The sequence below is a fragment of the Shewanella bicestrii genome (assembly GCF_002216875.1).
Lineage (GTDB): Bacteria > Pseudomonadota > Gammaproteobacteria > Enterobacterales > Shewanellaceae > Shewanella > Shewanella seohaensis.
Map to the genome: position 1 here is coordinate 3,342,772 of NZ_CP022358.1, position 115,343 is coordinate 3,458,114.

Annotated in this window: 112 protein-coding genes, 12 tRNA genes and 1 pseudogene (2 of these 125 only partly in view); 49 read left to right on the top strand and 76 right to left on the bottom strand. The window is 47.3% G+C overall.

The window, feature by feature from the left end:
- Positions 1-375, top strand: partial view of a bifunctional metallophosphatase/5'-nucleotidase gene (locus tag CF168_RS14520; protein WP_011716308.1) — the 3' portion only. 1,377 nt of this gene lie to the left of the window's left edge; 375 of the gene's 1,752 nt are visible here — the last part of the coding sequence; its start codon lies beyond the left edge, outside the window; it ends in the stop codon at positions 373-375.
- 121 nt (positions 376-496) lie between these two features.
- Here the strand turns inward: CF168_RS14520 and CF168_RS14525 are convergent, their stop codons facing one another.
- On the bottom strand, positions 497-1,390 hold the full coding sequence (locus CF168_RS14525) for a LysR substrate-binding domain-containing protein (RefSeq protein WP_041412961.1): 894 nt from the start codon (positions 1,388-1,390) through the stop codon (positions 497-499).
- A gap of 164 nt (positions 1,391-1,554) precedes the next feature.
- On the opposite strand from CF168_RS14525, the gene CF168_RS14530 reads away from it, so the two are divergent.
- Both CF168_RS14530 and CF168_RS14535 read left to right on the top strand, forming a co-directional pair.
- Positions 1,555-1,998, top strand: coding sequence for a DoxX family protein (locus CF168_RS14530; RefSeq protein WP_011716306.1), 444 nt, complete (start codon positions 1,555-1,557; stop codon positions 1,996-1,998).
- Between the two features lie 10 nt (positions 1,999-2,008).
- A complete protein-coding gene (locus CF168_RS14535) occupies positions 2,009-2,704 on the top strand; it encodes a pirin family protein (RefSeq protein ID WP_011716305.1) in 696 nt (231 codons plus the stop codon).
- A 94-nt stretch (positions 2,705-2,798) separates the two neighbouring features.
- Here CF168_RS14535 and CF168_RS14540 read toward each other — a convergent pair whose 3' ends face one another.
- From CF168_RS14540 to CF168_RS14560, 5 genes are all read right to left on the bottom strand, one after another.
- The gene (locus CF168_RS14540) at positions 2,799-3,329 is read right to left on the bottom strand and encodes a GNAT family N-acetyltransferase (RefSeq protein ID WP_011716304.1); all 531 of its coding nucleotides are present in this window, start codon (positions 3,327-3,329) and stop codon (positions 2,799-2,801) included.
- Between the two features lie 63 nt (positions 3,330-3,392).
- Positions 3,393-3,914 carry a GNAT family N-acetyltransferase gene (locus CF168_RS14545; RefSeq protein ID WP_089068208.1) on the bottom strand — a complete coding sequence of 174 codons (522 nt, stop codon included), beginning with the start codon at positions 3,912-3,914 and terminating at the stop codon, positions 3,393-3,395.
- A gap of 159 nt (positions 3,915-4,073) precedes the next feature.
- Positions 4,074-4,376 (bottom strand): hypothetical protein, encoded by a 303-nt coding sequence (locus CF168_RS14550; RefSeq protein WP_011622005.1) that lies wholly within the window; start codon positions 4,374-4,376, stop codon positions 4,074-4,076.
- A 127-nt stretch (positions 4,377-4,503) separates the two neighbouring features.
- Complete coding sequence (locus CF168_RS14555) at positions 4,504-4,713, bottom strand: DUF3820 family protein (RefSeq protein WP_011622004.1); 210 nt, start codon at positions 4,711-4,713, stop codon at positions 4,504-4,506.
- A 148-nt stretch (positions 4,714-4,861) separates the two neighbouring features.
- Positions 4,862-5,320: a GNAT family N-acetyltransferase gene (locus CF168_RS14560; protein ID WP_089068209.1), complete on the bottom strand. Its 459-nt coding sequence runs from the start codon at positions 5,318-5,320 to the stop codon at positions 4,862-4,864.
- Positions 5,321-5,850: 530 nt separating this feature from the next.
- Here CF168_RS14560 and CF168_RS14565 point away from each other — a divergent pair.
- The 6 genes from CF168_RS14565 (at position 5,851) to CF168_RS14590 (ending at position 11,968) form a co-directional block, all read left to right on the top strand.
- Positions 5,851-6,633 carry an AAA family ATPase gene (locus CF168_RS14565; protein ID WP_089068210.1) on the top strand — a complete coding sequence of 261 codons (783 nt, stop codon included), beginning with the start codon at positions 5,851-5,853 and terminating at the stop codon, positions 6,631-6,633.
- Entirely contained in the window at positions 6,593-7,075 is a 483-nt protein-coding gene (locus CF168_RS14570) for a hypothetical protein (protein ID WP_011716299.1), read from the top strand. Before CF168_RS14565 ends, CF168_RS14570 begins: the two co-directional genes overlap by 41 nt.
- Before the next feature lie 136 nt (positions 7,076-7,211).
- Positions 7,212-8,705 carry an ABC transporter substrate-binding protein gene (locus CF168_RS14575; protein WP_011716298.1) on the top strand — a complete coding sequence of 498 codons (1,494 nt, stop codon included), beginning with the start codon at positions 7,212-7,214 and terminating at the stop codon, positions 8,703-8,705.
- Positions 8,702-10,438: a GGDEF domain-containing protein gene (locus tag CF168_RS14580; protein WP_011716297.1), complete on the top strand. Its 1,737-nt coding sequence runs from the start codon at positions 8,702-8,704 to the stop codon at positions 10,436-10,438. Before CF168_RS14575 ends, CF168_RS14580 begins: the two co-directional genes overlap by 4 nt.
- Before the next feature lie 103 nt (positions 10,439-10,541).
- Complete coding sequence (locus tag CF168_RS14585) at positions 10,542-11,366, top strand: zinc-dependent peptidase (protein WP_011716296.1); 825 nt, start codon at positions 10,542-10,544, stop codon at positions 11,364-11,366.
- A 62-nt stretch (positions 11,367-11,428) separates the two neighbouring features.
- The gene (locus CF168_RS14590; RefSeq protein ID WP_011716295.1) at positions 11,429-11,968 is read left to right on the top strand and encodes a nuclear transport factor 2 family protein; all 540 of its coding nucleotides are present in this window, start codon (positions 11,429-11,431) and stop codon (positions 11,966-11,968) included.
- 1 nt (position 11,969) lies between these two features.
- Here CF168_RS14590 and CF168_RS14595 read toward each other — a convergent pair whose 3' ends face one another.
- Together CF168_RS14595 and ltaE are read right to left on the bottom strand one after the other, a co-directional pair.
- Entirely contained in the window at positions 11,970-13,436 is a 1,467-nt protein-coding gene (locus tag CF168_RS14595) for an HDOD domain-containing protein (protein WP_011716294.1), read from the bottom strand.
- Positions 13,437-13,600: 164 nt separating this feature from the next.
- On the bottom strand, positions 13,601-14,614 hold the full coding sequence (gene ltaE / locus CF168_RS14600) for a low-specificity L-threonine aldolase (protein ID WP_011716293.1): 1,014 nt from the start codon (positions 14,612-14,614) through the stop codon (positions 13,601-13,603).
- A gap of 287 nt (positions 14,615-14,901) precedes the next feature.
- Between ltaE and CF168_RS14605 the strand changes: the two genes are divergently transcribed.
- The 3 genes from CF168_RS14605 (at position 14,902) to tpx (ending at position 17,056) form a co-directional block, all read left to right on the top strand.
- Complete coding sequence (locus tag CF168_RS14605; protein ID WP_041412580.1) at positions 14,902-15,492, top strand: OmpA family protein; 591 nt, start codon at positions 14,902-14,904, stop codon at positions 15,490-15,492.
- A 31-nt stretch (positions 15,493-15,523) separates the two neighbouring features.
- Positions 15,524-16,351, top strand: a complete 828-nt coding sequence (locus CF168_RS14610) for a mechanosensitive ion channel family protein (RefSeq protein ID WP_023266506.1) — start codon at positions 15,524-15,526, stop codon at positions 16,349-16,351.
- Between the two features lie 111 nt (positions 16,352-16,462).
- A complete protein-coding gene (gene tpx, locus CF168_RS14615) occupies positions 16,463-17,056 on the top strand; it encodes a thiol peroxidase (protein WP_089068211.1) in 594 nt (197 codons plus the stop codon).
- A gap of 34 nt (positions 17,057-17,090) precedes the next feature.
- Here tpx and CF168_RS14620 read toward each other — a convergent pair whose 3' ends face one another.
- Together CF168_RS14620 and CF168_RS14625 are read right to left on the bottom strand one after the other, a co-directional pair.
- Complete coding sequence (locus CF168_RS14620; RefSeq protein ID WP_023266508.1) at positions 17,091-17,732, bottom strand: trimeric intracellular cation channel family protein; 642 nt, start codon at positions 17,730-17,732, stop codon at positions 17,091-17,093.
- Positions 17,733-18,084: 352 nt separating this feature from the next.
- Positions 18,085-18,645 (bottom strand): DUF4136 domain-containing protein, encoded by a 561-nt coding sequence (locus CF168_RS14625; protein WP_011621990.1) that lies wholly within the window; start codon positions 18,643-18,645, stop codon positions 18,085-18,087.
- Positions 18,646-18,824: 179 nt separating this feature from the next.
- Here CF168_RS14625 and CF168_RS14630 point away from each other — a divergent pair, with 179 nt between their 5' ends.
- The 4 genes from CF168_RS14630 (at position 18,825) to ruvX (ending at position 20,704) form a co-directional block, all read left to right on the top strand.
- Positions 18,825-19,139, top strand: coding sequence for a hypothetical protein (locus tag CF168_RS14630; protein WP_011716287.1), 315 nt, complete (start codon positions 18,825-18,827; stop codon positions 19,137-19,139).
- Between the two features lie 149 nt (positions 19,140-19,288).
- Entirely contained in the window at positions 19,289-19,618 is a 330-nt protein-coding gene (yciH, locus tag CF168_RS14635) for a stress response translation initiation inhibitor YciH (protein ID WP_011716286.1), read from the top strand.
- Positions 19,619-19,686: 68 nt separating this feature from the next.
- Positions 19,687-20,250: a YqgE/AlgH family protein gene (locus tag CF168_RS14640; protein ID WP_011621987.1), complete on the top strand. Its 564-nt coding sequence runs from the start codon at positions 19,687-19,689 to the stop codon at positions 20,248-20,250.
- A gap of 28 nt (positions 20,251-20,278) precedes the next feature.
- A complete protein-coding gene (gene ruvX, locus CF168_RS14645) occupies positions 20,279-20,704 on the top strand; it encodes a Holliday junction resolvase RuvX (RefSeq protein WP_011621986.1) in 426 nt (141 codons plus the stop codon).
- 61 nt (positions 20,705-20,765) lie between these two features.
- Here ruvX and hemH read toward each other — a convergent pair whose 3' ends face one another.
- The 4 genes from hemH to CF168_RS14665 all read right to left on the bottom strand — a co-directional run bounded on the left by hemH (position 20,766) and on the right by CF168_RS14665 (position 24,688).
- On the bottom strand, positions 20,766-21,749 hold the full coding sequence (gene hemH / locus CF168_RS14650) for a ferrochelatase (RefSeq protein WP_011716285.1): 984 nt from the start codon (positions 21,747-21,749) through the stop codon (positions 20,766-20,768).
- Between the two features lie 69 nt (positions 21,750-21,818).
- Positions 21,819-22,352 carry a glutathione peroxidase gene (locus tag CF168_RS14655; protein ID WP_041412578.1) on the bottom strand — a complete coding sequence of 178 codons (534 nt, stop codon included), beginning with the start codon at positions 22,350-22,352 and terminating at the stop codon, positions 21,819-21,821.
- A 176-nt stretch (positions 22,353-22,528) separates the two neighbouring features.
- Positions 22,529-23,641 carry a PilT/PilU family type 4a pilus ATPase gene (locus CF168_RS14660; protein ID WP_011716283.1) on the bottom strand — a complete coding sequence of 371 codons (1,113 nt, stop codon included), beginning with the start codon at positions 23,639-23,641 and terminating at the stop codon, positions 22,529-22,531.
- A 9-nt stretch (positions 23,642-23,650) separates the two neighbouring features.
- On the bottom strand, positions 23,651-24,688 hold the full coding sequence (locus CF168_RS14665; RefSeq protein WP_011716282.1) for a type IV pilus twitching motility protein PilT: 1,038 nt from the start codon (positions 24,686-24,688) through the stop codon (positions 23,651-23,653).
- A gap of 35 nt (positions 24,689-24,723) precedes the next feature.
- Here CF168_RS14665 and CF168_RS14670 point away from each other — a divergent pair, with 35 nt between their 5' ends.
- Positions 24,724-25,440, top strand: coding sequence for a YggS family pyridoxal phosphate-dependent enzyme (locus CF168_RS14670; RefSeq protein ID WP_011716281.1), 717 nt, complete (start codon positions 24,724-24,726; stop codon positions 25,438-25,440).
- Here the strand turns inward: CF168_RS14670 and CF168_RS22660 are convergent.
- On the bottom strand, positions 25,437-25,565 hold the full coding sequence (locus tag CF168_RS22660; RefSeq protein WP_276207210.1) for a hypothetical protein: 129 nt from the start codon (positions 25,563-25,565) through the stop codon (positions 25,437-25,439). The two genes, CF168_RS14670 and CF168_RS22660, sit on opposite strands and share 4 nt — an antisense overlap.
- 96 nt (positions 25,566-25,661) lie before the next feature.
- Here CF168_RS22660 and proC point away from each other — a divergent pair, with 96 nt between their 5' ends.
- The 7 genes from proC (at position 25,662) to CF168_RS14705 (ending at position 31,841) form a co-directional block, all read left to right on the top strand.
- Positions 25,662-26,480 (top strand): pyrroline-5-carboxylate reductase, encoded by an 819-nt coding sequence (gene proC / locus CF168_RS14675; RefSeq protein WP_011716280.1) that lies wholly within the window; start codon positions 25,662-25,664, stop codon positions 26,478-26,480.
- A gap of 75 nt (positions 26,481-26,555) precedes the next feature.
- A complete protein-coding gene (locus tag CF168_RS14680) occupies positions 26,556-27,104 on the top strand; it encodes a YggT family protein (protein ID WP_011716279.1) in 549 nt (182 codons plus the stop codon).
- Positions 27,104-27,394 (top strand): DUF167 family protein YggU, encoded by a 291-nt coding sequence (gene yggU / locus CF168_RS14685; RefSeq protein WP_011716278.1) that lies wholly within the window; start codon positions 27,104-27,106, stop codon positions 27,392-27,394. The genes CF168_RS14680 and yggU overlap by 1 nt, the downstream gene beginning before the upstream one ends.
- Before the next feature lie 68 nt (positions 27,395-27,462).
- On the top strand, positions 27,463-27,897 hold the full coding sequence (locus CF168_RS14690; RefSeq protein WP_011716277.1) for a DUF4426 domain-containing protein: 435 nt from the start codon (positions 27,463-27,465) through the stop codon (positions 27,895-27,897).
- Between the two features lie 169 nt (positions 27,898-28,066).
- Positions 28,067-28,684: an RdgB/HAM1 family non-canonical purine NTP pyrophosphatase gene (gene rdgB, locus CF168_RS14695; protein WP_011625625.1), complete on the top strand. Its 618-nt coding sequence runs from the start codon at positions 28,067-28,069 to the stop codon at positions 28,682-28,684.
- Positions 28,684-29,841, top strand: coding sequence for a radical SAM family heme chaperone HemW (gene hemW / locus CF168_RS14700; RefSeq protein WP_011716276.1), 1,158 nt, complete (start codon positions 28,684-28,686; stop codon positions 29,839-29,841). The genes rdgB and hemW overlap by 1 nt, the downstream gene beginning before the upstream one ends.
- A 152-nt stretch (positions 29,842-29,993) precedes the next feature.
- A complete protein-coding gene (locus tag CF168_RS14705) occupies positions 29,994-31,841 on the top strand; it encodes a DUF885 domain-containing protein (protein WP_011716275.1) in 1,848 nt (615 codons plus the stop codon).
- 622 nt (positions 31,842-32,463) lie between these two features.
- Here the strand turns inward: CF168_RS14705 and CF168_RS14710 are convergent.
- The 5 genes from CF168_RS14710 to trmB form a co-directional block, all read right to left on the bottom strand.
- Positions 32,464-33,405, bottom strand: a complete 942-nt coding sequence (locus CF168_RS14710; protein ID WP_011625622.1) for a LysR family transcriptional regulator — start codon at positions 33,403-33,405, stop codon at positions 32,464-32,466.
- A 418-nt stretch (positions 33,406-33,823) separates the two neighbouring features.
- Positions 33,824-34,645, bottom strand: coding sequence for a YggN family protein (locus CF168_RS14715; protein WP_011716274.1), 822 nt, complete (start codon positions 34,643-34,645; stop codon positions 33,824-33,826).
- Between the two features lie 178 nt (positions 34,646-34,823).
- Complete coding sequence (glsB, locus tag CF168_RS14720) at positions 34,824-35,738, bottom strand: glutaminase B (protein WP_011621971.1); 915 nt, start codon at positions 35,736-35,738, stop codon at positions 34,824-34,826.
- The gene (locus CF168_RS14725) at positions 35,738-36,064 is read right to left on the bottom strand and encodes a YggL family protein (RefSeq protein WP_011621970.1); all 327 of its coding nucleotides are present in this window, start codon (positions 36,062-36,064) and stop codon (positions 35,738-35,740) included. The genes glsB and CF168_RS14725 overlap by 1 nt, the downstream gene beginning before the upstream one ends.
- A 45-nt stretch (positions 36,065-36,109) precedes the next feature.
- Entirely contained in the window at positions 36,110-36,826 is a 717-nt protein-coding gene (gene trmB, locus CF168_RS14730) for a tRNA (guanosine(46)-N7)-methyltransferase TrmB (RefSeq protein WP_011621969.1), read from the bottom strand.
- A 179-nt stretch (positions 36,827-37,005) separates the two neighbouring features.
- Between trmB and mutY the strand changes: the two genes are divergently transcribed.
- On the top strand, positions 37,006-38,124 hold the full coding sequence (gene mutY, locus CF168_RS14735; RefSeq protein ID WP_011716273.1) for an A/G-specific adenine glycosylase: 1,119 nt from the start codon (positions 37,006-37,008) through the stop codon (positions 38,122-38,124).
- A gap of 9 nt (positions 38,125-38,133) precedes the next feature.
- Positions 38,134-38,412, top strand: a complete 279-nt coding sequence (locus tag CF168_RS14740) for an oxidative damage protection protein (RefSeq protein ID WP_011621967.1) — start codon at positions 38,134-38,136, stop codon at positions 38,410-38,412.
- A gap of 84 nt (positions 38,413-38,496) precedes the next feature.
- Here the strand turns inward: CF168_RS14740 and CF168_RS14745 are convergent, their stop codons facing one another.
- Entirely contained in the window at positions 38,497-39,072 is a 576-nt protein-coding gene (locus CF168_RS14745; protein WP_011716272.1) for a YceI family protein, read from the bottom strand.
- 4 nt (positions 39,073-39,076) lie between these two features.
- Entirely contained in the window at positions 39,077-39,628 is a 552-nt protein-coding gene (locus CF168_RS14750; RefSeq protein ID WP_011716271.1) for a cytochrome b, read from the bottom strand.
- Between the two features lie 388 nt (positions 39,629-40,016).
- Between CF168_RS14750 and CF168_RS14755 the strand changes: the two genes are divergently transcribed.
- From CF168_RS14755 to CF168_RS14770, 4 genes are all read left to right on the top strand, one after another.
- Positions 40,017-40,092, top strand: a tRNA-Phe gene (locus tag CF168_RS14755).
- A gap of 6 nt (positions 40,093-40,098) precedes the next feature.
- Positions 40,099-40,174, top strand: a tRNA-Thr gene (locus CF168_RS14760).
- 478 nt (positions 40,175-40,652) lie between these two features.
- A tRNA-Phe gene (locus CF168_RS14765) sits at positions 40,653-40,728 on the top strand.
- Positions 40,729-40,734: 6 nt separating this feature from the next.
- Positions 40,735-40,810: transfer RNA gene (locus tag CF168_RS14770), tRNA-Thr, on the top strand.
- A gap of 57 nt (positions 40,811-40,867) precedes the next feature.
- Here the strand turns inward: CF168_RS14770 and CF168_RS14775 are convergent.
- Positions 40,868-41,053, bottom strand: coding sequence for a hypothetical protein (locus tag CF168_RS14775; protein WP_011716270.1), 186 nt, complete (start codon positions 41,051-41,053; stop codon positions 40,868-40,870).
- Between the two features lie 153 nt (positions 41,054-41,206).
- On the opposite strand from CF168_RS14775, the gene CF168_RS14780 reads away from it, so the two are divergent.
- Positions 41,207-41,551, top strand: a complete 345-nt coding sequence (locus CF168_RS14780; protein ID WP_011716269.1) for a DUF3634 family protein — start codon at positions 41,207-41,209, stop codon at positions 41,549-41,551.
- Between the two features lie 94 nt (positions 41,552-41,645).
- Here CF168_RS14780 and CF168_RS14785 read toward each other — a convergent pair whose 3' ends face one another.
- The 12 genes from CF168_RS14785 to CF168_RS14840 all read right to left on the bottom strand — a co-directional run bounded on the left by CF168_RS14785 (position 41,646) and on the right by CF168_RS14840 (position 51,815).
- Positions 41,646-41,855, bottom strand: a complete 210-nt coding sequence (locus CF168_RS14785) for a hypothetical protein (RefSeq protein ID WP_086017243.1) — start codon at positions 41,853-41,855, stop codon at positions 41,646-41,648.
- Positions 41,856-41,951: 96 nt separating this feature from the next.
- Positions 41,952-42,500 (bottom strand): DUF3833 domain-containing protein, encoded by a 549-nt coding sequence (locus CF168_RS14790; protein WP_011716267.1) that lies wholly within the window; start codon positions 42,498-42,500, stop codon positions 41,952-41,954.
- Positions 42,488-43,060, bottom strand: a complete 573-nt coding sequence (locus tag CF168_RS14795) for a chalcone isomerase family protein (RefSeq protein ID WP_011716266.1) — start codon at positions 43,058-43,060, stop codon at positions 42,488-42,490. Before CF168_RS14795 ends, CF168_RS14790 begins: the two co-directional genes overlap by 13 nt.
- 53 nt (positions 43,061-43,113) lie before the next feature.
- Positions 43,114-43,650 (bottom strand): DUF2878 domain-containing protein, encoded by a 537-nt coding sequence (locus tag CF168_RS14800; protein WP_240520032.1) that lies wholly within the window; start codon positions 43,648-43,650, stop codon positions 43,114-43,116.
- Between the two features lie 21 nt (positions 43,651-43,671).
- On the bottom strand, positions 43,672-44,928 hold the full coding sequence (locus CF168_RS14805) for an SAM-dependent methyltransferase (RefSeq protein WP_011716264.1): 1,257 nt from the start codon (positions 44,926-44,928) through the stop codon (positions 43,672-43,674).
- Position 44,929: 1 nt separating this feature from the next.
- The gene (locus CF168_RS14810; RefSeq protein WP_011716263.1) at positions 44,930-45,724 is read right to left on the bottom strand and encodes a DUF1365 domain-containing protein; all 795 of its coding nucleotides are present in this window, start codon (positions 45,722-45,724) and stop codon (positions 44,930-44,932) included.
- On the bottom strand, positions 45,721-46,971 hold the full coding sequence (locus tag CF168_RS14815) for an NAD(P)/FAD-dependent oxidoreductase (protein WP_011716262.1): 1,251 nt from the start codon (positions 46,969-46,971) through the stop codon (positions 45,721-45,723). The genes CF168_RS14810 and CF168_RS14815 overlap by 4 nt, the downstream gene beginning before the upstream one ends.
- Entirely contained in the window at positions 46,968-47,768 is an 801-nt protein-coding gene (locus tag CF168_RS14820; RefSeq protein WP_089068212.1) for an SDR family NAD(P)-dependent oxidoreductase, read from the bottom strand. Before CF168_RS14820 ends, CF168_RS14815 begins: the two co-directional genes overlap by 4 nt.
- Entirely contained in the window at positions 47,768-48,214 is a 447-nt protein-coding gene (locus tag CF168_RS14825) for a nuclear transport factor 2 family protein (protein ID WP_011625607.1), read from the bottom strand. Before CF168_RS14825 ends, CF168_RS14820 begins: the two co-directional genes overlap by 1 nt.
- 45 nt (positions 48,215-48,259) lie before the next feature.
- The gene (phrB, locus tag CF168_RS14830) at positions 48,260-49,741 is read right to left on the bottom strand and encodes a deoxyribodipyrimidine photo-lyase (protein ID WP_011716260.1); all 1,482 of its coding nucleotides are present in this window, start codon (positions 49,739-49,741) and stop codon (positions 48,260-48,262) included.
- Positions 49,731-50,789, bottom strand: a complete 1,059-nt coding sequence (locus CF168_RS14835) for a MerR family transcriptional regulator (protein ID WP_011716259.1) — start codon at positions 50,787-50,789, stop codon at positions 49,731-49,733. Before CF168_RS14835 ends, phrB begins: the two co-directional genes overlap by 11 nt.
- Positions 50,790-50,861: 72 nt before the next feature.
- Entirely contained in the window at positions 50,862-51,815 is a 954-nt protein-coding gene (locus tag CF168_RS14840) for a YbgA family protein (RefSeq protein WP_011716258.1), read from the bottom strand.
- Positions 51,816-52,016: 201 nt separating this feature from the next.
- Here CF168_RS14840 and CF168_RS14845 point away from each other — a divergent pair, with 201 nt between their 5' ends.
- Positions 52,017-52,526, top strand: a complete 510-nt coding sequence (locus CF168_RS14845; RefSeq protein ID WP_011716257.1) for a hypothetical protein — start codon at positions 52,017-52,019, stop codon at positions 52,524-52,526.
- Positions 52,527-52,794: 268 nt separating this feature from the next.
- Here CF168_RS14845 and CF168_RS14850 read toward each other — a convergent pair whose 3' ends face one another.
- Positions 52,795-54,024, bottom strand: a complete 1,230-nt coding sequence (locus tag CF168_RS14850) for a DEAD/DEAH box helicase (protein ID WP_011716256.1) — start codon at positions 54,022-54,024, stop codon at positions 52,795-52,797.
- Between the two features lie 149 nt (positions 54,025-54,173).
- Positions 54,174-56,810 (bottom strand): bifunctional diguanylate cyclase/phosphodiesterase, encoded by a 2,637-nt coding sequence (locus CF168_RS14855; protein WP_011716255.1) that lies wholly within the window; start codon positions 56,808-56,810, stop codon positions 54,174-54,176.
- 416 nt (positions 56,811-57,226) lie between these two features.
- Here CF168_RS14855 and CF168_RS14860 point away from each other — a divergent pair, with 416 nt between their 5' ends.
- Entirely contained in the window at positions 57,227-59,644 is a 2,418-nt protein-coding gene (locus CF168_RS14860; RefSeq protein ID WP_089068213.1) for a Lon protease family protein, read from the top strand.
- Between the two features lie 66 nt (positions 59,645-59,710).
- Here CF168_RS14860 and CF168_RS14865 read toward each other — a convergent pair whose 3' ends face one another.
- Positions 59,711-60,778 (bottom strand): alkene reductase, encoded by a 1,068-nt coding sequence (locus CF168_RS14865; RefSeq protein WP_011716253.1) that lies wholly within the window; start codon positions 60,776-60,778, stop codon positions 59,711-59,713.
- A gap of 128 nt (positions 60,779-60,906) precedes the next feature.
- Here CF168_RS14865 and CF168_RS14870 point away from each other — a divergent pair, with 128 nt between their 5' ends.
- On the top strand, positions 60,907-61,488 hold the full coding sequence (locus CF168_RS14870; RefSeq protein ID WP_011716252.1) for a TetR/AcrR family transcriptional regulator: 582 nt from the start codon (positions 60,907-60,909) through the stop codon (positions 61,486-61,488).
- 103 nt (positions 61,489-61,591) lie between these two features.
- On the opposite strand, the gene CF168_RS14875 is transcribed toward CF168_RS14870, so the two are convergent.
- Together CF168_RS14875 and CF168_RS14880 are read right to left on the bottom strand one after the other, a co-directional pair.
- On the bottom strand, positions 61,592-61,816 hold the full coding sequence (locus CF168_RS14875) for a TIGR02922 family protein (protein ID WP_011621944.1): 225 nt from the start codon (positions 61,814-61,816) through the stop codon (positions 61,592-61,594).
- A gap of 315 nt (positions 61,817-62,131) precedes the next feature.
- Entirely contained in the window at positions 62,132-63,703 is a 1,572-nt protein-coding gene (locus CF168_RS14880; RefSeq protein WP_011716251.1) for a methyl-accepting chemotaxis protein, read from the bottom strand.
- Between the two features lie 390 nt (positions 63,704-64,093).
- Here CF168_RS14880 and CF168_RS14885 point away from each other — a divergent pair, with 390 nt between their 5' ends.
- Positions 64,094-64,816, top strand: a complete 723-nt coding sequence (locus tag CF168_RS14885) for a YebC/PmpR family DNA-binding transcriptional regulator (protein ID WP_011716250.1) — start codon at positions 64,094-64,096, stop codon at positions 64,814-64,816.
- Positions 64,817-64,871: 55 nt separating this feature from the next.
- Here the strand turns inward: CF168_RS14885 and CF168_RS14890 are convergent, their stop codons facing one another.
- Positions 64,872-65,417, bottom strand: coding sequence for a cysteine hydrolase family protein (locus tag CF168_RS14890; protein WP_089068214.1), 546 nt, complete (start codon positions 65,415-65,417; stop codon positions 64,872-64,874).
- Positions 65,418-65,829: 412 nt separating this feature from the next.
- On the opposite strand from CF168_RS14890, the gene CF168_RS14895 reads away from it, so the two are divergent.
- Both CF168_RS14895 and CF168_RS14900 read left to right on the top strand, forming a co-directional pair.
- Positions 65,830-66,957, top strand: a complete 1,128-nt coding sequence (locus tag CF168_RS14895) for a sensor histidine kinase (RefSeq protein ID WP_041412577.1) — start codon at positions 65,830-65,832, stop codon at positions 66,955-66,957.
- Positions 66,958-67,001: 44 nt separating this feature from the next.
- The gene (locus tag CF168_RS14900) at positions 67,002-67,679 is read left to right on the top strand and encodes a response regulator transcription factor (RefSeq protein ID WP_011716247.1); all 678 of its coding nucleotides are present in this window, start codon (positions 67,002-67,004) and stop codon (positions 67,677-67,679) included.
- A gap of 138 nt (positions 67,680-67,817) precedes the next feature.
- Here the strand turns inward: CF168_RS14900 and hpf (CF168_RS14905) are convergent, their stop codons facing one another.
- Positions 67,818-68,174 carry a ribosome hibernation-promoting factor, HPF/YfiA family gene (hpf, locus tag CF168_RS14905; protein ID WP_011716246.1) on the bottom strand — a complete coding sequence of 119 codons (357 nt, stop codon included), beginning with the start codon at positions 68,172-68,174 and terminating at the stop codon, positions 67,818-67,820.
- Between the two features lie 231 nt (positions 68,175-68,405).
- Positions 68,406-69,974, bottom strand: a complete 1,569-nt coding sequence (locus CF168_RS14910; protein ID WP_089068981.1) for a methyl-accepting chemotaxis protein — start codon at positions 69,972-69,974, stop codon at positions 68,406-68,408.
- A 423-nt stretch (positions 69,975-70,397) separates the two neighbouring features.
- Between CF168_RS14910 and CF168_RS14915 the strand changes: the two genes are divergently transcribed.
- From CF168_RS14915 to CF168_RS14935, 5 genes are all read left to right on the top strand, one after another.
- Positions 70,398-70,766 carry a DUF3649 domain-containing protein gene (locus tag CF168_RS14915; RefSeq protein ID WP_089068215.1) on the top strand — a complete coding sequence of 123 codons (369 nt, stop codon included), beginning with the start codon at positions 70,398-70,400 and terminating at the stop codon, positions 70,764-70,766.
- Between the two features lies 1 nt (position 70,767).
- On the top strand, positions 70,768-72,450 hold the full coding sequence (locus CF168_RS14920; RefSeq protein ID WP_011716243.1) for a PepSY-associated TM helix domain-containing protein: 1,683 nt from the start codon (positions 70,768-70,770) through the stop codon (positions 72,448-72,450).
- On the top strand, positions 72,447-72,797 hold the full coding sequence (locus tag CF168_RS14925) for a DUF3325 domain-containing protein (RefSeq protein WP_011621934.1): 351 nt from the start codon (positions 72,447-72,449) through the stop codon (positions 72,795-72,797). The genes CF168_RS14920 and CF168_RS14925 overlap by 4 nt, the downstream gene beginning before the upstream one ends.
- 99 nt (positions 72,798-72,896) lie before the next feature.
- Positions 72,897-73,334, top strand: coding sequence for an OsmC family protein (locus tag CF168_RS14930; RefSeq protein WP_011716242.1), 438 nt, complete (start codon positions 72,897-72,899; stop codon positions 73,332-73,334).
- Between the two features lie 129 nt (positions 73,335-73,463).
- A complete protein-coding gene (locus CF168_RS14935) occupies positions 73,464-73,886 on the top strand; it encodes a hypothetical protein (RefSeq protein ID WP_011716241.1) in 423 nt (140 codons plus the stop codon).
- A 106-nt stretch (positions 73,887-73,992) separates the two neighbouring features.
- Here CF168_RS14935 and CF168_RS14940 read toward each other — a convergent pair whose 3' ends face one another.
- The 5 genes from CF168_RS14940 to thrA form a co-directional block, all read right to left on the bottom strand.
- On the bottom strand, positions 73,993-77,277 hold the full coding sequence (locus CF168_RS14940) for a S41 family peptidase (RefSeq protein WP_089068216.1): 3,285 nt from the start codon (positions 77,275-77,277) through the stop codon (positions 73,993-73,995).
- A gap of 195 nt (positions 77,278-77,472) precedes the next feature.
- Positions 77,473-78,357 carry a substrate-binding periplasmic protein gene (locus CF168_RS14945; RefSeq protein ID WP_089068217.1) on the bottom strand — a complete coding sequence of 295 codons (885 nt, stop codon included), beginning with the start codon at positions 78,355-78,357 and terminating at the stop codon, positions 77,473-77,475.
- Positions 78,358-78,979: 622 nt separating this feature from the next.
- Positions 78,980-80,263 (bottom strand): threonine synthase, encoded by a 1,284-nt coding sequence (gene thrC, locus CF168_RS14950; protein ID WP_089068218.1) that lies wholly within the window; start codon positions 80,261-80,263, stop codon positions 78,980-78,982.
- A 66-nt stretch (positions 80,264-80,329) separates the two neighbouring features.
- Positions 80,330-81,268 (bottom strand): homoserine kinase, encoded by a 939-nt coding sequence (gene thrB / locus CF168_RS14955; protein ID WP_089068219.1) that lies wholly within the window; start codon positions 81,266-81,268, stop codon positions 80,330-80,332.
- A complete protein-coding gene (gene thrA, locus CF168_RS14960; protein ID WP_089068220.1) occupies positions 81,265-83,733 on the bottom strand; it encodes a bifunctional aspartate kinase/homoserine dehydrogenase I in 2,469 nt (822 codons plus the stop codon). The genes thrB and thrA overlap by 4 nt, the downstream gene beginning before the upstream one ends.
- A gap of 642 nt (positions 83,734-84,375) precedes the next feature.
- On the opposite strand from thrA, the gene slyD reads away from it, so the two are divergent.
- On the top strand, positions 84,376-85,038 hold the full coding sequence (gene slyD, locus CF168_RS14970) for a peptidylprolyl isomerase (protein ID WP_089068221.1): 663 nt from the start codon (positions 84,376-84,378) through the stop codon (positions 85,036-85,038).
- 192 nt (positions 85,039-85,230) lie between these two features.
- The gene (locus tag CF168_RS14975) at positions 85,231-85,608 is read left to right on the top strand and encodes a hypothetical protein (RefSeq protein WP_089068222.1); all 378 of its coding nucleotides are present in this window, start codon (positions 85,231-85,233) and stop codon (positions 85,606-85,608) included.
- A 30-nt stretch (positions 85,609-85,638) separates the two neighbouring features.
- Here CF168_RS14975 and trpR read toward each other — a convergent pair whose 3' ends face one another.
- On the bottom strand, positions 85,639-85,914 hold the full coding sequence (gene trpR, locus CF168_RS14980) for a trp operon repressor (RefSeq protein ID WP_011621923.1): 276 nt from the start codon (positions 85,912-85,914) through the stop codon (positions 85,639-85,641).
- Positions 85,915-86,103: 189 nt separating this feature from the next.
- On the opposite strand from trpR, the gene CF168_RS14985 reads away from it, so the two are divergent.
- Positions 86,104-86,553: a c-type cytochrome gene (locus tag CF168_RS14985; protein ID WP_011625579.1), complete on the top strand. Its 450-nt coding sequence runs from the start codon at positions 86,104-86,106 to the stop codon at positions 86,551-86,553.
- A 65-nt stretch (positions 86,554-86,618) separates the two neighbouring features.
- On the opposite strand, the gene CF168_RS14990 is transcribed toward CF168_RS14985, so the two are convergent.
- The gene (locus CF168_RS14990; RefSeq protein WP_011716232.1) at positions 86,619-87,308 is read right to left on the bottom strand and encodes a cytochrome b/b6 domain-containing protein; all 690 of its coding nucleotides are present in this window, start codon (positions 87,306-87,308) and stop codon (positions 86,619-86,621) included.
- A gap of 297 nt (positions 87,309-87,605) precedes the next feature.
- Here CF168_RS14990 and hpf (CF168_RS14995) point away from each other — a divergent pair, with 297 nt between their 5' ends.
- The 3 genes from hpf (CF168_RS14995) (at position 87,606) to CF168_RS15005 (ending at position 92,468) form a co-directional block, all read left to right on the top strand.
- On the top strand, positions 87,606-87,962 hold the full coding sequence (gene hpf / locus CF168_RS14995; protein WP_011621920.1) for a ribosome hibernation-promoting factor, HPF/YfiA family: 357 nt from the start codon (positions 87,606-87,608) through the stop codon (positions 87,960-87,962).
- Positions 87,963-89,111: 1,149 nt separating this feature from the next.
- On the top strand, positions 89,112-89,576 hold the full coding sequence (locus tag CF168_RS15000) for a DNA polymerase III subunit chi (RefSeq protein WP_011716230.1): 465 nt from the start codon (positions 89,112-89,114) through the stop codon (positions 89,574-89,576).
- Between the two features lie 15 nt (positions 89,577-89,591).
- Positions 89,592-92,468 (top strand): valine--tRNA ligase, encoded by a 2,877-nt coding sequence (locus CF168_RS15005; RefSeq protein WP_089068223.1) that lies wholly within the window; start codon positions 89,592-89,594, stop codon positions 92,466-92,468.
- A 434-nt stretch (positions 92,469-92,902) separates the two neighbouring features.
- Here CF168_RS15005 and CF168_RS15010 read toward each other — a convergent pair.
- The 13 genes from CF168_RS15010 to recA all read right to left on the bottom strand — a co-directional run bounded on the left by CF168_RS15010 (position 92,903) and on the right by recA (position 100,138).
- A tRNA-Arg gene (locus CF168_RS15010) sits at positions 92,903-92,979 on the bottom strand.
- A 94-nt stretch (positions 92,980-93,073) separates the two neighbouring features.
- Positions 93,074-93,165, bottom strand: a tRNA-Ser gene (locus CF168_RS15015).
- Positions 93,166-93,201: 36 nt separating this feature from the next.
- A tRNA-Arg gene (locus CF168_RS15020) sits at positions 93,202-93,278 on the bottom strand.
- 44 nt (positions 93,279-93,322) lie between these two features.
- Positions 93,323-93,399, bottom strand: a tRNA-Arg gene (locus CF168_RS15025).
- 43 nt (positions 93,400-93,442) lie between these two features.
- Positions 93,443-93,519 (bottom strand) — tRNA-Arg (locus CF168_RS15030).
- Positions 93,520-93,602: 83 nt separating this feature from the next.
- Positions 93,603-93,679, bottom strand: a tRNA-Arg gene (locus CF168_RS15035).
- A gap of 28 nt (positions 93,680-93,707) precedes the next feature.
- Positions 93,708-93,784, bottom strand: a tRNA-Arg gene (locus CF168_RS15040).
- An 18-nt stretch (positions 93,785-93,802) separates the two neighbouring features.
- A tRNA-Ser gene (locus CF168_RS15045) sits at positions 93,803-93,894 on the bottom strand.
- Positions 93,895-94,097: 203 nt separating this feature from the next.
- Positions 94,098-94,295, bottom strand: coding sequence for a carbon storage regulator CsrA (gene csrA, locus CF168_RS15050; protein WP_006082602.1), 198 nt, complete (start codon positions 94,293-94,295; stop codon positions 94,098-94,100).
- 118 nt (positions 94,296-94,413) lie between these two features.
- Entirely contained in the window at positions 94,414-95,670 is a 1,257-nt protein-coding gene (locus CF168_RS15055; protein WP_089068224.1) for an aspartate kinase, read from the bottom strand.
- Between the two features lie 9 nt (positions 95,671-95,679).
- A complete protein-coding gene (alaS, locus tag CF168_RS15060; protein WP_089068225.1) occupies positions 95,680-98,304 on the bottom strand; it encodes an alanine--tRNA ligase in 2,625 nt (874 codons plus the stop codon).
- A gap of 275 nt (positions 98,305-98,579) precedes the next feature.
- Positions 98,580-99,002 carry a regulatory protein RecX gene (locus CF168_RS15065; RefSeq protein WP_430980746.1) on the bottom strand — a complete coding sequence of 141 codons (423 nt, stop codon included), beginning with the start codon at positions 99,000-99,002 and terminating at the stop codon, positions 98,580-98,582.
- 62 nt (positions 99,003-99,064) lie between these two features.
- Entirely contained in the window at positions 99,065-100,138 is a 1,074-nt protein-coding gene (gene recA, locus CF168_RS15070; protein ID WP_011716225.1) for a recombinase RecA, read from the bottom strand.
- A gap of 382 nt (positions 100,139-100,520) precedes the next feature.
- Here recA and mutS point away from each other — a divergent pair, with 382 nt between their 5' ends.
- Positions 100,521-103,106 (top strand): DNA mismatch repair protein MutS, encoded by a 2,586-nt coding sequence (gene mutS / locus CF168_RS15075; RefSeq protein WP_011716224.1) that lies wholly within the window; start codon positions 100,521-100,523, stop codon positions 103,104-103,106.
- Positions 103,107-103,220: 114 nt separating this feature from the next.
- Here mutS and rpoS read toward each other — a convergent pair whose 3' ends face one another.
- The 13 genes and pseudogenes from rpoS to CF168_RS15140 form a co-directional block, all read right to left on the bottom strand.
- Entirely contained in the window at positions 103,221-104,201 is a 981-nt protein-coding gene (rpoS, locus tag CF168_RS15080; protein WP_011621912.1) for an RNA polymerase sigma factor RpoS, read from the bottom strand.
- An 80-nt stretch (positions 104,202-104,281) separates the two neighbouring features.
- A complete protein-coding gene (locus CF168_RS15085) occupies positions 104,282-105,178 on the bottom strand; it encodes a peptidoglycan DD-metalloendopeptidase family protein (RefSeq protein WP_011716223.1) in 897 nt (298 codons plus the stop codon).
- An 84-nt stretch (positions 105,179-105,262) separates the two neighbouring features.
- Positions 105,263-105,898 carry a protein-L-isoaspartate(D-aspartate) O-methyltransferase gene (locus tag CF168_RS15090; protein WP_011716222.1) on the bottom strand — a complete coding sequence of 212 codons (636 nt, stop codon included), beginning with the start codon at positions 105,896-105,898 and terminating at the stop codon, positions 105,263-105,265.
- The gene (gene surE / locus CF168_RS15095; RefSeq protein ID WP_011716221.1) at positions 105,895-106,644 is read right to left on the bottom strand and encodes a 5'/3'-nucleotidase SurE; all 750 of its coding nucleotides are present in this window, start codon (positions 106,642-106,644) and stop codon (positions 105,895-105,897) included. The genes CF168_RS15090 and surE overlap by 4 nt, the downstream gene beginning before the upstream one ends.
- Complete coding sequence (gene truD / locus CF168_RS15100) at positions 106,641-107,768, bottom strand: tRNA pseudouridine(13) synthase TruD (RefSeq protein ID WP_011716220.1); 1,128 nt, start codon at positions 107,766-107,768, stop codon at positions 106,641-106,643. Before truD ends, surE begins: the two co-directional genes overlap by 4 nt.
- 29 nt (positions 107,769-107,797) lie before the next feature.
- Positions 107,798-108,277 (bottom strand): 2-C-methyl-D-erythritol 2,4-cyclodiphosphate synthase, encoded by a 480-nt coding sequence (gene ispF, locus CF168_RS15105; protein ID WP_011621907.1) that lies wholly within the window; start codon positions 108,275-108,277, stop codon positions 107,798-107,800.
- A 51-nt stretch (positions 108,278-108,328) separates the two neighbouring features.
- Positions 108,329-109,078 (bottom strand): 2-C-methyl-D-erythritol 4-phosphate cytidylyltransferase, encoded by a 750-nt coding sequence (gene ispD / locus CF168_RS15110; protein ID WP_011716219.1) that lies wholly within the window; start codon positions 109,076-109,078, stop codon positions 108,329-108,331.
- A gap of 10 nt (positions 109,079-109,088) precedes the next feature.
- Positions 109,089-109,388: a cell division protein FtsB gene (ftsB, locus tag CF168_RS15115; protein WP_011625569.1), complete on the bottom strand. Its 300-nt coding sequence runs from the start codon at positions 109,386-109,388 to the stop codon at positions 109,089-109,091.
- Positions 109,389-109,488: 100 nt separating this feature from the next.
- Complete coding sequence (eno, locus tag CF168_RS15120) at positions 109,489-110,784, bottom strand: phosphopyruvate hydratase (RefSeq protein ID WP_011716218.1); 1,296 nt, start codon at positions 110,782-110,784, stop codon at positions 109,489-109,491.
- Positions 110,785-110,997: 213 nt separating this feature from the next.
- Positions 110,998-112,638, bottom strand: coding sequence for a CTP synthase (locus CF168_RS15125; RefSeq protein WP_011716217.1), 1,641 nt, complete (start codon positions 112,636-112,638; stop codon positions 110,998-111,000).
- A 116-nt stretch (positions 112,639-112,754) separates the two neighbouring features.
- On the bottom strand, positions 112,755-113,633 hold the full coding sequence (gene mazG, locus CF168_RS15130; RefSeq protein ID WP_011716216.1) for a nucleoside triphosphate pyrophosphohydrolase: 879 nt from the start codon (positions 113,631-113,633) through the stop codon (positions 112,755-112,757).
- 180 nt (positions 113,634-113,813) lie between these two features.
- Positions 113,814-114,100: pseudogene (locus tag CF168_RS15135) on the bottom strand (IS481 family transposase); the annotation flags it as partial.
- Between the two features lie 143 nt (positions 114,101-114,243).
- Positions 114,244-115,343 carry the final stretch of a PKD domain-containing protein gene (locus tag CF168_RS15140; RefSeq protein WP_011716214.1) on the bottom strand. The gene runs 1,606 nt beyond the window's last position, so 1,100 of the gene's 2,706 nt are visible here — the last part of the coding sequence; its start codon lies off the right edge, out of view; it ends in the stop codon at positions 114,244-114,246.

The window sequence follows — 115,343 nt, forward strand, 5'->3', positions numbered from 1 at the left end:
GCCGCGACAAACAACAGTGTGCGCGGCACCGGTGCGGGCAGCTTCCCCTATACCTACGGATTGCGTTATTACTACGATGGTAGACGCCCATTAGGGGAGCGTTTGTTCAAGCTTGAAATGATGCAGCAGGATGGCTTATCGCTCTGGTATCCAGTGCAACCCAATGCACTCTATGTGGGGGTTTCTACCTCTTATACCGCTGCGGGGAAAGAAGGCTATCACCCACTGTTACAGGCGCGCTGGCAGGAATCGATTGAGACGCTCACCCTACCCCAGGCCTTTATTCGCTTCCTCAATCGAGCGCCCAACCCCAATTTAGCGGATTTGCTCTCGCCCCATGTGCATTACACCAGCCATGTAAAGCGCTCGGTGTAAGCGCACTGCCGCGAAGCTCTGTCCTCTTAACTCTGTCCTCTTAATTAATCACAGTACTTAGCCAATGGGTTAAGTACTGTGATTAATTCAATCCACATCAACATGTGCTCTTTACATCTCACTAAAACAACCAGTCGCAATGGGGTAAACGTTCGGCAAACCACGCCTGCGCTTTGCCTTGATTTCCCTTGCGCCACGCGAGAAACACTGGCTGCGCCGGTCTTGGGATCTCAACCTTGCACGCAACTAATGCGCCTGAAGCGAGTTCTTCGCGGATCAAATGCTTGGGAAGATAACCCACACCCAGTCCAAGTTGCTGGGCTTTAATCTTGGTCTGCATGTTCGGCACACGAATAACTTGGCGACTATCAAATAATCCACTGGAGCGCTGCGCGAGCGCCGTCGAGCTATCGGCCACCACCACGGAGGGAAATTGCAACAAGGCTTCGGTCGGGATGGGATGGTCAAACTGTGCTAAGGGATGGTGAGGCGCTAGGGCAAACACGAATTCAAGCATGCCGATTTCGACTAAGTGATATTGCCCCTTTGGTAACTCTCCGGTGACCCCAATGGCAATATCGGCGCGGCCCGAATACAGCGCATCCCAACCACCACCTAATGACTCCTCAGTGATATTAATAGTCACCTGTTTACCTAACTCGGTAAATTCAGCAATCAGTTTTAACAGTGGCAAATCGGGCACCACAGTATCAATCGCTAAGGTTAACGCCGACTCCCAGCCCGTTTCGAGTTGCCGAACCGCCTCTTCAAGCCTTGCGGTGGCGGCTAAAATCTCCCGCCCTTGGCGTAATACCAACTGGCCAACTAAGGTTAGCTCGGCGCGCTGGCCCTTACGTTCAAATAATTTTACCCCTAAGTCGCTCTCTAATTTCTGCACTGTGTAGGTCAACGCCGATGGTACTCGGAATAAGGACTCGGCCGCTGCCGAAAAACTGCCTTTCTTATCAATAGCATCGAGCACTATCAATCCATCGAGACTCATCACAGGTAACATAGCCACCTCTTGTTCAATTTTTTTGAAATAAACCTTGAAAAGGTTCCGATTTTCTTTCAGCAAGGTCAAGACTAAACTTTAAACCAATGGAGAAATTAACGCTAAGCCTCCACCGACTAACCCATTAACGACATAGTTAAAAAATTTGAATTAAGGAACATCCCATGAAAGCACTTATCACAAAATTACTGACCTCTGCCCCAAGCTTCGCCCCATTGGCCCTGCGTATTCCTATCGGGATCATCCTCATGGCCCACGGTTCACAAAAACTCTTCGGCTGGTTTGGTGGCTACGGCCTAGAAGGCACAGGACAATGGATGGCCTCCATCGGCTTAACCCCTGGCTACTTAATGGCACTGATGGCGGGCTCGAGCGAATTCTTTGGTGGCTTGCTGATCATTATCGGTTTACTGACTCGCCCAACGGCACTGGTATTGTCCTTTACTATGGTGGTCGCGATTTTCTCGGTCCACATTGGTAACGGTCTGTTCCTCAGCAATAACGGTTATGAGTTTGGTTTAGCCCTGTTAGCTGCCACTGTGTCTCTGGCTGTATCAGGTGCAGGTAAACTGAGCGCCGACAACCTATTAGCCGCACGCTTAAAATAAGGAGGAAATGATGATCCGTATACGTAAAGCGCAGGACCGTGGGCAGGCTGATTTAGGCTGGTTAAAGAGCCAACATACCTTCTCGTTTGCCAGCTACTACGATCCACAGCATATGGGCGTGTCTTCCCTACGAGTGATTAACGATGACAGAGTCGCGCCGGGCGCTGGGTTTGAAACCCATGGTCATAAAGACATGGAAATCATCAGTTATGTGATTTCAGGCACCATAGCCCATAAGGACAGCTTTGGTAATGTTAAGACCTTACCAGCGGGAGAGTTCCAGCTAATGTCCGCCGGTAAAGGGATTTACCACAGCGAGTTTAATGCATCAAACACTGAGTCACTGCACTTTTTGCAGGTCTGGATCCAACCAGATACCTTAGGCATTGATGCGGGTTATCAGCAAAAGGCCTTCGAGCAAACCTCGGCGCTGACCGCAGTAGTCACCCCAACGGGTGAAAATGGCACCTTAAAAGTGCAGCAAGATGCAACCTTGTATCGCTTAATGCTGACACCGCAAGAGCAAGTGCATATGCCGCAGCTTAAGCCACAGCGTCAGCTCTATGTGCAATTGGTGGAAGGTACACTTAAGGTCAATGACCAAGTGCTCACCCCAGGGGATGGCGCACATATCACCGCCGAAGAAGTGGTTCGATTTAGCGCCGCCGACAGCTATGTCACCGCACTGGTGTTTGACTTAGCCTGATGAATATTGTGACCAATAAAAAAACCGCCGAGGAAACGAGGCGGTTTTTTTATTGGTCTGCGTATGCCTAAAGGGATCCCCTTCGAGCGCAAACCTATGTTAAGGACATAATCAAACTAAAGTTCACTAACACCTGCGCCCTGTCGTTTTGTTTATCTTCGGCGGTCAGATAGCGACGTAGTTCATTACGGCGAATGCAATTAAAACCCTGTTTCTCAAAGAAAGGACGCGCCTGGTAGGAGGCCTCAACGGTAAGCCGTTTAAGATTACGGCTTTTAGCCTCTTCGAGTAAGGCTAAATAGAGATGCGTCGCCACTCCGGCACGGCTGTATTCTGGGTGAACAAACAGGCAATCGACTTCGCCGACCATACAATTGAGTTCTTTATCGGGACAGAGCCTTAAGTTGGTAAAGCCAACCAACTTACTGCCTTCCTGCGCCACCCAAGTAGTGGTGTCTTCTAACTTAGCCAGCCAGTAGGCATCACTTCGCGCCTCACCTTGGTTTTGCGCCCAAGCTAAACGTTCGGTAAGCGAGTAATATTCCTGCGCGCCCTCCATAACACTGGCATTAAATACCGCCGCCACCTGTGCCACATCCGGAGGTGAAAATAAGCGTATCTGCATTGGAGTCCACTCCTATGGGTTAATCATGACCAATGGGCACACAGGCAATGTATTCCCATTCAGTTACAGTTTTTTAGTCATATAAAAACTCGGCAACACTTGGCCCAGTTTTTGTTGATAGCTGCGCTGCTGTTGGACAAATCCGAGCTTAATAAACAGCCCGCGGGAAAGATAAGATGCATCGGCACTCAATTGACAATAGCCCTGCTCTTTTGCCCACTGTTCGAGCTGTCGATAAGCTCGCTCCCCCAGCCCTTGCCGTTGCCAATCTGGATGAATATAGAGGCTATCTATATATCCTTGATGGTGAAAATCCGTTTCGACATTGATAAAACCTGCACAAATCTTAGATAAGCTCGCGGCATCTGTCACCAAAATAATCCAAGCTTGGGAACGACTTAAGCGTAAATGCCAATGCTGACTCGAGCGGGGCGCCTGCGACCAAGCATTAAGCTGCGCGGCGTTATAACGCTCATGTTGTATTTGATGCACGCTGTGATGAAAGAGTTCACTCACCGCGCGGGCATAACGGCGCCGATAAGGCACAACTTCAATTTGCTTATTGGCTTGTAAAGGAACGGACACGATTTATCGACCAAGCTTGGACTTATCAGCCTATTTTGCCGCGCTTTACCAACGAGTGATAGCCTAGATATGTATGGAAGAGTAAATGCTGAAAACAAAACCGCCTCGACAAGGCGAGGCGGTTTAATGATTCTGGCTCATCTTCTATGCAGACCGAGATTATTTCTTCTCGATTTGGCCAACAAACAGCAGCTTGTCGAAGGTGCGGTTTAAGGTTTTGCTGGTGAATTGATTCATCCACATTTGCTCAACCACGGCCACTTTGTCGCCTTTCTTGACTTCAGCTTCTGGGCCGGCTGCCCAAAACGTGTTGTCAGCTTCTTTAATTTGAACATAGGTGTAGCCGCCACCATTCATGGTATCCACAACTGTACCTTCATGAACGACGCCCTGTGCCCAAGCACTTGACATACCTAACGCTAATGTTGCTACAGCCGCTAATTTTACCAATTTTGCCATCATGCCTTTTGTTCCTTGTGTTTTACTAATATGCGGCATTAAAACATGCCATAGGTAATAAATCGCCAATCTCTATCACGAAATACAACACTTATCGCAAAAGTAGGATTTTTATCGCTCACTGGGGAACTCATTTCAACAGTGGTTTTAACATGCCCTCGAGGCCATTGAGTTTTACCTCATAAATCAGCGCTAACTGCTCACCTAATTTTCCCTTTGGAAATCCCTGTTGATGAAACCAAACTAAATAGGGTTCGGGTAATTCGAGTAAGCGGCGGCCAGCATATTTGCCAAAGGGCATCACCTGATTTACGGCATCGATAAGCTGTTGTTGATCCATAAAGGTATTAGCTTGAACTTAGACAGAAGACTAGATGCAGGATGCTACCCTATTGCCTAATGAATGCCTATGGCTAATGTCGCCTTAGGTACGACGACGGCTAAATAGGATAAGGGCAAGTCATAGACTTACCCTTATTGGCAATAAACTAGGCATAGAGTTTACGCAGATTCGGCCCAAGATTGGCACAATGCGAATGCTCAAAACCATACTCAATACAGAGCAGTTCTTCTTCTCCATGGACGTTAATGCTCACACAAGTCCCTTGACTGGCATGTTCATCCACAAAGGCCATGACTCGCTCTAACATTATTTTGGCCAGCCCCACATGGCGATATTCAGGTAAAACAATAAAATCCTCAATCGCCAGATGGTTAGCCTTATCACCGTATACGCAGGCGACTGCCACTAAGGCGGAGGTATTTTTTTGTTGCTCAGCCGTTAGGCGAATAGAGACCCAATATAAAGGCTGTAACGGATGCCCATCCGCCATCTCAACGCCGATAGAAGGATGCCCCGCCGCATCGCGTAAATTGAGCAACTCATGAAATAAAGGCGCAGATTCAACCAACTCAAATTCAATAGGCATTAGCATTTTAATATCCATTTTGGCATCCCTTCACGAATGGTAGAAAAATCAAGGTGATTAGACGGCATAATAGGAAAATCCTAACCGAATTAGGTGGCAATTTGATGACATAAAGCACAGCAGCAAGACAACTTTCGACTGAAAAACAGCAACCAAGACTCTGTATTTTGATAACATTTAAGAATAAAAACTAAAAACTATCTTCAAAAATGAAATATGCACCATCAACCAGATAGCTGAATACCGCTAAACTGACCTAGCTCACCTCAATATTTTGCAAGCCTAAAATTCATAAAACCATTAAAAATCATCACATTAACTAATGATCAGCCTTATTCATTCTTTCGTCTGATAAGAGTCAAATTAACGGCACACGACACTGTAACGTCAAATAACAATCGCGCGACATTTTATAAAAAAGTGTCAAAAATCAGCTAATTGACCGCAATTAACATAGGGTTTACATTCATTTATGACAACAAGGTGCGGTAAAGCTCAACACATATAACAGCCGCCCAAGTGATACCCTAAGCATTGAGGAATTCGTCATGATAGTGTTAGTCGGCGGCGAAAAAGGCGGCAGCGGTAAGAGTTGCCTCGCACAAAATATCGCAGTATTTCTTACCACTGAATGTGGTGCCTCTGTCATCATGGTGGATTGCGATCCACAGCGAACCACATCCGATTGGATCCAAGCCAGAAACAACAACCCCAAACTTGCCAGCATCAACTGCGTACAGCTCTATGGAAAAATCCGAAATGATCTCTTGAGCTTAGAGCAGCATTATGACTTTGTGATTGTTGACTGTGGCGGCCAAGACAACCTTGCATTAAGGGCGACTATGTCAGTGGCATCCCATATTTTAATGCCACTGCGACCAAAACGCCGCGACTTAAAAACCGTGAGTCATATGGATGATATCGTCGCAACTTGTAAGATGATTAACCCCAAGCTGCACGCCTCCTTCGTTATCACCCAATGCCCTAACCTGCCGAATCAAGCGAACCGTATTTTAGAGGCCAAAGAGGTCTGCAAAACCTACGATATCAATGTATTAGATGCGATTACCTATAGCCGTAATATCTATGATGACAGCGAAGAGTCAGGGTTATCTGTTATCGAGATAGAACCTAAGGGTAAAGCCGCCACCGAAATTCGTGCTATCGCCTGTGAAATGTTCCAAGTGGACTGCGCCGCCTCATTAACGGCCTTACTCAGACCAAGCACACCAATGGCCGCGCATCGTGCCGCGATGAATCAACCTCAGCCGAATCATCTGAGAGGACAATATGGGACTCAGCGACCTCAAGAAAAACGCTATGCCATCTAGGGGAGGCGCACAGCCCCTCTCCCTCGATGAGTTTATTGACGCCGCGACCCTCTATGCCATGGGAGAAAACCGTCTCCCAAGTACCGGCGGCTCATTGGCGGCGATGGAATTAGTGAAAGAATTACCGCTTCAAGCGGCGCCGCTTGAAGTCGCACCACTTGAAGTCGCACCATTTGAAGTCAAGTTAGATACTTCCAATGTGGTGACTTTGCATCGGCCTAAAACGGCATCGATGCAGCAGGATGCGAACCATGAAGAGGAAAGGCCGCATTATCGTAAAGCCACGTTTTCGTTGAGTGAAGCGGCAATCAGCCATTTAGCCAAGCTCTCTGAAGAAAGTGACATTTCCAAATCTAAATTGATCCGTTTTTTAATTGAACAACATTATGCTTTGCCAACCGCCTTGCGGCAGATGCGCGAGCAACAGATAAAAAAATCTTAGTACCGCGCCATCTCCCACCCTTTTCCGGTGATCCACATTGATTAGGTCACCGGTTTTTTTTGCCTCAAAAAAACCTTACAAAAATTAAGTTATAATTTGTATCAAGCCTATCCTTAATGTACAGCTAAGTTTATTAATGCTATTTATTAGCATGTTAACCCTTGTATCTGAGGAGTCATTCTTGTTTAGACCTTTATCGCTCCTATTTATTGGACTTGGATTAACGCTAACAAAACCCTCTTTAGCGGAATTTTCCTTGGCTCAAATTCCCCCGCTATCGAATAAAACCCCCATCACCTTAGTCGCCGAAAAAGGCTTTTGGACCGACTATCTGACCCGCGAAATGCTGCCTAAATTCACCGAAAAAACCGGTGTCAAAGTCAATGTGGTTAGCACCGAGCTTGAGAGCATGTTTGAGCTTCAGACCCAAGCGTTGCTGCAAGGTGAAGGTAAGTACGATTTGCTCACTATGGAGGCGGGTTGGGCCAAAGAGTGGGCTGCCAATGGCTATACCGTGCCGCTACCAGAATTAGCCAAACTATACGATCCCGATGGCGAAAAAGCGATGGAAAGGTATCTCGAACCTTACTATCCATCACTTCTTAACATTTTGTCTTATCACGGCGAGTTACACGCCATCCCCTACAATAACTATGTGATGGGCAGCCACTACCGTGCCGATCTGTTTGAAAATAAGACCGAGCAAACCCACTTTCAGCAACGTTTCGGTTATCCACTCAAACCTGCGACCAATTTTGATGAACTGCAGGATCAAGCGGTATTTTTTACTCGAAAGAGCGGTGAACTCCTCGCCGATAAACAGCTAAGCCACAACTTTTATGGTCTTGCCTTAATGTCAGGCAATAAGCCCCATATTAACGATGAGTTTTCTAGCATTATCTGGAGCTTAGGTGGTGCTTGGATGTGGCCCATCTATAATCAACAAAAACAGTTGACGCATTTTGAGGTGCCCGCTGTCAATCAAGAGGCGCTAAAAGCGGCCATTATTTACCGTAAGCTGATGCCCTACGCTATCCCTGCGGATGACAAATTTGCCTTTAACGAAGCGGCCAATGCAATGGCTTCAGGGCAAGTGGCTATTTGGCCTTTTGCTTACAACAATCTATGGTCGGCCTCCTTTAAAGTCGAGGCCAATGTGCCGGGTGCTCGACTTGGCGTAGCTCAAGTGCCAGGCGGTACCCCCTATAACGGCGCCTACGCCTTTGCAGTGAGCTACGACAGTAAAAATCCGCAAGCCGCCTATTGGTTACTTAAATACATGGGCACCTATGAAGCCCAATACGCCTATGCCCTCGGTGGCGGCAATCCCTGCAGAATGGACGTAGTAACGGCGCCCGAATTTAACCAAGCCTCAAAAAGAGCCATTGCTGGCGCATTCGAGGCGAGCCATATCGCAAATTTATTTTGGTCAACTAAAGTCTTGGATGTCGGGCACTTTACCACGACCGCCATGGGACAAATTTACCCAGAATTAAGCCATGCGTGTTACGCCGCAAGCCGGCATGAAGCGGACAGCGCCGATATTTTTATTGAATTGAGTGCCAAAATTAAGCATCTGCAGAATACCTATGGGGAAGTGCCTGCAATTGATAAGAACAATAGCCAATGAATGCTAAACGACTCACAAGTCTAAAACATAAAATTACGCTGGCCTTTTATATCATTCTGGGCATGGCGTTGCTTAATGGCGTTATCGCTATCCTATTGTCACAACAGCTAAGGTCGGAAATCGAACTCTTGGTTAATAGCGATGTGGTGAAAGTGACAACCGCGCTGCAACTGGCAAAAAACAGTGAAAGACTGCAAATCATCACCACTGAGTTAAACCATTATGATACCGAGGAGCAGCGCCTACGTTTGTTGCAAGAACTCACAAGCCAATGGGAACACTTGCTTAGGGATACCAAAACCCTCGCCAGCATGGAAACCTCGCCGCATATGCATGAGGCGCTTAACCACGCCATAGACACTCAACTTTATTATCAGCAGCAATTACCCCTGCTCAACACTTTGACCGACACAGCGCTGCAAGCCAAATTCCAAGCCCAGAATATTCAGGCGAATCTCTCGGGGATGGCAATAGCATTTTCCGATAGCATGCAAACTCAGTTGCAGCAAATTCATGGCCACTATAACCGCTTAATCGCCCAAAAGCAGTTGAATGCAATTGCAGAGAATCTATCAGAAGATCAAAAACTTTCAGCATTTCTTCATCAGGGCGAGCATCTGTTTGTGCTCCTCGATAACGTAAAAAATGTGACAAGCCTTGTCGAGCTTAACCAATTACAACGGGATGGGATGCGCCGACTGATAACCATGGACAACATCTCGCGCTCCTTTAATCAAGACAGCGCCATTTATATCGACTGGTTATCGCAAATCAGGCAAAACATGGTGGGTAAAGACAACCTTTTTGACCTCTCCCGTAACGCGCTAAAAAGCACCCAAATTGCCAATGCACATTTTGGCTATCAAGCTGGTGCGGCGCAGGAAATCGCCTCCTTTACCCAAGAATTAGTCAACCATGTAGAAGAAGAAATTCAACTCGCGGGCGCAAATCTTAAGAGTGACAGCACATCCTTCGTGATTTTGATCTTTTGTGGCGGCATTCTCTATTGCTTCTTTATCTGGCTCACCAGTTGGCATTTTATCGCTAAAGGCATCATTAAGCCTGTTATCGCCACCCGTGATGCCATGAATGCCATCGCCAATGAAAAACTCGACACCCAAATGCCCATTACCGATAACCTCGAGCTACAACAGATGGTGAGCTCGCTCGAAACCCTTAAAACCTATGCGGCTCAGGTTAAAGCCATGGCCGAAACCGACGGATTAACCGGCTGTTATAATCGCCGCTATTTAGACAGCCAAATTCAGAAGGAATTGATTTACGCTAACGATCATAATATGCCCCTCAGCATTGTGATGTTCGATATCGATAACTTTAAGCAATTTAACGACAGATACGGCCATGTACTGGGCGATCAATGCTTAAAGCAAATCGTCAATGCCGCCAAATCGATTCTGCAACGGCCGACGGATATTCTTGCCCGCTATGGGGGGGAGGAATTTATGCTGTTACTGCCCTCAAGCCATCTAGAGGATGCCTACAAAATTGCCGAACGTTTGCGCAAAGCCATCATCGCCCTGCACATTCCCCATGAGGACTCCTCCCATTCGGGATTAGTGACCATCAGCTTAGGTGTAGCCTGCTGGCAACCGTCACAATTAATCGACACCAATAGACTCCTTTGCCAGGCCGATGAAGCACTTTATCAAGCCAAACAACAGGGCCGAAACCGCACCGAAGTTTTGCTCAACACCCCCTCACTTTATCCGTAAGAAGCACATCCTAGAGCGTTTTATTTTTAGCCAAAGCATTGAGTTAGCCTCGCTGAATCCCCATTAGCTAATATACCTAAGGAAATAGTGCACTGAGGAATTCATGCTCGCAGTTTTCATTACCCTAACGCTTGGCCTCGGTGCGATCGCTTGGTTAGCGTCGAGCCGCTGGCGCAAGACGCTCCACCGCAAGCGCGTAATGGCCAGCGCCTTTCCTAAGGCTTGGCGAACAATTTTGAAGAAAAGATTGCCTTATTTCCACGCCTTGCCAGCGGATCTTCAGCTGCAACTCAAACGCCATATCCAAGTCTTTTTGGATGAGAAACGATTCGTCGGCTGCGACGGTTTGCAAATAACCGACGAAATTCGCGTCACCATCGCCGCCCAAGCATGCTTGCTTCTGCTAAACCGCAATACCGATTTTTACCCCAATCTAAGGCAGATATTGGTCTATCCCGATGCTTTTATTGTCGATAGCCAACACCAAGATCCCGCGGGTTTGATCTGGGAGCAACGCAATGTGCTGGCAGGGGAATCCTGGGAGCAAGGCCAAGTGATACTGTCGTGGAAGAATACTTTAGAGGGCGCTGCCAATCCCCACGATGGCAACAACGTGGTGATCCACGAGTTTGCCCATCAATTAGATCAAGAAGATGGCCACGCCAATGGCGCGCCGATTTTACAGCGCCGCCAAGATTATCTGTCGTGGTCGAGCGTATTTAGTCAGGCCTTTAATGAGTTAGTTCAAGCTGCCGCCCTTGGCCGCCCGTCCCTGTTTAATTACTATGGTGCCACCAATCCAGCAGAATTTTTTGCCGTAGTGACTGAGGTCTTTTTTGAAAAGCCAGAAGCACTTAATCTAGAGCATCCAGCCCTTTACCGCGAGTTGAGCCATTTTTATCAACTCGATCCGATAAACTGGCATTGATCTAATTAGCATCTGTTCTAGAAACCATCAGACCGAATAACCATAACGATAAGGAATCCACGATGACAATTTTCACTCGCACGGAGCGTAGCTCCAATTTGGCTCGCACTCGCCAACGTCTTGCACTGTTCAGCGCTAGCCTGTTAATGCTTGGCGCCCTATGTTTTCATCCACAAACCGTCATTGCTAACGAACAAGTTGCAACAACGCTTAGCGATGAGCAAGCGGCCGCTCAAGTGCTGGATAAATTGAATCAATATTCGAGTAGTGCCGATTGGGACAAGTATTTTGCCCTCTATCGTCAGGATGGTATTTTTATTGGAACCGATGCGACAGAGCGTTGGGGCATGGCCGAGTTTGAACGCTATTCACGCCCGACCAAAGGTTGGCGCTACGATTTAACCAGCCGCCATTTAGTGCAGCATGGTGATGTGATCCTGTTCGATGAACTGCTCAACAGCCCTAGTTATGGCGTGAGTCGAGGGACAGGCACCCTAATTAAAACCAATGGGGAATGGAAAATTGCCCAATATCATTTGAGCTTTCCCATCCCAAATTCGATTGCCAAACAGATTACCGCTGAAATTAAAAACGCTCAGTAAACTATTTTAACGACACGGTAAAACACACATTGGCCAGCTGCGAGAAGTGGATAAAAGCTTGAAAGTCCACTTCGCTAAAACTTCTTTCCGATGGCCCGCGGTCAGCATAATAAAAGCCTATCACTTTGCTATCGACCAAGAGTGGCGCCATCAAAAAACCCGACTCAGGCAGCTGAGTCTTGAGTTCTTTGCATTGCTCGAGCCACTTTTTAGCATTGGGGTTATCAATCCACTGGCATTCCTTATGCTCCATCGCCAGTGAAAATAAGCCCTTTTTATCGCCAAGATCGATAATAAACAGTTGCTTCATCTCTTCAGCATCTCGACCGAGCATAATCCTAGGTTGCAGCTGTTTACGACTGGGCGACAGGAGTAACACCCCACAGCGATCCACGCCGACGCCTTCTAAAATCCCTTCGAGCACGGTCTGCATGATTTGGTTAAAATCGGCTTTATTGATCGCAAAGGCGGTGAGCTCACGCAGTTTGGCCAGTTGCACATTCAAGTTGGCCTCAAATACGGGCAGCTCAACCGCAGGTACGCTGGGCTCAAGCTTATTAATGCGCTTAGGATCGGGCAGATAATCAATCAACACTTTAGCGCCATAGGCTTCGGCTAGTTTATGGGTCGCCTTAGTGCAGCGCTGCATTCTCAGGGTTAATTCTTTCTCATCCAGCCCAGTAAAATTAGCGGCTTGGCTGATACGCTTATCCAGCTCGCTTTTATCAATCACCTCTTGGGAGAGAATCTCACAGAGCTTATCGGCGAGAAAGATAGAGCGAATTTCAGGGCGTTGATCATCGGGATAATTCACCGCTTGGATCAATAACTCCCCTAATCCCCAGTGGCGCGCAATACTCTGCGTCAGTTGCGAGAATGAGGTACCTAAAGCTTCACGAATGACGCTACGCTCCTCGACGGAGTTTTCACACTCGGTTAATTGGCTGTCTAAGGTTTCGGTAAACTCACCGCCAATACTCCAAAATGCACTCTCACCAATGTGATAAAGCAAAGAGGCGATAAAGGCTTCTTCTTGAATATCATCATCGTAATCACTGAGCATCATCCGCGCTAACATGGCGGCTTGGAATGCCTTCGCCATTAATTTGATGAGGCGCTGATAAACGGCGGGGGCAAGATTTTTGCTCTCTAACAGACTCGATAACAACTGAGCCGTGATACAAATATTACGCACCGCATCAAACCCTAGCACAATGGCGGCTCGGCTGACGGTCGAAATTTGGGTACTGCCCTTATGGTAAATCGCGCTGTTAGCGACACGTAAGATACGGGATGTGAGGGCGTTATCGTGCATCACGCTTCGCCCGAGTAAGGCGAGAGACGATACGTCATCCTTGGCAAGCTTTTCTAACGTTTGGACGGTGGAACAGAGCGCTGGCATTTCCAATTCACTGATCCGTTTTGTCCAATAATCGACCCCTTTATTAGTATTATTGTTAGGTTTCAACCCTGCTCGACCTCAATGATGTGAACTTATTGTTTTTAGTATAGATAGGCTTAAAAAAATTCGCCTAGCATCTGGCTCACAATTCGACTTTTGATTTTAAAATCGGCGATATAGTAAGCAAGATGTATAAAAAAGCCCAAGTTTTCACTTGGGCTCAACGCCGATTATGCCTGCAAATGTAATTTAAACACTTGTAGCACTTTATCAATATCCTGACGCGACACATCTTTATGGGTCACAAAGCGTAGCGTGCGGCCAGGGCTGATGATAATGCCCGCCTCACGGCAACGTTTCGCCAGCGCTTTCTCATCGACATTGGTCGCGAGGTTTGCAAACACCATATTGGTTTGAACGGCGGCTAAATCGATTTCAAACTCACTCAACTGACTCAATTGCTGGGCAAGATACGCAGCATTTTCATGGTCTTCCCCAAGTCTCTCAACCTGCTCTATGAGCGCTAATTTACCCGCCGCCGCTAAAATCCCCGCCTGGCGCATGCCGCCGCCAAGCATTTTACGCCAGCGCGTGGCCTTTTTAATTAGGCGCTCATCACCTAGGAGCAGCGAGCCAACAGGCGCGCATAATCCCTTGGATAAACAGATGGAGACCGAATCAAAATGCCCCGCAATATCGGCAATCCCTATCCCCTGCGCCACGGCGGCATTGGCCACCCTAGCGCCATCTAAATGAATTTTTAAGCCACGCTGAAATGCCAGTGCCTGCGCATTGGCAAGATAAGTCTGGGGCAAGACTTTACCGCCGATAGTGTTTTCTAGGCTCAGTAAGCGCGTGCGCGCAAAGTGAATGTCATCGGGTTTAATCGCCGCTTCAATATCGGTCAAGGCGATAGTGCCATCCAGCTGATTGGTCAGCGGTTGTGGCTGAATGCTGCCGAGAACCGCAGCGCCACCGCCCTCAAATTTATAGTTATGCGCCTGCTGGCCGCACAGGTATTCATCCCCGCGCTCACAATGTGCCATCAATGCGAGTAAATTGGCCTGAGTGCCCGATGCCGTAAACAGCGCACTCTCAAAACCAAACATCTCTGCGGCCATATCTTGCAAACTGTTGACGGTCGGATCATCACCATAAACATCATCACCCACTTCAGCCCTCGACATGGCTAAGCGCATCGCCTCTGTTGGCTGGGTCACGGTATCACTGCGTAAATCTATCATCTTGTCCTCGACTTCTTCTGCCTATCCCCGACGCGGATATTCATCGCGTAAGTGCGACTCTAGCCTCAAAGGAAAAATTTGTATAGTTTGCCTTTATGTCTGCCGATAAAATCAACAAGGAGCCGATGTTATCTATGCTGATGCAATTGATTTGCATCAAATAACGGGCAAAACTTGGCGTTAGGCCGATAAAAAAGATAGAATACCAGACTAAGATGCTCATGCTAATGCAGTGCAAATCTCTTAGTGGTTTTAGCTACTCAAGATAAAATACAAGGTGATTTGTGGTGAAAATATCCGTAATGCAATGGATTAAATTAACGTGTTTAGCGCTGAGCCTAAGCCAGATGTTACCAGCGTATGCATGGCAAGATACAGATCAAGACGGCGTCCCGGATATTAAAGATGCCTGTCCAAACACACCAGCAAACACCACTGTGATGGCCAATGGCTGTGTTTACCAAGCCGAAGTAAAATCCAGCAGTATTCAATGTGATCTCAATGACCCCAGTACTTATTCAGCCGCTGATTGTCATAATATTGAGACCGCGATTGTGTATTTTGAGTTTGCGATTGCCGAAGTAGATTTATCGCAATGGAAAGCTTTAGCCTTAGTGAAAGCTTTTTTAGACGCGAATACTGAGACTCGATTAACTTTAGTGGGGCATACGGACATTGTCGGTACGCCAGAGTTTAATTATCAGTTATCACTACGACGGGCTCAAAATGTGAAACGTATTTTGGTTGAAGACTATGGCTTCAATCCAAATCGCTTTACCGTTGTCGGTAAAGGTATATCTGAACCTGTTGCGGATAATCATTCCAGCGAAGGTCGCAGATTAAATCGACGAGTACAATTTATCGTCAATAATAACTAGTTTTGTTAGCGTATTTTTAGGGAGTAATTTAATGGAAAACCTCGAAGGTTTATTAAAGCAGGCGCCTGATTTGGTCATGACCTATGGCTTAAAAATCTTATTTGCCCTCATTATTTTCTTCGTCGGTAAATATTTTTCTGGCGTCGCACAAAAGTTAGTACGTAAGGTACTCAACAGCCGCAAGATTGACCCAACAGTGGTGTCTTTTGTGGCTAACTTAGCTTGGGCAGTGGTGTTTGTGTTCACCATTATCGCCACCTTAGGCCAAATTGGCGTACAAACCGCCTCTTTAGTCGCCGTTATCGGTGCCGCGGGTTTAGCCGTTGGTTTAGCACTACAAGGTTCTCTGTCTAACTTTGCCTCAGGCGTATTAATGGTGCTATTCCGTCCATGCCGCGTAGGTGATTATATTGAAGCGGCGGGTATTGCCGGTACTGTTGATGAAATCACCATTTTCTCAACCAAATTACGCACCCCAGATAATAAAGTGATTGTGGCGCCAAACTCTTCAATCATGAATGGCACTATCACAAACTACTCTGCCTCTGAAAATCGTCGTATCGATTTAGTGATTGGTGTGTCTTATTCTGCGGATATTGCGCAAACCAAAAAAGTATTAACAGAGATTTTAGATAACAACCAATACGTGCTGAAAGAGCCTGGTTACACCGTAGGTCTTTCTGAATTGGCAAATTCTTCAATCAACTTTGTGGTTCGTCCTTGGGTTAAAACCGCCGATTACTGGACTGCGCGTTTCCAAATTTTAGAACAAATCAAAAATGCACTCGATGCAGCGAACATTGAAATTCCATTCCCACAAATGGATATTCATGTGAAGCAATTGCCAGAGAGCAAATAATCAGCAAGCATATTAAAAGGCCGGTGAATACCGGCCTTTTTTATGGTGATAGTTTAGGTTTTGTCGTACCTTAAGCCTATGTACACAACATACCTGAGTACGGGAGAGAAAATGCAAAAGTATGTTTCATTTCTAGCCGCTGGCTGTGTTTTTAGTTTAATGGTTCTCAGCCCCTCCGCTATCGCCAATGATAAAACCCAAGTGATGATGGGCGACAAGACTGTCACTCTCGCAGGGAAATTACCCAAGCTTGAGCAAATGGCGCCACGGTTTAAAGTTGTCGACGAAAAATTTACCCCTATCAGCCTGAGTGACTTTAAAGGCAAAACCGTGCTGATCAGTGCCGTGCCCAGCTTAGATACGGGCGTCTGTGCGCTGCAAACTAAGCGCTTTAACAGTGAAGTCAGCCACTTCTCCGATGAAGTCGTCATGCTGACCATCAGTACAGATTTGCCCTTCGCGCAAAAACGTTTCTGTAAGGTGGAGAATGTCGACAAAATCAAAGTGCTTTCCGACTCAGTGTGGCGTGATTTTGGCGAGAAATACGGTTTATTGATTGAGGATTACGGCTTACTCGCTCGGGCCATCTTTATTATCGATGCCGAAGGTCAGCTTAAGTACCAAGAGCTGGTCCCCAATATTACCGAGCACCCCAATTACGACGCCGCGCTTGAAGCGTTAAAAACCATTCAAGCACAGCAATAACATAAAAAATGGGGCATTTAATGCCCCATTTTTATTAGTGCGTATGTTGGTCGCCGCTGGCTTGATAGTCAAAGGTCGGCATAGACCAATGGTAACGCAGCGCTAACATTCGTAAGCTAAAGCCAAGCGTTAAACAGATCACTAGGTTTATCCACTCAGCCAATTGGTAAGCATTGAGGGTGATATATAAGCCTGCGGTAAAGAGCGAAATCACCGCATAGAGTTCTTTCTTAAAAATCAAAGGCACTTGATTACAGAGAATATCGCGGATCACCCCGCCAAAGACCCCTGTGACGAGCCCCATCACCACCGCAATCGTTGGACTAAAGCCTAACATTAGCGTTTTTTGTGCGCCAACAATCGAGAATACGGCTAGGCCTAAGGCATCAATGGCCAAGAATAACTTAGACAGGTAACGCATCACAGGCGCAATGGCGACCGTTAGTAAAGACGCAAATGCAATCGCGAGCAGGTAATGGACATTCTCGACCCAAATCAAAGGGTAATTTCCGAGCAGCATGTCTCTTAGGGTGCCACCACCAATCGCCGTCGCGCAGCCAATGATCACCACGCCGAATAGGTCCATCTGCTTACGACCCGCCGCTAATGCCCCTGTCATGGCCTCGGCTAAAATCCCAATCAGCCATAATAATCCGATAAATTGCGCTTCTTGCATTTAAACTACTTATTACCCATGCATAAAGAACGGATTTTGCCTGATAATCTACAGACTGGATAATGAGATTATTTAAATTTTGTCATTAGAATATTTAATCTATTGATAGTTTTTGTACATTAGCTATTTCTACTTTTCTATATTGCGTTACACTGCAGCCCTTCAATAACAATGCATTAACCAACAGACGACAGTTCCTCTTATTCAATTAAGCTTATTTTTGATAAGTTTTAATAAAGCATAATCAATTAAAATTTTAAAATTTGTAGAAAATTCATCTTAATGCCACTCAAGCCTAAATTTTGGCCACAAAAAAGCGGCCAAAGGGCCGCTTTTTTAGACTAAAAGTAAATTATTTGTTTTCAGGCTTTGGCGGGAAATTCGCCATCACACTGCCGACCGCTTCGTTGATAAGCTGCACTCTTTCCGAAGGGGTATTTTTATCACGGATAGTGTCAGCCACTGAGCCGCGCCAAATTAACTTAGCGGTTTTATTATCAACTAAATCAATGATCAGGGTGCCGACTTCATATTCTCTGACTGTGGTCTGGGTTTGCATGTTACCGCCCCAGCCCCAACCTGGGCCATAGTAAGGGTTATAACCAAAATTGGTATTGAAGGTATCTACATTAATCTTCTTATCGATTTTGGTCAGATAGTTCACTAATACATCGGCATCCTTTGCATCGACCAAGGTCATGCCCTTAGATGAAAGCTGAGAATTCACCGCATCCCGCACGCGCTGATCCATTAAACCATCGAGGTGATAACCCGAAGCATCGGTCTTTTGCGCGACCCACGCATAGGTCTTGTACTGAGTAAAATTGGCGCTTGGGTCAAAATCCCAACCCGACTTAAGGGAACTACAGGCACTCAATGCCAGTACGGCTAAACCTACAATTATATTTTTCATGGTGATTTCCTTGGTCGTTCTTATCGAACACAAATAAGCCGAAAATAAATTTAGCTTACAGAGCAATGGACGGTTCTACAACTCAATATGATGAAAAAGCAGTGTGTTATTCAGCTTGACTTCAGCAATCGCTTTAAATGATAATGATTATCACTTAAAGCGATTAAGGGATAACTAACATGTACTGGTTCATTAGCGCATTGATTGTGGCATCGGCGATTTTCTGGTTCGCACCGCAAAAAGTCTCTGCTGATACCCATAACAGTAAGCTCACACCTCATCTCCCCATGATGTTGCTGTTTTTACCTTTAGTCGTATTGAGTTGGCTCGTGTTTGAGACTGTGTCGAACGGGGTGAATTACACCACGGTTGCCGCCTTTGGGTTTGTTGCCACCGCTTGCTTAATCGCCCTCCCTAAATTGCATCGTTTTATCATGCCCTGCGCCCTACTCACCGCATTGGCATTAATCGCTATGGTATTGCAGCATCTCTAAGTCTGCTTTTTAAACATGCTACTTCCCTGCAAAGAGCTAGCATTGACCTTCGGCCACTTTCAGTCTCTGTCAGTGGCCTTTTTTTACCTCCCCGAAAGACGTTGAGTTTGGTAAACTTAAGCGGCGTATATTCAGATAAAAGATGACTTATGAGAGTAGATCCCAACGTTTCCTTAGTGTACAGCACAGATAAAGGCCGCATTACTGCCGAGCCAGAAGCCAAAGCTATCCCCGCATCCGATGGGATTGTGCGTATCCACAGAGACAGCAAAGGCCGCAAAGGTAAAGGTGTCTCGGTCATTTCAGGCCTAGGGCTTGATGAAGCGGGCTTAAAAGCCCTGGCACAAACCCTTAAAAAACAATGTGGTTGTGGTGGCACAGTCAAAGATTTCACTATCGAAGTGCAAACCGATAATCGTGAACAACTAAAACAACTGCTTGAAAAACAAAACTACAAAGTCAAATTAGCCGGCGGTTGATACGCCACCAGCCTAAGCCGCTGGATTTAATCTATTGGTCAACGCCTGTGGGCTGAACGGAGCATTTAATGGAGAGTTTGCAGAACCATTTTTTAATCGCCATGCCGTCGCTCGATGACACTTTTTTTGAACGCACCGTCATCTATCTATGCGAACACGATGAAAAAGGCGCCATGGGGCTCGTGATTAATAAACCATTGGGCATTGAAGTGAACTCATTGCTCGAACAGATGGATTTGCCCGCTGAGCAAGTGTCGACCGACCTCGCATTAGGCGCGCAGGTTTTAATGGGCGGCCCCGTGTCCCAAGATAGAGGCTTTGTCTTGCATACATCCCAGCCCTATTGGGCCAACAGTACAGAATTAAGCTCTGGCCTCATGCTCACCACCTCAAGGGATGTATTAACGGCGATTGGCAGCGAGCGCTCGCCAGAAAAATTTATCGTGGCATTAGGTTATGCGGGTTGGAGCAAAAACCAGCTGGAGCAAGAACTGGCCGATAACTCATGGCTGACTATCCCTGCCGATCAGGCCCTACTCTTCGATGTCAAACACGAGGATAGATGGCAACAAGCGAGCCGCGCGCTCGGCTTTGATGCTTGGCAATTGTCATCACAGGCGGGCCACGCCTAGCCGATTTTATTGTGACGAGTGAATATAGATGAACGCAAAAACCGTTTTAGGTTTTGATTTTGGAACAAAAAGTATTGGTGTCGCCATAGGGCAACAAATCACCGCCAGCGCCACGCCACTATTATCCCTAAAAGCCGTCGATGGTATTCCCAATTGGGATGAAATCGGCAAGCTCATTAAAGAGTGGCAACCCGATTTAGTCGTCGTAGGTTTACCGCTCAATATGGATGGTACAGAGCAAGAGATGACCCACAGGGCGAGAAAATTTGCCAACCGCCTGAACGCTAAGTTTGGGGTTAAAATTGTCACTCAAGATGAAAGACTGACCACCACAGATGCAAAAGCTCGGTTATTTGAACTCGGTGGCTTTAAAGCCCTCACCAAAGGTCAAGTCGATGCCGTGTCTGCCGTATTGATTGTCGAAAGCTATTTTGAAAATCATTTCGGTGAATGATAAGTCGTAAAAACAAAAGGATAGCCTGAGCTATCCTTTTTTATTTCTACGGTTATAAAGCTTACAGATGGGGCTTAACCAAGTTAGCCATCATGCTGATATGGTCATCATTATCGTTCAGCGCAGGAATGTAACGGAACTTCTCCCCGCCGGCATTAGCAAAGATATGACCGTTTTCACCGACAATCTCTTCTAAGGTCTCTAAGCAATCGGCACTAAACGCTGGGCACACAATCGCCACGTCACGTACACCTTCACTCGGCAACGCATGCATAGTGGCATCCGTATAAGGTTGTAACCATTTAGCCTTACCAAACCGTGATTGAAATGTCATCACAAACTCATCCGCTGTAAGCCCTAATTGCTCAGCCACCAGACGGGTCGTCTTCATGCAAAAGCAATAGTAAGGATCGCCTAAGTGCAGATTACGCTCGGGCATACCATGGTAAGAAAGCACTAACTTTTGTGGCTTACCGTGTTGCTCAAAGTCGGCGCGAATCGAGTTCACCAATGCGGTAATAAAGTCGGGGTTATCATGATAAGTGTGAATAAAATGCAGCGATGGCAGAAAGCGCCACTGGGTTAATTCCCTTGCAATAGCGTCAAAAGCCGAGCCCGTTGTCGGCGCCGCATATTGCGGATAGAGCGGTAACACCACCAACTTATCAATCCCCTGCTGATGCATCGTTTGTAAGGTGCTCGCCACCGAAGGATTGCCATAACGCATGGCTAAATGTACTGATACTTGATGCCCACCGGCTGTTAACTTGTCCGATAATTTAGCGGTTTGGCGCAAGCTGATATCCATCAGCGGTGAACCCGCCTCAGTCCAGACCTTCTGATAGAGCGCCGCAGACTTAGCCGGGCGAACGCGCAGCACTATGCCATGTAAAATCAGCATCCACAGGAGTTTTGGAATTTCGACCACCCGAGGGTCGGATAAAAACTCAGCAAGGTAACGCCTTACCGCCGATGCCGTTGGCGCATCTGGAGTGCCAAGGTTGAGTAGCAACACGCCCACTTTGCCACGCTTTGCGTGACCCATCTCTTTTGATAATCCTGAAAACCTAGCCAAAGTAGCCTCTTAACATGAGTAAAATGAATAAATTGGGCATTAAAGCACTGATTCTATTGCCTGCTTAAGCTCGGCGCTATCGGGTTTAACCTTAGAATTAAACTGCTGCACAGTATTGCCATCGCCACTGACGACATACTTGTAGAAGTTCCACTTAGGCGAGTCGGCTTTATCTCCTAAGTATTTGAAGACACTGTTAGCATCGCTGCCTCTCACGGGCGATGTAGCGAGCATAGTAAAGGTGACACCATAGTTGATGTAGCACACCTTAGCCGTGTCTTTTTCATCATTTTCTTCTTGGAAAAAGTCATCGGAAGGGAAACCAATCACCACTAAGCCTTTGTCTTTGTATTCTTTATGGAGCGCTTCGAGGGCCTTAAATTGCGGAGTGTAACCACAGTTACTCGCGGTGTTGACCAGTAACACTGGCTTGCCCTGAGTCAATTCACACAGATTAATCTTCTCATCCGAGTGTAATTTACGCACTTCAACATCAAGATAACTCGGGCAAGTTGCCGCAAATGCGCTAGTGCTTAACAGGCTGGCAAAGATAACTAAGGGGAGTTTCATCATAATGTCCTTCTCATTGGGCGCGCCAAGATTGGCAAACTCGTTATTCTCTATTACGTCACTCACTAATATAGAGATCATATTGAATAAAAAAATAAAAGCTACAGCGAGTTATCGATTGTCTTAAGCGATAAAAAAAGCAGCTCAAGGGAGCTGCTTTCACATCACCGCGGACAGGATTAATCCATATCCAAGGTCACGCCTTCCATAAAGCTTGAACTGGTAGGCTCTTTATTTTGCAATTTGATCATTAAACGTAAGTCGTTTGGCGAGTCAGCATGGTGAAGCGCATCGGCATAGCTGATTTCCCCATCGATATAGAGTTGCAGCAAGGCTTGGTCGAAGGTCTGCATCCCCTGCTCATTCGATTTAGCCATAGTTTCTTTAAGCAAATGCAGCTCGTTTTTAGCAATCAAGCTCGCGACACGTGGCGTATTGATCAAGACTTCAATCGCTGCCCGTCGTCCTGTACCATCAACCTTAGGCACCAGTTGCTGCGCCACAATGCCGCGCAGGTTGAGTGACAAGTCGAATAGCAACTGCTGGTGTTTACTCTCAGGCACTAAGTGCATGATCCGGTCTAACGCTTGGTTAGCGTTGTTTGCGTGCAATGTCGCCATACAGAGGTGACCCGTTTCGGCGAAGGAGAGCGCAAACTCCATGGTTTCTTGAGTACGGATCTCACCAATCAAAATCACATCGGGCGCCTGACGCAGCGAACTCTTCAACGCCGCATCAAAGGATTCTGTATCTATACCCACTTCGCGTTGAGTGATGATACTTTTGCGATGATCGTGCACAAATTCCACTGGGTCTTCGATGGTGAGGATATGACCACGGGCATGGGCGTTACGATAACCCACTAACGCCGCCAAGGAGGTCGACTTACCGGTTCCCGTCCCCCCGACCATGATGATAAGACCCCGTTTACTCATCACCAGATCTTTTAAAATCGGTGGCAGTTTTAAGTCCTCTACCTCAGGGATCTTGGTCTCAATCCGGCGCATAACGCATCCCGGAGATTCACGCTGCCAGAATGCGCTGACGCGGAAACGCCCTAAATCCTTAACCGCAAAAGCAAAGTTACACTCGCGAGTGCTGTGAAACTCCTTCTTTTGCGCCTCAGTCATTACAGATTCGACAAAATCCAAAGACTGCGCGGGCGTGAAGGCACTCTCGGCTAATGGGCGTAACTCGCCATCGATTTTGGCGCTTGGCGGAAAACCTGCGGTAATAAACAAGTCCGAGGCTTTACGCTCCACCATGACTTTTAAAAACGGACGGACATCCATCATAAATCCTTAAAACGTCGCTTGTTTGTTTGAACTCTTCGACATGGCATCCTCACGGGTGATGAGGCCACGGTTCACTAAGTTTTGCAGACACTGTTCGAGCGTTTGCATGCCATGGGCCATCCCCGTTTGAATGGCCGAGTACATCTGCGCTACTTTATCTTCACGGATAAGGTTACGGATAGCGGGCGTACCCATCATGATTTCGTGGGCAGCCACACGGCCACCACCGATTTTCTTAATCAGGGTTTGCGAAATAACCGCCTGTAATGATTCAGATAACATGGTACGCACCATGTCCTTTTCACCGGCAGGGAAAACGTCAACCACACGGTCGATGGTCTTAGCCGCCGAGGTGGTATGCAAGGTACCAAAAACTAAGTGACCCGTTTCAGCCGCCGTCATAGCCAGACGAATGGTTTCAAGGTCACGCATCTCACCGACGAGAATAACGTCAGGGTCTTCACGCAGTGCGCTACGTAGCGCCGCGTTAAAGCTGTGGGTATGGCGATGCACTTCCCGTTGGTTAATCAAACATTGCTTATTCTGGTGAACGAATTCAATAGGATCTTCAATGGTTAAGATATGGTCGTGGCGGTTCTCATTGATGTAATCCACCATGGCCGCAAGTGTGGTACTCTTACCCGAACCAGTAGGCCCAGTAACAAGCACTAAGCCGCGGGGAAAGCTGGAAATTTTTTTAAAAATCTCTGGCGCCCCTAACTGCTCGAGTGACAAAATTTCGCTGGGAATGGTACGAAATACCGCCGCCGCGCCGCGGGATTGGTTAAAGGCGTTCACACGGAAACGCGCTAAATTAGGGACTTCGAACGAAAAGTCGATTTCTAAATGCTCTTCAAAGTCCTTACGCTGTTTATCATTCATAATGTCGTACACAAGGCTGTGTACACCCTGATGATCGAGCGCGGGCAGGTTAATTTTTCTCACTTCACCGTCGACACGGATCATGGGAGATATCCCTGCAGAGAGGTGTAGATCCGAGGCTTTGTGTTTTACACTAAAGGCTAATAACTCAGTGATTTCCATAGTTTGGGATATCCTTGCAACCAGATAATTACATCATGACAACAATAGCAGACAGACTCGCAGTCGCCCAGAGCAGGATCGCGCAAGCGGCGCAAAAATGCGCACGCCTACCTCACAGTATTCGCTTACTTGCCGTCAGTAAGACTAAACCCATGGAAGATATTATAGCAGCCTATAATGCGGGCCAGCGTTGCTTTGGCGAGAACTATGTTCAAGAAGGTGTGACAAAAATTGAGGCGCTAAAGGCCACGCACCCTGATATTGAATGGCATTTTATTGGGCCACTGCAATCCAATAAAACCGCTTTAGTCGCCCAGCACTTCGATTGGATGCATACCCTCTCGCGGGAGAAAATTGCCCAGCGCCTCAATGAGCAGCGCCCAGCACACCTTGCGCCGCTCAAGGTGTGTATTCAAATCAACATCAGTGATGAATACACAAAATCCGGTATCGATGCCGAGCAGATGCTGCCACTGGCCGATAGCATCAGCCAATTACCCCATTTACAACTGCGGGGCTTAATGGCGATTCCCAGTGCCACCAATGACATCGCGCAGCAGACCGACGAACTCAGCAAGCTTAAGCAGTTATTCGATACATTAAAACAGCATTATCCCGCGGTAGATACTCTCTCCATGGGCATGAGTAATGACTTAGACGTCGCTGTTGAGTGCGGCTCAACCATGGTGCGTATCGGCAGCGCCATCTTTGGTGAACGGGATTATGGTGTAAAAGACACCACCAGCAATTAATCGGTACGGATTAAACCGTCATCACTGATGCTAAGGGAAATGACAGAGATAGCCAAAGGTGCGCCAGCAAAATCGGCTTTAGCCTTGTTTTTAGTGGCTAAAGCCCAAATACTGTTAGAGAACATTAAATAGAAATTTTTATCCGGCCTAATAACGCTAATTCAATGATATTAATGCTGAATGTTATCCACTCAGCCTAGGCCAGACATTATGGGGTACACATGAGTCAACAAAAAATCTGCTTTATCGGTGCGGGCAATATGACCCGTAGTATTATCAGCGGCTTAATTCGTAGCGGCTATCCTGCTGCGCTAGTGCAAGCTACCAATCCTAGCCAAGGTAAACTCGATGCCCTCGCCGCCGACTTTGGTGTGCGTGTATCCCAAGACAATTTCAGCGCCGCCCAAGATGCCGATGTCATCGTATTATCCGTCAAGCCGCAGTTGATGGAGCAAGTCTGCCAAGCACTGCAAGGCATTGATATGTCTAACAAGCTGGTCATTACCATTGCCGCAGGGATTAAAGCAGAGCGCTACAGCCAATATTTAGCGCAATCCATTACACTGGTTCGCACTATGCCAAACACGCCCATGCAAATCGGTGTTGGTATGACAGGTCTCTACGCGCCGCAGCCCCTCTCTGATGCCCAACAAGCCATTGCCGAACGCTTGATGTCCAGCGGCGGAGAAATTGTGTGGGTGAATGAGGAGTCAGAGATTAATCAAGTGATTGCCCTTGCGGGTAGTTCACCTGCCTATTTCTTCCTGCTGATGGAATCTATGATTGATGCTGGCAAGCAAATGGGCATGGATGAAGCCAAAGCCAGAAGCTTAGTACAGCAAGCGGCCCTCGGTGCTGCTATGATGGCAAAGCAAAATCCTGAGCTTACGCTGGGTAATTTACGGGAGAATGTCACCTCGAAGGGCGGCACAACAGCGCAAGCCATCGCCACATTTGAAGCGGCGGATCTCCGTGGTGTGGTCAAAAATGCGATGGAAAACTGCATCAAACGTGCAGAGGAAATGGCCAATACTTTTTGATCCAGCAATGGCTGGGTGACTCACTCACTTTTAACGCGGGCGTTTTTAATCGGACTCATATAGGCAGAAATCTCGATGAATGCATTAACCTTTTTGATCAGCACACTCTTCGATTTGTATTTGATGGTGGTGATATTACGGATCTGGCTCCCCTTGGCCCGTGCCGATTTTTATAATCCCTTCAGTCAGTTTGTGGTCAAAGCCACTCACCCGTTGATCGCACCTATGCGTCGATTAATTCCTTCAATGGGAAGATTCGACACTTCTTCATTTGTGCTCGCCCTATTAGTGGTGATGGTCAAAGTGCTGCTGATAAGTCTTATTGCCGGCGGCGGTATTGATATAGTGCTGTTCTTTGTGTTTGCGCTTGTTACTGTCATCAAGCAGGCGGGCATTTTGCTCTTCTGGATGCTGATCATTCGTGCAATTTTAAGCTGGTTCAATCAAGGCTATAACCCCATTGTGATGATCATGGGACAACTAACAGAGCCCATTTTAGCACCAGTGCGCCGCATTATTCCGCCCATTGGTGGCTTAGATCTGTCGGTGATGTTAGTGATTATCGGCATGAACTTTATCAACATGCTGTTGGCGCAATACGTACCATTTTGGGCCGTGATTTAATGAGCGCAGTCATTATGCAGCAAGGTGACTTGCTGCTTAATTTGTATATTCAACCCAAAGCGAGTCGCGATCAGATAGTTGGGCTACACGGTGATGAGTTAAAAGTCGCCATCACAGCACCGCCTATCGATGGCAAGGCCAACGCCCATTTAAGCAAGTATTTAGCCAAGGCCTTTAAAGTCCCTAAAAGCGATGTTCACATCCTTAAGGGCGAATTAGGACGTCATAAGCAGGTACGCATTAGCCCCCCCAAAAACGTCCCCGCAGAAATCGCGACACTGCTCGAATAAACACAGCGTTGGAAGTCTCCTTCCTGCGACCTATACTCAAGTAATCCCTCATATGAAGGTACAACATCATGTTACGTAATCTCCTTATTATGCTCGCCTTAACCGCAAGCCTGTGCGGTATCGCTAATGCCGAGCAAAAAGAAACCGTCGGTAATTTCGACATTCATTACATGGCGCTGGGCAGCACTTTTTTAACGCCTAGTATTGCGAAATCCTATGGCATCGAACGCAGTAGCTACAGAGGCATCATTAACATTGCCGTATTAGATATGAGTGAAGAAGGCTCACCCGCAGTGCCCGTGGAAATCACTGGCGTAGCCAATAACCTACTCGATGCACGTATCGATTTGAAATTTAGAGAGATCCGTGAGGGTAAGGCGATTTACTACATCGCCGAAGTACCTTACCGCGACGATCAAGAAATCAATTTCAACATCGCCATCAAACACGGCAACCAACTCAACACCAATCTGCAGTTTAAGCAAAAGTTCTACGTCGAATAATCTCAACCTCACAAGGCAGGACGATACTAAGGATACTAAGTTTCGTCCTGCCTTTTTCTGTCCTTTACCGCCAAGCTTGGGTATCATTGCCGCATACAGTCCAATGACATCGCTCAATGTTCACACTCAGTGACATACAGCCAAGAGCGCCCAATCCAATAGGTATTCCATGCAACAAATCGTCCTCGCCAGTGGCAATAAAGGTAAACTTGCCGAATTCGATCAAATGCTCGCCGCCTATGGCGTAAAAGTGCTGCCACAAAGCCAATTTAACGTTAGCGAAGTGGCTGAAACGGGCACCACCTTTGTCGAAAACGCCATTATCAAAGCCAGACATGCGGCGCAAATTACCGGACTTGCCGCCATTGCCGATGACTCGGGATTAGAAGTCGATTTACTCCAAGGTGCACCGGGCATCTACTCTGCGCGCTATGCGGGGGAAAATGCCAAGGATCAAGACAATGTGTTAAAACTCTTAGACACATTAAAGGATAATCCTGCGCCGCGTACGGCCAGATTCCAATGCGTTTTAGTCTATATGCGCCATGCGAAGGACCCAACGCCCATCATTTGCCAAGCCTCTTGGGAAGGCCAGATCGATTTCGTGCAACGGGGTGACAACGGCCATGGTTACGATCCGATTTTTATTCCAGAGCACCACGATTGCAGCGCCGCGCAAATGAGCAGTGACGAAAAAAATGCCTTGAGTCACCGTGGTAAAGCTTTAGTGCAACTGATTGCTGCCATGCAGGAAAAAGGCGTATTTACCGACGGGAACGCCCAATAATGTCAGTGAATGTGTCACCTCAGTTAACCCTGCCGCCGTTGAGCCTGTACATCCATATCCCTTGGTGTGTACAAAAATGCCCTTACTGCGACTTTAACTCCCATGGGCAAAACGGTGAATTACCCCAAAAGGCCTATGTGGATACGCTGCTAGCGGACTTACGCCAAGACTTGCACTTAGTACAAGGCCGTAAGTTACACACCATTTTTATTGGTGGTGGAACGCCGTCTCTGTTTGATGCTAATCAAATCAAACGGATATTGGATGGCGCCAATGCGCTCATTCCCTTCAGTGACGATATTGAAATCACCATGGAGGCCAACCCTGGCACCCTAGAGCACGATGACTTTAGTGCCTACCGCGCCGCAGGGGTCACCCGATTATCCATTGGGGTGCAGAGTTTCTCTAAGGATAAGCTCAATCTGCTGGGGCGGATCCACGATCAAAACGAAGCCCAAACCGCCGCCCAAAAAGCCAGCCAAGCGGGTTATTTAAGTTTTAACTTGGATTTGATGCACGGACTTCCGAATCAAAGTTTTGCTGAGGCCATGGCGGATATAGATACCGCTGCGGCGCTCAATCCGCCGCATTTGTCTTGGTACCAACTGACGATTGAGCCCAATACCCTGTTCCACTCAAAACCGCCGCAGCTGCCCGACGATGAAGATCTCTGGCAGATCTACGAACAAGGGCAACAAAAGTTAGCGGCACTCGGTTATGAACAGTATGAAATCTCGGCCTATGCCAAACCCGGTTATCAATGCAGGCATAACCTTAACTATTGGCAGTTTGGTGATTACTTAGGCATTGGCTGTGGCGCCCATGGCAAAGTGACCTTGCCCGAAGAAAATCGCATTATTCGCACGGTAAAAATCAAACACCCTAAGGGGTATTTAGCTGCCGACAACTATCACTTCGAGCAGACTGAGGTCGCCGAAGAAGATCGCGCCCTCGAATACTTGATGAATCGTCTGCGCTTAATGACACCTATCCCTAAGCAAGAGTTTGAAGACAGAACCGGTTTACACCGAGATTCTTTGAAAGAGGGAATGGAAAAGGCCAAACAACGGGGTTTACTCACCGAATCTGCTGAACATTGGCAATTAACCAGTAAAGGTCACATGTTTGTGAACGATTTACTGACGCAATTTTGTTAATTCACCAATTAAATTTCCCATATAAATAATGTGTTAGCCTAGGTTTCTCGATGAGACATCTTTTATGGCTAACACATTTTCTAACATTTATATTCATACATTTTCCCCCTGCTTCTTTAGAATTACCTGAACATTGTTAAGGAAGCCTGATCATGCCAATAAAAACGAACATCAGCTTAGTCGCATTTACCCTCTCCGCCCTGCTAGCACTGCCTTCCTATGCGGTGCCGACCTTAAGTGACTCACATAATGTGGCCAGTGCAAGTGTTGCAGCCCAAAGCGAGTCAGAAAAAGCCAACGCCTTGTTTGAAGCCATCTTCATGGAAAACATCATGGCAAGCCCCATTGCGCAAACCTATATGGGCATTAAGCAGGACTATGATAAGTGGGACGACATTGGCGATGAAGCGGATGCCCGTGAGTTGGCGCGTACCAAGAAACAGCTAACCGAAGTGAATCAACTGGATGCGAGTAAGCTTGATCCACAAACTCGCCTAAGCCTGACGTTACTCACTCAAAACCTGAATAACGATATCAAAGACTATCAGTGGCGTTACCATAACTACCCAGTAAATCAGATGCATGGTGGCCACTCGATGATCGCCTCCTTCCTGATTAATCAGCACCAGATCACCGATGTCAGCGATGCTAAGGCCTATATCAGCCGCTTAAATGGCGTGCCCAAACGCCTAAGCCAACTGCAACAGGCGCTAGAAGTGCGCGCTGATAAAGGCATTATTGCCCCTAAATTTGTGTTTGGTTACGTGATATCTGACAGCCAAAACATCATTAAAGGCGCCCCCTTCGATAAAGGCGAAGACAGTGCCTTGTTAGCGGATTTTCGCAAAAAAGTGAGCGCACTCAGCATCACTGAAGCAGAAAAAGCCCAACTTATTGCCGATGCAGAAAAAGCACTGGTTTCGCAAGTTGAGCCTGCATACAAGACGCTTATCGCCTATATCAAAACCTTAGAAGCCAAGGCCGATACCCGCGATGGGGTTTGGAAACTCCCCGACGGCGAGGCGTTTTATAACAATGCCCTTGCGCGCACCACGACTACCCAAATGACGGCGGATGAAATCCATCAACTTGGTCTTGCCGAAGTGGAGCGCATCCATAATGAAATGCGCGCCATCATGAAAAAGGTGAATTTTAACGGCACCTTGCAAGAGTTCTTCGCCTTTATGCGCGATGATCCGCAGTTCTATTATCCAAATACCGCCGAAGGCAAAGCGGCATATTTAGCAGATGCAACCAAGCTTATCGATAATATGCGCTCACGCTTGGATGAAGTCTTTAAGGTCAAGCCTAAGGCGGCCATGATAGTCAAACAGGTTGAAGCCTTTAGGGAAAAATCCGCGGGTAAAGCCTTCTATGAGCAACCTGCGCCCGATGGATCTCGCCCTGGTAGCTACTATGCCAACCTCTACGATATGAAAGCCATGCCCAAATACCAGATGGAAGCACTGGCTTACCATGAGGGGATCCCAGGCCACCATATGCAAATCGCTATCTCGCAGGAGCTAAAGGATATTCCTAAGTTCCGTAAGTTTGGTGGCTATACCGCTTATATCGAAGGTTGGGGGCTCTACAGTGAGTCTTTCCCGAAGGAGATGGGCTTATATGCTGACCCTTACTCCGATTTTGGTCGACTGGCGATGGAGTTATGGCGAGCTTGTCGTTTAGTGGTCGATACAGGGATCCACGCCAAGAAATGGACCCGCGAACAAGGGATAGCTTATTACGTCGATAATACCCCTAACGCAAAATCCGATGCGAAGAAAATGGTCGAACGTCATATCGTTATGCCATCGCAAGCTACTGCCTATAAAGTTGGGATGATTAAGTTACTCGAACTGAGACACAAGGCGGAAAAACAACTGGGTGATAAGTTTGATATCCGGGATTTCCATACTTTAGTCTTGGCAAATGGCGCGCTGCCTTTAGATGTACTGGAAGAGCAAGTCGATCAATGGATTGCTAGTGTTAACAAAGCCTAAGCTTGAAACCGTGGGAGGCTAACGCTAGCCTCCCTTGAACGCCTTGCCAATAAAATCGTTAAATCGCAGCCAATAAAAAAGCCACTATTAAGTGGCTTTTTTATTGGATTTATCACCGGCTAGGTCATAAAACCCTATCTCACTGTGGGTCACTATATTTGATGTATTAAGCAAGTAGCTAACACTCGGTGTGACTTTAGGGTACAGAGAGACAAAACTCGTTTCCCGCACTCAACCATCAGAAAAAAATTACCTCAGCCTAATGAGCTGAGGTAAACCAAAAACTAGGATGATGGTTTAAAAGCCAACATTGTTTTAGTTCGCAAACTTCTGCTGGCTGTGATCCGAAACTGCATTGCTGCCAACCTGTACGCTAATACCAAAAGGGGTCATTTCCAGTAAAAGTGTAGGACTCAGGTCATTCCGAATCATCTGGCAACCATTGTATTCATTTAAGAACAGACTTCAATACGCCTACTAAAAAGCTGTTTTAGATAACCCTAAAAAACCAAACTAAAATACAAACTAATCTCGACGCAAATAATTGATTTTAAATGAATTTCAAAACCATCAAACTCTCTAGAAATGCATTAACCGCATTTTAAGAACAATGTTTCCAAAATTACTGACGTTCACTGAAGAGTTCCGCATAGGGAATGTCCCAATAAGGCGGATTACCAATGTGGTCTTTAATAAACTCAATGAAAGCACTCACCTTAGGCGCTAAGTGTTTACGGCGTGGGTAAACGGCCTGTAGCGGTAAATGATGAGTCAGTTGCCAATCCCTCAGCAGCGGCACTAAGGTGCCCTTAGCGATTTCATCTTCCATCAAGTAGCTGGCAAGATATACAACCCCTAAGCCACTGATTGCGGCTGATTTTAAAGCAGGAGCGTTATCCACTCTAAAGTTACCAGAGACACCTATCTCACAGTAATCATCGCCCTTTTTAAACTGCCACATGCTGTGCTCATGCCACTCGCCTTGATACACCAAGCAGTTATGGTCGACCAATTGTTCAGGGCGCGACGGTTCGCCATGTTTCGCAATGTAATCGGGGGAGGCAACGAGGAGGAACTGACACTTCATCAAAGGGCGCGCCACCATACCGAGAGGAAGCTGCTCAGACATAGTCAACAATAGGTCTAAACCTTCGCTGACCACATCCACCTTATGATCTAATAAGCTGACTTGCAGCTCTAGCTCAGGGTGTTTTGCCATAAATGATGGCAGTGCGGGAATGATATGCATAGCGCCAAAGGACTGGGAAATCCCCACCTTTAACACGCCGCGGGTGGCATCGTTTAAGTTATGCACGCTAGCAATGGCCTGTTCGGCATCGCGGAGCAACTCTTCACCTTGCAGATATAACAAATGTCCAGCTTCAGTCAGACTTAAGCTTCGGGTGGTACGCTGGATCAGTTGAACACCGAGTCTATGCTCGAGATCGGCGACCTGCGTACTGACCTTAGATTTAGAGATCCCAAGCCTTCTTGCGGCGGCACTAAAACTACCAGCTCTGGCCACATGAGTAAAAATCGCAATAGGTTCTAACAGTTCTAACATGGAAAGTCGCCTTAAGCAGTTTCGACAGTGATATTAACTTTCGGAATAGCATAGGAATGCAGCACAAATGCCTCAAAGCATCCCTCAATGCCTTAATATCTCACAGCAATTGGGTTAGTTGTAGAGATTTAGCCCGAAAAAGTCCGCTAAAGTAGAGTGTTCTATCTGACTGAATTGCCAGCTTTTCATTATATTTTAAGAGTATACCAAACATTAGTCTTTAGAATGTAATATTCCATAGTAAATAGCCGCAAGCAATCAGATTAATATCAATCCGTTTGGCTAAAATGAATCAAGAAAAAGCCCCAGACACTTAACGTACTGGGGCTTTTTCATTTATATCACGGCATTGATAGTGTCAGTTAGGTCGACTTTACCTGGTTCAAACCCGTTTAGGCCTTAACTACCCTTGCGAGCATTATTCACGTAATTCACGGTGCGTGTTTTGCGTCAACACATAGGGTGCTAACTCAGGCACTTCTTTACGCAGTTGATTTTCAAGCACGAGCAGGTTTTCAAAACGGTCACACAAACGGTCGGCTTTCGCTTCAATCCCCTTAGACTGGGACTCAATTTGCTGCTCAATATCGTCGCCTAATCTATCCATTTTTTGTGAGAATGCGTCCATCTTGGCTTCGAAGGATTCACCGTCGCCGGCAAGAATTTGGCCGCCGATATTCATCATCAGAGTGCCAATGGAGTTTTGCACGATTTGCTCCATTTCCCGTTCAAATTCATCGTTAAAGGTGTTTTGCATCGACTCTTCGGTCGCGCCAAGGTAAAAACTATCGCCTTGCTTGTAGGCTACGGTATCGACACGCTTCTGCACGCCCGCCATCATCTCATCAAACTTGGCGCCTGCGGCATCACCCATCAGTGGCGTTAATGCCATACTCACAGCTTGAGAGGCCAGTGCAACCGCTTCATTCACTAATTCAATGACTTCAGGAACCTGAGTCGATACCTCATCGGCATATTGGCTCACGAGCTTTTTCTGTTTGTCGGTTAAGGTGACCTGTTTGCCTTCAACATATAACTTGTCGACCTCGATGCGATACTTCTCGGCGCCCTTCTCGCTCATCACTAATTTTTTAGGCTCGACTCTCACATCATAATTAAGGGAAACCTCACAGCGCTCATCAATTTGCGGCTCGGTTTTCGCTTGTGCTGATTGCCAGCCTGAAGCGCCTAAAATAACGCCCGATAATGCCACTCCAGTTAATAGCGTATTTATCTTCATTGTTGTTCATCCTTTAATCTGAGGGATTCGACTAAGCTAACATGCTAAAAGACGAATAGCAGAAGACATGCCAACTTTGTAACAATATGATTAGTATGGAGTTATAAAAATTAGCACCGATAGCAGATTAGTGAATTTCACTAATAGTTAGCCTAACAGTGCTAATAGAAGAGTTAAATCAGAAGATTGAACGTCCGAGGCGCTGGCTAAGATGCTCAAGCATCGCCGTCCCCGCGAGGGAGTTACCTTGATTATCTAATTCGGGTGACCAAACGCAGACCGAGAGTTCCCCAGGGATCACCGCAATAATGCCGCCACCGACACCGCTTTTACCCGGCATACCAACACGATAGGCAAACTCACCGGCGCCGTCGTACAAGCCTGAGGTTGCTAACAGGGCATTTAACTGCCGAGTCTGCACCTGCGAAATAAGCTCAGTGCCATCTAAGGTTTTACCGCGATTGGCTAAATACAGCATCGCCCGCGATAGGTCGGCGCAATTCATTTTTAAGGCGCAATAATGAAAATAAGTGCGCAGCACTGTATCGACATCGCCTTGAAAATTGCCGAAGGATTTCATCAGATAAGCGATGGCCGCATTACGTGCACTGTGCTGATATTCAGAATCCGCGACTTGCTTATCGAAACAGACTTTATCGTTTTGGCTCAGCGCCCTGACCAATTCCAACATCCGATGCTTAGGTGCCCCTAAACGGCTCTGTAATAAGTCAGCGATGACTAATGCGCCAGCATTAATAAAGGGATTGCGAGGTTTACCCCGCTCGAGTTCAACTTGGACTAATGAATTGAAGGAGTGTCCCGAGGGTTCTTTGCCGACGCGGCTCCAAATTTCGGTTTCTTCATATAAAGTTAGCGCTAAGGTTAAGCTGAAAACTTTAGAAATACTTTGAATTGAAAATGGCTCAAGGTAATCGCCTGCGCCTATGGTTTCACCGTCGATTGTGGTCACGGCAATGCCCAATTTACCAGCATCAACATTGGCGAGCGCAGGGATGTAATTAGCAACCTTTCCTTGGCCGAGCAAGGGTCGAACTTTGTCGACCACTTCCTCTAATAACGCCTGTTCTGGCATTAACTCCACCAGATATCGTACAGATCGCTAACTTCGAGTTGAGTCACTTTTTGACCCGCCCAGAATGCCTTCACTGCAGCAACATCTTCCTCGGTGCACTTACCGATAGTTTGGGTAGCAATAATACCTTCCCACTCGATATGACCACCGCCGTGGAAACCTAACTTACGGGCTTCAATGACTTCATCGATAAACTTATCGACCGTTGCATCAATATCGGCTTCAGAGACAGATGCATCGAAGGTCCAAGTAATGTCAAAACCTAACTCTTGGAATTCATCAACGCGCATTTTCTTACGTAAACGACGGCTACGATTCTTTGCCATAGTGATTTTCCCCGTTGTGTTAAAAAATAAAATCAATAAAAGATGTTAAGCGATACGCTCAAACATCAGATCCCACACGCCATGGCCGAGGCGATGGCCGCGAGCTTCAAATTTAGTCAGTGGACGATGATCTGGACGCGGCACCACGGTACCATCGGCGGATTGGTTTTTGTAACCATTGGCCGCATTCATCACTTCCAGCATATGTTCGCTGTAGTTTTCCCAGTCGGTCGCCATATGGAACACGCCGCCAATCTTCAGTTTACGGCGAATAAGCTCAGCAAACTCCGCCTGCACGATACGGCGCTTGTGGTGGCGCTTTTTATGCCACGGATCAGGGAAGAACAATTGCACGCGCGCAAGGCTGCCATCGGCGATAGCATGTTCTAACACTTCCATTGCATCATGGTGATACACGCGAAGATTAGTCACCCCAGCAGCGGCAGCGTCACTTAAGCATGAACCCACGCCAGGCTTATGGACTTCAATACCGATAAAGTTCTGTTCTGGAGCTTCTTGTGCCATTTGTACTAAAGAGGCGCCCATGCCGAAACCGATTTCCAGTACGGTATCGGCTTCGCGACCAAATACTTCGGTCAGGTTTAATGGTGTTGGGCTGTAATCTAAGCCCATTGTTGGCCACTGAGTCTCAATGGCTTGCGCTTGACCTTTAGTCAAACGACCTTCTCTTAGGACAAAGCTTCTGATCTTACGCAGATACTTGCCTTCTTCATTAAATTCAGCGGTAGTGACTTCGCTCATTTTTGCCTCGTCTCGTGGACAACACCATCTAAAAAGAAGGGCATTATCCAAAGTTCAACTTACAGTGCAAGCACTAATGGAGGCGAAGTATAACAAGATTATCCTAGAGAGCGAATCTAGGCCGATTTTTCGATGGGGTGTTACTTGTTTGCCAACCAATCTCCCGCTACACTGCGCCGATGAAATCTACAGCCTCCTTTGCTACACGTATCGTTAATTGGTACGACACCCACGGTCGTAAAACCCTCCCTTGGCAGCAAGATAAAACCCCATATCGAGTATGGGTTTCTGAGATTATGTTGCAACAAACTCAGGTAGCGACTGTAATCCCCTATTACCAGCGTTTTATGGCACGTTTCCCCGATGTGTTAGCCCTCGCTAACGCGCCGGATGATGAAGTACTGCATCATTGGACTGGGCTTGGTTATTACGCCAGAGCTCGCAATCTACATAAAGCCGCTAAGATGGTTCGCGATCTGTATCAGGGGCAATTTCCAACAGACTTTGAGCAAGTGTTAGCGCTGCCAGGTATTGGCCGCTCGACAGCAGGTGCAGTGTTATCCCTATCACTTGGGCAACATCATCCGATCCTTGATGGCAATGTTAAGCGCGTATTAGCAAGACATGGCGCGATTGCGGGCTGGCCCGGTCAAAAACCTGTGGAAGAACAACTCTGGCAATTAACCGAGCAGTTAACGCCAGAGCAGGATATTCAAAAATATAACCAAGCCATGATGGATATTGGTGCCAGTATTTGTACTCGCAGCAAACCCAATTGTGCCGCTTGCCCAGTGGCTATTGATTGCAAAGCTCAATTAATGGGAAGACAAACTGAGTTCCCCGGTAAAAAGCCTAAGAAAACTATCCCAGAGAAAGCCGCTTGGATGTTGGTTTTACTCAAAGATAACCAAGTCTTCTTGGCTAAGCGCCCTCCTGCCGGCATTTGGGGCGGACTCTGGTGCTTCCCCGAATTTAGTACTCAAGCCGCACTCAATGCAGAGCTTGAGGCCCAGGGTTATCACGCCGCACAACTCGAACCATTAATCGGTTTTAGGCATACCTTTAGCCATTTCCATTTAGATATTCAGCCCATGCTACTGAATTTAGATAGCCAAGCAAATGGCTACGACAAGCAAACCTTGGGTATGCAGAGCGTGGGCGCAGTCATGGAACAAAACCAGTCTCTCTGGTATAACATCAATCAACCTTCCAAAGTGGGACTCGCCTCCGCAACCGAGCGCGTGTTGGCCAACTTGGGATCACTCGTAGCTATTGCTAGCAACCTCGACAGTCAGTAAGGAATAATCATGGCGCGTACAGTCAATTGCGTATATTTAAACAAAGAAGCCGACGGCCTAGACTTTCAACTGTATCCAGGTGATTTAGGTAAACGTATTTTCGATAACGTCAGTAAAGAAGCTTGGGGCCTATGGCAGAAAAAGCAGACCATGCTGATCAACGAAAAGAAGCTCAACATGATGAATGTTGATGATCGTAAATTTTTGGAAGAACAAATGACCTCTTTCCTCTTCGAAGGTAAAGACGTGGAAATTGAAGGTTTTGTGCCTGAAAAGGGTCAGGAATAAGCCTAAGCGCCTATCCATAAAAGCAAAAAAGCGCCCAAAGGCGCTTTTTTATTCGCTGATAAATGCAGCTCAGTAGCGTTAAGCTTACTTACGCACGCCTTCTACCACTAAATCTAACTCAACATTGGCAGACGCTGGGCCTAAATCCATCTTGATACCGTAATCTTTCATCGCAAACGTGGTAGTACCGGTAAAACCTGCACGGTATCCGCCCCAAGGATCTTGACCTTCGCCCACAGCATGCGCTTGGATTGCCAACGGTTTAGTCACACCGTTTAGCGTGAAGTTACCTGTGATAACCATATCGCCATTGCCTTTGTCTTCAACCGAGGTCGAAACGAAAGTCGCTTCTGCAAATTTAGCAGTATTCAAAAAATCGCCACTACGGATGTGCTTATCACGCTCGGCATGGTTAGAGTCAACGCTTAAGGTGTTCACTTTAACATTCACTTTAGCTGCCGTTGGATTTTTAGCGTCGTAGCTGAAATCACCGCTGAAATCGTTAAAACGACCGACGACATAGCTATAACCTAAGTGACTTACTTTAAAGGTAATAGATGCATGAGCACCTTCGCGGTCAATTACATAATCGGCGGCAGATGCAGCCATTGGAGCCAGTAAAGACCCACCAATCAAAGCAGCTAATAGTTGTTTTTTCATTATATTATCCTCGGTTAAATTTAATCATCTTGAGTAGTGTTGAATCTTTATCGATAAAATGGTGCTTTAACGCGCCTAACGCATGCAGTAAAACCAGAGCAATCAAGCTGTAGGCGGCATATTGATGAATATCCCCCGCGATATCAGCCTGATTTTCAATCAGTGGCGTTAGGCCGGGTAACTCAAACCAGTCAAACACCATAATTCCACGGCCCTCTGCCGTCGAAATCAAAATACCTGCGGCCATAATCACTAGTAATAAGAGGTAAATCGCGCCATGGGCAATGTGGGCGCTAACCTTTTCCCATGTCTGGTGATTTTGCTCAGGAGCGGGCTTTGGATTAACCAAACGCCAAACTAAACGAAACAGGGTTACCGCCAGCAGCAAAACTCCAATGCTTTTATGCCAATGTGGCGCCGTTTTGTACCATGCACTGTAGTAGGTCAATTCCACCATCCACACACCGACGGCAAAGAGTCCAATCACCACAACCGCACTTAGCCAATGGCTGGCAATAGCAATAAGTCCATAATTCAACTTAGTATTTCTAAACATATAGCTACCCCACACCTCTGCACTTAAGTCGCACAATCAAATAATAGTCATTATCATAAAACGAAAATTAAAAACTAAAATCAGTAAAAATCGCTCATATCTTTCTAAAATTCAGAAAGATTAACGCTATTATGGTATTAACGCTGATTGTGGGGCTTAAACGGGTCACTCACGCGGCTGGAAATACAACTTTGAGGCATCAAAAAGGCTCATTCCCAACTGGTTTATAGATAAAAAACAGCCAAAGTGCACATTAAACAGTCGAACACATCATTTATCAGGAAAAAGCACTTGCAGAGGATAAACACCCTCGTTAATATAGCCGCACTTCGAACGAGGCAGCATTAAGTTGTCGGTTTAAAGTAGTCAACTAACGCTTAGTTTAGTTGCCCGAATAGCTCAGTCGGTAGAGCAGAGGATTGAAAATCCTCGTGTCCCTGGTTCGATTCCGGGTTCGGGCACCACCATTCGCCGGCATAGCTCAGTTGGTAGAGCAACTGACTTGTAATCAGTAGGTCCCGAGTTCGACTCTTGGTGCCGGCACCATAGAAAACAAAAAAGCCACTCACTGAGTGGCTTTTTTGTTTCTGGGATTTGGATGAGTTCAAACTCCTTCAATGTTCGATGTTCAATGCAACTACGTTACGACTAACCAGCTATCAATCATTTAAACAGTGCTTAAGTTCGGTTCTTGGGCATGACGTCATATAAACAAAATACTGATTAACAGCTTAGTACTTAGCACTGCGAATATTTAAAATTCCCAGTCATCCACAGCCGTTTTACTCATTTATCCCACGACTAAATCGAATTAACCCATTGGAATTAACCCATTGATAGTTCGGCCAAGTAAACCATTCGCATCTCTATAAAGCCTTAAATAAGGCGCTTTTTGTTTAATACTTGGTCAGTCGAATTAAAAGGACTTGCACAGTGAAAGCGAGCACTATATGATACGCGCACTTCGAACGAATGGGGTGTTAAACACTCGGTTTGAAGTAGTTAACTAACGCTTAGTTTAGTTGCCCGAATAGCTCAGTCGGTAGAGCAGAGGATTGAAAATCCTCGTGTCCCTGGTTCGATTCCGGGTTCGGGCACCACCATTCGCCGGCATAGCTCAGTTGGTAGAGCAACTGACTTGTAATCAGTAGGTCCCGAGTTCGACTCTTGGTGCCGGCACCATAAAAAACAAACAAGCCACTCAATGAGTGGCTTTTTTGTATCTGTGATTTTAGTAATTTACTTAGTCAGCTCATGCACTATCGGCCTATCCCCTGCCTGCACTTGATGTTGCAAATGCCGCCAACCATGGGTCAACTCATTAAGCGGTTCTTTTCGTTCTGGAAACTGTGCAGATAATTTATCAATAATATCAATTTGTTTTTTGCACAATAACGACCAACGGTCTGCATTCGATAGGTACATGGCGTTTTCCTTAACTGAGGGAGTACATTTCCTGAGCAGTTTAAGACTAGGCCAAATTCATTCCATTGCCAAATAAAAATTGCGTGTTAGCGCACTGTTAAAAGCCATAACTCCAGAGTATCTTTGTCCTATAAACATAAGAGAGGAGGCATTATGACAGCCACGATTTTAAAGCTCGTTTTTATCGCTATTGGTTTGTTTCTGGTTTATAAGCTGATTTTTGCAGGTAAGAAAGGACTGACAATTTTTGAAATGCATTTTAAAGATGGCCGCATGACTCAGCATAAAGGCAAAATCCCAGAACGCTTCGAGCGCGAATGCCGCCAACTGGCCAAAGCGGAAAAGTTGACTTGCACTATTCGAGCCGAAAAAAGCTCCGGCGTGCGTCTACATATTTCTGCCAATGTGAATGACAACTTACAACAGCGGATCCGTAACCAATTTCCCTTTGAGTATTACGATAAAAAGGCGGTCGACAATAGTCGTCAAGCGGGTTAATTTTCAGAATCATCAGCCCTTATGTCAAAGTAAGGGCTGCACAATTCACTTAAACTCTTTTGAGTCACTCAAACTCTGTTCAGATTTATCAACCTTAGAATTTAATCGGATCCTTTGGCTCTAGCTTTCCATCTTCGCGCGCATCACGAACACGGCGCTCATTATCCTGCACCATAGGATCGCTAATGGGTTGATTGGGATCAGCTTGCTTTTCTGAAATATCTTCAAAGCGAAAATCAATATTTGAGCAAGCAGTTAAAGAAAGGTTTGCGAGTACCGCCAATAAAATCCAATGCTTTTTCATCGTAAAACTCATTTAAGATTGATTTATTTCACCCAGTCTAAAGCATGAAACGCTGGATTATTAGCCAAGCTATACCGTTAACTCGACAGCAAAATACTAGCGCTTTTGGATCACTAAGGTCACTTTGGCGACAGTGACGCCCCATTTAATAATATCGCTTTGGTTAATAATGGTATTGTCGTTCACTAAGTACATCCAATCATCAAAGTGTACTTGGTATTCATCACCATCGACGGGTAGTAGCATATCGTAGCGCCAACGCAGCGCACTCCCGCTCGCCTCCCCTTGCGCAGTACCGATAATATCGTCAGCCCTGCCAGTGTATTGCCCTTCCCCTTGGGATTGAATGCGCCAAATGCGAGTTTGGGTTTCGCCATCATCATAGATAAACCACTCTTTGATAATGCCTTCCGTCCCCAGCCAACTCGCCTCCATGGTGACATTAAACCGACGTATCACTTTGCCACTGAAGTTCTCAACAATGCCCGATGCCTTAAGCGGGCCATTAAAGAAGCTTTCTAACACTAAGGGGGGATTAGTGCCTCGATAGTCACTCACATCGACGCTGGAGCAGCTAGTCAAAAGACTGGCCATCAACAAGCCTAAGACAATAGGCTTACCCCAGTTAAGCTTTAGCAATCGCATGATTTTTCTCCCAATAATTGCGCCCTTAAGGTTGGCTGGCTGGTATTGGTCGATAACCAAATCGCCAGAAAAGCTTCGGCTAATTTGGGCTCTTCGATAATCCCAAGCGGCTGTCCATTGAAAAAGAACTGACTGCGCTGCGCATCGATGAGTTTGAAACTTAAATGATCGCCAGGCACAACATTAGGCCAAATTCCCTTGAGTAATTGCAGCCAATTGGCAATTTCATCCTTGGTGTAGCCTAAGTGTCGCCACTGATCCGCAGTCGCCTCTAACAGGTCATTCGCCTCAATATCACGATAATATTCAATGTCTAATAACTGCGGATAAATCCCGCTCTGGTATTTACCCGTAGTAGTCATCAGTGTGGCTTTATAGACATTAAACCAGAGCCAATCCATCTCACCTCGGCCAACCTCAACCAGCCCTGAGGTCATAGTCTTTTCGATGGCCGCTGGCGTGGCGCTATATCCTGCGACTGGCAGCATTAATCCAAACAGGGCGCCGAGATATCGCTTTTTTAACAACATCACTGACAATATGGATGAAGGATGAGACATCAGATTTCTCCAGCAAGACAAGGATTAACGACGATATAACGCGCCTAGATAGTTCATCCCATAGACCTATGGCTGCGCGAGAGTTTGATAAAAAGAGGCAATAACACAGCCCAAATAATCGCGAGAAACACCGCAGACACGCCCTCACCATAGGGAAGGCTCACGGCATGAAATGCGGCCCCAGCCAAGTAACTCAGGCTGCCGAAGATTGCCCCTAGAATGGCTTGCAATAGAATCGCAAAGGCGCGGATAAGCTTAAGGCTATGGTGCAAACTCAACGCAAAATGCAACCAGAGACACGCCAACCAAGCGGGAAAAGCGGAAAATTCAAATACACTAGCCAACGTTAGCAGGCTATCAACCGCCATACCGAGTAACCCAATCTTAAGCATTGCGCTTAAGTCCCGCGGGATAGCGACGGCAGTTTCCACTCGCGGCAGTAATATAAAATGCAGCACTAACAGAGGGATACTCAGTAACAGCGCGCGATTGCCGAACAACACGCCAGTCCACCACACACACTGAAAACTTAAGGCGTTATAGAGTATAAAACCCTGATGCTTTGAGATATTGAGTATATTTCCCGCCATCGAGGACATCTCATCACCACCTTAGTTACCGCTCACCGCATTCGGCAAACGGTAGTCTGGGCGCACCGCAACCAAATGCACAGTGCTCGTGGTGCGCTCTAAAAAGCCTCCTTCGCAATAACTTAAGTAAAACTTCCACATGCGGATAAAATCGTCACCATAGCCAAGGGCTTGCACTTGCTCAATGGCGCGGTCGAAATTGTTATGCCAGTCCCTCAGTGTCTTGGCATAATCGAGGCCCATATCATCAATCGACCACACCTGCATATCGGTGCGCTTGGCCAAGTGTCCAACCATTTGGTGCACAGAAGGTAAGCAACCGCCAGGGAAAATATATCGCTGAATAAAATCAACACCCTTGCGATAACTGTCGTAACGTTGGTCGGCGATGGTGATAGCCTGCAATAACATGCGGCCATGGGGTTTGAGTAAGGATTCGAGCTTTTTAAAGAACCCCGGCAGGTACTCATGGCCAACGGCTTCAATCATCTCGATAGACACTAGTCTGTCGTAGGTGCCACCGAGATTACGGTAATCCTCAGTCAATAAGGTGATGCTATCGCTTAAGCCTTCCCGTTCGACTCGCGCTTTCGCGTAAGCATATTGCGCATCCGAAATCGTTGTGGTCGTCACGTGCACGCCATAATGTTTAGCTGCGTAAATGGCTAAGGCGCCCCACCCCGTACCGATTTCGAGTAAGGTCTGCCCAGGTTGTAGGTCGAGCCGCTCACAAATGGTTTTTAATTTATGTAGCTGCGCCTGTTCCAGACTCGCTTCGCTATCGGGATAAAGAGCGCTGGAGTACAACATTTCGCGATCTAAAAACTGCTCATACAAGGCATTACCTAAGTCGTAATGGGCCAAGATATTACGTTTAGAACCCTGCTGTGAGTTGCGATTCAGCAAATGTTTCATACGGTTAACCGATCCAGTCAGCCAACCGAATTTCGCTTCAATCTTATCGAGCAAGGGGAGATTGCGGGCAAACAGCTGCACCACCTTAGTGAGATCCGGGCTAGTCCAGTGACCTTGGATATAGCTTTCACCGGCGCCAATGGAGCCCGAAAACATCGCTTGGCGATAGAAGCTCGGATGCTTCACCACCAGGGTGGCATGCAAATCACTGTGATGCTCACCAAAGCGATAGCTCTTGTCGCCCTCCACTAAGGTTAAACAGCCGTGGGGGAGATTTTCTAATGCTTTAAGCAGTAGCTTACGGGCCAGACTGTCAGGCAATTTTGCCGTAATAACAGAAGATTGCGATGCAGTGTTTTCCATTTTATTTCTCCACTTGGGCTGGATGTGGCACAAAAGGTACGCGCTTAAAGAACAGCTTTAACGCCTGCCAATAAATCCCGCCGAAAATTTTCAGCGTCATAAATGGAAAGCGAAACAACAAGGCGCGAAGGGATTGAGCATTGATAGCTTGGCGAGTCATCGACAGGCTGGCATTGAACAAACGCTTACCCGACTGGTTCGGTAGATTCTCGATGCCAATGTTTAAACGTTCAGCGGGCGGTTCAACATGCCATTGGTAGCGCATATCGAGGTTCATAAAAGGCGAAACGTGAAACACTTTATCCGTAGTTTTAGGGACGGATAAATCCACTAAATAACAGTGACGTTGGTCCCACGGGGTGTTACTCACTTCGGCAAGCATATATAGAGGCTGTTGTGCTTGATAACAAAAGTAAAAATTCACAGGGCTGAAATACACGCCAAAGTGGCGAATCTGCCCAACAAACAACACTCTGTCGCATGGTTGGTGACCGCCTAACTCAGCAACTTGCTCAAGCACCCGCTGCTTAAGGGCATAGCTGCTTGGCTCGTTTATCTCAAGCTGTCGGCTCTGGTTATCCCTTGTCGTAAAAGTGCAAAGGTAATCCTTGGGATTAAATCTGAGCAGAGCGCGCCGCTGACTGGCGAAACTGCGCCCCATGGCACTGATGCTATCGACCTCGTCTAAATCAATCGCCAGCAACGCCATTTGGTAGCTAAAGTGATGTTTTACTGGCGTATAGCGACTATGGGTCACGCTGCCGTAGTAAATCCCGCTATTGAGCTCACTACTCATAGCGTAACCCCAAAGTGAACGCACACATCTAAGGCGCTGCGGACACCGTCTTCATGGAAACCATTGTGCCAATAGGCACCCGCAAAATGGGTATGGTTTTGTCCCGAGATTTCTTCCCGGCGCGCCTGCGCCTGCAAACTCTGCTCATTAAACACAGGGTGCGCATAGTTAAAACGGCGCAGAATTTTGGCTTCGTCAATCAGCTCAGTCTGGTTAAGCGTTACGCAAAAGGTTGGCGCATCGCTTGGTAGGCGCTGCAGAATATTCATATTGTAAGTCACAGAGGCGGGGCGATTTTGATTGCCATCCAAACGATAATTCCAGCTGGCCCACGCCGCCTTACGCTTAGGTAAAAGGTTGGTATCTGTATGTAAAACCACCTCATTATTTTGATACTGCAAGTCACCCAGAATCGCTTTTTCAGCCGAGCTGGCATCGGTTAACATCTTAAGCGCTTGGTCGCTATGACAAGCGAGGATCACCTCATCGAATTCCTGCCACTCACCATTCACATAGAGTTTAACGCCGTCAGCATGGCGTTCGATGGCACTCACTGGGCTGTTTAAATGCAGATTGTCTTTAAAAGGGGCAATTAAATCCGGAATATAACTGCGTGAGCCGCCCTTGAGCACATACCATTGCGGTCTGTTACTGACGTTTAATAAGCCATGGTGCTCAAAGAAACGGATAAAGAAGCGCAGCGAAAAGGCGCGCATATCCTCGATGCTTGATGACCAAATTGCCGCGCCCATCGGCAAAATATAATGTTCGGCAAAAAAAGGAGAAAACTGCTCGCGGTCGAGAAACTCACCCAAGTTGCCAGCGGGGTAATTATCCTGCTGATAAATCGCCTTGCAGCTTTTATTAAACCGCACAATTTCATTTAAAAAGGCCCAAAAGCGCGGATTCAGGAGGTTACGCTTTTGGGCAAACAAACTGGCAACGTTATGGCCATTGTACTCAAGCCCCGTCAGGGCGTTGTGCACACTAAAACTCATTTCGGTCGGTAAAATACTGACATTTAAACGGGCTAACAGCCGCTCAAAACGGGGATAGGTTCGGTCGTTAAACACGATAAAACCAGTGTCTATCGCATAGTGTTTACCAAGATGCTCCACATCCACGGTCGCGGTATGGCCGCCTATATAGTCATTGGCCTCAAACACAGTAACCTTGTGGGATTGGCTGAGTAGATAGCCACAGGTCAGCCCTGAAATTCCCGTCCCTACAATGGCAATATTTTTCATCGTCCTGCATCCTTAAGTGCCTTCGGCTGGTTATCCCGTTGGATCATTTTTTGCCAAACCAAGGCTGGTAGAAATGACATCAATTTCAATAAATAAGTAAATCGTTTAGGGAAATAGATCTCGGTTACGCCGCGCGAGAGCCCACGGCGAATTGCCGTTGACGCCGCCTTTACATCAACTTGCATCGGCATGGCAAAATCATTCTTGGCCGTTAGAGGCGTTGCCACAAATCCTGGACAAATCACACTCACAGATATCCCGTGTTGAGCAAGGTCAAGCCTTAGGCTAGCGGCCAAGTACTGCACGCCCGCCTTAGAAGCGCCATAGGCCTCCGCGCGGGGAAAGGCTAAATACGTCGCGCTCGAACTCATCAGTGCCAAGCGCGCGCCTCTTGGCATTAAGGGTAAAAACGCACCGAGGCAGAAGCCCATGGCTATCAGATTGGTGTGCACGACACGCTCAAACAATCTGTCGTCGAAGTGTTTAGCGTCATCGATATACTCGCAGCCACCCGCATTGAGGATTACTAAATCCAGCTGACAGGCGCACTGAGTCAGTAAATCTTTGATACGGAGAGCATTCTCTTGGACTTGGCTGCGCTCATTAATATCAAAGCTGATACAAGTCGCCCCAATCAGCACGGTTTCGGCAAGGGCATCGAGTTTGGCTTTGTCTCGCCCGCAGGCAATCACATGCCAGCCTGCGGCGAGATAATCCTTGGCTAATTGCAGCCCAATTCCCGAGCTTGCCCCTGTGATCAGCACAGTGTTGATTTTGTGGATCTGCACAGAGGTCATCACTTTGCCGCCCTGTCTTTAAGCAGGCGAATCAGACCGCCCATGCAGGGCAAATGCTCATACAACATTTGCCCTAAGTCGAAATAATCCCGATGAAAGTAAATCCGCTGATGAAACTTAAGCTGACTCATACCATCGACCCGGATGAGTTCGCCCTTGTTTAACTTAGGATGGCGATATTGCATCTGCCAGAATAGCGAAGCTTGGGAGTCATCTTGCAATACTTCTTTGATTTCAAAGTGAATATAGCCAACGTTTTTGTAGAGTTTGGCAAAATACTCAGTCAAAGCAGTTAAACCATTCACTTGATGCATAGGATCGATAAAACAAATATTGTCATCATAGACCTGAGCCAACAGATGCAGATTGTCCTTGTTTAATGCTTGATAGAGCGCGATAAACTCATCAACCACACCGCTCTGTTCAATCTTCGCTTGGTTTATCATCCAGATAACTCCCTAAGGGATAAGTTGTAAGGTTGAGCCTATGGCCTAGGCCTTTTTCAGCACCCCAAGTACCGCCAGCGCCCTCGCCCTTGCCGCATTGTGCTCCACAATCGCACAGGGATAAGCTGAGTCAGACTCCAGCATTGGCGCCTCAAATAACGAAGGCGTTTTTTGCATATTGGGTTGGTGCAAACGCTTGATTCCCCAAGATGCCAGCTCTGGTAAGTACTTACGGATAAAGCTGCCATCTGGATCAAACTTTTCGCTCTGGCTGATGGGATTAAAAATGCGGAAATAAGGCTGAGCATCACAGCCACAGCCCGCCGACCATTGCCAGCCACCGTTATTGGCCGCCAGATCGCCGTCGATAAGGTGCTGGCGGAAATAGCGTTCACCCCAGCGCCAATCGATAAGCAAGTGTTTGGTTAAAAAGCTCGCCACCACCATGCGCAGCCGATTGTGCATCCAGCCGGTTTGATTGAGCTGGCGCATCGCCGCATCCACAATCGGATAACCGGTTTTGCCCTCGCACCACGCTAAAAACTCAGCTTGGTTGTTACGCCACTGCACATGATCGGCCTGACGATTAAAGTTGTGCCCCTTGGATAAATCAGGAAAAGCCACCAACAAATGACGATAAAACTCCCGCCAGATAAGCTCATTCAACCAGGTTCGCCCAGGGCTAGTATCATCGACAATCACATCGGGAAAACGCCCAAGCAGCGCCGCAATACATTGCCTTGGGCTGAGCACGCCTAGCGCCAAATAAGGGGAGATAACACTGGTGCCATCGAGAGCAGGAAAGTCCCTATCCTGCTTATAGTCTTGGACTTTCTGCTTAATAAATGCGGTAAGAATACGTTTTGCCTGCCCCTCTCCCGCCGCCCATTGCTCGCTCGAGGTTAGCTTGCTTGTCGATTGAAAACGCTCTTTAAAACTGATTGGCTTTGGTTCAGGTAACATAGGGCCAAGCGGCGCGGGCACAGCAAGCGGAAAAATGGCGCGTTTGGCGGCAATTTCTCGCCACTTGCGGCTAAAGGGCGTAAACACCTTATACATATCACCGCTTAAGTTAAGCACAGTACCTGGCGGCAATAGGCAATGCTCGTCGCTGAGCACTAAGGGGATACCCGTATCGAGACAGGCTTGGTCGCGCTTTTGCTCGTTGATTTCGGGTTCTCGCCCCGCAAATACCCGCTCAACCCCAAGTTTTTCGCAGTAACTTGCTAAAAAAGCGGGCACCTCTTTAAAGCTATCGAGCTGAATAAGCTCAAATTCAATCCCTAGGCTTGCCAGTCCTTGGGCAAGTAAATTCACATGCCGCTGGATAAAATCAATCTGGATCGGCGCCATATCGTGGCTGAGCCACTGGTTCGGAGTCGCAATATAAATCGCCCTGAGTTTTGCGCCAGGCGCTTGCCGCACCCAATCACAGGCGGCCGTCAGCGCTTGGTTATCCGTTAGACGCAGATCCTGACGAAACCACATCAACGCGTGCTTTGCCGCTGGGGTTTGATTATCGCTCATCGGCTTGCTCTCCTTGCTGCGCTTCAGCCGCGTTTTTCTGCTTGCGCAGCTGTTTCTTATGTTGCTCTTTTGCCGCCGAAACTTGGCTAACCCATTCAGCCAAGTCTGGCGCCATAAACGCCGATAAGGCCGTTAGGGTCGGTGCAAAGGGTCCGATGAGATAACTGGGCTGAGCCATTTGTTCGAGCAAGCTTTGCAGCTCAAAGATTTTCGATGGCGGATGATTCGCCTCAGGCAGTAGCAAGACAGCATCTACCTTGAGCCGATTGTTGATAAGCCCAAGGCTTGTGGTGTCGAGCACGCCAAGGTTAATGACTGACACTCTTAACTCGGCAAGTTCTAAGCGTAAAACCAGGCAATACAAGCGATTAGTGATACTCGAATTCATTATATTAGAATGAGTCATGTTCGACTGACCGCTAAGCTGCTCGGCCGTTTTTTGCCCTTGGACAGATGGCAAACACACTAGACCGATTTGCGCCAAACTGGCCTGCCCGGCAAAACTGGCGCGCCCTCCAATGCGGCTGGCTAACTCGCTCTCTAACCATGTAAGCAACAGCTCGGCATCTAAACGAGGCTCAAGCAACGCAGGTAACTGTGCCATCCAAGCCTGCAGCAATTTTTGCTTAACCAATTGAAAGGGATATAAACCTAGGGCTTCATCAAGGATTTGGTGCAGCTTTTGTTGATCCAGTTCAAACAGCGCACTATTTAAAGCTGTGATCTGCTCCTGCCACAAATCCCCTTCTTGCAGTGCAGTGCTGTCGGCATTGGTCGCAAGTGCCGAACTCATCAATAAAGGTTTGACCTTACTGATGGCGACCCCCTTGGCTAACCAGGCATTGATCTCATGGATTTGTTGAATATTTTCAGGTGTGTATAACCTATGGCCCTTAGGCGTGCGCGCAGGAATGACCAGCCCAAAGCGGCGCTGCCATGCTCTTAGCGTTACCGCATTTACCCCTGTGAGTAGCGACACTTCGCCGATTGGAAGTAGCTCGCGACTCTCGAGGTTTTCGGCCTCAACCTTTGAATCATCTCGTTTCATATCATCACTTAACTTGTTAATTTTGATGCATTATCTAATCGCTCAAGCGCAGGTCTAGGCTAGTACCTGTGATTAATAGGCATAGCGCAGCTTTAATTCCTCAGGGTGAGGATTTAAGTACACTTGATCCTCAATATAGGGGGTAGGAAATTGACGCAAATAGTGGTTAATCAAGGTGATTGGCACCAGCAAAGGGAGAAGCCCTTGGCGATATTTCATTATCATTTCAGACAGTTCCAACTTCTGTTCCTTATTCAAATGCTTTTTAAAATAGCCCTGAATATGCTGTAAGGTGCTGGTATGGTTTCGACGGGTGGCATTGATTTTTAAGGCGGTCATAAAGCCCGCAAAATAGCGCTCAGCGGTTTGAGCTAAGTCTTCAATATTGGCCACTATCGGCCCAAGCTCGCGGTACCATTTGGGGCTATGGGCCATCAACAGATACTTATAGCGGGAGTGAAACTTGACTAGCTTGTGCTTAGTTAAGCCTTCATGACACATTCTGTGCCAGTCATGATAGGCATAGACTCGGGTAAAAAAGTTCTCCCGCAGCACCATATCGTGCAGACGACCTTCTTCTTCAACCGGTAGATAGGGGTAACGCTCCATCAACTTACGGGCAAACACTCCAATCCCTGATTTAGTGCCATTATTGGTGCCAATTTTGTACTCGGTCACCCGCTCCATACCGCAGGTCGGCGATTTAGCGCAGAGTAAGTAACCGCCTAAAAAGCCTAATTCCTCAACCTTTTGCTCGCTAAAGCGATTGAGTTTGTCGGTGACATCTAAGCTGCCATCACCACTCTGCACGCGGATCAGCTCACCATCGCGCACTAATCGAATGCTTTTTCGCGGTGCACCTAGGCCAATCGCCATTTCTGGACACAAGGGAACATAATTAAAAAATGGGGCAATCTCTTGATTACAATAGGAAGAATTTTTATGCCCACCGTCAAAGCGCACCTTCTCCCCTAATAAGCAGGCACTGATCCCGATTTGAATTCGCTGCGGATTAAACTTGTACATAATGCTATTCCTTGTATCACTTTGAATAATATTACGGACCATTCTTGTACAAGGATCAAGTTTTTGTACAAATTTTTATAAAAATTTCCTGACGCTAAAAATCCAACGAAAGTCGCTAGGGCTTGGCCCTGATATTGCTTAGTTTATTCGCCCGATTGGCGCGGCATCAGGAAGTAAACATCGACGAGGGAGAATAGGGAAATGACGGCCATCAATCCCAATAGCTATGCAGCCATTGCACTAAGCCAGCTAAAATCGGCTCAGACTCAACAAACGCAGGGCGTACCAAGCACTTCGGAAAGTTCGAGACCTCAAATGACAGCTCCGCAAGATACTGTCACCCTATCGGGCGGCGTGACTCGAAGCTCTGAAACCAGTGATACCTATAGCCAGCTTGCGCCCAATGCCAAACAACATTACACCAGCAATGTGCAAAATATTGCCGATACAGAAGAGAGCGCAAAACCCGAAGACAGATTAGCGGAGGCCATGCAGGCAATCCTCGATAAACGCACCGGAGTCGACAGGGAAAAACTGAAGCAACTAGAAGAAGAAATGGCGAAAATTGCCGCCAATGACAGCTTATCCGAGGAAGAAAAGGCCAAGCAGATAGCGCTACTCGAAGCCCAAAAAACTGAGCTAATTAAAGAAGCGACTGAAAAAAATGAAGAGCGGCAACGTAATAACCAAGCTGAAGTCTATTTTAGTTAATGCTTAACATTTTTCGCTAAGAACCTGAAAAATAAGACCTTTACAAGCAAGTTACTAGACACACAATGAGCGAGATGCGACCCCAAATGCCATCGGCAGCGTGAGAGCCGTGAAAGATTAGTAAACTGCCACGCAAGAGAACCGCAGAATCGTCAACGGTTGAAAAACAAAAATCCGCCCCATCTCTGGGGCGGATAAGTATCTAAATCAGGACTTTTGATAACGCTTTAAACCCACAAGCTTAGCCATACGCGATAGCAAACTAGCGTTACCGTTTCTTGCCGCCTAGGGCGCGCTTCTTAGCTCGCTGTTTTTGAGCCGCTTTACTATTGCGTCTTGGCTCGGGCTCCATTTTATTAAAATCAGGTTCAAAGCCGGGATACCATTGCTGCGGCAGGCGTTTATCGAGCAATGCTTCTACCTCTTCAAGCAGCAGTGCATCCTCTTGGCTAAAGAGCGTAATCGCTAAACCAGCGCTACCCGCACGCCCAGTGCGACCGATACGGTGGATATAATCTTCGGCAATAAAGGGCAGTTCGAAATTAATTACATACTGCAAGTCAGCAATATCGAGGCCACGAGCGGCGACATCGGTCGCGACTAAAACCTGCACTAGTCCTTGTTTAAAATCCTTTAAAACCTTCTCCCTTGCGCCTTGGGATAAGTCACCGTGAAATGCCTGCGTTGCCACCCCGAGTTGATTGAGCTGAGTGGTCAGCTTATCGACACCCTGCTTAGTGCGGCTAAAGATCAGCACTTGCTGCCAATTTTTACTGCGCACTAAATGGCTGACAAACTCGGTTTTACGGTCACTGTCGATGGCATAGACCCGCTGCTCCACCTGTGCGGCCGTGGTATTGCGTTTCGCGACTTCGATAAGCTTAGGATCACGGAGCAGATTTTTACTAAAACCGAAAATCGAATCGTCTAAGGTGGCCGAGAACAGCAGTGTCTGTCGCTGCGCGGGCACTTGCTTGAGCACCGCTTTGATTTCATCCATAAATCCCATATCGAGCATACGGTCGGCTTCATCAAATACCAGCACACTCAAACGCTTAAGGTTAAGTGCACCTTGACGCAGGTGATCGAGCAGGCGCCCAGGCGTCGCGATAAGCACATCGATGCCAGCCTTAAATTCGGCTTGCTGAGCCTCGATACTCACGCCGCCGTAGGCAATCCCAACACGAATATCCGTGCCTTTGGCATATTTCACAAAACTCTGCTGCACTTGCACCGCCAACTCACGAGTCGGCACTAGCACTAGGGCTCGAACATCTTTAGGGGCATCTTGGCTTTCGTTATCGATGAGTAATTGTTGCAAAATTGGGAGAGCAAAGGCTGCGGTTTTTCCCGTTCCCGTTTGTGCGCCCGCCATCACATCCTGTTTTGCCAAAATAGCGGGAATGGCTTCAATTTGGATGGGCGTGGGCTGCTGATAGCCAAGTTCGGCTAAGGTATTCACTAACTGAGAATGTAAGGAAAGCGCGCTAAAAGACATGGAAGATCACCAAAAACAATAATGGCGCCATGTTAACAGACAGCCGCTAGAGCGACCAGTTGCATTGCATCTGTCAGTTGCTCACGGCGTTAATCGTGCCTAATCAGCCTTATGGTCGATAGGCACGCTTAGGCTTTCACTAGACGCGCTTAAGCTTTCGCTAAAAACGCCTCAACATCCGCGGGTAATAGCGGACGGCTGAAGAGATACCCCTGCGCCTGATCGCACAGGTTTTGGGTTAAAAACTCAGCCTGTGCTTGAGTCTCAACCCCTTCTGCCACTATCTCTAACTTGAGCGCATGCCCTAGGGCAATTACGGCTTTAGCGATAGCGGTATTGTTGGTGTCGAAGGGGATATCCCGCACAAAGGATTGGTCAATTTTAAGCTTATGAATCGGCAGTTTTTTCAGATAGTTAAGAGAGGAATAACCGGTTCCAAAATCGTCGACCGAAAGCTCAATGCCAAGATCCCCTAGCAGCTTTAAGTCGCGAATCGCCACATCGGGATTGTGCATCATCACGCTTTCAGTCACTTCAAGCTCAAGGCAAGTGGCGGGCAATCCTGTTTGCGTCAGGATGCGTTTCACATCCTCGACAAAGGAGCTACGTTGTAGCTGTTGTCCGGCAACGTTAACGGCAATTCGGCCAAAAGGTTTCCCCTCGGTAAGCCAACGCACGCCTTGAAGGCAAGCGGTTTCGAGCACCCACAAACCAATATCGTAAATCAGCCCGATTTTCTCGGCGACGGGAATAAACACCCCAGGGGAAATTTGCCCTAATATGGGGTCATTCCAACGCAGTAACGCCTCAACCCCTATGGTTTTACGACTGACTAAATCCAATTTAGGCTGATACATCAAATACAAAGCGTTCTGCTCAAGGGCGCCATAAAGCGCACTCTGCAGTTTTAGATGCTCAAATGATTGCTTAGTGAGCGACTCAGTGTAAAAGGCAAAGTTATTGCGGCCCTCACTCTTAGCGCGGTACATGGCGGCATCGGCGTTACGCAGTAAGGTATCGGCATTACTGCCATCATCGGGATAGATGGACACTCCCATACTGGCTGTCAGACGCAGATGATCCCCAGTGCTCACCACAAAGGGCTGTTCAAAAACTTGGCGTAATTGGTTAATGGCCGCGGCGGCATCCTCATGGCTTTGAATTCCCGAGATCAGTGCTACAAACTCATCGCCGCCAATTCGCGACAACACATCTTGCTCTTGCAGCTGACTGCGTAACCGCTTAGCCAGCTCCACCAGCATTTCGTCACCAATACTGTGGCCGAAACTGTCGTTAATGTGTTTAAACAAATCCACATCAATAAACACTGTGGCTAGTTGGGCATTGAGCCTTTTTGCATGTCTGAGTTCCTGTTTGAGCTGCATCATCAGCTTCATGCGGTTTGGCAGATGGGTCAAAGGATCGAAATAAGCTAAATGGGCTAGCTGGGCCTCGCTCTGCTTTTGAGCGGAAATATCGGAAAATACCGCCACAAAATAGCGCACATCACCTAACTCATCATAAATGGTGCTGATGGTGATATTTTGCGGGAAGATAGTGCCATCCTTGCGGCGATTCCAAATTTCGCCATTCCACTTACCCGTCTCGAGTAAGTGATTCCACATGGCATCGAAAAAGGCTTTCTCGTGGCGACCCGAGTTAAATAATCGTGGATTTTGACCGAGCAACTCTTCCCGAGAGTAGCCAGTGATTTCATAGAAGGCACCATTCACATCGGTGATATTGCCATGCCTGTCGGTGATCACCACACCTTCGAGGGTATGTTTAAACACATTGGTCGCCAGCGTGAGCTGCTCTTCAACCTCTTTATGCTTGGAGATATTGCGGGTCATGCCTATGACACCGGCAAGTGCGCCCTCAGAGGTCATTGCTGGAATTTTAAGGGTTTCTAACCATAAGTGTTTATTCTGTTTTTCACCGTCTAAACACTCGGCGACGATAATCGGTGTCCCCGCTTCAATGGCAAGCCTATCACCATTGAGAAAAATCTCGGCGATTTCTTTACCAAAAAGGTCTTCATCCGTCTTGCCAACAATTTCACTGCGGGGCAACTCCCAGGCTTTCTCCACACTGTGGTTGCAGATGGTGTAAACACCTTGGGAATTTTTGACCCAAATATGCTCTTCAAAACTATCGATAAAGGTTTGTAAGTCAATCACATCGGGCGCATAAACTTGCCCACGCTGCATATCCAACGCCTGTTTTTGCTGCTTTAACCACTCGCTCAAATTAAGTTGCAGGCTATTGACCGTTAGAGACGCAAGTTGCAACGCCCTATCCCCTAAATGTAGAGGATCGCTGTGATATACACATAAGACGCCAAAATGTGCCCCCGAGGTCCAGAGGATCGGCAGGTAAATTAAGCTCCCGAGCCCAGTGTCGCACCATTGCTGATTCGCGCTGATATCTTGGATAAGGGCGTGCTGATAGGCACTGCCGCTGCGGATATCCTCAGGCAGATTTACCTGATGGTGGCTAAAAGTACGTGATTCATTAAAGGGGTTATCAGCAGCGTCTACAGAGGAAGCGACTTTGACCTTAGGGGTGGCATTTTGATGTAAGGTTAAATGCGCTTGGAGATTAAAATGCCTAATAAGGGCTTCAATATCAGCCAATTTGCATTGTGCTGACTGTACAAGTACGCGATAGTCACCCGCCGCGCTGGCTTGTAAAATCACCGCATGCGACTGCGTTATATCGGCAATCAACTGCAAGTCGTTTGCCCAATCCGTCAACTGTTTTTGTGAAATTGCAACATCAATCATAAGCTTGCTTACTGTAGCCTCTACAATTCCATTTTATTGAGGACATCACTCGCCCTCACCTTCACACGCCGCAATCCAGCCTTGATAGCCACCAGCTTAGATTCATCGCTTTAAGCGTTTCTACGCGCTAACCCGCACAGCATCTGGGTAGATATTACCGCAGACACTCAATCATCGTCATTCACTAATACATAAATATTTGACTCAATCGCCGATTACTTTGTTTCAAATAACGCTCCGAGGAAACCAGCAAATCTAACACAATGAAAAGCAATGCTTTTTCATCTTGTCGTTCTGCAAAAAACCATGTATCAGCCACAACACTGATTTAAAGACAAATTACCGCCTTTTGATTGACAACAACATTATCCTATTGTCTACAATGGAAATAATCAGGATGAAAAACAAGGATCTCTATGCCTACCGTGCCCACAGCAACACCCGCCATCCCGTTAACGAGTCAACAGCTTTATCGTAAATCCGAACTTAAACAGCTTAACCCTGAGTGTCAGTCTACCGCTCAGCTCACGCCACTCGATGATATTGTCGGTCAAGAACGTGCCCAACAGGCGGTGGAATTCGCCATGGGGATCAAGGAAAAGGGCTATAACATTTATGCGATTGGCCAAAACGGCTTAGGTAAACGTACTATGATGCTGCGTTACCTAAATCGCCATGATCCCATTGAACCGTCACTGTTTGACTGGTGCTATGTGGTTAACTTTGACGATACCCGCAGTCCTAAAGTGCTCAAGCTGACCGCAGGAACGGGGCAAGAGTTTAAAAAGTCCATCGAAAAACTCATGCTAAAACTGGTCAAAGCGCTGCCCTTAGCCTTCGATAACGAAATGTATTATGCCCGAGCTGAAAAGCTCAAAAGCCAACTAGCACAAAAACAAGAAGCCGCGCTGACAGAGCTGAGTGAAGAAGCCAAACAGAAAAACATTAGCCTCAGTTTAACCCTGCAGGGCGATTATCAAATGGTTGCCCTCAATGGCGAAGAGCCCCATGACGAGGTCTCCTTTGGCGCCTTAACCGAAGCCGAGCGCGCCCAGTTTGAAAGCAATATCAATGGGCTCGAAGTTAAACTTCGCGGCATCATTCGACAAAATACCGAATGGGAAGAAGAGTTTAGCGATACCCAACAGGAACACGACGAACAAGTCGCTAAAGATGTGCTGGTGCACTTTTTCAAACCCTTGAAAGACAAATACAAACATCAGCCCGAAGTCAGAGCCTTCTTAACGGGGATGCAGTCGGATATCTTAAGTAATTTAGATATTTTCCTTGAGGAGAGTGAAGAGCAACTCGCCCTCGCCTACGCCTCCCTTGAAAAGAAAATGCCACGCCGCTATCAGGTCAACGTCATCGTATGCCAAGGGGAGCAAAAATTCCCGATTGTGGTCGAAGAAAGCCCAAGCTACCACAGCCTGTTTGGCTATGTTGAGAACGCTACCTTTAGGGGCACAGTGTTTACCGACTTCTCACTCATCCGCCCAGGAAGCTTACACAAGGCCAACGGTGGCGTGCTGTTGATGGATGCCATCAAAGTGCTGGAGCGCCCCTATGTGTGGGACGGCTTGAAACGCGCACTGCGCTCACGCAAGTTAGATTTAAGTTCCTTAGAGCGGGAAGTCTCACTGTCGGGCACTATCTCATTGGCGCCGGAACCTATTCCCTTAGATGTGAAGATCATTCTGTTTGGGGATCACGAAACCTATCAGCTTTTACAGCATTATGATCCTGATTTTAGTGAGTTATTTAGGAGCACGGCCGATTTTGAAGATGTGATGGACAGAACCGATATCTCAGAGGCGCAATATGCACGATTTATTTCCAGCATAGTCCACGATAACAATATGTTGCACTGTGACCGCAGTGCCATCGCACGCATCATCGAATACAGTTCCCGTGAGGCGCAGGACCAACAAAAGCTGTCGCTGCATTCGGCAAACATCGCCAATCTGCTGAGGGAATCAAACTTCTGCGCTAAGGCCGCCGCAAGTCAATGTATTGAAAAACAGCACGTTGAGCAGGCACTGAAAAACCAAGAGCAACGGGTCTCACGCCTGCACGACAATATTATGGAGAGCTTTATCAACGGCACGACATTAATCAATACCCACGATAAAGTTGTCGGCCAAATCAATGCGTTATCAGTGATATCAACCTCAGATCATCAATTTGGTCTCCCGAATCGTATTACCGCAACCACCGCCTTCGGTAAGGGTGAAGTGCTGGATATTGAGCATAGGGTTAAGCTCGGTGGGCGCATTCACTCTAAAGGAGTGTTAATCCTGACGGCTTATTTGGCTTCGGTCCTTGGTAAAACCGCGCAAATCCCCCTCACCACCTATCTCACCTTCGAGCAATCCTACAGCGGTGTCGATGGTGATAGCGCCTCGATGGCCGAATGCTGCGCCATCATCTCCGCCATCAGTGAGTTGCCCTTAAGGCAGGATATTGCCATTACCGGATCGATGAATCAGTTTGGTGAGGCGCAACCCATCGGCGGCGTAAATGAAAAAATCGAAGGCTTTTTCGATGTGTGTAAGATTAAGGGCCGCTCATCGAGCCAAGGGGTAATTATTCCCGAGTCGAATATCGCCAACCTCATGTTACGCCAAGACATTGTGGAAGCGGTTGAGCGTGGAGAATTCCATATTTGGGCGATTAGCCATGTTACCCAAGCGATGGCACTACTCCTAGGTAAAACGGCGGCGACCTTAGGAGGCGATGATGGGAAACACGCAGGCCATTATGCCCCAGAGTGCGTATTTGGGATTGCCCAGCAGAAACTCAATGCCCTGAGGGCGCTCCCTAAAGCCAATTGATCGTTGAACCAAAAGCAAAAGGGTTAGCTAAGCTAACCCTTTCTTATCGGTAATTGCTGCTCTGAGTTACACCAAGCTTGCCAGCATTTCATCGCTATAGGTCACCAATTCATGACCTTGGCGCACTCTTGCCACATAATCAGGGTTGGCAATAAAGGGGCGACCAATCGCAATTAAATCAAACTTATCGGCGGCAATCGCTTCACTTGCCGATTGGGCGCTGTAGCCACCTACACCCACTAAGGTTTTGCCATAGTTAGCACGCACATAGCTTGAAACACGGCCATCTAAGTAATCAAACTCCATGCTGTCGTCGAAGATACCGATATGCACAAAGGCCAGTTCACGTTTTTCAAGCTCAGGTAATAGGTAGTCAAACACGGCGCGGTCACGGTTATCGACAGCCATATTGAAATAGGCGCCGGGAGAAATACGAAGACCGGTTCTGTCTTTACCAATACGCGCCGCAATCGCATCAACCACTTCTAAGGCAAAGCGTGACATATTGGCAGGTGTGCCGCCATATTCATCGGTACGACGGTTGCTGTCATGGTGTAAGAATGCATCGATTAGATATCCGTTTGCACCGTGGATCTCAACCCCATCGAATCCGGCTTCAATCGCGTTTTCAGCCGCTTTCGCATAATCGCGGACTAAGCCCTGAATATCTTCAAGAGTTGCCGCTTTTGGAGTGACATAGATCAGCTCACGCATTCTGGGCACACTGCCCTCTACTTTTTCTGCCGAAGGCGCCAGTACATCGCCGCCACCGAAGAAATGTGGGTGCGCGACACGGCCGGTATGCCATAACTGCACAAAAATCTTGCCGCCATTGGCATGCACACCATCCGTTACTTTACGCCAACCGGCGATCTGCGCTTGATTAAAAATGCCGGGCGTATTTGGGTAACCTTGACCATCAGGGCGAATGATCGTCGCTTCGGAGATAATCAATCCCGCTTCGGCGCGGCGAGCATAGTAAGCCACCATGTCATCGGTCGGCACTAAATCCGCATCGGCCATACAGCGCGTTAATGGCGCCATTAAGATACGGTTTTTTAAGGTAATAGTGTCATTAAGTTTGTAGGTATCGAATAAATTACCCACGGAATTCGCTGCATGTTCAATCGTCATTGGTGTTGCCCCATTCTTGAATGTGCATTCAAGATATTCTTATTTGAACGATCATTCAAGAACATTTTTGAATGTTTGTTCAAAATTAGTTAGAATCAGCACAAGTATCGGTGAGAGGTGACATTGCAATGCGAAACGCAGAGTTTGATAGGGCGCAGGTGCTCAGGGGAGCGATGGCCGCCTTTATGCACAAGGGATACACCAAAACCAGCATGCAGGATCTGACCCAAGCAACGGGATTACATCCCGGCTCCATTTATTGCGCTTTTAGTAATAAGCGTGGGTTGCTCATCGCCGCTATCGAGCAATATCAGCAGGATAGAGACGAGCAGTTCAAGCTTATCTTCTCCAATGGCCGTCCCGTGCTGGGTAATTTAAAGACCTACTTAGACAATATCGTGGTCGAATGTTTAAGCTGCGATAGCCAGCAAGCTTGTTTGCTCACTAAAGCCTTAAATGAAATTGCAGAGCAAGATGATGAAATCCAAAACATTATCAGTCAAAACCTCATGCTTTGGCAGTATGCGTTGACGGCACAATTTGAATTAGCGGACTCCCAAGGGATGTTGCATGGCGAGCTTAACAGTGAGCAGCGGGCGCAATACTTGATGATGGGCATTTATGGGTTAAGAACCTTTGCCCATACCCATCCGCAGGCGGAAATCCTACAGCAATTGGCCGATAAGTTGTTTGATGATGTCTGCAGATAAAAGCGGCGTGCTTAGTTAAGCCGCCCCAAAAACGCAAAAGGACGATAAATCCACTTATCGTCCTTTAAGTTTCAAGTGTTGCCAGTGCTATTTTTCGTTTTTATTAACCTATATTAGCCTGCGCAAATACCCGCTCACCGAGTGAGTTCAATATTTTACACTCACCTTCAAGCACGGCGATGATGGATTTTCCCTTACGAAAACTCGCAGGTATCATCACACGACCGGAATCGCTCACAGGTAAACCTTCTAACACCGCGTTGTGCATAATTAACCCGACTGGCGCGTCATAATACAAAACGGTAACTGTCGCTTGTGTTGCTTGCATAACTTTTAACTCACATTAAGCAGAATCTACTGCTATCGATCAAAGTGGCAAGAGTCTCCCTTCATCTCTTATAACAACAAAACTCCAAGATGCATTTTACCTTTTAAAATCAAAAAACTATAAAAACATCATGCGACAAGCCTAAATACAACCCTTAGGAAAATCTTAGCGCCATGAATATCCAGTTATTTAAGCACTTCGACAAATAGATGCCAAACTATTTCTATTCTGTTAAGCAAATACGCGCCAAAGATCACAACTAGTCAACATTTTATTCTGCGTCGTTATGCAACAAATTTAGAATAAACACACTAATTAAGATTTCGCCTTAAATCCAACCCTAAAACCGCCCCAATGTTTGCCATTGACATAAATCGGGACGGACAAATCATGCATCACTTCCCCGGTATCTCGCTTATAGGTTTGCAGCAGCACAGGCTCAGTATGGGCGCCGCAGCGTATTCCGGTCGGGTCGTTAAACAAACGCTTAGTGCGATTATGCACCATATCAATTTCCACCTTACCGGTTAAGGCTTGGCTAAAGCGCTTATTGTGGGTTGGGAAATAACCTTTTCTATCCACGGCGCCGGCATACACTATCTCACTGTGCTTGGCGAGGATTGGCTCTTGTATGGCAGGAAAATGTTGATCGGTATAGCGGTCAAAGGCCGTGCTGTATTTTTGTGGCTGAGTATTCGCAATTGGTTGATATTGTGGATTAAACAATTCAGTCTCGGTAAAACTACGATTAGCTAATCCCTGGGAGAGCTTTTCGCCACAGGCTTTAGCCGCTTCATTGGCGAGTAATAACACTTGCTGGTCAAAGGTGTGGGTATCCCAATTCGCTAGGGCTCTGAAAATACCCTCAGTGGTTAAAGACAGGGTAAACGCCTGCTCCGAGAGTTTGTGGCTTTGCTTGCCTGTGACGTTAAGGGAGTCGCGGATCTGGCTCACCGAACCGCTTATCTCATTGGTGGTGTGGTTATATTGTTTGAGTGAGTCTTCCATATCACCCAGAGCCCGCGCCGAATGGGTAACGGATGTAGAAATGTCGGTAAAGTGGCCATCGAGTGTACCCATTGCCATCACCACATCGGCGGTTTGCGAGACAACCCGCTCCATCAGTCCCGAGGTTTTATCGGTTTCGGCGCGGATCTCGAGCAACATCTTGCCAATATCTTTGGTTGCGCCCGCCGTTTTGCCCGCAAGGCTGCGGACCTCATCGGCGACCACGGCAAAGCCACGCCCCTGCTCTCCCGCCCGAGCGGCCTCAATGGCGGCATTGAGAGCCAGTAAATTCGTTTGCTCGGCAACAGAGTTAATCACCTCGGTAATTTTTTGAATTTGTTCGGCTTTAGATTTTAGTGCTTGCACCTGCTGTGCGGCGGTATTGATGTCGCCACTGAGGGATTCTATCGCCGATACGCCCTTTTGTGCTTGGGTACGCCCCTGCACACTTAAACGCTCCGCCTCTTGAGTTTGCCCTAAAATATGCGTGGCATTGTCGCCTAACAGCGCCGTGGTATGGCTTAACTGTGACGCCGCCACCGCAATGGCACTGGCATGTTCGCCATTGGACTCGATGGATTTATTCAATAGGTCAATAAAATGCGACACCTCGGCCGAGCCAATCGCAATCTTACTGGTTTGCACGCTGATCTCATGCTCTGGCGAGTTAACTGATTTGAATGCCTTCGTCACTTGCTCAGATTTTGGCGTGGAATGGCTTACTAAGCGCTGCACTATCCACAGCACCCAAGCACAGACAATTCCCCCCAAGATCAGCGCCTGCGTGAAACCAGACAGTGCTATCGCGTTGAGAAGGAGGCTACTGAGTACGACTAAAACAAAGCTGAGCGCAATGGCGACTTTATGTTGTAATTCCATAATGTTTCTCACTGAATACACGCACTAGGGGAGTGAGAGAAGCGGACATTCACTGGCTATCCTTTGCCATTCGATTCGCAAAGCTTTGCGAAATAGGCAAGATTGAGAACGATAAAGTGAGTCTATCCCTCTGACTAAATTGAACTATTCGCCCATAGGAAATATAAACTATCTTGCTATCATCAGCACTCTATCGCGCTTATGGCATTAGACCTTAGTATAGATATAACCGAATTGCCTATTTCCCCAAGCCAAAAGTGTCAGCAATAAATGCCATCTTAAAATGTGGTATCCATCGCTTTATCCGCAATAATTCCCGCGAGAGTGACTGCACAATCAGACTTAAAACTGCTAATATCGGCGCAATTTTTTTGAGCTAACGAGATCAAGATGGGCAGAGCATATCAAAACCGTAAAGAATCCATGGCGAAAACAGCTGGCCAGAAAACCCGCCTATATTCGCGCTACGGTAAAGAAATTTACGTAGTCGCCAAACAAGGTGGTGTTGAGCCAGACGGCAACTTATCACTTCGCCGTTTAATCGAACGCGCTAAGAAAGACCAAGTGCCAGCACACGTTATTGAACGTGCTATCGATAAAGCCAAAGGTGGTGGCGGTGAAGATTATGATACTGCGCGTTACGAAGGTTTCGGTCCAGGTAACTGCATGGTTATCGTTGACTGCTTAACCGACAACGTAAAACGTACCTTTACAGAAGTACGCCAAGCCTTCGTGAAAAACGATGCCAAACTCGGCACACCAGGCACGGTAGGTCACATGTTTGACCAATCTGCCGTTTTCGTATTCCCAGGTGAAGACGAAGATGCCATCCTCGAGATCCTGATGATGGCCGATGCCGATGTAAACGACGTCGAAGTGGAAAACGGCATGATCAGCGTTATCGCGCCGCACACTGAGTTCTTCAAAGTGAAAACTGCACTGACCGATGCGATGCCAGACATCAACTTCGAAGTGGAAAACATCACCTTTGTACCACAAAACATGACCCCAGTGTCAGGCGAAGATGTTGCAACCTTCGATAAGTTTATCGCCGCATTAGAAGATTGTGACGACGTACAAAACGTGTATCACAACGCAGACATTCAAGAATAAGTTGATTCTGATATCAAAAAACGCAGCCTAAGGGCTGCGTTTTTGTTTTTGGACATCAACGAAATACGATATCCGCACTCTTGGCTAAACGCACAAAGGCGCCTTGGAGCGTGGCATTGTGGTGAGCAATAATCGCCTCTGCCGAGAGCTGCGCCGTATCCATACAAGTGTGCGCATCGTCGGCTAACACCACCTGCCAGCCAAGTTCAGCCGCAATCCGACAATTTGTATCGATACAATACTGGGTTTTCATCCCCACTATCACCAGCTCGGTAATCCCCTCATGGGTTAACGCCTCTGCAAATCCGGTTTGATAAAAACAACTTGGCTTAGTTTTATCAAAGATATTATCCAGCTGCGGATTAATCGCTAAGGATTCAATCAATTGCCAATTTGCCGTTCCGGCAGCAATGGGTGAACCTTCCGGCCCGGTATGGCGAACCGCCCAAATCGGTGCTCCTGCCTCGCGGGCATTGGCAATTAACAGATTGATATTATTTAGCACCTGTTCCCGATTAAAGGGCGGCGCATCGGCGTAAAACAGTCCCTGCTGCACATCAATAATTAACAGCGCAGTTTTAGGCAAGCTCATGTTATCCATCACATTCTCCAGCATTATTGCCCAAAAGACGGAAAAAACAACCCCGCCACTTTGGGCGGGGTTGAGTAATCGATTCTTTTAAGCACAAATCGCTACGCACGCACCGCCGAAGCAGTTGTGGTCGTAGTGTGGGTGAAGTAAACGGCAAATTTGTGCATAAGGCCAAATTATGCCAGCCGCTTAAGAAGATCAAGCCAAGTTTGATGACAATTTAATGAAATAAATCAAATTGCTTATGAAGCCACTGACACTGTGCCACCTTTGCCACAGTGACACTTAGTTAGTTTAGTGACTGAGTGACTTAGTGACTTAGTGACTTAGTGACTTATTGCATTCTTGCCTTAGAATGGGTGCAACATGAATAAAAGGAAACCAATCAGTGCAGGGAAATCGATTAATCAGAGCAGAAACTATGCTGATTGGCGCAGGCAGCCTCACCTGGGCGCTCGTTGCTTGGCTAGGGCTCAATCAGGATATGCAAGCAAAGCTCCCCACGCTCGCGACCTTTAGCCATATCACCCTGTATTCCTTGTTTATCTTGCTCTTCTTGTTATTAACGACACAGGACTTTCCCCGAAAAAACCTCAATCTGAGCAGGCTGTTAAGTACCGCACTCATCGGCAGCGTCTTCGGATTGATGCTGTTGAGTCAACATCCATTGCTCCCCATTCTGCTGGTAATTTGGGCCTCGCTCTTGCCAGAATTTTTTAATCGCCGCGTCGCAATAGCACAGATCTTATTGGCCAATCTTGGTTATTACCTGATCCTGCACACCCAAACCTCAAACAATGTGATGATTAATGTGCTTATTTATATGGGGTTTCAACTGTTTGCCTACAGCAGTAGCCAAGCGAGATTATCCGAGCGCGAGTCTCGCCGGATACAGGAACATCTTAATCAACAACTTATCGCCACCAGAGCCTTGCTGAGCCAAACGAGCGAGCAGCAAGAAAGGTTGAGGATCTCACGGGATCTGCACGATATTCTCGGCCACCAGCTCACGGCGTTATCGTTGCAACTTGAGCTCTTAAGTCATCAAGCGCCTTCGGAGCTCAAACCCACAGTCAATCAGAGTAAATCGCTTGCCAAGGAATTATTAGAGAGCATCCGCGCCGTAGTTCGGGCGCAGCGGGTGAATATTGGTCTCGATTTAACGCCGCCGCTCGATGCCATTGCAAGCCGTTTGCCCAATGTTAGCCTGCGGTACGAATCGTTAATGCCGCTCCAGTCGACTGAACTGGCACAAGCCTTATTGCTCGTGCTGCAGGAGGGGATCAGTAATGCAGTGCGCCATGGCCATGCCAATCAACTCACGCTGTCGATGCAAGAGGAGCAGGCGGAGCTTATCATTTGCCTTAAAGATAATGGCCAAGGAATTAGCCAAAGCCCCTCTCAGGGCGTTGGGCTAAGTAGCATGCAAGAAAGGTTATCCCCCTTTCACGGCAGTGCGCGTTTGCAAGCTAATCACGCAGGCGTAGATAGTTCGCGTACTCAAGGCTGCTCGCTAATGATTCGTCTGCCGCGCTGCAACGCATTGTAATGCGCCATGTAAACCGACACGCTTAATCAAGGAATGAATCCCCCATGGAATCTCAGCATAAAGTCACAACCTATGGTCAGCCCACGGCGCGCACTATCAGAGTAGGATTAGTGGAAGATCAACAGCTTGTACGTCAGGGTATCGCCAGCTTGATTGCCATCTCACAGCATATCGAGGTGAGCTGGCAGGCAGAGAATGGTCAAGAGGCGCTAAAACGACTGCAAACCGATGCCGTAGATGTGCTTTTAAGCGATATACGCATGCCTGTGCTCGATGGTATCAGTCTGCTAAAACAGCTTCGCGCTGCACAAAATTCCATACCAGTCATTATGTTAACCACCTTTGATGACAGCGAATTGTTTTTAAATAGCCTGCAGGCGGGCGCGAATGGCTTCTTATTGAAAGATGTCTCTCTGGATAAATTACTTGAGGCCATCGAAACCGTGGCTCAGGGCGGACACTTGATTGAACCATCAGTGTTAGAACAGATGCAGCAATCCTCTGCAACAGCGCAAAGCGGCCCGACTCACGACTTATTATCCGAACGCGAGCGGGAGATCTTAGGTTTTATGGCGGGGGGATTTTCCAATAAAGAAATTGCCAATGCAGTGTTTTTGGCCGAAGGCACGGTCAAAAACCATGTCTCCACCATACTGGCTAAACTCGATTGCCGTGACCGCACCCAAGCCGTGCTTAAGGGGTTGCAGCTCTCTTTGATTTAAGAAATGCGGCAAGTTTAAGGGTTGGCTTATAAATGCCAGGCTCTAAATATTCTGCCTTTAACCATTTGGTTTAAGCCAAATCGCAGCCAATAAAAAAGGGCCAACTGGCCCTTTTTTATTGCATCCTACGGCTTAATCCTAGCGCAAATCCATCTCTTGGATAATTTCATGGGCGATAGGTGCCGTGGTGCAGGTTGGCTTTTCATGTAAGTCCGCCTTCAACTGACCCTTACGGTGTTTTAGTGCTGCATCCAGTTTTTTGGCTGCGGCGGCAATCGCGGGATACATGATTTCATCCGTACCCGATGCTGAGATGCGACTACCTTCGTAATTTGTTCGAATTTCAACCTGAAACTCGCCATGCTCCTTAGCAATAATGATATCGAGGCCGATGAGTGTGGGGAAATGAGTGGCGATTTTAGAAAACTTTTCGTTAACGTGTTCTTTTACAGAATCAGTAACATCGACATGGTGACCAGAAAGATTAATTTTCATAGGGTGTCCCTTTTAGTGTCTTTACTTTTTTTCGCTTCACTATTAGAGCTTGGGGCATGGCAAATAAAACACAAGCCCCCTAGACAAATATTTCGAGCTAAACGGGTATTAACAGTCGCTAAATGTGAGACTTATCAAAGAAATGACACGCGAAGGGAACTTAAAAAACAGCTAACTGGTTGATTTACAATCAGCAACAAAAATATAAACCAACCAGTCAAATAACAAGGGTTAATACTTACGTTGTACGCTCTGCTGCCAAAATTGCTGCGACAGATGGTGGGTTTTAGTGGATAAGCGCGAAACCTGATCGCCCCTCGCCGCCGCATCCTGTGTCTGCTCTAAACTCTGCTGCGCCAAATCGCTGATCACATGGATGGCTCGGCTGATTTCCGCCGCCACCGATGCCTGCTGCGTCATGGCTGCGGCATTGTCATCACTTAAGGAGTTGATGCGAGCTATAGAAGATAACAACTCGCCAAAAGCTATGCTGGCATCCTGCGCCAAGGACACAGAGCGCTTAACCTGTTCCTGTCCGGCCGTCATGGTTGAGGTTGCTTTTTGTGTGCTGTCTTTAAAGCGGCTTACAATCAGCTCAATTTGTGAGGTCGACTGACTGGTTCGGCTAGATAACTGCCGGACTTCATCGGCAACGACCGCAAAACCGCGACCGCTTTCCCCCGCCCGCGCCGCTTCAATCGCGGCATTCAGCGCTAACAGATTGGTTTGATCGGCAATAGCGCGGATCACTTCTAGCACTTGATGAATCGCTTGGCTGTCCTGCTCAATCGTTTGCACCACATCGGAGAAATGGCTCACCTGCACACTCAGCTGATGTATCGCCTCGATAACAGTTTCAAGCCGTGAATGACCACGCTGCGCCGCCTCATGGCTAGAAACCATCTCGGATGCGGTGCGATGGATATTATCCGTTACCTCGGCAAAGCTGGCGCTCATTTGCTCCATCGCCGTTGCCGCCTGCGTGGTTTGCGCGCTCTGGCTATCGGCATGCTCCCATGTATTGGTGATAGTTTGTTTAAGATTCACGCTCTGCTCTTGGATCTCACTGGCAGAGTCCGCCATTCGGCCCACTACGCCGCCAATTTCGGTGATCAAAAATCGCAGCGCCAGATCTAGCTTACCGATTTCATCCTGCCTGCCGGTGTAAACCCCCATAGCAACGGGATCATCGATAATATTGCTGGCCACCTGCACTAATGCCTGTAAGGGCTGCATGAGCATGTACCACAGACCCAAGGCAAGCTGTCCACCAGCAAGGGCGGCTAAGATGGGCGAATACGTTGCCAAGTACGCGGTTAGAGCGATGGTAAACAACATCGCCATGAGTATTTTTCCGCGAAATCCTAAGCGGTCTTTTTTCAGCGCCTTGGGCTGTTGTCCTTGATTGATCCCTTGATAGATGTCCTCAGCCGCCTTGATTTGTTCTGGCGTTGCTTGGCGGCGAACGGATTGATATTCATGAATTTTGCCATTTTCGTACACTGGGGCGACGTAGGCATTCACCCAGTAATAGCCACCGTTTTTTGTTCTATTTTTGACAATCCCCATCCAAGGTTTGCCGCTTCTTATCCGTTCCCAAAGCATTTTAAAGGCGGCTGATGGCATATCACCATGGCGCACTATGTTATGCGGGCTCCCCTGCAACTCGGCAACGCTATATTCACTGATCTGCGAAAAGGTTTGATTGACATACTTTATGTTGCCTTTGAGATCGGTCGTCGAGAGGAGAATAGCGTTTTCGGATAGGTGTTTTTCACCATTTTTTGAATGTGTTTGCATAGGGCGCACTAACGGATTCCATGTGAAAGTTGCGCCGCATTTTGCCAAAAGCACAGAACGCCTGCTTTGATTAAGCTCACAGTGACAGCATAAAAATTAACCAAATTCTAAACAAGCAAGATCAATCACATCAATAAAACCAAACATTTGTGACAAATTGCACATTATGAAATGTTTGCCGCTTAAACGACTCCAGCGTGATGTTTACGCTGTCACAAATTCGTTAGGGATCTCACAGATAAACGCAAATGATATTGTTTATCATTTAAGTAAACTAGGTTATACTCCAAGCCGAGTAGCGACTCTCCTTTGCTCATGCACCCAAGTGGACTGGGTTAGGCATAAGAACAATCAATGGAGTGGTATGCATGATATGGCACATCGCCATAACGGTTTTAATATTGACTGAAATAAGCAGCACTTATGTCTCATATCCCAGTTTCCAATACACCAACATCGGCAGCCTCAGCTTCCGCTGTGACGAGTTATTATCACGCCGTCATTCGCTGGATTAAGCAAGACCAGACCCAGTTTGGTTTGCAGGTGTTTGTGCGCGCCACTGCCGCTTTATTAGCGGGTTATATCGCTGCGGCAACACTAGCCTGTATGTTGACCCAAGTCCTGCCAATGTCTCGATTTGAAAGCACCTTAACCGCCAATATGCTGGCCTTTTTGTTTTATGCCATCGCCATCATTTACGCCTTCTGTGTGCGTAAAACCTGGCATGCGTGGCGTGACTTAAGCCTATTTAGCCTCCTATGTTTTGCTCTGCTTAAGGTGTGTGGACAGTAAGATGAAAGAAACTTTTTTTAGAACCCTCTCATGGCTGCACACTTGGGCGGGTTTGCTCGTGTGCTGGGTATTACTGCTGATTTTTTTTGCTGGTAGCCTGAGTTATTTTCGCCATGAAATGAGCCTTTGGGCCGAGCCAGAACTCCACCGCGGCGCCTTTCAAGACTATCAAACGAATCAAGTAGCGAGTCAGCTTGACCAAGGTCAAGACTATATTGAAGCGCATTCCGCTGCGACAACCCAACGCTGGTTAATCAATTTCCCAACCGATAGAAGCCCCATGCTGAGCTTTGCGTGGCAACTGCCGCCTGAAAAGGGTCAACGCCGTGGCAAAATCGAGCAGCATGTCACCAAGGCCGATGGCAGTGGCATGATCACCGATGTCCGCGATAGCCGCGGCGGTGACTTCTTCTACCGTTTACATTTCGACCTGCACTACATGCCAGCCATTACGGCGCGCTACATTGTGGGTGTCTGCACTATGTTTATGTTGATTGCCCTTATCAGCGGCATCGTTATCCATAAGCGTATCTTTAAAGACTTGTTTAGCTTTCGTCAGAACAAGGGCGCTCGCTCTTGGTTAGATGCCCATAATGTCAGCTCTGTGATTGCCCTGCCCTACCATTTAATGATCACCTATACTGGCTTAATCACCTTAATGCTGATCTATATCCCATGGACGGTAAGCACGGCTTATCCTGAGGATAATCAAGCCTTTTTAAAAGAACTCAATCCGGCAAGACAGACAGAAAAAGCCTCGGGCATTCAGGCAAAGCAAGTGCGCTTGAGCCAACTGTTGCCGCAAGTTCAGGCAGAATGGGGCGATGCACCTATCAAGCAGGTGATTGTTTCCTATCCGAAAGATCAAAATAGCCAAGTGACCTTCTACCAAAATACCGGTAAAGACGTCACCGACGAATCAACACTCTTAGTGTTTAACGGTGTCACGGGTGAACTCAAGTACGCCAGCCCCCATGAGATGTCGGCAACCGTCGTGACCTACGACACTATGATGTCACTGCACACTGCGCGTTTTGCCGCGCCACTGCTACGTATTTTGTTCTTCTTCTGTGGCTTACTCGGCTGCGCCATGGTCGCAACGGGCACCTTAATGTGGGCGATTCGTCTGCGCCAGAAACAGCAAAAAGCAATCGATAAAGGCGAGAAAGCAAGCCGTGGCCTGCGCTTAGTCGAAGGATTAAACTTCATGTTTATCTTAGGCTTGCCCTTGGGCGCGGCGGCATTTTTCTATGCAAACCGCCTATTACCAACGGATTTTGCCGCCCGATCAGCCTGGGAAGTACACAGTTTCTTTATCGCCTTAGGAGTGATGGGCGTATGGGCATTTTTCGGTCGAAGCCGACGCCATTGGCAATTCGCCTTGATGCTTATCGGAGCGCTTTATTGCGCACTGCCGCTGTTAAATGCGGCCACGTCTCCGAGCCACTTAATTGATAATATCCGCAGCCAACAATGGGCACTGGTGGGGTTTGATGTGCTCGCGCTGTTACTGGGCTGTGCCATGCTTTTTGCGAGCACTCGACTCTCGGCCGTGGTGAAAACACTGCAAAAGCCGAGTCGAAAAAATACCACAGCAGTTGAAAAAGTCAGGAGAAAACAACCTGATCCGAGTTATGCTAACGAACTTGCCTCGTCGTCTCCCTTGGAGGAAGCAAAATCATGATGCCAGAATTTATCCCAGTGCTCGGCATTCTCGGGCTCAGTTATCTCTCCCTTGCGCTGTTTGCGTTAGCCAAGTTTGGCCATTTTAAGGATGTGTTTAAGCGCCCACCATCGCAGTGGCAGAGCCGTCTGTTAACCCTGTTTGCTTGGCTGTTATTAATCATCAGCCTAAGCACCTGCGCTCAGGGACAAGGTTGGGCCTATGGCAGCATTTTATTTATGGGGATCATCTCGCTGGCCGCGATGTTAGTGATTTTGACCCTAAGCTACAGCCCGCGCCATCTTCCCATCGGTATAGTCACCGGCAGTGTACTGACTTGCAGCTTGTTGTTAACGGGTGGGATCTAAGTCGTTTCAAAGGCGGCGCACTAAACTGTGCGCCCCATGCTGGAGAAGTCTTTTTAGCTAAGCTATAGTGCCCTGATGTCCTGCTATGAGGAGAAAAACATGGGCTTTAACTTAACGGTGAATTGGCAAACCTCTCCAGCCGAAGAAGGCGAATTCTGCCGTGACCACAGCATTACGTTTGGCAGCGGTCAAACGATTCAGGCATCTTCCGCCCCCGAGTACAAGGGCAATGAACACTTGGTTAATCCAGAGGAAAGCCTGCTTGCAGCCTTATCCTCCTGTCATATGTTGACCTTCCTCGCCATTGCTCATCTTAAACGTCTCCCTGTCGCCTCCTATGTCGACGAGGCTTCGGCAGAGTTGGGTAAAAACGAGACTGGTAAGCTTGCCGTCACAAAAATGATCTTAAATCCTAAGGTAGTGTTTGCCGAAGGTGTCGAGGTTTCTGCTGAGACTCTTGAGAAAATTCACGAAAAAGCACACGCAAACTGCTTTATCGCCAATACGTTAGCGACAGACATTCAAATTAAGTTTTAACGATTTGGGGCAAGTTTATTGCGATGAACTTGCCCTCTCCGATGACCTATTTTCCCACCCGTTCAGCTTAGCTCAAGCTCGGTTACCGTATGATAACGCCATATCGCACGCCCACACTCGAGGTAAGCTATGCAAATCCAAGCCTATCGTAATACCGCAACCCCCTATCAACAGCCAGCAGCAACAGCCACGACGGGTACGGCAACAGCCGCACCCGCCAGCGCGAGCACTGTGACCCTATCTAATGAAGCGAAACAACTGTCGCAGGTGGACCCGATCCCACAACCTCATGCGCCAGACTTAAGCAAAGTGAAGGCGGGTGTTGAGCAATATGCTCATATTCAAGCAACCAAAATGAAGTATCAGGTCGCATCGGACATGGTCAATATCGCGATGGGAACGAACGATGGGATTTCGGCTCCCACGGCTTACTATTTGAGTCACAACGATCCGGCTAGAACCGCAACTGTGGAGCAAATGGCGAATCAACAACAAGTCAACACCCTGCAAGCCTATGTTGATGCCAGCGAAAACATTAATGAGTGGGCATAAAAAAAGGTGTTGTCTCGGGAACCACAAGACAACACCCTAACATTGAACCAAGCCAGCTTAACTCGGCTAACTTAAACCTTAGTTAAATTTCTATTTTTTAAGCTAATTACTTAGCTTTTATGTCTTCTGCCATTCCTTTCGCTGGCATGGGCTGCGCCTTCAATGCGGGGATAGGCTGCTTAATCAACTCATCCTTAAGATAGCTGATGGCCGTTTCGAGCTGCGCATCATGGCCGTTAAAGGTCGCAAAGGGTAAGTTATCCACCTCGATATCCGGTGTTACACCATGACCTTCGAGTACCCAGCGACCATCCATCGCATACTGCGGATATTCGGCGACCCGCGCCATCCCTTTATCTGTGAGTGAGTTACGACCCGATAACCATACGCCAGCACCTGCGGTTTGTTTACCTATCAGCGGAGCAATCCCCAGCGCCTTGATCCCCGCCGAGAAGGTTTCACCATCTGAGTAAGTCAGCTCGTCGGTTAACACCACTAAATGCCCACGGAAAGTTTGCTGCATATTGGTATTAGGCGTGCCATGGGTTGGCTGCCAAAATGCCCAGGCGCGGCGTAACAGTTTTTCGATAATCCAACTATCAATATTGCCACCGCGGTTACGGCGAACGTCGATAATCAGACCGTCTTTATCATAATTGGTGTAAAACTCACGGGCGAAGCTCTCAATATCGCCGCCGCCCATGGCATATAAGTGCAGATAACCCATCTTGCCCTGGCTCGCCTTGGTCACGACCTCAGCATTATGATTAACCCAATCTAAATAACGTAATTGGCCATCGACCAGAGTGCTCACAGGCATCACCACGGTTTTATGGCTTTGGCTACCACGTTTAAGCTCCAGTAACACTTGCTTATCCTGTTGATTACGCAATAAGCGGGTCACATCAGCCACATTGCCCACCGGCGTGCCATTGATGGCGAGTAGCACATCGCCTTCTTTCGCATCGACTTCAATACGGCTCAAAGGTGATGCTTGGCTCGGCAGTTCGGGATCATTTCGATAAATGTGGGCAATTTTCACCCCGTCGCTAGTTTGCTGTAATCGAGCGCCTAAACTCGCGCCCTTAGCTGCATCAGGGTCCTTCGGCAAATCACCACCACGCACCTGCGAGTGCAACGAATCTAACTCGCCCATCATCTGCATAAAGATATCGTTTAGCTCATTACGATCCGTTAAACGTGCGAGTAATGGTTGGTACTTAGCCTTGGTTGCCTGCCAATCGAGACCGCGCATTTTTTTATCGAAGAAGGAATCTCTATGCATTAACCACGCATCTTCAAACATTTGTTGCCATTCTAAGCTTGGCGAAATCGCTAATTGCCATTGGTCAGTCTGTACCTTGGCATTGTCGGTATCGCCGAGTTTATCGCCCACATCAACAATCATCAGCGACTTTTCATCACTTTGTTTACGCAGCAACAACTTTTGACCATCAGCAGAGACACTGTAGTTAGCCACATCTTCAGCAAACACTTCGACTTTAGGGCGCTGTTCAGTGAACTTAACTGTCATGAGATTAGGTTGGCTTTCGTCACCAATCGCTTGGTCGAGTACATACAAACGACCATCAATGGCGGATAGCTGGCTGTAATTACCCGAATCAACAGGTACTTGCCATAAACGCTCACTAATTCCCGCCCAATCAATTTTTACAGGCGTCGGTTTATCTTTTGAGTCAGCTTTTTCTGCCGCCTTTGCCACTAATTCCGTTGGTTTACTGAAGGGGAACTTGGCATTCTTCACTAAGGCGATCGCAAAAATCTGGCTGCGCTTATCAAACACTGGCCCCATATTGCGGTCACCCCAAGGTGAACTTGGCGTTGCGGTAAACTGGCGATTGGAGAGGAAATATAACCACTGGCCATCACTACTAAAAGTCGGTGAATAGGATTCATACTTGTCACTGGTGAGTGCTTGGGCCTTATTCTCATCCACCGAATAGAGTACGATTTGTGGCCTTTGCTTGCCGATTTCAGCTTTGGTTAGCGCGATAAAACGACTGTCACTAGACCAGCGAATATCAGCGTAGGGACCAAGTCCCTCACCGTTGCTGATGATTTTTTGGTTTGTATTTTTCTTTAAATCCAATAGCCACACATTACCGTCGTTATCGTCATGGGCAAGATAACGACCATCGCTTGACTGACTCAGCGACATTCTAAAAGTATGACCATCTTTAGTAAGCTGTTTAGCACCACTGCTGCCATCGGCAGGAAATTGCCAAATTTCCTGTTGGCCGCTCATATCGCTGATGGCGTAAACCGATTTACCGTCCTGACTCAGAATGGCATTGCGTACTCGATAAGTGCCAGGAAGCGCGACTTGCACTAACCGCGAGCCATCAGTCCCAGCAATCGCCACATGACTGCGGGCGGTAATCACCACTTTATCGCCAGCAAGGGCAAGATTAGCGGAGGTCGCATAATCCATCGGATCTTTTACCCAATGTTCGCGACGTTGGGCAAAATCTGAGGTTAATTCAATATCTAATAATGAGTCTTTGGCGGAGGCGATATCAAAAACATGAATATCTGCGCCCAACTGGAACACCACTTTGCCTTGATCCATACGGGCAGCGCGCATTTGCCAATCTCTATACTGAGTCAACTGTTTAGCATCACTGCCATCAAGCGCCATTGACCAGAGATTGTCGTTACCATCGCTATCGCTAATAAAATAGAGTCTGTCTTGCCATAGCATAGGTTGGCGGACCGAGCCTTGGTGCTGCTTACTAAGTAATTGTGCCTCGTCTTTAGCACCCAGTTTAAAGCGCCATAATTCGCCCTTAGCGCCGCCGCGATATACCTTTGCATTATCGCCCGTCACCTGCAGGCCGAAACGGGTAAAATAAACATACTGATTATTGGCATCGATCACCCCTTCCACCGCATCGGCTAAGGGCAGATTGGTTGTGGTTAAGCTCTCGGGATTGACAAGACGCAGCATCCAATTATTCGCTGGGCCAAAGCCAGTGTCGGTGGAATAAAGCACCTCTCCTTTACTGGTCCACCCTTGCACGCGTACTCGGCTGTTTTCGAAACTCACGCGTTTGGCCACACCACCAGCCACAGGTATCACATAAACCTCACTCGCGCCCTCATAATTGGCCACATAAGCCACCCATTTACCATCGGCAGACATTGCCGCGCCCAGTTCTTCAGCTGGCAAGGTAGTCAAGCGCGTCGCCGCCTTTTGGCCTAGGGTTTGCGTCCACAGGTCCCCTTCAGCGGTAAACACTAAGGTCTGGTCATGCAACGCTGGCGCGCGGTAATAACCTTGATTGCTAGTCGATTGTGCTGCAAATACCTGCGCTGCAGACAAAGTGCCAAGGGCGAGCATGCAGCAGGCAACGGAGTGACGAAGTTTCATGTGTAATCTCTATCCTATTGTTATTGTTAGCAATGGACTTTCTAGTGGGCAAAATTCACCAATAATAACCCAAAGTCTAACCCAGTAACCCAACAAGCTAGCAGAAATTGATAGAGAGAGCAGTAACTTAAAATAAGAGATGTTTTAGCAAATGTGTCATAGACTTACCATTTTGCATACTCATTAGAATAGCGCTTATCTTGCTATATCAAACGTTAATAACCCAGCATACAAGCGATAAAATGGGCCATATTGATTGCTGATTTTCGATTGCTGTGCCAGCGAAATTTGCTGCCATTTATAGACAATTCGCGCAATTTCACCATTGATTGTTAACGCCTTAATTGCACGATTAAATTGCGCTAACAGTAGGGGAGACATACTCTGCTTACTTAGCATTAAGTGTATTGGATTATGGTCCAATATCGGTTTAAGTGCTGATAACCTGACCCCTTGGTGTTGACTTGCAATATAGGGCATCGCTATAGCATCCCCAATCATCAGATCCGCTCTGTCATAAGTGAGCATTTGCACTGATTTGTCGACATCAGGACTCAGTATCAATAAGTTTTCCAGTGCTAAACGTTCTCGAGTGTTCTCATAATCCGCACCATACCAACCACTGATTGGCACTAAGAGCCGCAACTTTTGAGTAAAAATATCCTGCCATTGTTCTAACTTAACATTGTCTTTGTTTTCATCTAATACGAATAAGCGCACTTCTTCATCACGGTAGGGATCTGAAAAAAATGAATATTCTTCGCGCTCGACGGTTTTTGTAGCCCCCATCATTATATCTAGTGAGCCACTTTTCAGCATTTGATGTGAACGCTTCGCAGGGACATTGATAAAGTTAATCTCACATCCCAAAAACTCAGCAAACGCACGCAGTAATTCAACATCCAGTCCTTGAGCCTCCCCCTGCATATCTTGCCAGGCATAGGGAGGCCAATCGTTATAACCGACTTTAATGGGATTCGAACAAGCAGGAGAATTCGCCTCGGATGGAACACTCCAAGCGAGGAAAATAAAAATACATAACAGCAAGATATGGCTAAACTGAAAAATGCACTTTGGCATTATCGTTGCCTCGTCGCGAGTTATTCTTCGATGATTTTACGGCTTAATACTCAGTTTTTACGGCTTAATGCTCTGTAAGTTACTACGGCTTATTTATGACTCGATCTAAGCTTAGTCGGCATCCCAACTTGATGCCATCAAGTTGCTCTGTACAGTCCATTGGTCGAACTAGCGTGAACAATAATAAAAACATCTATACAAAAGGAGCCAAACGACTCCCTTTGTATTTCATCAAGTTACTGTTTATCGTCGTTTACAAGATTAGGGCGTGTTGACGTTTCAGGGTTATTTTTGCAGCAATTTGGCTGATGTTTATGCAAGGCAAAGTCCGTGCTGTGTAGCATTCTACATAAACGGACGATAACGCAGCAGAAACTTCAGCCAAGTGCTGCCCAAAGGGTTCGTCTGGCAAGCACTTGCTCTTTGTCACTTGTCACTTGTCACTTGTCACTTGTCACTTGTCATTTGTCATTTGTCATTTGAGTAGAATAACTACACTTCATTCCTCGCTTCGCGAGCATGAGCTTGAGCTTGAGCTTGAGCTTGAGCTTGAGCTTGAGCTTGAGCTTGAGCTTGAGCTTGCCAGAACGAACAAAATTTAATCACAAAACGTCAACACACCCTAGTTTAATACCGCAAATAAATGGTTTTTTAGCTGGGCAAAATCAGCTGGTAATTCAGCCGATAATATTGTTTTGTGCTCTACCACTTTTAATTCAGGCGGAAGGGGTAAGTTAAGGGCAAGCTCCCTGTCGACCACATCCTTAAACTTAGCGGGATGGGCCGTACCTAAAAATATCCCTACTTCATCAGGCACTAAGTTAAGGGTTAACGCTTTAGCCGCAATCGCTGCATGGGGCTCAGATACATAACCTTTAGCATAAAGATCTGCTAACGCCTCCGAGGTTTGCACCTCTGACAGGCGAATCCCCACTAAGTCTGCCAATGGCCAACCGAGTTTCTCGCAAATAGCTTCAACGCGCGGCCAGTTGCTTGGCTCACTCACATCCATCGCATTGGACATAGTGGCTTGAGTGGGATTAGGCTGCCAATCGCCACTCTCTAAATAGCGTGGCACTGTGTCATTCGCATTAGTAGCAGCAATAAAACGTTTAACGGGTAACCCCATGGCTTTAGCAAACAAACCCGCGGTGAGATTACCAAAATTACCACTGGGCACGGCAATAACAGGATCGGCCTCATGGCGCTGTTTCGATTGGGCGACCGCTTCGAAGTAATAACAAATCTGTGCCAGTAAGCGACTGATGTTGATAGAGTTAGCTGAGTTTAAATGCAAACCATCACGCACATCGCTATCTTCAAATGCCTGTTTGACTAAGTGCTGGCAGGCATCGAAATCTGACTCAACCGCGACTGTGTGGATGTTCTTGCCTAAAGTAGTGAACATTTTTTCCTGTAGCTCACTGATTTTGCCCTTAGGATAAAGCACCACAACATTGACTTTATCTAGACCATAAAAGGCATCGGCCACTGCCGCCCCAGTGTCACCCGAGGTCGCGGTTAGAATGGTTAAGCGCGAGTCTTGAGCAAAGGCATTGATGCATTGCGCCATAAAGCGCGCGCCAAAATCCTTAAATGCTAAGGTCGGCCCATGGAAAAGTTCGAGGCACGAGCGCTGGTCATCGACTGCCACTAAGGGCAAATCGAAATTAAAGGCACGCTCAACCAGTTGATCGACCCTATCTTGACCCAATTCAGAGGCGAGCCAAGCACCGAGCACTTTTTTACTACGCTCGACAAAAGGCATCGCCAGCAGCGCCTCAATATCGTGCAATACTGGAATTTGTGTAGGAAAAAACAACCCTCTGTCTTTACCAAGTCCTAATTGCACCGCTTCTTTAAAGCTCACTTTCTGCGAAGGGTGTTTTAAATTATATAGTTCCATGCTCACTCGACCTTATCAGTGCCAAACCTTTAAGGCTTGGGCTTAATGCTTTTAAAAGTAAGAAAATTAATCGACTCGGCGCGTGCCTTGCTCATCGAGGCGACAAACATGGGCAAAGCCCCCCGCTTCGGTCAGATAATGAGCCTCTAACCACGCCTTAGCGGCGTTAGCGATCGCGAGATCGTCAGTCACAGAAAACAGCGTTGGCCCGCTGCCCGAGATGCCAGTAGTTAACATGCCTAATTCGGCGAGCGCTGCTCTGGCATTGTCATAACCCGGAATCGCCGCTGCGCGGTAAGGTTCAGCCAATACATCCTTTAATACTTGAATCGCAAGCTTGGCGTTTTGCTGATAAGAGGCGTGCACAAAGGCACTCAAATAACGCCCAAAATCGATGGCCACTGACTTATCGTATTGTTCTGGCATGAGTTTACGCATCATGGCCGTAGAGAGTGAAATCCCAGGATACGCCACCACCCAATACCATTGTTTAAAACTGGGGATCGGCTCGCAGATAGCGCCGGGCACATTGAGCATTAGCTGCATACCGCCCAAATAACAGGGCGCGACATTGTCGTAATGCACGCTACCGCTGATCTTGCCCTCAAATTCGCCCATGAGTTCGAGTAGTGCTTGCTTATCGTATGGACGCTCAAAATGCTCGTTAAGCGCGTAAAGCGCTGCAACCACTGAACTGGCGCTCGAGCCTAAGCCACTGCCGACGGGCAAGTTTTTTTCTAGGGTTAATGCCACGCCTTGGTTTTCTTTCCCAAGGGCTTTTAAGAAAAACACCGCGCATTGATGGACGATATTCTCTTCGGGATTGCTGGGTAACTTATGCGCCCAAGCTCCCACTTGAGTGAGACTCACCCCCGCATCCGCAGCCGCAATTGTGACTCTATCGCCGAGTAAACTGCCATCGATAGGCGCAAGTGCTGCGCCCAATAAATCAAAGCCCACACCCACATTACCCATAGAGGCGGGAGCGTAAACGGTCAAACTCATACACTCACCTCACGAGTCCAATTTAAGGTTCTTAATACATCGGCAAAGGCACCTGCCGCAGTCACTTCTGTGCCCGCACCATAACCACGTAGCACAAAGGGAATCGGCTGATAATAACGGCTGTAGAATGCCAAGGCATTTTCACCGCCTTTTACGCTATAAAGTGGATCGGTAGCATCGACTTCGGTGATACGCACATAGCACGCGCCTTCTTCAATCTGCCCCACATAACGCAGCACTTTACCCTGCGCTTTCGCCTCAGCCACTCGCGCCGCAATCGCCGCATCTGCCTCGGGTAAACGCGCCATAAAACTTTCCACATCGCCTGAATCATCAAAACCTACGGGTAAGACTGAGTCGACAACAATATCATTTAGTTCAAGTTTCAAACCCACTTCACGGGCCAAAATCAGTACCTTACGCGCCACATCCATGCCACTTAAATCATCGCGAGGATCAGGTTCAGTAAAGCATTTTTCCCGTGCCAGTTTAGTCGCCTCAGAAAGTGACATACCCTCATCGAGTTTACCGAAGATAAAGGATAAGGAGCCTGATAAAATGCCATTAAACTTGTGCAATTTATCACCGGCGAATAACAGTTTTTTCAAGTTATCGATAACGGGTAATCCTGCGCCCACGTTGGTTTCGTATAGGAACTGCCGACGTTGCTTTAATGCTGTTTGACGCAAAGCTTGGTAATAGGCGTAATCGCGAGTGTTAGCCTTTTTATTGGGCGTCACCACGTGCATGCCCGCGTTCATCACCTCTAAATACTGGTTCGATACTTGATCGCTTGAAGTACAATCCACCAGCACAGGGTTTAATAACTGTTGCTCTTTCACCCACGCCAATAGCGCAGGTAAATCGCTTGCCTGCTGGCTATAGGCAAGCAGGTTTTGCCAATTGTTCAAATCGATACCTGCACTATCGAGTAACATTTTGCTTGAATTGACAATACCGCAGACACGGATGCTAATGTGCTGCTCTTTTAGCACGCTCGCCTGTTGTTTGATCTGCTCCAGTAAGCCTGCGCCAACGTTACCGCACCCCACTAAAAACACATCTAAATACTGCTGCACATCGAAAAAGCCCTGATGACAGGCTGCAACCGCATGTTTGGTCTTTCGCTGCTCAATCACAGTTGAAATAGAACGTTCAGAAGAGCCTTGGGCAATCGCGATAATATTCACACTCGCCTGTGCTAATGCTTGGAAAAACCGCGCCGCCACACCTTTATGGGTACGCATTCCATCACCGATCAAGGAGACGATTGCCAAGTCATGGCGCATTTCGATTGGCTCGAGTAAGTCACTTTTGATTTCTAACTCAAATTCCTGCTCTAGCGCCGATTTCACCTTGGCGGACTCACTGGTCGCCACACAAAAACTGATGCTGTATTCGCAAGAACTCTGGGTGATGAGTGACACAGAAACGCCACTACGGGAAATTGCAGCCAGTGTGCGGCTCGCCATGCCGACCATGCCTTTCATGCCAGGGCCTGATACATCAAACATGGTTTGATTATCGAGGTTTGAAATGGCTTTAACCTGCAAACCGCTCTGATCGGTCTGATTCGATACCAGAGTGCCGGGCGCATCAGGATTAAAGCTGTTTTTGATATAACAGGGGATGTGGAACTGGGCGATAGGTGCAATAGTTTTAGGATGCAGCACCTTAGCCCCAAAGTAAGATAGCTCCATCGCCTCCTGATAACTTAGCTGCGATAGCAACTTAGCATCGACGACGACGCGAGGATCGGTATTATATACGCCGTCAACGTCGGTCCAAATCTCGCAACTTGAGGCATCTAAACAAGCGGCCAGCACGGCAGCGGAATAGTCAGAGCCGTTACGGCCTAAGGTCACGACCTTGCCGTCTTCATCGGCGGCGGTAAAGCCGGGCATCACCCAAACCCGCTTCTCATCGAGGGCAAGATTTTTAAATCGCGGTTTGCTGACGGCAATATCGACCACGGATTCTAGCGGACGACCACGGCCTAAAAACAGTTCACGTGGGTCTAGCTGCGCCGAAGTAATGCCTTTTGCCAGCATGACTTGCTCCATCAACGCAGCAGACAAACGCTCACCCGCAACCACGATCTCGGCGCGCACCCCGTCAGGGCATTCCTGCAACAGCGTAATACCGCGTAATCTGTCCTGCCAACGTGCTAGCTGCGCGCTTAGTCCGGCGAACAGCACTTCGCTCTGGCTACTAGAGAGTCCAGAACTAACCGCATCCTGATAGAGCGAGGTAAACACCCGCTCAACGTGTTGAATGACTGGTGAATAATCTTCCCCTTTCACCGCCACATCGACCATTTCAAGCAGAGCGTTTGTCACTGTTGCAGGCGCAGAGAGCACTGTCGCGACTGGCTCAGCTTTCGCTGCCTTGGCCACGATATCCGCCGCCATTGAAAATCGCTGCCAATTTGCAAGCGAGGTACCACCAAATTTCATCACTTTCATCTTGATCTCCTGTACCGCGCCCGACTAAGAAACATAAGCTAAAAACAAAAAAGCCCGCTTCTTTGTGGGAAGCGGGCTCGTCGTTAAAATTCTTTAGGGTGTATCAGCCCGCCCCCACTCTGGTTGTAGTGGTGGTTGTAATAATGGTAATTACTACGAAACCAAGGCTATGCATACGTTTAGACTTATCTATGTCAATGTGATGTTAAACAGAATTGCCTTTTTCACCTAACCTTGTCAACCCCCAAACTGGATTATTTATGAACAAATCTTTCACAGCCTCAAATTCGCTTCTTAACATTCATTAATATCAAGTTTTCCTAGGGTAAAAATGCGATTTCATCAATAGAAAACTGTTGACGTAAACGTAATACCGCGCAAATACATCTATTTTTAAACATTTAAATTCAATCAATTATATCAAGCATGTCGTAATGCCTTTAGATTAAGCTATGTAAACCCACTTTCGAGGCCAACAAACCGCAAGCGATATCCATCAACAATTTGGCGTAAATTCCTCTCCAAATGGCTGTTCATCGCATCAACAAAAAGCTGTGCGATATCTAACATAAGCAACTTCAAATTATCGCCAGCGCCCCAAAAGCACGTTATTATGCGCGCACATTCCGAACCGGAGGCGATATGAAGATCACCCAACACAGCGCGGTAACCATTCATTACCGTTTATCAGATCAAGACGGCAGACTTTTAGAAGACTCTTTTGATGCCGAACCTATGCTCTATCTGCACGGTGCAGAAAACCTGATCCCAGGATTAGAAGCTGCATTAGAAGGTAAAACCAAGGGCGAAACACTGGATGTGACTATTAGTGCCGAAGAAGCCTACGGTCCTTACCACGATGGTCTGCGTCAAGCTGTGCCATTAGAAGCATTCGGTGATATCGAAGATATCGTTCCTGGTATGCGCTTTATTGCCGAGACAGAAATGGGTCAACGCCCAGTGCAAGTTGTCGAAGTCAAAGATGATGTAGTCATCGTTGATGGCAACCATCCTTTAGCGGGACAAGCACTGAGCTTCAACATTGAAATTATCGATGTTCGCGCTGCAACTGCAGAAGAAGTTGCCCATGGCCATATCCATGCCCACGGCGGATGTGGTAGCCATGGACACAGCCATGATCATGACCACGGCGGCGGATGCTGTGGTGGTTCAAGCCAAGATACTGGTGGCTGTTGTGGCGGTTCTGATGATCATGGTCATCATCACCATGACCACGAGCATGAAGCGTGCGACACACCAAAAACAGGTTGTGATGGCAATGGCGGTTGCGGTTGCCGCGGCTAATCTAGGCCGTAACGCCTAAAGCTCACTAACCCGAGCAAGATAATGAAGCACTTCCTTACATAAGGAGGTGCTTTTTTTATCAACAAATGTTTATAATCCAAAAGTAAACACGGAAGTTTTAGATAGATTTAGCATTTTTAACTGGAATATTAGGATTTTAAACCTATTTCGATATCATGCGACGGAGTGCATATGTTAACAAAACCGGTATATGAAGCTTTACCTTATGGTTATATGGCATCAGGCATCACAAGCTTTATGCTGCTCGAACCCAATTATGCTTTGATTGCTGCAGCAGTCATCTTTGTGCTTGGCGCAAGAATTTACACTATGCGCTCCCAAAACCGTCGTACCGACCCTATCAAACGTAGGAAATCAGGCGGGATCCCTAAGATGATTTATGACCTATTACCCTTCCTATACTTGCTCGGTGCATTGTCCATCTTTAAGTTTTTACCCGAAAAGTTTTACCCATTATTAGCCATATTACTCTTAAGCTACAGCTTCTACATTCTAGTAAGACGTACGCTTTATCGTCGTCATAAGTTGCCTGTCACCCCAATGTTTTAGGCTATTAAGGATAAAGGCACCACAGCGACCTTATTTGATGAGCTGTTGAATTTTTTCTCTATGGCTAGGTGCCATATTCTTTAAATAGTTTGAACAGCGTGTGATCGTGGCGATGCTGACCTCGTATTCCGCCGCGATTTGCCGCTGGCTCATCTCACCATCGAGTAATAATTGAAATACCTTTAATCGTCCCGCGATCGCACTGCGCTCTTCTTCTGTCAGCAATAAATGAAACAACACTGAGAGTTCTTCATAGTTTCCATGGCTCAAGATTTTCTCTAAAACTAAGTCCCAATTGGCTCGCATAATCGCCCCAGTAGTATTGTTTAAGCATTACAACGGCAGTTTAGCAGATTTACTCAACCAACAAATAACTTGTTACGTTTATCCCTCCTGCCTAGACAAAAACTGACAAAAATGCTTCTAGTACATTGAGTTAATTTGTGTACAATAGGAGCGCAATGTCACACTTCGACGCTAATTTGTGAGAATACGATGAAAAAATTACTCCTGACTCTCGTTGCCGGTACCTTATTGGCTTCAACTGCACAAGCACACAATTTTGAAGATGCGAAGGACGCGATTGAATATCGCCAATCTGCATTTGGCCTGATTGCTTATAACTTTGGCGATATGGGCGCAATGATGAAAGGCAAGAAACCTTTCGAAGCTGAAACCTTCGCGATGCGCGCCAACAATGTTGCTGCTCTTTCGCACATTCCTTTCGAAGGCTTTATTGAAGGTTCAGATAAAGGCGATACCGAAGCGCTAGCCAAAGTATGGCAAGATAAGGCTGACTTCGACGCTAAGATGAAAACCTTCCAAGAAAATGCCGCTATTTTAGCGACTGTGGCTCAAAAAGGTGACCAAGCTGAAATCAAGCAAGCCTTTATGAACACAGGCAAGAGCTGTAAAGGCTGTCACGACGTGTACAAAAAAGACTAATTACGCGTTGTAATGTCTAATAAAAAAGCCTGCTACATGCAGGCTTTTTTAATGTTCAGCACTTGCTAGAGCACTTGTACTATGGGCCACATCAAATAGGTAAACACCACTCCAGCGATGATTAACAGCACAATTAAAGCCAACCAGTGTGATTTAAACACCAACTGAGTCTCAGATTTGGCGTGCTCAACCTTAGACACCCGTTTGTAACCGCTGAGCATGGCTCCCACTAACTTGTCACCTTTAAGCGCGTGTACAACGACAGCCAACACATGCACGGCACTCAAGGCTAAGATGAGGTTGAAATTCATTTTATGCAACCAAGTGAGAAACGAAGCAGTATCAGCACTCACATAGCTGTACAGTGGACCTTCGGTAAACACATCATCGGTAGCAAAGAGTCCAGTGATTAGCTGTAAGCTAATAATGGCAATCAACACAATCACCATATAACCGCCCATCGGATTATGCCCTAAAACCACTGACACGCCCTTTGCGCGAACGTCTTTCAAATACTCAAACACCACCTTGGGATGATGCACGAAGTGACTAAACCTCGCGGTATCACTGCCAATCAAGCCCCATAAAAGCCGAAAGCCAATCAAGATCAACAAACTATAAGCAAAGATCTGGTGCCATTGCATTTCGCCCACTTCGGCGCTCCACCAGAGTAAGGCCATGAGGGCCACCATGCCCCAGTGAAAAAAGCGTGTGGGTAAATCCCAGACTTTAACTTTGATATGTTCGGTTTCCATAATACCTGCCACTCGACTGAGCAATGAAATAAGTGAAGGTATTTTATCGGGATCTAATGAAAAACTTAAAGTAAAGATAGGTAAATGATGGGAAAGACTGCGTAGTTATCCAATCAAATATGGCCTGTTCCGATAACCAATTCAAGCCTTTTCGACCAAGAATCCTCGAGATTTGTCTAAGCGATCAAATAACCAACGAACAGAACTGAACAGGGTAAGAAATGTGATCTAGATCTCGTTTTTAAGGGTGTAGATTGGTAATCTGAAATCGAAGGAAACAAATAGAAGGTGCAACATATGCTAAAGATTACGAGCAAACAACTAGAAGTCACTGCCCCAATCCGTGAACGCATTGAAAGCCGTTTTGACAAACTTTCTAGGCACGATGTGCAGTTGATTAATCCCCATGTCATCATCACAGAGGAGAAACCTGGTTTCAAAATTGAAGCATCGGTTGGCATCCCAAATGGAGAACTTTTTGCTCAAGCAAAACACGACAATCTTTATGCAGCCATTACGGCCATGGGTCAAAAATTAGAGAAACAACTCAATCGATTAACCCATAAACCTGAAGCACAACGTTTCGCATCCATTGCTCATCCCGAAGATGCTGTTAATGTCGAGGATGATTATGAGGAGGAAGATGCAGCTTAAGTTACTCGATGTTAGTGCGAGACCACATCACTTCGAGAGCATAAAGTAGATAAGGTTTAATAGGTCACATTTTTAGCAAAAGTTTGATAGACCATCCTAATGGTCAGTAAAAAGAGTGTGAACCTTTAAATAACTACTACACTTTACTAAGTGACAGCAGAATCGAAGTGATGTGAATTTCAACTTAAAAGCGTTAAATATCACCATAAGAAGGAGTACGCCGCCACACGAAACTCACACTCAAAAACAGTGACACAGGCAGTCATATTAAGACGGCCACATAAATTAAGTAACGCCAAGCTGTAATATTTATGCGTTTTCCCTCTGATGATCAAATGAGATGCGAGGTTACTAAAAAATAGAGACCGATGACCAACAACTAACGACAAACGCACTAAATGGGTGTTAACACACGAGTCGATCATTAAGGAGTAACCTACTACATCATATTGCCAATTTTAGTCTTACACACTCTTTGAGCCCAAATGTAACAATCAAGAGGAGGACGTCAGCAATAGAGCCACCATAGGTACCATGAAAGACCACTTTAGGTGAATTAGCTTCTTAACAGTCAAACAATATGAGGAGGTTAATAGCGTTATCGGTAATATGAGCAAGTGGGCATATTACAAATAGTGAGTAAAAAAGAATTTAGATAACACGGAACAAGGCGAGCTGCTTAACAGCAAAATACCCAGTACCTTTTTGAGTACTAATATCAGCCAGATTCCTTTATTTATATTCTGTAGTGTAATCGTAAGTGAAAATTGTAAGTTGAAAGTGAGTTAACCTGCTGAATAAACAAAATCTAATGCGATATGTGTTGTTTATTCACAAAGCGTCAATAAATCCTTTAATAACAATGCTCAATAACCTAGGAGGAATAGTTTGTTTGACCAGTCTTTCAACCAGCGCACCTTCGGGTGCGCTTTGCTTTTATATCCCCAGACCCCATAGTCGTTTAACCATGACTCTTAGCCTTAAGCGAGTACTTAAGCTGTGCACATTTGGCACAGTAACGGCTTAAGCCAACCCCTGTCCCCGCAGCTCAATCTCCTGCGAAAAACCCCGATGCTAAGCGTTAACCCTGCTTGAGTTTTAGTGTAGACTTACCCGTTCGTCTATAACTTAAAGCAAGGCATTGAAATCATGACTCAAGCGCTGTTTTATTTACTGCCGCCGATGGGCGTGAACACGGCCCTTAATGACATGTATCAATTGGCTTGCCGTCTAGCCCAACAGGGATTTATAAACCAGCAGCAGGTCTATATTCACTGTCAGGACAAGAACATCGCCTTCGAAATCGACGAGTTACTATGGCAGTTTGAACCCAGTGCATTTGTCCCCCATAACCTCAAAGGTGAAGGCCCCACTACTGGCTCACCTGTTGAAATCGGTTTTGACAGACTCGGCCCAAACAAAAGTCGCCAACTTCTGATTAATCTTGCAGACCAAGTGCCTCCGTTTGCGGTAAACTTTGGTCAAATCTTCGATTTTGTGGCTAATGACGACCAACATAAAGCGATAGCACGTGAACGCTACCGCCAATATCGTGGCTTAGGGATTGAATTAACAACCCAAAATTTAGCAACACATCCACTTAATTTAGCTTGAGACAGATACGTTCCCATGGAAAAAACATACGATCCTCAGTCCATTGAGCAGACTCTTTACCAAAACTGGGAAGAGCAAGGTTACTTTAAGCCCCACGGCGATGCCTCACAGGGCAACTATTGCATCATGATCCCGCCACCTAACGTGACGGGCAGTCTGCACATGGGCCACGCTTTCCAAGATACCATCATGGATACACTGATCCGCTACCAACGTATGAAGGGTAAAAACACCCTGTGGCAAGTCGGTACTGACCATGCGGGTATTGCGACTCAAATGCTGGTTGAGCGTAAGCTTGAAGCCGAAGAAGGCAAGAGCCGCCATGACCTTGGCCGCGATGCTTTTATGGAGAAAGTATGGGAATGGAAAGCGCAATCTGGCGGCACCATCACTAAGCAGCTGCGTCGTATGGGCGCCTCTGTGGATTGGGACCGTGAGCGCTTTACCATGGACGAAGGCTTGTCTAAAGCCGTTCAAGAAGTGTTTGTCCGTCTCTATGAAGATGATTTGATTTACCGTGGTAAACGTTTAGTGAACTGGGATCCTAAACTACATACCGCGATTTCTGATCTCGAAGTGGAAAACAAAGAAAAGCAAGGCCACATGTGGCACCTACGTTATCCATTAGCCGATGGCGAGCTGACTGCCGACGGTAAAGATTACCTCGAAGTCGCCACCACGCGTCCAGAAACTATGCTGGGCGATAGCGCAGTTGCTGTTCATCCAGACGATGAGCGTTATCAAGCGCTGATCGGCAAATTTATTCTGCTGCCTATTGTTAATCGTCGCATCCCTATCGTTGCCGATGACTATGTAGACATGGAGTTTGGCACAGGCTGTGTGAAGATCACTCCTGCCCACGACTTTAACGACTATGAAGTCGGTAAACGTCACAAGCTTCCTATGTTCAACGTGTTGACCTTAGATGCAGCCATTCGTGCATCCGCTGAAGTCGTCAATACCGATGGCACCATCAACACTAGCTTAGATGGCAGCCTGCCAGAGCGTTTCGCAGGCCTTGATCGTTTCAAAGCCCGTGATGCTATCGTGGTCGAGTTTGAAACCTTGGGTCTGCTCGAAAAAATCGCGCCACATGGCCTAAAAGTGCCCTACGGTGACCGCTCAGGCGTAGTAATCGAACCAATGCTGACCGACCAATGGTACGTCGCCGTTGCACCTATGGCGAAAACCGCTATCGAGGCCGTTGAAAATGGCGACATTAAGTTTGTGCCACAGCAATACGAAAACATGTACTTCTCTTGGATGCGTGATATTCAAGATTGGTGTATCTCTCGCCAATTATGGTGGGGTCACCGCATTCCCGCTTGGTATGATGCTAACGGTAAGGTGTATGTTGGCCGTAACGAAGCTGAAGTACGTGCGAAACACAATATCGATGATTCAATTGCCCTGCGCCAAGATGAAGACGTACTGGATACCTGGTTCAGCTCAGCCCTGTGGACTTTTTCGACTTTAGGCTGGCCTGACAATGTTGAAGATTTAAAAACCTTCCACCCGACCGACGTGTTGGTAACGGGTTTTGACATCATCTTCTTCTGGGTTGCCCGTATGATCATGATGACCATGCACTTCATCAAAGATGAAGACGGTAAGCCACAGGTACCATTTAAAACCGTTTATGTGACAGGCCTTATCCGCGATGAAGCGGGTAACAAGATGTCAAAATCTAAGGGCAACGTACTTGACCCATTGGATATGATTGACGGTATCGATCTAGAAGCCCTAGTTGAAAAACGCACTGGCAACATGATGCAACCTCAACTCGCCGCCAAGATCGAAAAGAGCACCCGTAAAGAATTTGAAAATGGCATCGAAGCCCACGGTACCGATGCCCTACGCTTTACCCTAGCGGCTATGGCCTCAACTGGCCGTGATATCAACTGGGACATGAAGCGTTTAGACGGTTACCGCAGCTTCTGTAACAAGCTTTGGAACGCATCACGTTACGTGCTGATGAATACCGAAGGCCAAGATTGCGGCCCGAACTCACCGGATTACCAAGGCGGTGAGATGGAATTGTCACTGGCAGATCGCTGGATTATCGGTTTATTCAACCAAACCGTGAAAACCTACGACGACCACATGACAAACTACCGTTTCGACCTTGCAGCGAACACGCTGTACGAGTTCACTTGGAACCAGTTCTGCGATTGGTACTTAGAGTTAACTAAGCCAGTACTGCAAAACGGCAATGAAGCGCAAATGCGCGGCACCCGCCATACGTTGGTCAATGTGTTAGAAGCAATGCAACGTCTGATGCACCCAATGATGCCATACATCACTGAAACCATCTGGCAACGCGTTAAACCACTGACAGGCGCCCAAGGCGACACCATCATGCTGGCACCATTCCCAAGCTATGATGCAGCCAAAGTAGATGCGACCGCGATGGCCGACCTCGAGTGGGTTAAGCAAGTGATTGTTGCAGTACGTAATATCCGTGCAGAGCTCAATATCGCGCCTTCTAAGCCATTAAATGCCCTGCTGCGTGGCGTGAGTGCCCAAGACCAAGCCCGTGTTGAAGCTAACCAAGCCTTCTTCACAACGCTTGCGCGCTTAGAGAGCATGACGATTCTTGGCGAAGGTGAAACAGCGCCTATGTCGACCACAGGTCTGATTGGCGAAATGGAATTATTAATTCCGATGGCAGGTCTGGTGGATGTCGCGGCCGAAATGGCTCGCATCGACAAGCAGCTTGAGAAGCTGACTCAAGAGATTGGCCGTATCGAAGGTAAATTATCGAATGAAGGCTTCGTGGCGAAAGCACCGCCAGCCGTCATTGATAAAGAGCGCGCCAAGATGGCCGATCTGAGCCGCGATATGGACAAACTACAAGAGCAAAAAGCCGAGTTTGCTAAGTTAGAAGCCTAATCACGGCATCTACGCTAAAAAGGGCTGTATTTTACAGCCCTTTTTATTTCCCCTGACCCATCCTAAATTGCTCCATCCTAAATCGCGTTAACACTCTTCAAACCTCTCTCATGACTCGTTCCTAAGACGAGAAGCAAAGAAACACATTAATCCTTGTTCTGTGCTTTTCTCTTCGTCTCTTTTACAGCTCAGCTTGCGAGTCAAGATAACCCTTACAGCTATCCCTTTATCAGGTGCTAAACAGCAAGCCAGCGCGATAAACATTACCGCTTAAGGCATAGGTACAGGATTAACCATAACGTGGCGTAAGAGGCGGATTATCAAGGCGCGAAAGCATAGGAAGAGATAAGGATTGAAGCGAGATTATGCGGAAAAATTCCATTAAAAAAGCCCTGCAATTGCTTGCAGGGCTTATCTAAATCTAACTAAGTAGATGGTGCGCGTGGAAGGATTCGAACCTCCGACCGCCTGGTTCGTAGCCAGGTACTCTATCCAGCTGAGCTACACGCGCTTAAATACTGGGTAAGTTGCTACCTTACCGACAGACTTGAGTCTAGAAGAAGCACTTAAGTCTCGCAAATTAAATCTATTCACTAGGAATAGAATGGCGGAGAAGGAGGGATTCGAACCCTCGATGGGAGATAAAGCCCATACTCCCTTAGCAGGGGAGCGCCTTCGGCCACTCGGCCACCTCTCCGCAAAATCTGCATTTGTAAGCTAATGCTTACTAAAATGGTGCGCGTGGAAGGATTCGAACCTCCGACCGCCTGGTTCGTAGCCAGGTACTCTATCCAGCTGAGCTACACGCGCGATTTTTGCGTTTTGCTAACAAAGCTAAGGCTTTGCCGGCTAATTGGTGCGCATGGAAGGAGTCGAACCTCCGACCGCCTGGTTCGTAGCCAGGTACTCTATCCAGCTGAGCTACATGCGCATTTTTAACTGTTATCTCAACACATTCGCATTAAGATTGAATATGGTGCGCGTGGAAGGATTCGAACCTCCGACCGCCTGGTTCGTAGCCAGGTACTCTATCCAGCTGAGCTACACGCGCTTAAAAACACTTACTTGAAGCATTGATTACAAAATTTCGTCTGAAATTCAAACCTGATGAGTTAAACATAACTAATGCAGAGATGGTGCGCATGGAAGGAGTCGAACCTCCGACCGCCTGGTTCGTAGCCAGGTACTCTATCCAGCTGAGCTACATGCGCGACTTGTATCTATCTTGCTTCAATAAAATGGTGCGCGTGGAAGGATTCGAACCTCCGACCGCCTGGTTCGTAGCCAGGTACTCTATCCAGCTGAGCTACACGCGCACTTTTATCGGTAAGAAATGGCGGAGAAGGAGGGATTCGAACCCTCGATGGGAGATAAAGCCCATACTCCCTTAGCAGGGGAGCGCCTTCGGCCACTCGGCCACCTCTCCGTTTTCTTGGCGCACATATTACTGTTTGACAAAAATAAGTCAAACCCTTTTTCTGAAACAACTTCTGTTTGAAGCGTTTTTAATCACATTGCTGTTATATCAATCCAATGTGTTGATTTGCGCCAATCTTTCGGTTCAAAAAATAAAAAAGCCAGTTAAAAAACTGACTCTTCTATGTCGTTAATACTCGCCTAAACGCCGTATTAAAAGTTACCACCTTCTGAAGGTGTACCTGATTTTTCAGATTGAATGCGTTGGTAGATCTCTTCACGGTGGACAGAAACCTCTTTCGGTGCATTCACACCAATACGCACTTGATTGCCTTTTACCCCTAGCACTGTAACTGTGACTTCATCACCAATCATCAGTGTTTCGCCAACACGACGAGTCAAAATCAGCATTCGATAGCTCCTTTATGTCTTAATTCAGCTTACACACGGCACTCATCCGGTAGATGGGCATATTATAGGGTCAGCTGAGTACAAATTAATAGTATTCAATACTCAAACAGTTATTTAATTACACCTTATTTAGCTCAAAGGCGTGATGTAACGCCCGAACCGCCTTGTGCAAGTCCCTTTCATCGATCACAGTTGACAATTTACTCTCCGATGTCGAAAGTAACTTAGCATGGATTGTTTCATTACCCAATACATCTAACATCTTAGTCAATAATCCAACTTTTGCCTGTAAACCTTTGCCAACTAAAGACACTTTTGCACGTTGGCGCTCAACAATCAATTGGCCTAGATCAAGACTTTCGCTTAAAAGCTCTAGCTCATGCAATAAAATATCGACCTTGGCTTCGGCCAGCATAAAACTGACACATTCGGCTGCTGAGGTTTCATTGAGTTTGAGCGGGGTAATAAATTCAACATCGATCTCAAGTCGTGCCAAACAGGCTAACAGTGCTTGATAATGCTCACTGCTGGTAAACAACCCTTTTATGGTTAAGGTCGCGAGCGCCTTATTAATCGCAATACCTTGCACGGATGCGGCCATCGCCAGCTCTGATTCGTCACCAAATTGGATCAATGTCCCATGGCCCGCCTCAAAGCTCGACAATACACGCAATGGCACTTTAAAACGTTGTGCGTATTCAACCGAATCGGGATGCAACACCTTAGCGCCGAGTTTTGCCATTTCTAGCATCACATCAAAACCAATCACATCGAGGCGCCTAGCACTGCTGTCGATATTCGGATCGGTAGTAAAGACACCGGGTACATCGGTAAAGATTTGGCATTCATCGGCTTTTAACGCCGCAGCAAGTGCCACCGCCGTAGTATCTGAGCCACCGCGCCCTAAGGTTGTGACATCACCATTGGGATCGATACCTTGAAAGCCAGCCACAATCGGCACGATGCCGTCGTTTAGCAAAGAGGTTAAGTATGTCGTATCGACACGCTCAATACTCGCCCGACCAAACTGACTGTTTGTATGAATTTGCACTTGATCGCCAGTCAGGGATTTCGCGTTAATGCCACGACGTTGTAACGCCATCGCCATTAACGCAATACTGATTTGCTCTCCCGTCGAGACCAGCATATCGAGTTCCCGCGCACTCGCGCGGGGATCGATTTGCGCCGCAAGCGCAAATAGTCTGTTGGTCTCCCCTGCCATCGCAGAAAGCACCAAGACCTGCAGCTCACCATTGTGAGCGGACTTTGCAATTTGCTCGGCAACCACTTCGATGCGTTCAATCGAACCCACCGAAGTGCCACCAAACTTCTTCACAAAAAGCTTGCTACCACTAAGCTTTCGTTTTTCGAGCACAGCAACCTCTTAAGCTAAACGCTCAGTAATCCAAGGTAATACTTGAGACAGTGCCGCATCCAGATTTTCTGGTTGGCTACCACCCGCTTGGGCCATATCAGGGCGACCACCGCCTTTACCACCCACCTGCGCAGCAACCATAGCAACCAGTTCACCGGCCTTCACTTTACCGACTAAGTCGTTGCTCACGCCCGCAATCAGGTTCACTTTGCCTTCTTGAGCCACACCAAGCAGAATAACGGCGGATTTCAGCTTTTGCTTTAACTCATCTTGCAGGCCACGCAGTGCACCTGCTTCAACGCCTTCTAGCTTCTTAATCAGCACATTTACACCATTAACCACAACCGCATCACCGGCTAAATCCGCACTCGCGGCCGCAGCTAACTTATCTTTCAGTTGCTGCATGTCTTTTTCAAGCTGCTTCATTTTATCCAGCTGCGCTTTCAGCTTGGCCACAACCGATTGAGTATCGCCTTTCAGCAGAGCTGCTGCTTCTTCAAGTTGCGCTTGTTGCTGTGCCACATAGGCCATCGCCGCTGCGCCGGTTACCGCTTCAATACGGCGAACGCCCGCAGCAATACCGCCTTCAGAGGTAATTTTGAACAGACCAATGTCACCGGTACGGCCAACGTGAGTACCACCACACAGTTCGATAGAGAAATCGCCCATAGTGACAACACGCACCTCGGCATCATATTTCTCACCGAACAGCGCCATCGCGCCTTTTTCTTTCGCTTCATCAATCGCCATTTCAGCGACTTTCAGCTCATGGTTACGGCGAATTTGGGTGTTGACTAACTCTTCAACCTGTTTCAATTCAGCAGGCTTGACCGCTTCGAAATGAGAGAAGTCGAAACGTAAACGCTCAGGGTCAACTAACGAACCTTTTTGAGTAACGTGAGTGCCTAATACTTGACGCAGTGCAGCATGTAATAAATGAGTCACAGAATGGTTTAACTGAGTACGGTGGCGCAGTTTTTTGTCCACTTTGGCTTCAATGGCTTGACCAACACTGATAGTGCCAGCTGTTAATGTGCCCTTATGACCAGAGGCTTGACCGAATTTTTGGGTGTCGTTTACAACGAACTCAACACCTTCGGCTACCAGAACACCTTTATCGCCAACCTGACCACCTGATTCTGCGTAGAATGGCGTCACATCGAGCACCACTACGGCATCATCACCCGCATTGATTGCAGAAACTGACTCACCGTTTAGGTAAAGTGCTGTGACTTTGGCATTGCCAGTAAGTTCTGAGTAACCACAGAATGCGGTTTCAGCATCAATTTTCAGTGCTGCGTTGTAATCGGCACCGAAGTTACCCGCAGCTTGAGCGCGGCTACGTTGTTCAGCCATCGCGACTTCGAAGCCCGCTTCGTCGACGATAATGTTGCGCTCACGGCATACGTCTGCGGTTAAATCCACTGGGAAACCATAGGTATCGTACAGTTTGAACACAGTTTCACCGTCTAAGGTGTCGCCCTGCAATTCGTTTAACGCGCTATCCAGAATACCTAAACCACGCTCAAGCGTACGGGCAAACTGCTCCTCTTCGGCTTTAAGGGCTTTTTCAACAATCACTTGGGTATCGGCAAGACCTTTAGCAGCATTACCCATCACTTCAATTAGCGTCGGAACTAACTTGTAGAAGAAGGCTTCGGTGGCGCCTAACTTGTTACCATGACGCACGGCGCGGCGAATAATACGACGCAGCACATAGCCACGACCTTCGTTCGATGGCATCACACCATCGGCAACTAAGAAGGCGCATGAACGGATATGGTCGGCAATAACGCGCAGCGACTTGTTAGATAAGTCAGTCACACCGATGATTTCAGCCGCTTTGGCAATCAAGGCGCGGAAAATATCGATTTCATAGTTTGAATGCACGCCTTGCATAATTGCAGCGATACGCTCAATCCCCATACCGGTATCGACTGAAGGTTTTGGCAGCGGCAACATTTCACCAGAGGCTTGGCGATTGTATTGCATGAATACGATGTTCCAGATTTCGATGAAACGATCGCCATCTTCTTCTGGGCTACCAGGACGTCCGCCCCAAATGTGGTCGCCGTGGTCGTAGAAAATTTCGGTACATGGACCACAAGGACCCGTATCACCCATTTGCCAGAAGTTATCTGAAGCGTATGGCGCGCCCTTGTTATCGCCGATGCGAATAATGTTTTCAGCGGCAACACCAATCTTTTTATTCCAAATTTCAAAGGCTTCATCGTCTGTTTGGTACACAGTCACACACAGACGCTCTTTTGGCAGCTTCAATACTTCGGTCAGGAAGGTCCAACCAAAGTGAATCGCATCTTCTTTGAAGTAATCACCAAAGCTGAAGTTACCCAACATTTCGAAGAAAGTATGGTGACGCGCGGTGTAACCAACGTTATCTAAATCGTTGTGTTTACCACCCGCACGGACGCAGCGTTGGGCAGTGGTCGCACGTGTATAGCTACGTTTGTCCATGCCAAGAAACACGTCCTTGAACTGGTTCATACCGGCGTTGGTGAATAAAAGCGTGGGATCGTTGCCTGGTACAAGAGAACTACTGTCCACAACTTGGTGACCATTGCTGCGGAAAAATTCGAGGAAAGCACTTCTAAGCGCTGCTGTCGTTTGATACATGAAATCGTCCTGAATTGGGTAAGCATGACCAGCTACACCATAAGGTAGCCGTATTTCTATTTGCCCAGCATTATAAGCAGACTGAGGAAAGACGACCAGCCTTGAATAGCGATATAGGCTTAGGAATCTCATATTTTCGGTGAGTTTGCCGCTAAGACATGGCTTATCACAAAAGCCAAGCGGTAAAGAGGAGTCGATAAGCCGGATCAGCACGTCGGCCGAACGAAAAAGACAATGACCAGACAAGCCAAGGGCTACGAGTTTATGCCATGACGTTAGTCATCATTATCTGCCAAAGGGTCGTAATCTAAGGCGTAGGAGACTTGTTCGTAATTAAAGCCCTGGCTCAGTAAAAACCGCACCCGTTTGGCTTTTTCTTTTGCCACTAACTCCCGGGATTGCGAGCCTTTAACCTCGGTGACTTTAGGGGTTACATATTTTTTGATGGCTTTGACTTTGGCTAGCTCAAACCAATCATGCTCATTGGCTGATAAGGCAGCTTCGATACAATCCTTTGAAAGCCCTTTTTGAGCAATGGCTTGGCGAATACGGATAGACCCATGGCCACGGGCAATATGGCTGCGAACGAGAAGCTCGGCATAACGCGTATCATTGATGAAACCCGACGCTTCACAATCATCGAGCACAGGCTCGATATCAACGACCTCAAAGCCTTTTTCGAGCAGTTTGGAGCGGATTTCTTGGCGGGAATAGTCGCGGCGCGCTAACAGCGCGACCGCGATTTGACGGGCTGACTGGCTCAGAATACTTCGCCTGTTTCGAAATCAACATTGCCTTCGCTGTTTTCATCATCAGATGAAGATGAAGACATAGCGCTTGGGTTACTCAGCAGTAACTCACGCAGTGTTTTATCGATTTCAGCGGCAATTGCTGGGTTTTCAGTCAGATATTTACCGGCATTTGCACGACCTTGACCAATCTTGTCACCCTTGTAGCTGTACCATGCACCGGCTTTTTCAATCAGTTTATGGGCAACACCTAAATCGACTAACTCACCAGTACGGTTGATACCTTGACCGTAAAGAATTTGGAACTCAGCTTGTTTAAACGGCGCGGCAACCTTGTTTTTAACCACTTTAACGCGCGTCTCGTTACCCACCACTTCATCGCCTTCTTTGATAGCACCAGTACGGCGAATATCGAGACGAACAGAAGCGTAGAACTTCAGCGCGTTACCGCCCGTTGTGGTTTCTGGGTTACCAAACATCACACCAATCTTCATACGAATTTGGTTAATGAAGATTAATAGTGTATTCGATTGCTTGAGGTTACCCGCGAGCTTACGCATCGCTTGGCTCATCATACGCGCCGCTAGGCCCATGTGTGAGTCACCAATTTCACCTTCAATTTCTGCTTTGGGTGTTAATGCCGCAACCGAGTCAACGATGATCACATCTACCGCGCCAGAACGGGTTAACGCATCACAGATCTCAAGGGCTTGTTCGCCGGTATCGGGTTGTGAACACAGTAAGTTATCGATATCTACGCCTAACTTTTTAGCATAGATAGGGTCTAGCGCGTGCTCGGCATCGATAAAGGCACAGGTTTTACCTTCGCGCTGAGCAGCGGCAATCACTTCTAATGTCAGCGTCGTTTTACCTGATGATTCGGGACCATAGATCTCAACGATACGTCCCATTGGTAAACCGCCAGCCCCTAAGGCGACGTCAAGGGAAAGTGAACCAGTAGAAATAGTCTCAACATCCATAGAGCGGTCTTCGCCCAGCTTCATGATGGAGCCTTTACCAAATTGCTTTTCAATTTGGCTCAATACCGCAGCAAGTGCTTTCTCTTTGTTTGGATCGACTTTCATTCCTGTTCCCTCATCTAGACAGTATCAGTACTGTCAAAAGTGATATTCAATTTAATAAAGCGGGTAATACAAAAAGCGAGGCTCTTTGTCATAATCTGCTGACTAGTATACTGTACAATCATACAGTATCAAGACCTGTGAATGATTTATTTTTAAGTCAGAAAATTTTCCCGTTGAGACAAGCTTTTACCGACTCGTGCTGCAGATTTGTCAGGATATCAGTGAATATCCATGGTTTAAGGGTCAATTTTCAGAAAATTATTGCTAAGATTGGCGTCAATTTATTTTAGACAGTAATAGTGCACATCCACTGATTTTTTATCCCATTACTGTACGACTTATTTCCCCGCTTTGGGCCGGCATAACGGACGAAAACGATTTAATGAATCCTATAGATACCGATGATTTAGAAAAACATACCCCTATGATGCGTCAATATTTGACCATGAAAGCAGAGCATCACGACATGCTGCTGTTTTATCGTATGGGTGACTTCTATGAACTCTTCTATGATGACGCTAAACGAGCCTCAGAATTATTGGGCATTTCCCTTACGGCCCGCGGCAAAAGTGGTGGCGATCCGATCCCGATGGCGGGTATCCCTTACCATGCGGTTGAAGGCTATCTAGCAAAACTAGTTCAAATTGGTCAATCGGTCGCGATCTGTGAGCAGATTGGCGACCCCGCCACCTCAAAGGGTCCAGTTGAGCGAAAAGTGGTGCGCATCGTCACCCCAGGTACTTTGACCGATGAAGCCCTGTTGCAGGAGAGACAAGACAATCTGTTAGCCGCGGTTTACCAAGGTAAAGTTGGGTTTGGCTACGCGACCCTCGATGTGTCTTCCGGCCGTTTCGTGATTGCCGAATTAGAGACAAAAGAGTCCCTCGAAGCCGAGCTGCAACGTACCAATCCGGTCGAAATTCTCTATAGCGAAGATTTTGGCGCGATGGAGTTATTGCATCATTTTAAAGGCAAGCGTCGCCGCCCTGAGTGGGAGTTTGATTACGATACCAGCATTAAACTGCTACTGGCACAATTTGGCACTAAGGATTTGCACGGCTTTGGGATTACCGATGCGAGGCTTTCGCTGCAAGCGGCGGGCTGCTTAATGCAATATGTGAAAGACACTCAGCGCACTGCTCTGCCCCATATCAATGCCATTACCCGTTTCAATCAAACCGATACGATTGTCTTGGATGCAGCAACGCGCCGTAACCTCGAGCTGACACAAAATTTGAGTGGTGGTCGAGATAACACCCTAGCAGCCGTGCTCGACAATACAGCCACAGCGATGGGCAGCCGGATGTTGCAACGCTGGATCCATCAGCCGCTGAGAGACCATGCGCAGATTTTTGCTCGCCAAACGGCGGTCAATGAATTACTCGAGACCACGGCCCATGAGTCATTGCATGATCAGCTTAAAGCCCTAGGCGATATTGAACGTATCATGGCAAGACTGGCACTGCGTACAGCTCGTCCAAGGGATTTTGCCCGCCTACGCCAAGCATTAAACCTATTGCCTCAATTGCAGCAGTCACTCGCGCAGTTAAGTGCGCCCCATACGGTGAAACTAGGCCAACTCTTAGGTGAGTTTCCCGAAGAGCAACAACTGCTTGAGCGCGCGATTGTCGATAACCCTCCCATGCTTATCCGTGATGGCGGCGTGATCCGCGAAGGCTACAATGCCGAGTTAGATGAATGGCGAGGCTTAAGTGAAGGAGCCACAGATTATCTGGTTCAGCTCGAAGCGCGGGAAAAAGAGCGTACCGGCATTGCCACGCTGAAGGTTGGCTACAACCGAGTGCATGGCTACTACATCGAAGTCAGTCGCCTGCAATCACAGCAAGTGCCATTAAATTACCAGCGCCGTCAAACCCTTAAGAATATGGAGCGTTACATCACGCCCGAGCTTAAGGAATACGAAGAAAAAGTGCTGTCGAGCCAAGGTAAGGCGCTTGCCCTTGAAAAACAACTTTGGGACGAATTATTTGATTTAATCCTCCCCAAGTTGCATGAGCTACAAGCCTTCGCCAGAGCCGCAGCCGAACTCGATGTGCTGAGTAACTTTGCCGAACGTGCCGAAACCTTAGGCTATACCTGCCCAGAACTGAGCAGCGAAATCGGGGTAAAAATCGAAGCAGGTCGCCACCCAGTGGTCGAGCGTGTGAGTCAAACGCCTTTTATCGCCAACCCTGTCACCCTGCACAATCAACGCCGGATGTTGATTGTTACCGGTCCAAACATGGGCGGTAAATCAACCTACATGCGCCAAGTGGCGCTTATCACGCTAATGGCCCATATTGGCTGCTTTGTGCCAGCAGATCGCGCCATCATTGGCCCTATCGATCGGATTTTTACTCGGATTGGCGCCTCAGACGATCTCGCCTCTGGTCGCTCAACCTTTATGGTAGAAATGACTGAAACGGCAAATATTCTCCATAATGCGACCGCACAGAGTTTAGTCTTGATGGATGAAATTGGCCGTGGCACATCAACCTACGATGGTCTGTCATTAGCATGGTCTGCAGCGGAATATTTAGCGCAGCAAGTCGGCGCAATGACGCTGTTTGCGACCCATTATTTCGAGTTAACACAATTACCGGAACTCATGGCTGGCGTCTATAACGTGCACCTCGATGCAATTGAGCACGAAGACACCATCGCCTTTATGCACGCGGTGCAAGAAGGTGCTGCCAGTAAGAGTTATGGTTTGCAAGTTGCGGCCCTTGCCGGGGTACCTGCACGGGTGATTAAGGCGGCAAAACACAAGTTACATCAGCTTGAGAGCCGCGATCATCAAGTGGAAGGTGCTAATGTTAACGGCACTAGGGCACCGATCCAAACCCTGCTCGCCCTGCCTGAGCCAGTGGAGAATCCCGCCGTCAGCAAATTAAAAGATATCAATCCCGATAACCTGACCCCAAAACAGGCGCTGGATTTACTCTACGAGCTAAAACGCTTGAGTTAACACATAGAGTGAAAAACTCGCGATAGCATAAAAGTGAAAGCATAAAAAAACGCCCTCAAAATTGGGCGTTTTTTTATGACTTGTTTAACTGGTGGAAGGCTAAATATCTGAACCTTAGTTTCTAAAGAGTGCCTCTACAGAGAGACCTTGAGCGCCCAGCAAATCACGTAGGCGTTTTAGGGCTTCCACTTGAATTTGGCGAACACGTTCACGGGTGAGGCCAATTTCAGCACCGACGTCTTCAAGGGTTGAGGGTTCATAACCTAACAAACCAAAGCGGCGCGCTAACACTTCTCTTTGCTTGGTATTGAGTTCATTAAGCCATTTCACCACTGAGTTTGAAATGTCTTCATCTTGTACTTTGTAGTCAGGGCCTACGTTGTCGTCATCGGCCAGCACATCGAGTAACGCCTTGTCGTTATCGCCACCTAAGGGGATATCGACAGAGGTGATCTTCTCATTGAGCTTCAGCATACGGCTGACGTCAACACTGGATACTTGCAGTTTTTCGGCAATTTCTTCTGCCGTAGGTTCGTGGTCAAGTTTTTGCGCTAATTCCCGAGCCGTACGTAAATACACGTTGAGTTCTTTTACAACATGGATTGGCAAGCGAATCGTGCGGGTTTGATTCATGATGGCACGTTCAATCGTTTGTCTGATCCACCAAGTCGCATAGGTTGAGAAACGGAAGCCTCTTTCTGGATCGAATTTTTCCACCGCACGGATCAAGCCAAGATTACCCTCTTCGATTAAATCCAGCAGCGCTAGGCCGCGATTATTGTAACGACGGGCAATTTTAACCACGAGTCGCAGGTTACTCTCAATCATGCGATTACGGGATTTTTCGCAGCCTTTTAAGGCCTTACGGGAAAAGTAAACTTCTTCTTCTGCGCTAAGCAGTGGGGAAAATCCTATTTCACCTAAATAGAGCTGAGTGGCATCAAGATTTTTTTGCAGGTCATCTTGAACCTGTTGTTCGAGTCCTAGTTCTTGAACTAAATCAGCGGCAATATCCTCTTTATCGAGATCAAACTCTGCGGTATCTACGGAAAAATCTACTAGTTCTTCTGCGGCAGTGCTATTTATGCGGCTCATGATCAAATCTCCCAAACCTAATGTAAACTGCTTGAATTACTGCAATTTTTTATCCTCCATGCCAACAAGGCCCTAAACAATCATTGCTTAGGTAAATAGTTAAGTGGGTTAACAGACTGACCGTGGTAACGGATCTCGAAGCGAAGCATTACCTGATTAGTACCTGTACTGCCCATTTTTGCAACTGTCTGTCCAGCGAGGACATGTTGCTTTTCTTCGACTAAGATCTGATCTGCATGAGCATAGGCACTAAGGTAATCGTCACTATGTTTAATAATCACTAAATTACCATAACCCCTAAGAGCACTACCTGCGTATACCACCCGCCCATCTGCAGCGGCTTTGATGATATCTCCGCGTTTTCCTGCGATCTTAATTCCTTTATTTCCCTGCTCATTGGCAGAGTATGTCCCAATCAATTTACCTCTTACTGGCCATTGCCACTGACTCACACTGTCTGGCAGTGTTGATGTCGGGGCGACGATCGAAGGGTTAATACTTTGTTGAGAGCTTGTTGCAGAATACGCAGGCTTGGCTTTCTGATCAAGTGTTTTTTTCTGCTGTTCACTTGACAAGTTTTTCGCGGATGAATTGTTACTAGCTGATTGTTTATCAACAGAATTAGCTTTATTTTGTCCTTTAGACGCTGAATTACTTCCACCTAAAGTTGTAGAGCCTTTGCCATTTTGCCCGCGATCATTCGTTAAATATAGAATCTGTCCAGGGTAGATGGTGTACGATTTATCTAATTGATTAATTTTAGCAATTTCGGCGAAATCTTTACCTGCAGCCCAAGAGATCGAGTAAAGGGTGTCACCTTTCTTAACTTTATATGAATTAGATTTAATGTGGCCTTTGTTATGTTTGGAATAACTGTGGGAAAGACTTTCGACAGGTGCGGGGCGACTCGCCTGAAAGCTACAGCCCGCAAGCAACAACACTAAACTGAGGTTTAAGAGTAAACCCACATTCAACAATAAAAACTCCTCTTTAGGGCTATCTTACTGTTTTACCTAATTATAAAGTTCAAGTATTTAACGAAGTGACCTAAAGCTAAAAACTTAAGCGAGCTCGCCATTGATCAAGGGAACAAATTTGACGGTTTCGATCACTTCAGAACTAAAACGGTCCGAGCGGCGGGTAAAGCGCATCAATTGCTGCGTCTCTTCCCCCACAGGGATGATCAGCACGCCCCCTTCAGCTAACTGGGACAATAAGGCTTCGGGAACCTTAGCCGCTGCCGCCGTGACCATAATGCCATCAAAGGGGCTGCGATTCGGCCAGCCCTGCCAGCCATCGCCATATTTAAATGACACATTATGCAGATCGAGTCGCTTTAATCTTTGTCTCGCTTGGATCTGTAACCCTTTGATACGTTCAATGGTGCACAGTTCTGGCACTAATTGCGCGAGGATCGCCGCTTGGTAGCCAGAGCCCGTTCCTACCTCAAGTACCTTTTGCGGCTGATGTTGCAGCAGTAATTCTGTCATACGCGCGACGATATAAGGCTGAGAAATCGTTTGTCCTTGGCCTATAGGCAAGGCGGTATTTTCGTAGGCTTTATGGGCCAGCGCATTATCAAGAAACAACTCGCGCGGGGTACGGGATATTGCCTTAAGAACGGCTGGATGGCGGATCCCCGCCTCCTGAAGCTTTTTAGCTAAATTCACCGCCGATGTTAAGGCAACCCGAGTCATATTTTATCTACCCAATCTTGCAATACCGATAATTGTCTATGCGCAGTCAAGTCCACGGTTAAGGGAGTGATCGACACATAACCATGGGCTACCGCATGGAAGTCCGTTCCTTCACTCGCATCTTGTTCTACACCCGGTGGACCGAGCCAAAAAATCTCTTTCCCCGCAGGATCTTGTGTTCGCACTATGCCTTCGGCCTTATGCCGTGCACCTAGGCGCGTCACCCTGATCCCTTTAATCTCATCGAGCGGTAAATCGGGCACATTGATATTGAGGATCTGATCGCTCGCAATTGGATGCGCTAACAGCCCCTGCACAATTCGCCGCGCATACACAGCCGCGGTGTGATAATGCTTTAATGCCTTACCATTAAGCGAAATCGCAACGGCGGGGAAACCTAAAAACCGCCCCTCCATCGCCGCCGCTACCGTGCCCGAATATAAAGTGTCATCCCCCATATTCGCGCCAGCATTGATACCCGATACCACCATATCCGGCTCACCATCACAAAGCTCACGTATGGCTAAGTGAACGCAATCCGTGGGTGTACCGTGAACCGAAATATAACCATTATCTAACCTATTAATTCTTAATGGGTTAGTCAAGGTTAAAGAGTTACTTGCGCCGGAGCAATTACGATCGGGCGCGACCGTCATCACAGTAGCGATTTCGGCGAGCGCCTCGGTTAAGGCTCTGATCCCCGGCGCATTCACACCATCATCATTACTGACTAGGATGCGGATCATAAAGCTGACTCGCCCTTATCGGTTGTAATGGCCTCTGCTGAATCGGTTTCTGATGCTGTGTTTGTTTCAGCTGCGTTTGCATCAGGCGTGACTGTCGCTTGCCATTGCAGCTCTTTCACATCTTGATAATCAACCAGCTCTCGTAACAGCGATGTCGCAAAGCTGCCCGCAGGTAAGATAAATTCGAGCACTAATCCATCCTCGGTTTGCTCGTATTTAAGGCCTTGAGGTTCAAGCAGCAATGGACGGCGCTCCTGCTCAAGCCCCGCGTGCTCAAGGCCGTAGCAATCTTCGCTCAGCTCTGCCATGGCGAGGGTTTCAACCTCGGCGGCTTCGCCCTGCGGCAACATTTTTCCGCGGCCCCAAAGTGGCGCAGAAAGCTGAATATCCTTCTCAATCAAGCGTTTCAATACCACTAAGTCCCATTCTGGCGTGACGAAAAAGCTCTTACTGCCCGCCAGCATCACGCAATCCCCCGCTAAGGGTTTAGTGCCATGATTCGCCAAACGATAGGAGACAACGGTATTGAACAGATTGGAGCGCACCGCAGACAGGTACATGCTGCGCTTATTACGGTCTTTCACCTTTTTGCCCGCCAGCATTTGCCGACCCATCACCAGGTTTTTACCATCGTGGCCGAAACGCTGCTCACCAAAATAGTTAGGCACACCAATTTGGCTGACTTTTTCGATGCGGCTGATAATGTCTTCCACGTTTGTGACATTACGCAGGGTAAGAATAAAACGGTTGCCCAAGAGCGCGCCAATACGCAGTTTTTTGCTATGGCGACTGCTGGATAAAATGGTTAAGCGCTCGCTGTTAAGCTCGCTCCACGCCGGGGTTTCTTTACCTGGGATACGAATGCCAAACCACTGTTCTGTGATGGCATTTTTATCTTTTTGTCCGGCATAGGTCACTTCTTTGGGATGAACCTTAGCGAACTTGGCCAGCATTTCAGCCACTTGCACCGTATTCAGCCCATCCTTACGAATGTGGACTAAATGATGCTCGCCCTCGCCCGACGGGCTAAAAGGCAAAATCTCTTTCACGATAAAGTCGCTGTTAACGGTTCTTAAATCGGCGGTGGCCGTCGGTTTGCCGTACAGGTAATGTAGTTCGCTCATGGGTCTTTCTTATCTCTTAAAGTTTCAAGCTATTGGCGGCTGAGTAATACAACGGCTTCGACCGCAATGCCTTCTTTGCGGCCGGTAAACCCGAGTTTTTCAGTGGTGGTAGCCTTAACGTTGATATCGGCAATGTCAGCATTAAGATCGGCCGCCAACACTTGGCGCATATCCTCGATATGCGGCGCCATCTTTGGTGCCTGGGCAATGATAGTGACATCCAGATTACCCAGCTCAAATCCCTTCGCCCGCGCTAACGCATAACAGTGTCGCAGCAAGACGCGACTATCGGCGCCTTTATAGGCGGCATCGGTATCGGGGAAATGTTTACCAATATCCCCAAGGGCCATCGCCCCTAGAATGGCATCGGAGATGGCATGCAACACCACATCACCGTCGGAATGAGCCACCAACCCAGTTTCGTAAGGGACTTCGACCCCACATAAAATTAACGGGCGCGCTTCACCAAATTTATGGACATCAAAACCATGGCCGATTCGGATTTTCATTACTTATTTCCTAACGTATTTAATAGATTGCGCAATTCACTCTGCTTGGCTTCAAGCATTCGCGCGCAGTAAAAAAAGTTCTGCCAACTCCAAATCATCGGGATGGGTGACTTTAATGTTATCCGCCCGCCCCGCGACCAAACCAGGGGAAATGCCCGCCCACTCCATCGCCGAGGCTTCATCGGTCACGACAGCCCCCGCGGCAAGCGCGGCTTTTAAATGTAATCGCAACAAGGAGGTTGGGAATAACTGCGGTGTCAACGCATGCCAGAGATTATCGCGGCAAACAGTCGAGCTAATTTCACCTAAGCTATTGGCGCGCTTCATGGTATCCCGCACAGGCATGGCTAAAATCGCCCCTTGGGGAAAGTGCACCCGCGATGCCAACAATTTATCAATGTCTTGCGCCGTCAGGCAGGGTCTGGCCGCATCGTGAACTAAAGCCCAACCATTATCAGGCGCCTTATCGAGTGCCGCCAGCACCGAGTCGGCACGCTCAGAACCGCCAATGACAGTTACCAGCTTGGGATGCTTGGCCTGCGGCAACGCGGCAAACTTGGTATCCTCAGGATGCAGCGCCACAATCACTTGGTTAATTTGCGGATGGGATAATAACTTATCTAAGGTATGAGCCAGAATGCTTTGTCCCAGCAAGGTTAAATATTGTTTGGGTTTGCCCGCGCCCATGCGGCTGCCAATCCCCGCGGCGGGCACAATCGCCACCACATGGTGCGAGAAAGGATCAATTTGAACTGCAACTTGGGTTTCGACCTGCGGCGCGGCCTCTAATACGGTATCCATAGGCGCTCCGTTACTGCGAGGGACTCGATACTGAACGGTCACCGCCCACCACGCGATAGAAGGTTTCGCCTTCTTTCACCATGCCTAGCTCGTTACGCGCCCGCTCTTCAATCGCTTCGGTACCACTCTTAAGGTCGATAATTTCCTCTTTAAGCACTTGATTACGCTCATTGAGTTTTGCATTACCTTCTTGCTGAGCCGCGATCTGTTTTTGCAGAACAAAGTATTCGGGCAGGCTATTATCACCCGACCACAGCCGATATTGCAGCAAACCGAGAAGCACTATGAGTGCAATGACAAAGAATTTCATGGAGGAATTAGCGTCAGTATCTTGAATTAAAAAAATATACTGCAGATAGTACAACAAAAAAGGCCACCAAGTGGTGGCCTTTTTACATCAGACGACTAAATTACGCCTGACCTTTGATTTCTTTCAAACCGCGGTATGGCGCTTTTTCACCTAATTGCTCTTCGATACGCAGCAATTGGTTGTATTTAGCAACACGGTCAGAACGGCACAGTGAACCCGTCTTGATTTGGCCAGCCGCAGTACCTACCGCTAAATCAGCGATAGTAGAGTCTTCAGTTTCACCGCTACGGTGTGAAATCACCGCAGTGTAACCCGCCGCTTTTGCCATACGGATAGCCGCTAAGGTTTCAGTTAATGAACCGATTTGGTTGAACTTGATCAGGATTGAGTTAGCGATGCCGTTCTCGATACCACGGGTTAAGATCTTAGTGTTAGTTACGAATAAATCGTCGCCCACTAATTGGATCTTGTCACCCATGATCTTAGTTTGGTATGCCCAACCATCCCAATCTGACTCGTCCAGACCGTCTTCAATAGACACGATTGGATATTGCTCAGTCAGTGATTTCAGGAAGTCAGAGAAACCGTTTGAATCGAATACTTTGCCTTCGCCAGACAGGTCATATTTACCGTCTTTGTAGAACTCAGAAGCCGCACAGTCTAATGCCAGAGTCACGTCGGTACCCAGCTTGTAACCTGCTAATTCAACGGCTTCTTTGATTACCGCTAATGCATCAGCGTTAGAAGACAGGTTAGGTGCGAAACCACCTTCGTCACCCACAGAAGTGCTTAAACCTTTGCCGTGCAGTACTTTCTTCAGTGTGTGGAAAATCTCAGCGCCCATACGTAAAGCTTCGCGGAAGTTTTTCGCGCCAACAGGTTGAACCATGAACTCTTGGATATCAACGTTGTTATCAGCGTGCTCGCCACCGTTGAGGATGTTCATCATAGGCACTGGCATAGCGTATTGGCCAGGAGTACCGTTTAATTCCGCAATGTGAGCGTATAAAGGCATGCCTTTGAATGCTGCAGCCGCTTTAGCCGCCGCTAAAGACACAGCCAGAATCGCGTTAGCGCCTAACTTGTCTTTGTTTTCAGTGCCGTCTAAGTCGATCATGATTTGATCAAGCTCAGCCTGTGCAGTCGCATCTTTACCGATTAACGCCGCACGGATAGGGCCGTTTACGTTAGCCACAGCCGTTAATACACCTTTACCTAAGTAACGGCTCTTGTCGCCATCACGCAGTTCCAGCGCTTCGCGGCTACCGGTAGAAGCACCAGATGGCGCAGCCGCCATACCGATAAAACCACCTTCTAAATGCACTTCGGCTTCAACTGTTGGGTTACCACGAGAATCCATAATCTCGCGACCAATCACGTTAATAATCTTAGCCATATTACCCTCGATTTAAGTTTAAAAGAGAAAAGAAAAAACCAATACCAATGGGAATTAACAGATGTAGAGTACGACCAAAATCTTTAAATTCCGTTTACTATTTCCGTCTATACGCATGTCGTTTATACACATGGGTATGAGTTTTGACTCATGATTACGCGGCCTGAGTGTAACAAAAGGCCGGGCCCACTGTCGCGGGTCCGGCCTTAAAATTTATTTCTTCAGATCACGTTTTTGATGTGCACTTGCGGCAGCAACGAAACCTTCGAACAATGGATGACCATCGCGTGGGGTCGAAGTGAATTCTGGGTGGAATTGACCCGCTACAAACCAAGGATGATCTTTCAGCTCAATCATCTCAACCAGTTTACGGTCCGAAGATAAACCACTAAATACCAGACCCGCTTGCTCTAAACGTTCTCTGTACTTGTTGTTCACTTCGTAACGGTGACGGTGACGCTCAACACAAGTGTTACCTTTGTACGCTTGCGCCGCTTTTGAGCCTTCCAGCAGGTGACATAACTGCGCACCTAAACGCATAGTGCCACCTAAATCAGAAGCTTCATGGCGTTGTTCAACGTTACCTTCTTCATCAACCCATTCAGTGATTAAGCCAACCACAGGGAATGGCGTTGCTTTATTGAACTCGGTTGAGTGAGCATCGGTCATGCCAGCAACGTTACGAGCGAATTCAATCAGCGCCACTTGCATACCTAAACAGATACCAAAGTACGGCAGCTCGTTTTCACGGGCATATTTAGCCGCTAGGATCTTACCTTCCACACCGCGCTCACCGAAGCCACCTGGAACTAAGATACCGTCTAAACCTTGCAGAACTTCATCGCCTTTCGCTTCAACGGTTTGTGAGTCAATATACTTGATGCTCACAGATACACGGTTCTTCAGACCCGCGTGTTTTAATGCTTCGTTGACTGACTTATAGGCGTCTGGCAGTTCGATGTATTTACCGACCATACCAATCACGACTTCGCCGTTTGGATTGGCTTCTTGGTAAATGACGTTTTCCCACTCAGACAAGTCAGCTTCGCGGCATTCTAAGCCAAAACGCTTAACCACTAAGTCATCTAAACCCTGTGAACGCAGCAGCGCAGGGATCTTGTAGATGCTGTCGACGTCTTTTAATGAAATAACCGCACGTTCTTCAACGTTACAGAATAACGAAATCTTCGCACGTTCGTTGGCAGGAATCGCGCGGTCGCCACGGCAGATCAGCACATCCGGTGCAATACCGATAGAACGCAATTCTTTCACTGAATGTTGAGTCGGTTTCGTTTTCACTTCACCCGCGGCGCCAAGGAATGGCACTAAGGTTAAATGCATAAACAGGGTACGATCGCGGCCCAGTTCAACGCCTAATTGGCGGATAGACTCAAGGAATGGCAGTGATTCGATATCACCAACAGTACCGCCGATTTCAACGATAGCCACATCGTGACCTTCACCGCCTGCAATCACTTTTTCTTTGATCGCGTTAGTGATGTGTGGGATCACCTGAATCGTCGCGCCTAAATAGTCACCGCGACGCTCTTTACGCAGTACTTCCTCGTAAATACGACCCGTAGTGAAGTTGTTGCGACGGTTCATCTTAGTACGGATGAAACGCTCATAGTGGCCAAGGTCAAGGTCTGTTTCTGCGCCGTCCTCAGTCACAAACACTTCACCATGTTGCGTTGGGCTCATGGTACCTGGATCAACGTTAATGTATGGGTCCAGTTTCATGATGGTTACATTGAGACCACGGGCCTCTAAAATTGCGGCTAATGAAGCGGCTGCAATGCCTTTACCTAGTGATGAAACCACACCACCAGTAACGAAGATATACCTTGTAGTCATGCTGAACCTGAGAAAATGAGTTTGAAAATACGTGCTTGTAAGAAAGCACTAGGACGGGGCAGTAGTATACCAAAGGTGTTGCCATTCGACAAACACCAATCCGGATAATTTGCCCTTTATCTTGACTCGCCCTGTTTAACCTTATCCCAATAGACATCTAACTCTTCTAAGCTATGTTCTTCTAATGCTTTATTATTTTGTCTTGCAAATGCCTCAACACCTTTAAAACGGCGTTCAAATTTAACATTGGCTTGGCGCAGCGCTTGTTCTGGGTCCACCTTTAAATGGCGCGCCAAATTCACCACTGCAAATAATAAGTCGCCCATTTCGGCCTGCACTTTGGCTTGGTCGAGCGTTGGCTGATTCACCTCCGCAAACACTTCATCAATTTCTTCATGGATTTTTGCGACAACAGGCTCAAGCTCAGGCCAATCGAACCCAACGCGCGCGACCCGTTGCTGAATTTTGATTGAACGGGATAACGCTGGCTGCGCGCGCGGAATATCATCAAGCACAGAAACCTCGCTTAATGAAGCCCCCCCAGCCGCCAATGCCTTTTGTTCACGCTCGCTGGCTTTGATTGCTTCCCAATTGGCCTTCATCTGCTGACTACTGGCATCGGCCTCGAATACTTCATTACCAAACACATGGGGATGACGGCGGGTCAGTTTGTCGGTGATTTTATTAACGACAGTGCTGAAATCGAACCTGCCCTGCTCTTTGCCAAGCTGGCAATAAAACACCACTTGGAATAATAAATCCCCCAGCTCATCAGGTAATTCGTCTAAGGCTAAACGTTCAATCGTGTCAGCCACCTCATAGGCCTCTTCGAGGGTAAAAGGCACTATGGTTTGATAAGTCTGGGCTTTATCCCATGGGCAACCCGTTTGCGGATCGCGCAGCTTCTCCATAATCTTCAGTAGCGGCGCAACATCGGTTGCAGAAAGTGCTGTTGCGGGAAGCTCAGTAATAGAAGGCGTGATATGGGAAGTCATGCAGATATCCTTTCAAGAGAGTCGACACAGGTGCAGGATGCGTAAACAGGAATACACTCAAGCTGAGTCGCAACTAAGGCTGTAATAAGGGCAATAAAGCGCTAATGATAAAGTAGCCAAGCTCAAAGTGCTATTTAGAGTCTGGTATTAGGTTTTAACGAAGAGGATATGCCCATCATAGGCTTCATCCTTTTGCCGTTTACACTCAAGGGCGGCAACTTGTTCATCCGAAAGGATTATCCCTTCTGGCTCGACTTTGGCTTCGAGGGCTTCTAATCGCTTTTGAAGTTCTCTAAGCCATGCAGTAACCAAATGGAGCTCACGCCACTGGCGGAGACAAATATCCCTTGTTTTCGAAGCTCGTTACTAGAGCGAGACTGCCCATGGGCAGGAAATACGATAGCATGTGTTAAGACAGCATTTTCAGTTACATCATCAACACGATTCTTGAGGTACAGTGTTCTTCTGGGCTGCAATCCCCAAAAAAGAAGGCCAGCTGGATTGCTGACCTTCTCTTTACAACTATTCACCTTCAGTCGCCAAACACTCAGTAACCGCCCCCCCAAATAGCTATATGGCAACTTTACACAAGTCGCCTAGGCACCAAATACTAAAATCCAAGTGCCGGGGTTTGGCTGGGTTCCAACACCAAACGGGCAACACCAGTGACGCCTGCACCATAAGGCCTGCTGGCCTGTATACCTCGACTGGATGCAGCCGGTGCTGCTGCTTGGTTCCAGTAATCAAAGGCTATTTCTTCATAGATATTGAGTCTGGGGCCCAAACCGCGGGCAACATACCAAGGCGACTGGCTGTCATTTCTGCGTTCTTCAAATTCAAATACATAAATACGTGGGCCCAAAACGCCAAACTCCAATTCTTTAAGCACATACCAATCACGGCGAGCGCATGCCTCGGTGGTCACATCACCACACTTCCAGCGGTAAATTGACTGGAATGCCACATCATCCGATTCGGTATCTACTATCCAATTAATGGGAGTGTTAAATATGGGCGCAAAATCAGGTGGTGAGGATTGGAAACTGCCCAACTGATAACCTTCACCATTGGCATTGAACTGCCAACCAAAATAGGCGAAACCGTTATCCCATAACAAATTACCGTTATCCCAGGCCGATTTATGCCATTGATTGATAGTGGTATTCCAGTACTTGCCCTCTGCGTTGGTCAAGTCAAAGGTCCCAATCACACCGTTTTCAAGCTCCAATGCATAGTCTGTATCTGCGGCAAGTAAGTTACCCTCTGCATCGTAGGATTCACTGAATACCTGTATATCGCTGCCTGACTGGTCAAGCTTGCTGATATGCACGCTACTGCCATCTTCAAATCGGGCAATAAAGGTGCCATGCTCATTAATGCTCCAGGTGAAAGGCCGCTCCAGTACCCTAGCTATACCTGTACCATCAGCACTAACCTCAAACAAGTCGGCAAACATATCAGAGTAACCGAGTCCTGGCTCACCAAAGTAGTAATAATGTTCGATAATCCAGTCGCTGACTACCTCGTCGGCGGTGAGTTTAAGTTCACTCAGTTTATCGCCATTGCGCATCAGCTGATCGGTGGTGGACTCATTCAACTTTCCACTGGTCGAAATCACCACACCACCATCCAACGTCACCGGCGTCATGGTTTCTTTTACCGATGCGACAATACGGAAGGTGTCAGTTTTCTCGCCTTCGATTACCCGTT

Excerpts from the sequence above, each read along its gene's own strand:
- CF168_RS14525 (WP_041412961.1), bottom strand. The coding sequence starts at position 1,390 with ATGTTACCTGTGATGAGTCTCGATGGATTGATAGTGCTCGATGCTATT.
- CF168_RS14530 (WP_011716306.1), top strand. The coding sequence starts at position 1,555 with ATGAAAGCACTTATCACAAAATTACTGACCTCTGCCCCAAGCTTCGCC.
- CF168_RS14535 (WP_011716305.1), top strand. The coding sequence starts at position 2,009 with ATGATCCGTATACGTAAAGCGCAGGACCGTGGGCAGGCTGATTTAGGC.
- CF168_RS14540 (WP_011716304.1), bottom strand. The coding sequence starts at position 3,329 with ATGCAGATACGCTTATTTTCACCTCCGGATGTGGCACAGGTGGCGGCG.
- CF168_RS14550 (WP_011622005.1), bottom strand. The coding sequence starts at position 4,376 with ATGATGGCAAAATTGGTAAAATTAGCGGCTGTAGCAACATTAGCGTTA.
- CF168_RS14555 (WP_011622004.1), bottom strand. The coding sequence starts at position 4,713 with ATGGATCAACAACAGCTTATCGATGCCGTAAATCAGGTGATGCCCTTT.
- CF168_RS14560 (WP_089068209.1), bottom strand. The coding sequence starts at position 5,320 with ATGGATATTAAAATGCTAATGCCTATTGAATTTGAGTTGGTTGAATCT.
- CF168_RS14565 (WP_089068210.1), top strand. The coding sequence starts at position 5,851 with ATGATAGTGTTAGTCGGCGGCGAAAAAGGCGGCAGCGGTAAGAGTTGC.
- CF168_RS14570 (WP_011716299.1), top strand. The coding sequence starts at position 6,593 with ATGGGACTCAGCGACCTCAAGAAAAACGCTATGCCATCTAGGGGAGGC.
- CF168_RS14575 (WP_011716298.1), top strand. The coding sequence starts at position 7,212 with ATGCTATTTATTAGCATGTTAACCCTTGTATCTGAGGAGTCATTCTTG.
- CF168_RS14580 (WP_011716297.1), top strand. The coding sequence starts at position 8,702 with ATGAATGCTAAACGACTCACAAGTCTAAAACATAAAATTACGCTGGCC.
- CF168_RS14585 (WP_011716296.1), top strand. The coding sequence starts at position 10,542 with ATGCTCGCAGTTTTCATTACCCTAACGCTTGGCCTCGGTGCGATCGCT.
- CF168_RS14590 (WP_011716295.1), top strand. The coding sequence starts at position 11,429 with ATGACAATTTTCACTCGCACGGAGCGTAGCTCCAATTTGGCTCGCACT.
- ltaE (WP_011716293.1), bottom strand. The coding sequence starts at position 14,614 with ATGATAGATTTACGCAGTGATACCGTGACCCAGCCAACAGAGGCGATG.
- CF168_RS14610 (WP_023266506.1), top strand. The coding sequence starts at position 15,524 with ATGGAAAACCTCGAAGGTTTATTAAAGCAGGCGCCTGATTTGGTCATG.
- tpx (WP_089068211.1), top strand. The coding sequence starts at position 16,463 with ATGCAAAAGTATGTTTCATTTCTAGCCGCTGGCTGTGTTTTTAGTTTA.
- CF168_RS14620 (WP_023266508.1), bottom strand. The coding sequence starts at position 17,732 with ATGCAAGAAGCGCAATTTATCGGATTATTATGGCTGATTGGGATTTTA.
- CF168_RS14625 (WP_011621990.1), bottom strand. The coding sequence starts at position 18,645 with ATGAAAAATATAATTGTAGGTTTAGCCGTACTGGCATTGAGTGCCTGT.
- CF168_RS14630 (WP_011716287.1), top strand. The coding sequence starts at position 18,825 with ATGTACTGGTTCATTAGCGCATTGATTGTGGCATCGGCGATTTTCTGG.
- yciH (WP_011716286.1), top strand. The coding sequence starts at position 19,289 with ATGAGAGTAGATCCCAACGTTTCCTTAGTGTACAGCACAGATAAAGGC.
- CF168_RS14640 (WP_011621987.1), top strand. The coding sequence starts at position 19,687 with ATGGAGAGTTTGCAGAACCATTTTTTAATCGCCATGCCGTCGCTCGAT.
- ruvX (WP_011621986.1), top strand. The coding sequence starts at position 20,279 with ATGAACGCAAAAACCGTTTTAGGTTTTGATTTTGGAACAAAAAGTATT.
- hemH (WP_011716285.1), bottom strand. The coding sequence starts at position 21,749 with ATGGGTCACGCAAAGCGTGGCAAAGTGGGCGTGTTGCTACTCAACCTT.
- CF168_RS14655 (WP_041412578.1), bottom strand. The coding sequence starts at position 22,352 with ATGATGAAACTCCCCTTAGTTATCTTTGCCAGCCTGTTAAGCACTAGC.
- CF168_RS14660 (WP_011716283.1), bottom strand. The coding sequence starts at position 23,641 with ATGGATGTCCGTCCGTTTTTAAAAGTCATGGTGGAGCGTAAAGCCTCG.
- CF168_RS14665 (WP_011716282.1), bottom strand. The coding sequence starts at position 24,688 with ATGGAAATCACTGAGTTATTAGCCTTTAGTGTAAAACACAAAGCCTCG.
- CF168_RS14670 (WP_011716281.1), top strand. The coding sequence starts at position 24,724 with ATGACAACAATAGCAGACAGACTCGCAGTCGCCCAGAGCAGGATCGCG.
- CF168_RS22660 (WP_276207210.1), bottom strand. The coding sequence starts at position 25,565 with ATGTTCTCTAACAGTATTTGGGCTTTAGCCACTAAAAACAAGGCTAAA.
- proC (WP_011716280.1), top strand. The coding sequence starts at position 25,662 with ATGAGTCAACAAAAAATCTGCTTTATCGGTGCGGGCAATATGACCCGT.
- CF168_RS14680 (WP_011716279.1), top strand. The coding sequence starts at position 26,556 with ATGAATGCATTAACCTTTTTGATCAGCACACTCTTCGATTTGTATTTG.
- yggU (WP_011716278.1), top strand. The coding sequence starts at position 27,104 with ATGAGCGCAGTCATTATGCAGCAAGGTGACTTGCTGCTTAATTTGTAT.
- CF168_RS14690 (WP_011716277.1), top strand. The coding sequence starts at position 27,463 with ATGTTACGTAATCTCCTTATTATGCTCGCCTTAACCGCAAGCCTGTGC.
- rdgB (WP_011625625.1), top strand. The coding sequence starts at position 28,067 with ATGCAACAAATCGTCCTCGCCAGTGGCAATAAAGGTAAACTTGCCGAA.
- hemW (WP_011716276.1), top strand. The coding sequence starts at position 28,684 with ATGTCAGTGAATGTGTCACCTCAGTTAACCCTGCCGCCGTTGAGCCTG.
- CF168_RS14705 (WP_011716275.1), top strand. The coding sequence starts at position 29,994 with ATGCCAATAAAAACGAACATCAGCTTAGTCGCATTTACCCTCTCCGCC.
- CF168_RS14710 (WP_011625622.1), bottom strand. The coding sequence starts at position 33,405 with ATGTTAGAACTGTTAGAACCTATTGCGATTTTTACTCATGTGGCCAGA.
- CF168_RS14715 (WP_011716274.1), bottom strand. The coding sequence starts at position 34,645 with ATGAAGATAAATACGCTATTAACTGGAGTGGCATTATCGGGCGTTATT.
- glsB (WP_011621971.1), bottom strand. The coding sequence starts at position 35,738 with ATGCCAGAACAGGCGTTATTAGAGGAAGTGGTCGACAAAGTTCGACCC.
- CF168_RS14725 (WP_011621970.1), bottom strand. The coding sequence starts at position 36,064 with ATGGCAAAGAATCGTAGCCGTCGTTTACGTAAGAAAATGCGCGTTGAT.
- trmB (WP_011621969.1), bottom strand. The coding sequence starts at position 36,826 with ATGAGCGAAGTCACTACCGCTGAATTTAATGAAGAAGGCAAGTATCTG.
- mutY (WP_011716273.1), top strand. The coding sequence starts at position 37,006 with ATGAAATCTACAGCCTCCTTTGCTACACGTATCGTTAATTGGTACGAC.
- CF168_RS14740 (WP_011621967.1), top strand. The coding sequence starts at position 38,134 with ATGGCGCGTACAGTCAATTGCGTATATTTAAACAAAGAAGCCGACGGC.
- CF168_RS14745 (WP_011716272.1), bottom strand. The coding sequence starts at position 39,072 with ATGAAAAAACAACTATTAGCTGCTTTGATTGGTGGGTCTTTACTGGCT.
- CF168_RS14750 (WP_011716271.1), bottom strand. The coding sequence starts at position 39,628 with ATGTTTAGAAATACTAAGTTGAATTATGGACTTATTGCTATTGCCAGC.
- CF168_RS14775 (WP_011716270.1), bottom strand. The coding sequence starts at position 41,053 with ATGTACCTATCGAATGCAGACCGTTGGTCGTTATTGTGCAAAAAACAA.
- CF168_RS14780 (WP_011716269.1), top strand. The coding sequence starts at position 41,207 with ATGACAGCCACGATTTTAAAGCTCGTTTTTATCGCTATTGGTTTGTTT.
- CF168_RS14785 (WP_086017243.1), bottom strand. The coding sequence starts at position 41,855 with ATGAAAAAGCATTGGATTTTATTGGCGGTACTCGCAAACCTTTCTTTA.
- CF168_RS14790 (WP_011716267.1), bottom strand. The coding sequence starts at position 42,500 with ATGCGATTGCTAAAGCTTAACTGGGGTAAGCCTATTGTCTTAGGCTTG.
- CF168_RS14795 (WP_011716266.1), bottom strand. The coding sequence starts at position 43,060 with ATGTCTCATCCTTCATCCATATTGTCAGTGATGTTGTTAAAAAAGCGA.
- CF168_RS14800 (WP_240520032.1), bottom strand. The coding sequence starts at position 43,650 with ATGGCGGGAAATATACTCAATATCTCAAAGCATCAGGGTTTTATACTC.
- CF168_RS14805 (WP_011716264.1), bottom strand. The coding sequence starts at position 44,928 with ATGGAAAACACTGCATCGCAATCTTCTGTTATTACGGCAAAATTGCCT.
- CF168_RS14810 (WP_011716263.1), bottom strand. The coding sequence starts at position 45,724 with ATGAGTAGTGAGCTCAATAGCGGGATTTACTACGGCAGCGTGACCCAT.
- CF168_RS14815 (WP_011716262.1), bottom strand. The coding sequence starts at position 46,971 with ATGAAAAATATTGCCATTGTAGGGACGGGAATTTCAGGGCTGACCTGT.
- CF168_RS14820 (WP_089068212.1), bottom strand. The coding sequence starts at position 47,768 with ATGACCTCTGTGCAGATCCACAAAATCAACACTGTGCTGATCACAGGG.
- CF168_RS14825 (WP_011625607.1), bottom strand. The coding sequence starts at position 48,214 with ATGATAAACCAAGCGAAGATTGAACAGAGCGGTGTGGTTGATGAGTTT.
- phrB (WP_011716260.1), bottom strand. The coding sequence starts at position 49,741 with ATGAGCGATAATCAAACCCCAGCGGCAAAGCACGCGTTGATGTGGTTT.
- CF168_RS14835 (WP_011716259.1), bottom strand. The coding sequence starts at position 50,789 with ATGAAACGAGATGATTCAAAGGTTGAGGCCGAAAACCTCGAGAGTCGC.
- CF168_RS14840 (WP_011716258.1), bottom strand. The coding sequence starts at position 51,815 with ATGTACAAGTTTAATCCGCAGCGAATTCAAATCGGGATCAGTGCCTGC.
- CF168_RS14845 (WP_011716257.1), top strand. The coding sequence starts at position 52,017 with ATGACGGCCATCAATCCCAATAGCTATGCAGCCATTGCACTAAGCCAG.
- CF168_RS14850 (WP_011716256.1), bottom strand. The coding sequence starts at position 54,024 with ATGTCTTTTAGCGCGCTTTCCTTACATTCTCAGTTAGTGAATACCTTA.
- CF168_RS14855 (WP_011716255.1), bottom strand. The coding sequence starts at position 56,810 with ATGATTGATGTTGCAATTTCACAAAAACAGTTGACGGATTGGGCAAAC.
- CF168_RS14860 (WP_089068213.1), top strand. The coding sequence starts at position 57,227 with ATGCCTACCGTGCCCACAGCAACACCCGCCATCCCGTTAACGAGTCAA.
- CF168_RS14865 (WP_011716253.1), bottom strand. The coding sequence starts at position 60,778 with ATGACGATTGAACATGCAGCGAATTCCGTGGGTAATTTATTCGATACC.
- CF168_RS14870 (WP_011716252.1), top strand. The coding sequence starts at position 60,907 with ATGCGAAACGCAGAGTTTGATAGGGCGCAGGTGCTCAGGGGAGCGATG.
- CF168_RS14875 (WP_011621944.1), bottom strand. The coding sequence starts at position 61,816 with ATGCAAGCAACACAAGCGACAGTTACCGTTTTGTATTATGACGCGCCA.
- CF168_RS14880 (WP_011716251.1), bottom strand. The coding sequence starts at position 63,703 with ATGGAATTACAACATAAAGTCGCCATTGCGCTCAGCTTTGTTTTAGTC.
- CF168_RS14885 (WP_011716250.1), top strand. The coding sequence starts at position 64,094 with ATGGGCAGAGCATATCAAAACCGTAAAGAATCCATGGCGAAAACAGCT.
- CF168_RS14890 (WP_089068214.1), bottom strand. The coding sequence starts at position 65,417 with ATGGATAACATGAGCTTGCCTAAAACTGCGCTGTTAATTATTGATGTG.
- CF168_RS14895 (WP_041412577.1), top strand. The coding sequence starts at position 65,830 with ATGCTGATTGGCGCAGGCAGCCTCACCTGGGCGCTCGTTGCTTGGCTA.
- CF168_RS14900 (WP_011716247.1), top strand. The coding sequence starts at position 67,002 with ATGGAATCTCAGCATAAAGTCACAACCTATGGTCAGCCCACGGCGCGC.
- hpf (WP_011716246.1), bottom strand. The coding sequence starts at position 68,174 with ATGAAAATTAATCTTTCTGGTCACCATGTCGATGTTACTGATTCTGTA.
- CF168_RS14910 (WP_089068981.1), bottom strand. The coding sequence starts at position 69,974 with ATGCAAACACATTCAAAAAATGGTGAAAAACACCTATCCGAAAACGCT.
- CF168_RS14915 (WP_089068215.1), top strand. The coding sequence starts at position 70,398 with ATGTCTCATATCCCAGTTTCCAATACACCAACATCGGCAGCCTCAGCT.
- CF168_RS14920 (WP_011716243.1), top strand. The coding sequence starts at position 70,768 with ATGAAAGAAACTTTTTTTAGAACCCTCTCATGGCTGCACACTTGGGCG.
- CF168_RS14925 (WP_011621934.1), top strand. The coding sequence starts at position 72,447 with ATGATGCCAGAATTTATCCCAGTGCTCGGCATTCTCGGGCTCAGTTAT.
- CF168_RS14930 (WP_011716242.1), top strand. The coding sequence starts at position 72,897 with ATGGGCTTTAACTTAACGGTGAATTGGCAAACCTCTCCAGCCGAAGAA.
- CF168_RS14935 (WP_011716241.1), top strand. The coding sequence starts at position 73,464 with ATGCAAATCCAAGCCTATCGTAATACCGCAACCCCCTATCAACAGCCA.
- CF168_RS14940 (WP_089068216.1), bottom strand. The coding sequence starts at position 77,277 with ATGAAACTTCGTCACTCCGTTGCCTGCTGCATGCTCGCCCTTGGCACT.
- CF168_RS14945 (WP_089068217.1), bottom strand. The coding sequence starts at position 78,357 with ATGCCAAAGTGCATTTTTCAGTTTAGCCATATCTTGCTGTTATGTATT.
- thrC (WP_089068218.1), bottom strand. The coding sequence starts at position 80,263 with ATGGAACTATATAATTTAAAACACCCTTCGCAGAAAGTGAGCTTTAAA.
- thrB (WP_089068219.1), bottom strand. The coding sequence starts at position 81,268 with ATGAGTTTGACCGTTTACGCTCCCGCCTCTATGGGTAATGTGGGTGTG.
- thrA (WP_089068220.1), bottom strand. The coding sequence starts at position 83,733 with ATGAAAGTGATGAAATTTGGTGGTACCTCGCTTGCAAATTGGCAGCGA.
- slyD (WP_089068221.1), top strand. The coding sequence starts at position 84,376 with ATGAAGATCACCCAACACAGCGCGGTAACCATTCATTACCGTTTATCA.
- CF168_RS14975 (WP_089068222.1), top strand. The coding sequence starts at position 85,231 with ATGTTAACAAAACCGGTATATGAAGCTTTACCTTATGGTTATATGGCA.
- trpR (WP_011621923.1), bottom strand. The coding sequence starts at position 85,914 with ATGCGAGCCAATTGGGACTTAGTTTTAGAGAAAATCTTGAGCCATGGA.
- CF168_RS14985 (WP_011625579.1), top strand. The coding sequence starts at position 86,104 with ATGAAAAAATTACTCCTGACTCTCGTTGCCGGTACCTTATTGGCTTCA.
- CF168_RS14990 (WP_011716232.1), bottom strand. The coding sequence starts at position 87,308 with ATGGAAACCGAACATATCAAAGTTAAAGTCTGGGATTTACCCACACGC.
- hpf (WP_011621920.1), top strand. The coding sequence starts at position 87,606 with ATGCTAAAGATTACGAGCAAACAACTAGAAGTCACTGCCCCAATCCGT.
- CF168_RS15000 (WP_011716230.1), top strand. The coding sequence starts at position 89,112 with ATGACTCAAGCGCTGTTTTATTTACTGCCGCCGATGGGCGTGAACACG.
- CF168_RS15005 (WP_089068223.1), top strand. The coding sequence starts at position 89,592 with ATGGAAAAAACATACGATCCTCAGTCCATTGAGCAGACTCTTTACCAA.
- csrA (WP_006082602.1), bottom strand. The coding sequence starts at position 94,295 with ATGCTGATTTTGACTCGTCGTGTTGGCGAAACACTGATGATTGGTGAT.
- alaS (WP_089068225.1), bottom strand. The coding sequence starts at position 98,304 with ATGTATCAAACGACAGCAGCGCTTAGAAGTGCTTTCCTCGAATTTTTC.
- recA (WP_011716225.1), bottom strand. The coding sequence starts at position 100,138 with ATGAAAGTCGATCCAAACAAAGAGAAAGCACTTGCTGCGGTATTGAGC.
- mutS (WP_011716224.1), top strand. The coding sequence starts at position 100,521 with ATGAATCCTATAGATACCGATGATTTAGAAAAACATACCCCTATGATG.
- rpoS (WP_011621912.1), bottom strand. The coding sequence starts at position 104,201 with ATGAGCCGCATAAATAGCACTGCCGCAGAAGAACTAGTAGATTTTTCC.
- CF168_RS15090 (WP_011716222.1), bottom strand. The coding sequence starts at position 105,898 with ATGACTCGGGTTGCCTTAACATCGGCGGTGAATTTAGCTAAAAAGCTT.
- surE (WP_011716221.1), bottom strand. The coding sequence starts at position 106,644 with ATGATCCGCATCCTAGTCAGTAATGATGATGGTGTGAATGCGCCGGGG.
- truD (WP_011716220.1), bottom strand. The coding sequence starts at position 107,768 with ATGAGCGAACTACATTACCTGTACGGCAAACCGACGGCCACCGCCGAT.
- ispF (WP_011621907.1), bottom strand. The coding sequence starts at position 108,277 with ATGAAAATCCGAATCGGCCATGGTTTTGATGTCCATAAATTTGGTGAA.
- ispD (WP_011716219.1), bottom strand. The coding sequence starts at position 109,078 with ATGGATACCGTATTAGAGGCCGCGCCGCAGGTCGAAACCCAAGTTGCA.
- ftsB (WP_011625569.1), bottom strand. The coding sequence starts at position 109,388 with ATGAAATTCTTTGTCATTGCACTCATAGTGCTTCTCGGTTTGCTGCAA.
- eno (WP_011716218.1), bottom strand. The coding sequence starts at position 110,784 with ATGGCTAAGATTATTAACGTGATTGGTCGCGAGATTATGGATTCTCGT.
- CF168_RS15125 (WP_011716217.1), bottom strand. The coding sequence starts at position 112,638 with ATGACTACAAGGTATATCTTCGTTACTGGTGGTGTGGTTTCATCACTA.
- mazG (WP_011716216.1), bottom strand. The coding sequence starts at position 113,633 with ATGACTTCCCATATCACGCCTTCTATTACTGAGCTTCCCGCAACAGCA.